Annotated in this window: 92 protein-coding genes, 3 rRNA genes, 1 other RNA gene and 1 pseudogene (1 of these 97 only partly in view); 24 read left to right on the top strand and 73 right to left on the bottom strand. The window is 72.5% G+C overall.

The window, feature by feature from the left end:
* Positions 1-30: 30 nt before the first annotated feature.
* Positions 31-867, top strand: coding sequence for a 3-methyl-2-oxobutanoate hydroxymethyltransferase (panB, locus tag C3V41_RS02575; RefSeq protein ID WP_106108976.1), 837 nt, complete (start codon positions 31-33; stop codon positions 865-867).
* Positions 868-970: 103 nt separating this feature from the next.
* On the opposite strand, the gene C3V41_RS02570 is transcribed toward panB, so the two are convergent.
* Complete coding sequence (locus C3V41_RS02570; protein WP_106108975.1) at positions 971-1726, bottom strand: histidine phosphatase family protein; 756 nt, start codon at positions 1724-1726, stop codon at positions 971-973.
* Positions 1727-1908: 182 nt separating this feature from the next.
* Here C3V41_RS02570 and map point away from each other — a divergent pair, with 182 nt between their 5' ends.
* Together map and C3V41_RS14140 are read left to right on the top strand one after the other, a co-directional pair.
* Entirely contained in the window at positions 1909-2811 is a 903-nt protein-coding gene (gene map / locus C3V41_RS02565) for a type I methionyl aminopeptidase (RefSeq protein ID WP_106108974.1), read from the top strand.
* A 157-nt stretch (positions 2812-2968) separates the two neighbouring features.
* Positions 2969-4225: a hypothetical protein gene (locus tag C3V41_RS14140; RefSeq protein ID WP_106108973.1), complete on the top strand. Its 1257-nt coding sequence runs from the start codon at positions 2969-2971 to the stop codon at positions 4223-4225.
* 54 nt (positions 4226-4279) lie between these two features.
* Here the strand turns inward: C3V41_RS14140 and rnpB are convergent.
* The 5 genes from rnpB to C3V41_RS02535 all read right to left on the bottom strand — a co-directional run bounded on the left by rnpB (position 4280) and on the right by C3V41_RS02535 (position 10068).
* Positions 4280-4645: RNase P RNA component class A (gene rnpB / locus C3V41_RS02555), an RNA gene on the bottom strand.
* Between the two features lie 83 nt (positions 4646-4728).
* Complete coding sequence (locus C3V41_RS02550) at positions 4729-5463, bottom strand: zinc ribbon domain-containing protein (RefSeq protein WP_106108972.1); 735 nt, start codon at positions 5461-5463, stop codon at positions 4729-4731.
* A gap of 11 nt (positions 5464-5474) precedes the next feature.
* Positions 5475-6344: a Nif3-like dinuclear metal center hexameric protein gene (locus C3V41_RS02545; RefSeq protein ID WP_106108971.1), complete on the bottom strand. Its 870-nt coding sequence runs from the start codon at positions 6342-6344 to the stop codon at positions 5475-5477.
* 142 nt (positions 6345-6486) lie between these two features.
* Positions 6487-8454 carry a DNA primase gene (gene dnaG / locus C3V41_RS02540; RefSeq protein ID WP_106108970.1) on the bottom strand — a complete coding sequence of 656 codons (1968 nt, stop codon included), beginning with the start codon at positions 8452-8454 and terminating at the stop codon, positions 6487-6489.
* Positions 8455-8670: 216 nt separating this feature from the next.
* The gene (locus C3V41_RS02535) at positions 8671-10068 is read right to left on the bottom strand and encodes a deoxyguanosinetriphosphate triphosphohydrolase (RefSeq protein WP_106108969.1); all 1398 of its coding nucleotides are present in this window, start codon (positions 10066-10068) and stop codon (positions 8671-8673) included.
* A gap of 145 nt (positions 10069-10213) precedes the next feature.
* Here C3V41_RS02535 and C3V41_RS02530 point away from each other — a divergent pair, with 145 nt between their 5' ends.
* The 6 genes from C3V41_RS02530 to C3V41_RS02505 all read left to right on the top strand — a co-directional run bounded on the left by C3V41_RS02530 (position 10214) and on the right by C3V41_RS02505 (position 18675).
* On the top strand, positions 10214-11449 hold the full coding sequence (locus C3V41_RS02530) for a glycosidase (protein ID WP_106108968.1): 1236 nt from the start codon (positions 10214-10216) through the stop codon (positions 11447-11449).
* Positions 11450-11669: 220 nt separating this feature from the next.
* Positions 11670-12959, top strand: coding sequence for a sugar ABC transporter substrate-binding protein (locus C3V41_RS02525; RefSeq protein ID WP_106108967.1), 1290 nt, complete (start codon positions 11670-11672; stop codon positions 12957-12959).
* Positions 12960-13048: 89 nt separating this feature from the next.
* Entirely contained in the window at positions 13049-14626 is a 1578-nt protein-coding gene (locus C3V41_RS02520) for an ABC transporter permease subunit (protein ID WP_106108966.1), read from the top strand.
* Between the two features lie 21 nt (positions 14627-14647).
* On the top strand, positions 14648-15562 hold the full coding sequence (locus C3V41_RS02515; RefSeq protein ID WP_106108965.1) for a sugar ABC transporter permease: 915 nt from the start codon (positions 14648-14650) through the stop codon (positions 15560-15562).
* 108 nt (positions 15563-15670) lie between these two features.
* Positions 15671-17611 carry an alpha-amylase family glycosyl hydrolase gene (locus C3V41_RS02510; protein ID WP_106108964.1) on the top strand — a complete coding sequence of 647 codons (1941 nt, stop codon included), beginning with the start codon at positions 15671-15673 and terminating at the stop codon, positions 17609-17611.
* Between the two features lie 50 nt (positions 17612-17661).
* Positions 17662-18675: a LacI family DNA-binding transcriptional regulator gene (locus C3V41_RS02505; protein WP_106108963.1), complete on the top strand. Its 1014-nt coding sequence runs from the start codon at positions 17662-17664 to the stop codon at positions 18673-18675.
* 35 nt (positions 18676-18710) lie between these two features.
* On the opposite strand, the gene C3V41_RS02500 is transcribed toward C3V41_RS02505, so the two are convergent.
* Together C3V41_RS02500 and C3V41_RS02495 are read right to left on the bottom strand one after the other, a co-directional pair.
* The gene (locus C3V41_RS02500) at positions 18711-19865 is read right to left on the bottom strand and encodes a glycerate kinase (RefSeq protein WP_106108962.1); all 1155 of its coding nucleotides are present in this window, start codon (positions 19863-19865) and stop codon (positions 18711-18713) included.
* 16 nt (positions 19866-19881) lie between these two features.
* Complete coding sequence (locus C3V41_RS02495; protein ID WP_106108961.1) at positions 19882-21285, bottom strand: dipeptidase; 1404 nt, start codon at positions 21283-21285, stop codon at positions 19882-19884.
* Between the two features lie 39 nt (positions 21286-21324).
* Between C3V41_RS02495 and C3V41_RS02490 the strand changes: the two genes are divergently transcribed.
* Together C3V41_RS02490 and C3V41_RS02485 are read left to right on the top strand one after the other, a co-directional pair.
* Positions 21325-21951, top strand: a complete 627-nt coding sequence (locus C3V41_RS02490) for a DUF3043 domain-containing protein (protein ID WP_106110609.1) — start codon at positions 21325-21327, stop codon at positions 21949-21951.
* 102 nt (positions 21952-22053) lie between these two features.
* Positions 22054-23061, top strand: a complete 1008-nt coding sequence (locus C3V41_RS02485) for an aldo/keto reductase family protein (protein ID WP_106108960.1) — start codon at positions 22054-22056, stop codon at positions 23059-23061.
* Between the two features lie 53 nt (positions 23062-23114).
* On the opposite strand, the gene C3V41_RS02480 is transcribed toward C3V41_RS02485, so the two are convergent.
* Entirely contained in the window at positions 23115-24161 is a 1047-nt protein-coding gene (locus tag C3V41_RS02480) for a quinone-dependent dihydroorotate dehydrogenase (protein ID WP_106108959.1), read from the bottom strand.
* A gap of 295 nt (positions 24162-24456) precedes the next feature.
* On the opposite strand from C3V41_RS02480, the gene C3V41_RS02475 reads away from it, so the two are divergent.
* The 4 genes from C3V41_RS02475 to C3V41_RS02460 all read left to right on the top strand — a co-directional run bounded on the left by C3V41_RS02475 (position 24457) and on the right by C3V41_RS02460 (position 26921).
* A complete protein-coding gene (locus C3V41_RS02475; protein ID WP_106110608.1) occupies positions 24457-25410 on the top strand; it encodes a MerR family transcriptional regulator in 954 nt (317 codons plus the stop codon).
* A gap of 102 nt (positions 25411-25512) precedes the next feature.
* Positions 25513-25983, top strand: coding sequence for a flavodoxin (locus C3V41_RS02470; protein ID WP_106108958.1), 471 nt, complete (start codon positions 25513-25515; stop codon positions 25981-25983).
* Between the two features lie 220 nt (positions 25984-26203).
* The gene (locus tag C3V41_RS02465; protein ID WP_254423654.1) at positions 26204-26482 is read left to right on the top strand and encodes a hypothetical protein; all 279 of its coding nucleotides are present in this window, start codon (positions 26204-26206) and stop codon (positions 26480-26482) included.
* A gap of 46 nt (positions 26483-26528) precedes the next feature.
* Complete coding sequence (locus tag C3V41_RS02460; RefSeq protein ID WP_106108957.1) at positions 26529-26921, top strand: DUF488 domain-containing protein; 393 nt, start codon at positions 26529-26531, stop codon at positions 26919-26921.
* Positions 26922-27195: 274 nt separating this feature from the next.
* Here C3V41_RS02460 and C3V41_RS02455 read toward each other — a convergent pair whose 3' ends face one another.
* The 30 genes and pseudogenes from C3V41_RS02455 to C3V41_RS02310 form a co-directional block, all read right to left on the bottom strand.
* A complete protein-coding gene (locus C3V41_RS02455) occupies positions 27196-27576 on the bottom strand; it encodes a metal-sulfur cluster assembly factor (protein WP_106108956.1) in 381 nt (126 codons plus the stop codon).
* Between the two features lie 119 nt (positions 27577-27695).
* A pseudogene (gene sufU / locus C3V41_RS02450) lies at positions 27696-28142 on the bottom strand (Fe-S cluster assembly sulfur transfer protein SufU); the annotation flags it as partial.
* Positions 28143-28144: 2 nt separating this feature from the next.
* Positions 28145-29470, bottom strand: a complete 1326-nt coding sequence (locus C3V41_RS02445) for an aminotransferase class V-fold PLP-dependent enzyme (RefSeq protein WP_106108954.1) — start codon at positions 29468-29470, stop codon at positions 28145-28147.
* 150 nt (positions 29471-29620) lie between these two features.
* Entirely contained in the window at positions 29621-30370 is a 750-nt protein-coding gene (gene sufC / locus C3V41_RS02440) for a Fe-S cluster assembly ATPase SufC (protein WP_106108953.1), read from the bottom strand.
* 47 nt (positions 30371-30417) lie between these two features.
* On the bottom strand, positions 30418-31695 hold the full coding sequence (gene sufD / locus C3V41_RS02435; RefSeq protein WP_106108952.1) for a Fe-S cluster assembly protein SufD: 1278 nt from the start codon (positions 31693-31695) through the stop codon (positions 30418-30420).
* 61 nt (positions 31696-31756) lie between these two features.
* Complete coding sequence (sufB, locus tag C3V41_RS02430; RefSeq protein ID WP_106108951.1) at positions 31757-33190, bottom strand: Fe-S cluster assembly protein SufB; 1434 nt, start codon at positions 33188-33190, stop codon at positions 31757-31759.
* Entirely contained in the window at positions 33187-33963 is a 777-nt protein-coding gene (locus C3V41_RS02425; protein ID WP_129591459.1) for a helix-turn-helix transcriptional regulator, read from the bottom strand. Before C3V41_RS02425 ends, sufB begins: the two co-directional genes overlap by 4 nt.
* Before the next feature lie 331 nt (positions 33964-34294).
* Positions 34295-34990 (bottom strand): NUDIX domain-containing protein, encoded by a 696-nt coding sequence (locus tag C3V41_RS02420; RefSeq protein ID WP_106108950.1) that lies wholly within the window; start codon positions 34988-34990, stop codon positions 34295-34297.
* The gene (locus C3V41_RS02415; RefSeq protein ID WP_106108949.1) at positions 34987-36789 is read right to left on the bottom strand and encodes a CTP synthase; all 1803 of its coding nucleotides are present in this window, start codon (positions 36787-36789) and stop codon (positions 34987-34989) included. Before C3V41_RS02415 ends, C3V41_RS02420 begins: the two co-directional genes overlap by 4 nt.
* Positions 36786-38048: a glycosyltransferase family 4 protein gene (locus C3V41_RS02410; RefSeq protein WP_254423653.1), complete on the bottom strand. Its 1263-nt coding sequence runs from the start codon at positions 38046-38048 to the stop codon at positions 36786-36788. Before C3V41_RS02410 ends, C3V41_RS02415 begins: the two co-directional genes overlap by 4 nt.
* Entirely contained in the window at positions 38045-39913 is a 1869-nt protein-coding gene (gene murJ / locus C3V41_RS02405; protein WP_368033282.1) for a murein biosynthesis integral membrane protein MurJ, read from the bottom strand. Before murJ ends, C3V41_RS02410 begins: the two co-directional genes overlap by 4 nt.
* A gap of 17 nt (positions 39914-39930) precedes the next feature.
* Positions 39931-40821, bottom strand: a complete 891-nt coding sequence (locus C3V41_RS02400; RefSeq protein ID WP_106108947.1) for a hypothetical protein — start codon at positions 40819-40821, stop codon at positions 39931-39933.
* Positions 40822-40939: 118 nt separating this feature from the next.
* Entirely contained in the window at positions 40940-41860 is a 921-nt protein-coding gene (locus tag C3V41_RS02395; protein WP_106108946.1) for a copper transporter, read from the bottom strand.
* Between the two features lie 28 nt (positions 41861-41888).
* On the bottom strand, positions 41889-43088 hold the full coding sequence (gene steA / locus C3V41_RS02390; RefSeq protein ID WP_106108945.1) for a putative cytokinetic ring protein SteA: 1200 nt from the start codon (positions 43086-43088) through the stop codon (positions 41889-41891).
* Positions 43085-44860, bottom strand: coding sequence for a DNA repair protein RecN (gene recN, locus C3V41_RS02385; RefSeq protein ID WP_106108944.1), 1776 nt, complete (start codon positions 44858-44860; stop codon positions 43085-43087). Before recN ends, steA begins: the two co-directional genes overlap by 4 nt.
* Positions 44857-45777: an NAD kinase gene (locus C3V41_RS02380; protein ID WP_174714744.1), complete on the bottom strand. Its 921-nt coding sequence runs from the start codon at positions 45775-45777 to the stop codon at positions 44857-44859. Before C3V41_RS02380 ends, recN begins: the two co-directional genes overlap by 4 nt.
* Entirely contained in the window at positions 45774-46631 is an 858-nt protein-coding gene (locus C3V41_RS02375; protein ID WP_106108943.1) for a TlyA family RNA methyltransferase, read from the bottom strand. Before C3V41_RS02375 ends, C3V41_RS02380 begins: the two co-directional genes overlap by 4 nt.
* A gap of 68 nt (positions 46632-46699) precedes the next feature.
* Entirely contained in the window at positions 46700-46888 is a 189-nt protein-coding gene (locus C3V41_RS02370; protein ID WP_106108942.1) for a hypothetical protein, read from the bottom strand.
* A complete protein-coding gene (locus C3V41_RS02365; protein WP_106110605.1) occupies positions 46885-47985 on the bottom strand; it encodes an HAD-IIA family hydrolase in 1101 nt (366 codons plus the stop codon). The genes C3V41_RS02370 and C3V41_RS02365 overlap by 4 nt, the downstream gene beginning before the upstream one ends.
* On the bottom strand, positions 47982-49223 hold the full coding sequence (locus C3V41_RS14350; RefSeq protein WP_174714743.1) for a hypothetical protein: 1242 nt from the start codon (positions 49221-49223) through the stop codon (positions 47982-47984). Before C3V41_RS14350 ends, C3V41_RS02365 begins: the two co-directional genes overlap by 4 nt.
* 114 nt (positions 49224-49337) lie before the next feature.
* Positions 49338-49454, bottom strand: a 5S ribosomal RNA gene (rrf, locus tag C3V41_RS02355).
* A gap of 280 nt (positions 49455-49734) precedes the next feature.
* Positions 49735-52908, bottom strand: a 23S ribosomal RNA gene (locus C3V41_RS02350).
* A gap of 437 nt (positions 52909-53345) precedes the next feature.
* A 16S ribosomal RNA gene (locus C3V41_RS02345) occupies positions 53346-54887 on the bottom strand.
* The 16S, 23S and 5S rRNA genes sit together here, the layout of an rRNA operon.
* Positions 54888-55320: 433 nt before the next feature.
* Positions 55321-56583, bottom strand: coding sequence for a tyrosine--tRNA ligase (gene tyrS, locus C3V41_RS02340; protein ID WP_106108941.1), 1263 nt, complete (start codon positions 56581-56583; stop codon positions 55321-55323).
* A 394-nt stretch (positions 56584-56977) separates the two neighbouring features.
* Positions 56978-57556 (bottom strand): base excision DNA repair protein, encoded by a 579-nt coding sequence (locus C3V41_RS02335; RefSeq protein WP_254423652.1) that lies wholly within the window; start codon positions 57554-57556, stop codon positions 56978-56980.
* Between the two features lie 113 nt (positions 57557-57669).
* Positions 57670-58320 (bottom strand): class I SAM-dependent methyltransferase, encoded by a 651-nt coding sequence (locus C3V41_RS02330; protein ID WP_106108939.1) that lies wholly within the window; start codon positions 58318-58320, stop codon positions 57670-57672.
* Entirely contained in the window at positions 58317-58946 is a 630-nt protein-coding gene (locus tag C3V41_RS02325) for a DNA-3-methyladenine glycosylase (protein WP_441299732.1), read from the bottom strand. Before C3V41_RS02325 ends, C3V41_RS02330 begins: the two co-directional genes overlap by 4 nt.
* Positions 58947-59032: 86 nt before the next feature.
* Positions 59033-60553, bottom strand: coding sequence for an argininosuccinate lyase (gene argH / locus C3V41_RS02320; protein WP_106108938.1), 1521 nt, complete (start codon positions 60551-60553; stop codon positions 59033-59035).
* A 195-nt stretch (positions 60554-60748) separates the two neighbouring features.
* On the bottom strand, positions 60749-61621 hold the full coding sequence (locus C3V41_RS02315) for a formate/nitrite transporter family protein (protein WP_106108937.1): 873 nt from the start codon (positions 61619-61621) through the stop codon (positions 60749-60751).
* 1386 nt (positions 61622-63007) lie between these two features.
* Entirely contained in the window at positions 63008-64363 is a 1356-nt protein-coding gene (locus C3V41_RS02310; protein ID WP_254423650.1) for an O-antigen ligase family protein, read from the bottom strand.
* An 828-nt stretch (positions 64364-65191) separates the two neighbouring features.
* On the opposite strand from C3V41_RS02310, the gene C3V41_RS02305 reads away from it, so the two are divergent.
* Positions 65192-67021 (top strand): variant leucine-rich repeat-containing protein, encoded by a 1830-nt coding sequence (locus C3V41_RS02305; RefSeq protein ID WP_129591458.1) that lies wholly within the window; start codon positions 65192-65194, stop codon positions 67019-67021.
* A 290-nt stretch (positions 67022-67311) separates the two neighbouring features.
* Here the strand turns inward: C3V41_RS02305 and C3V41_RS02300 are convergent, their stop codons facing one another.
* The 9 genes from C3V41_RS02300 to pheS form a co-directional block, all read right to left on the bottom strand.
* Positions 67312-68532, bottom strand: coding sequence for an argininosuccinate synthase (locus tag C3V41_RS02300; RefSeq protein WP_106108934.1), 1221 nt, complete (start codon positions 68530-68532; stop codon positions 67312-67314).
* Positions 68533-68618: 86 nt separating this feature from the next.
* Positions 68619-69176, bottom strand: a complete 558-nt coding sequence (locus C3V41_RS02295) for an arginine repressor (protein ID WP_106108933.1) — start codon at positions 69174-69176, stop codon at positions 68619-68621.
* Between the two features lie 108 nt (positions 69177-69284).
* Positions 69285-70544 (bottom strand): acetylornithine transaminase, encoded by a 1260-nt coding sequence (locus C3V41_RS02290; RefSeq protein ID WP_254423649.1) that lies wholly within the window; start codon positions 70542-70544, stop codon positions 69285-69287.
* Complete coding sequence (argB, locus tag C3V41_RS02285; RefSeq protein ID WP_106108932.1) at positions 70541-71473, bottom strand: acetylglutamate kinase; 933 nt, start codon at positions 71471-71473, stop codon at positions 70541-70543. Before argB ends, C3V41_RS02290 begins: the two co-directional genes overlap by 4 nt.
* Positions 71470-72648 carry a bifunctional glutamate N-acetyltransferase/amino-acid acetyltransferase ArgJ gene (gene argJ, locus C3V41_RS02280; RefSeq protein ID WP_106108931.1) on the bottom strand — a complete coding sequence of 393 codons (1179 nt, stop codon included), beginning with the start codon at positions 72646-72648 and terminating at the stop codon, positions 71470-71472. Before argJ ends, argB begins: the two co-directional genes overlap by 4 nt.
* Complete coding sequence (locus C3V41_RS02270; protein WP_254423648.1) at positions 72645-73862, bottom strand: N-acetyl-gamma-glutamyl-phosphate reductase; 1218 nt, start codon at positions 73860-73862, stop codon at positions 72645-72647. Before C3V41_RS02270 ends, argJ begins: the two co-directional genes overlap by 4 nt.
* Before the next feature lie 468 nt (positions 73863-74330).
* Positions 74331-74825, bottom strand: a complete 495-nt coding sequence (locus tag C3V41_RS02265) for a flavodoxin domain-containing protein (protein ID WP_106108930.1) — start codon at positions 74823-74825, stop codon at positions 74331-74333.
* A gap of 256 nt (positions 74826-75081) precedes the next feature.
* Positions 75082-77766, bottom strand: a complete 2685-nt coding sequence (gene pheT, locus C3V41_RS02260) for a phenylalanine--tRNA ligase subunit beta (RefSeq protein WP_106108929.1) — start codon at positions 77764-77766, stop codon at positions 75082-75084.
* A gap of 1 nt (position 77767) precedes the next feature.
* Positions 77768-78853 (bottom strand): phenylalanine--tRNA ligase subunit alpha, encoded by a 1086-nt coding sequence (gene pheS, locus C3V41_RS02255; protein ID WP_106108928.1) that lies wholly within the window; start codon positions 78851-78853, stop codon positions 77768-77770.
* A 140-nt stretch (positions 78854-78993) separates the two neighbouring features.
* Here pheS and C3V41_RS02250 point away from each other — a divergent pair, with 140 nt between their 5' ends.
* From C3V41_RS02250 to C3V41_RS02240, 3 genes are read left to right on the top strand one after another with little or no spacing between them, the layout of a single operon-like run.
* Entirely contained in the window at positions 78994-79869 is an 876-nt protein-coding gene (locus C3V41_RS02250; protein WP_106108927.1) for a MerR family transcriptional regulator, read from the top strand.
* A 23-nt stretch (positions 79870-79892) separates the two neighbouring features.
* On the top strand, positions 79893-80804 hold the full coding sequence (locus tag C3V41_RS02245) for an ABC transporter ATP-binding protein (protein WP_106108926.1): 912 nt from the start codon (positions 79893-79895) through the stop codon (positions 80802-80804).
* Positions 80801-82441 (top strand): Tat pathway signal protein, encoded by a 1641-nt coding sequence (locus tag C3V41_RS02240; RefSeq protein ID WP_106108925.1) that lies wholly within the window; start codon positions 80801-80803, stop codon positions 82439-82441. The genes C3V41_RS02245 and C3V41_RS02240 overlap by 4 nt, the downstream gene beginning before the upstream one ends.
* A gap of 215 nt (positions 82442-82656) precedes the next feature.
* On the opposite strand, the gene C3V41_RS02235 is transcribed toward C3V41_RS02240, so the two are convergent.
* The 16 genes from C3V41_RS02235 to hisH all read right to left on the bottom strand — a co-directional run bounded on the left by C3V41_RS02235 (position 82657) and on the right by hisH (position 98369).
* Positions 82657-83871, bottom strand: a complete 1215-nt coding sequence (locus C3V41_RS02235; RefSeq protein ID WP_106108924.1) for a carbamoyl-phosphate-synthetase — start codon at positions 83869-83871, stop codon at positions 82657-82659.
* A 62-nt stretch (positions 83872-83933) separates the two neighbouring features.
* Entirely contained in the window at positions 83934-84404 is a 471-nt protein-coding gene (locus tag C3V41_RS02230) for a hypothetical protein (protein ID WP_106108923.1), read from the bottom strand.
* A gap of 330 nt (positions 84405-84734) precedes the next feature.
* Complete coding sequence (locus C3V41_RS02225; RefSeq protein ID WP_106108922.1) at positions 84735-85541, bottom strand: TrmH family RNA methyltransferase; 807 nt, start codon at positions 85539-85541, stop codon at positions 84735-84737.
* A gap of 63 nt (positions 85542-85604) precedes the next feature.
* The gene (locus tag C3V41_RS02220) at positions 85605-86480 is read right to left on the bottom strand and encodes an amino acid ABC transporter permease (protein ID WP_106108921.1); all 876 of its coding nucleotides are present in this window, start codon (positions 86478-86480) and stop codon (positions 85605-85607) included.
* Positions 86477-87133: an amino acid ABC transporter permease gene (locus tag C3V41_RS02215; protein WP_106108920.1), complete on the bottom strand. Its 657-nt coding sequence runs from the start codon at positions 87131-87133 to the stop codon at positions 86477-86479. Before C3V41_RS02215 ends, C3V41_RS02220 begins: the two co-directional genes overlap by 4 nt.
* 106 nt (positions 87134-87239) lie before the next feature.
* Entirely contained in the window at positions 87240-88268 is a 1029-nt protein-coding gene (locus C3V41_RS02210) for a glutamate ABC transporter substrate-binding protein (RefSeq protein WP_106108919.1), read from the bottom strand.
* A 142-nt stretch (positions 88269-88410) separates the two neighbouring features.
* On the bottom strand, positions 88411-89202 hold the full coding sequence (locus C3V41_RS02205; protein ID WP_106108918.1) for an amino acid ABC transporter ATP-binding protein: 792 nt from the start codon (positions 89200-89202) through the stop codon (positions 88411-88413).
* 403 nt (positions 89203-89605) lie between these two features.
* Positions 89606-89986, bottom strand: coding sequence for a 50S ribosomal protein L20 (gene rplT / locus C3V41_RS02200; RefSeq protein ID WP_106108917.1), 381 nt, complete (start codon positions 89984-89986; stop codon positions 89606-89608).
* A 34-nt stretch (positions 89987-90020) separates the two neighbouring features.
* Positions 90021-90215, bottom strand: a complete 195-nt coding sequence (gene rpmI / locus C3V41_RS02195) for a 50S ribosomal protein L35 (protein WP_106108916.1) — start codon at positions 90213-90215, stop codon at positions 90021-90023.
* 101 nt (positions 90216-90316) lie between these two features.
* On the bottom strand, positions 90317-90943 hold the full coding sequence (gene infC, locus C3V41_RS02190) for a translation initiation factor IF-3 (protein ID WP_281433047.1): 627 nt from the start codon (positions 90941-90943) through the stop codon (positions 90317-90319).
* Between the two features lie 324 nt (positions 90944-91267).
* The gene (locus tag C3V41_RS02185; protein ID WP_106108914.1) at positions 91268-92839 is read right to left on the bottom strand and encodes a DUF6297 family protein; all 1572 of its coding nucleotides are present in this window, start codon (positions 92837-92839) and stop codon (positions 91268-91270) included.
* On the bottom strand, positions 92836-93570 hold the full coding sequence (locus C3V41_RS02180) for an ABC transporter ATP-binding protein (protein WP_106108913.1): 735 nt from the start codon (positions 93568-93570) through the stop codon (positions 92836-92838). Before C3V41_RS02180 ends, C3V41_RS02185 begins: the two co-directional genes overlap by 4 nt.
* 41 nt (positions 93571-93611) lie before the next feature.
* Positions 93612-95333: a hypothetical protein gene (locus C3V41_RS02175; protein WP_106108912.1), complete on the bottom strand. Its 1722-nt coding sequence runs from the start codon at positions 95331-95333 to the stop codon at positions 93612-93614.
* A gap of 246 nt (positions 95334-95579) precedes the next feature.
* On the bottom strand, positions 95580-96356 hold the full coding sequence (locus C3V41_RS02170; protein ID WP_106110602.1) for an SseB family protein: 777 nt from the start codon (positions 96354-96356) through the stop codon (positions 95580-95582).
* A 536-nt stretch (positions 96357-96892) separates the two neighbouring features.
* The gene (priA, locus tag C3V41_RS02165; protein WP_106108911.1) at positions 96893-97669 is read right to left on the bottom strand and encodes a bifunctional 1-(5-phosphoribosyl)-5-((5-phosphoribosylamino)methylideneamino)imidazole-4-carboxamide isomerase/phosphoribosylanthranilate isomerase PriA; all 777 of its coding nucleotides are present in this window, start codon (positions 97667-97669) and stop codon (positions 96893-96895) included.
* Between the two features lie 61 nt (positions 97670-97730).
* Complete coding sequence (gene hisH, locus C3V41_RS02160; protein WP_106108910.1) at positions 97731-98369, bottom strand: imidazole glycerol phosphate synthase subunit HisH; 639 nt, start codon at positions 98367-98369, stop codon at positions 97731-97733.
* A gap of 97 nt (positions 98370-98466) precedes the next feature.
* On the opposite strand from hisH, the gene C3V41_RS02155 reads away from it, so the two are divergent.
* Positions 98467-100158 carry a serine/threonine-protein kinase gene (locus C3V41_RS02155; RefSeq protein WP_246742077.1) on the top strand — a complete coding sequence of 564 codons (1692 nt, stop codon included), beginning with the start codon at positions 98467-98469 and terminating at the stop codon, positions 100156-100158.
* A gap of 106 nt (positions 100159-100264) precedes the next feature.
* Here the strand turns inward: C3V41_RS02155 and C3V41_RS02150 are convergent, their stop codons facing one another.
* The 3 genes from C3V41_RS02150 to C3V41_RS02140 are packed head-to-tail and all read right to left on the bottom strand — an operon-like array spanning position 100265 to position 102884.
* Positions 100265-101089: a hypothetical protein gene (locus C3V41_RS02150; protein ID WP_106108909.1), complete on the bottom strand. Its 825-nt coding sequence runs from the start codon at positions 101087-101089 to the stop codon at positions 100265-100267.
* Entirely contained in the window at positions 101086-101688 is a 603-nt protein-coding gene (gene hisB, locus C3V41_RS02145; RefSeq protein WP_106108908.1) for an imidazoleglycerol-phosphate dehydratase HisB, read from the bottom strand. Before hisB ends, C3V41_RS02150 begins: the two co-directional genes overlap by 4 nt.
* Positions 101685-102884 carry a histidinol-phosphate transaminase gene (locus C3V41_RS02140; protein ID WP_106108907.1) on the bottom strand — a complete coding sequence of 400 codons (1200 nt, stop codon included), beginning with the start codon at positions 102882-102884 and terminating at the stop codon, positions 101685-101687. Before C3V41_RS02140 ends, hisB begins: the two co-directional genes overlap by 4 nt.
* A gap of 107 nt (positions 102885-102991) precedes the next feature.
* Between C3V41_RS02140 and amrB the strand changes: the two genes are divergently transcribed.
* From amrB to amrS, 3 genes are read left to right on the top strand one after another with little or no spacing between them, the layout of a single operon-like run.
* The gene (gene amrB / locus C3V41_RS13350) at positions 102992-103864 is read left to right on the top strand and encodes an AmmeMemoRadiSam system protein B (protein ID WP_217350947.1); all 873 of its coding nucleotides are present in this window, start codon (positions 102992-102994) and stop codon (positions 103862-103864) included.
* Positions 103865-103870: 6 nt separating this feature from the next.
* A complete protein-coding gene (gene amrA, locus C3V41_RS13345; protein ID WP_217350946.1) occupies positions 103871-104569 on the top strand; it encodes an AmmeMemoRadiSam system protein A in 699 nt (232 codons plus the stop codon).
* The gene (amrS, locus tag C3V41_RS02130) at positions 104566-105864 is read left to right on the top strand and encodes an AmmeMemoRadiSam system radical SAM enzyme (protein ID WP_254423647.1); all 1299 of its coding nucleotides are present in this window, start codon (positions 104566-104568) and stop codon (positions 105862-105864) included. The genes amrA and amrS overlap by 4 nt, the downstream gene beginning before the upstream one ends.
* A 109-nt stretch (positions 105865-105973) precedes the next feature.
* Here amrS and C3V41_RS02125 read toward each other — a convergent pair whose 3' ends face one another.
* The 4 genes from C3V41_RS02125 to C3V41_RS13015 all read right to left on the bottom strand — a co-directional run bounded on the left by C3V41_RS02125 (position 105974) and on the right by C3V41_RS13015 (position 109431).
* Complete coding sequence (locus C3V41_RS02125; RefSeq protein WP_106108906.1) at positions 105974-107932, bottom strand: cation:proton antiporter; 1959 nt, start codon at positions 107930-107932, stop codon at positions 105974-105976.
* A gap of 111 nt (positions 107933-108043) precedes the next feature.
* A complete protein-coding gene (locus C3V41_RS02120; protein ID WP_254423646.1) occupies positions 108044-108592 on the bottom strand; it encodes a hypothetical protein in 549 nt (182 codons plus the stop codon).
* Positions 108589-109125 carry a helix-turn-helix domain-containing protein gene (locus C3V41_RS02115; protein ID WP_106108905.1) on the bottom strand — a complete coding sequence of 179 codons (537 nt, stop codon included), beginning with the start codon at positions 109123-109125 and terminating at the stop codon, positions 108589-108591. Before C3V41_RS02115 ends, C3V41_RS02120 begins: the two co-directional genes overlap by 4 nt.
* A gap of 132 nt (positions 109126-109257) precedes the next feature.
* Positions 109258-109431, bottom strand: coding sequence for a hypothetical protein (locus C3V41_RS13015; RefSeq protein ID WP_165271565.1), 174 nt, complete (start codon positions 109429-109431; stop codon positions 109258-109260).
* Positions 109432-109578: 147 nt separating this feature from the next.
* Between C3V41_RS13015 and C3V41_RS12725 the strand changes: the two genes are divergently transcribed.
* Positions 109579-110334, top strand: a complete 756-nt coding sequence (locus C3V41_RS12725) for a hypothetical protein (RefSeq protein ID WP_129591457.1) — start codon at positions 109579-109581, stop codon at positions 110332-110334.
* A 78-nt stretch (positions 110335-110412) separates the two neighbouring features.
* On the opposite strand, the gene C3V41_RS02105 is transcribed toward C3V41_RS12725, so the two are convergent.
* Together C3V41_RS02105 and C3V41_RS14135 are read right to left on the bottom strand one after the other, a co-directional pair.
* A complete protein-coding gene (locus tag C3V41_RS02105) occupies positions 110413-112593 on the bottom strand; it encodes a UvrD-helicase domain-containing protein (protein ID WP_106108903.1) in 2181 nt (726 codons plus the stop codon).
* On the bottom strand, positions 112593-115343 hold the 3' portion of the coding sequence (locus C3V41_RS14135) for a DEAD/DEAH box helicase (protein WP_106108902.1). It continues 3783 nt past the right edge of the window; 2751 of the gene's 6534 nt are visible here — the last part of the coding sequence; its start codon lies off the right edge, out of view — the gene reads right to left on this strand; the stop codon is at positions 112593-112595. The genes C3V41_RS02105 and C3V41_RS14135 overlap by 1 nt, the downstream gene beginning before the upstream one ends.

Genomic DNA, 115343 nt, shown 5'->3' with positions numbered 1-115343 from the left:
GCCCCACCCTAGGGCAACTAGGCTGTGCCCATGGCTACTCCCGAGTCCCCCTACGGGCCCGTCGTCGGCGGCGGCAGGCCCGTGCGCGTCCACCACCTCACGGCGGCCAAGGCCGCAGGCACCAAGCTCGTCATGCTCACCGCCTACGACGCCCCCACCGCCCGGATCCTCGACGCCGCGGGCACGGACCTGCTGCTCGTCGGCGATTCCATGGGCAACGTCGTGCTCGGCTACGACTCCACCCTGCCGGTGGAGCTCGACGAGCTGGTGGTCGCCACCCGCTCCGTGGCCCGGGCCACCACCCGCGCCCTGGTGGTGGCGGACCTGCCCTTCGGCTCCTACGAGGCGGGCCCCGCCCAGGCCCTGGCCAGCGCGGTACGCCTGGTGAAGGTGGGGGCCAACGCCGTCAAACTCGAGGGCGGGCGGGCGCGTACCGCCACCATCCAGGCCCTGACCCAGGCCGGGATCCCCGTCATGGGCCACCTGGGCTTCACCCCCCAGAGCGTCAACGCCCTGGGCGGCTTCCGCGTGCAGGGCCGCGGCGAGGCCGGCGACGAGCTAATGGCCGACGCCCTGGCCATTGAGCGGGCTGGCGTCATGGGCGTGGTCCTGGAGATGGTCCCCGAGCCGCTGGCCGCCCGCGTCACCGAGGCCCTGGACGTGCCCACCATTGGCATTGGCGCCGGGGCCCGCTGCGACGGGCAGGTCCTGGTGTGGACCGACATGGCCGGCATGACCGACTGGTCACCGCGTTTCGCCAGGAAGTTCGGCCAGGTCGGGGCCGCCCTGGCCCAGGCCGCCGCCGACTACGGGCAGGCCGTGCGCGCTGGCTCCTTCCCCGCCCCGGAGCACTGGTTCGCCTCCTGACGCCCCCTGGGCAATCCTGGGCCCCAGGCCTCCTGGCCCCGGACCCGGGGGCCTGCACCTCAGAGGCGGCGGGGAAGGCCGGCCCGGCCCCGGGCGCCCGGGCTCAGGAGGCACCTGCCTCGCCCTGGGGGCGGGTGAGTCCCTCGGGGTGGGTGAGGTCCACCGGGACCGGGACGACGCCGTCGAAGGCGTGGGCGAGGTCCACGGACGGGAAGGTGACCCCCTGCCCGGCCGGGTCGGCCGCCCAGGCCAGGAGCCTGGGGCGGGCCGGGTCGGCCGGGTCCACCTCGAGGGTGGTCACCGAGCAGTTGGCCATGGGCTCCCTGCCCAGGACCTGGGCGCCGACCCAGCGGGCCACCAGGCTCGTGAGCGTCATGCCGTGGGAGACGACCAGGACGTGGGGCCCGGCCCCGTCGCCCGCGCCCCACCGGCGCAGGTCGGCCACGATCCGAGCCAGGGCGGCGTCGGTGCGGGCCAGGTAGTCGCGCGCGCTGATGCCGCCGGGGGCGCCCGGGTCCCGTCCGGCCAGGACCGCTGGCAGGTGCGTGCGCGCGGGCAGGGCGGCGAGCATGACCTCGTCCGGCCCCGCCTCGTAGACGCCGTAGTCGTACTCCCGCAGCCCCGACAGCACGGTGCGGGGGACGTCCTCGCGCCCGGCCAGGAGCAGGTCCGTGGTCTCCAGGACCCGCCCCTGGGGACTGGTGTAGGCGTGCACGAAGGGCACCTCGCGCAGGTAGGCCCCCACCGCCAGGGCCCCCTGACGCCCCTGGGGGGTCAGGGGCGAGTCCGCACGGCCCTGCGTGCGGTGCTGCTCATTGAGGACGGTACGACCGTGGCGGACGAGGTGGAGGGTGGCCATTAGGTCATTCTACGGCCCGGCCGCGCCCCTGGCCCCGGGGCGGTCCGACGGCCAGGGCCCCACGCTCCCGGGCGCGACCCGCGGGCCCCGACACGGGCGGGGATGCTTGTCCACGCAGGTCAGAGCCTCGGACCTCAGGACGTGGACCCCGGCACGGGCGGGGGTGCTCCTATGCTGGGCCCATGACCCACGGCACCCGCCCCCACCCCGACGAGCTGGCCGACCGCGCCCCGCGCGGCACCCTCGTCCCCGGCACCCTGTCCGCCCCGAGGCACGTCCCCCGCTCCATCGCCCGTCCCGAGTACATGTTCCACCGCGGGCCCGAGCACGTGACCGCCTCCGACGTCAAGGACGCGGAGACGGTCGAGCGGATCCGGCGCGCCGGGCGCGTCGCCGCCCGGGCCCTGGCCGAGGCCGCGGCGGCGATCGCCCCGGGGGTGACCACCGACGAGCTGGACAGGATCGCCCACGAGTACATGTGCGACCACGGGGCCTACCCCTCCTGCCTGGGCTACATGGGCTTCCCCAAGTCGATCTGCACCTCGGTCAACGAGGTCATCTGCCACGGCATCCCCGACTCCACGGTCCTTAAGGAGGGGGACCTGGTCAATATCGACGTGACCGCCTACCTCGACGGCGTCCACGGGGACACCAACGCCACCTTCCCGGTGGGGCAGGTGGACCCGGAGACCTCACGGCTCATCGAGCGCACCCGCACCGCCATGGAACGCGGCATCAAGGCGGTACGGCCAGGTCGTGAGATCAACGTCATCGGCCGCGTCATCGAGGCCTGGGCGCGCCGCTTCGACTACGGGGTGGTGCGCGACTACACCGGGCACGGCGTGGGTGAGGCCTTCCACTCCGGCCTCATTATCCCCCACTACGACGCCGCCCCCCTCTATGCCGACGTCATGGAGGTTGGTATGGTCTTCACCATCGAGCCCATGCTCACCCTGGGCGGCATCGAGTGGGAGCAGTGGGACGACGGCTGGACCGTCGTGACCAAGGACCGCTCCCGGACCGCCCAGTTCGAGCACACCCTGGTGGTCACCGAGGACGGGGCGGAGGTCCTGACCCTGCCCTGAGCCCCCGGCACCACCCCTGGCCGCCCGGGACGGTCGTCCTGGGCGCAACCGCACCGACACGGCACGCCGTTACCGTGCGGTGACCCTTCTTGAACAGGTAGATTCACCGCCATCACCGCTCGACGACGTCGAGCCCCGTCCCATCCGGAGGTTTCCCATGGCCCTGCGCTTCAACCCACCACCGAACTGGCCGGCGCCGCCGGAGGGGTTCGTGCCGCCACCAGGCTGGCAGCCGGACCCCGCGTGGGGGCCTGCGCCCGAGGGCTGGCAGGTCTGGATCGACGACGCCGCACCGGTGGCCACCCCCACCGGGGTGAGCGCCTCCGCCCCCTCGGCCTCTGACGCCGGCCCCTACGCGGCGGGCCCCGCCGACGCCTCCGCCACGGCCGTCTACGACGCCCCCACCCAGGCCATGGGCCAGTCCGCCGCGGCGGCCATGAGCGGCGTGTCGGCCCCCATGGTCGGCTCGGCCCCGGTGGCCTCCGCGTCCTCGGCCCCCTCGGCGAGCCCCTACGCGGCCATGGACTCCTCCTCCCCCTACGGGGGCGCCGCCCCCGGCTCCCCCAACACCCCCTTCCCGGGTGGAGCCCCCGCGGTGGGCGGACCAGCGGGGCCGGGGGGCCCGGTCCCGCCGAGCACCTGGCAGCCCGCCCCCGGTGGCGGCAGCCCCAAGAAGGTCACCCAGCAGTGGTGGTTCTGGCTGCTGGCGGTGGGCCTGCCCGTGGTCCTGGTCATTGGCGTCGTGGTGGCCGTGTACGCCAGCAGCGACGGTGACCCCAAGGCCGACCCCACCACGACCAGCACCCCCGCCCAGCCCGAGCCCGGGCCCACCACCACACCTGCCCCGGCGCCCGGCCCCACCACCGGCCCCACCACCGGCCCCGCCCCCAAGCCCAACCCCGGCAACAGCGCCACCCCCAGCTCGGACCCGGGCACGCTGATCACCCCGGGAAGCCAGGGCACGACCATGGACAACCCGCTCGACCCCACGACCACCTCGGTGACCATGGGCCAGAGCAAGTACAGCTCGAACCCTGACGCCACCATCGAGCTCTCCCTGGGGGCCGTGGAGTGGAACGCCACCGACTCGGTCAAGGCCGCGGCGAGCAAGTACAGCTACGAGGAGCCCCCGGCGGGCAAGGTCTACATCCGCGTGCCGGTGAACGTGACCTACCACGGCTCGGGCCAGATGAGCTCCTACGACGTGTCCATTGACTACGTCCACAACGGCAACACCACGGAGGCCAAGAGCATCTACTCCGCCAAGGACGAGTTCCAGAGGCAGTCCATGCCCCGTGACGGCGGCAACGTCACCGGCTACTTCACCTTCCTCATCGACCAGTCCGCGGTCAACTCCGGGGTCTTCGCGGTCTCCTACCACCACGGCACCGAGCTGTACTTCTCCGCCAAGTAGTCCAGCGCATGCGACAACCGCGGCCCCCGGTACAAAACCGGGGGCCGCGGCCTTGCGGTGAGCCGACCTGTACGCCGGGTTCTGTTGCCGCAGGCTCGCCCGCGGTGGCGACCATTCCTCTTGGGCCACCATTGCTGGTGGTCTCACGCGACCTACCCGCAGGCTCGGGCGGGCAGCCCTCGGACGCCTGCTGTGCGGTCTTGCTCCGGGTGGGGTTTACCGAGCCGCGCCGGTCACCCGGCGCGCTGGTGGGCTCTTACCCCGCCGTTTCACCCTGACCAGGCTCTGCCTGGCGGTCTGTTCTCTGTGGCACTGTCCCGCGGGTCACCCCGGGTGGCCGTTAGCCACCACCCTGCCCTGTGGAGCCCGGACGTTCCTCAGCCCACTATTCGGTGGTACCGCGGCCGCCCGGTCGGCTCGTCCGCACCCTGACTCTAGCCGACCCCGCCGCCCGGGGCCAGGGCCGGGCGGCTGGCCATTCCAGGGCCGGGCGGCCAGCTGGCTCAGGGCTCCATACGCACCACAATGACGTCATTGTCCTCGGCGTGGACGACGGCGTCCAGGGGGGCGGCGGCGATACGGGCCAGCTCCTGGGGGCCGATCTCGACGGTCCCGCCCTCCAGGCGGCTGCCGTACAGGGCGACGGCGCCCAGGCCGCCGGTGGCCGCACGCACCCGCTCGTACTCCGCGAGCAGGTCGGCGTCGATCCTGGCGGCCAGGTCGTCCCGGGACCGCTGGACACGTGAGCGCTCGGCGTCCAGGCGCTCGAAGGCGGCGTCGCGCTCGGCCGTCATCTCCCGGCCCTCGGCGCGGATCCCGGCCTCCTGGGCGGCCAGGTCGTCCAGGCGGGCCTGCGCGGTCTCCAGGGCCTCCAGGGCCTCCAGCTGCGCGTCCTCCAGCACCCCCTGACGCCGTCCCAGCTGGTCGATCTCCCCCTGGATGGCGGGCAGGTCCCGGGCGGGGGCGGCCCCGGAGTGGAGGCGCTCACGCAGGACCTGGGCGCGTCGGGTCACCTGGGCCACGTCCTGCTCGCAGCGGGCGGCCCGCTCGCGGGCCTCGTCCAGGGCCGCGCCAGCGGCGGCGGCGTCGCGGCGGTTCCTCCTGAGCCGCTCCACCGTGGCCTCGATACGACGCAGCACCGGCAGGTCGTGGCGCTCGTGGGACAGACGCGCCAGGTCGGCGTCCAGGCGCGCCAGGTCGATCAGCAGCCGCTGCTGGGCAAGGGGGGCGCTCGTCACGGTCGTGGTCCTTACTCTGGGGGCTCCGGGGCGGGGTCCGCGTCCGTCACGCCCGTGGACAGGCGCAGGGCCCAGGGGTCGGTGACGAGCACGGACACGTACGTGGTGAGTGTACGTCCCCGGGCGGCCGCGCCGTGCTCCAGGTACCGGGCGAGCGGGGGCAGGCCCACCCACTCGGTGGCCCAGTGGGTGCCGCACAGCAGGTAGGGGCGGCCCTCCTCCAGGTGCTCGCTGGCCGGGTGGTGGCGCAGGTCGGCGGTGAGGAAGACGTCGGCCCCGCTGGCGCGGGCGGCCCCCAGCAGGGAGTCCCCGGCACCCCCGCTGACGGCGACCCGGCGGACGGTGGCCTGCAGGTCCCCGCCCACCAGCAGGCCCGGGGCGGAGTCGGGCAGGGCGGCGGCGACGCGGTGGGCCAGGTCGCGCAGGGTGGTAGCCTCCTCCAGGTCCCCCACCCGACCTATTCCCAGGTGGGGTGCGCCGGGCGCGGGCTCCAGGGGGACGGTGCGCCCCAGGCCCACGGTCGCGGCCAGGGCCTCGGCCACGCCCCCGGCGGCCGCGTCCCAGGTGGTGTGCGCGTTGGCCAGGGCGACCCCGGCCCGGACGAGCCGGTGGACGCAGCATCCCTTGGCGTCGGTGGCGCTGACGTGGTCGGTGCCGCGCAGGTAGAGGGGGTGGTGGGTGACCACCATGTCCACGCCCCGCTCCAGCGCCTCGTCGACGACGGCGGTGACGGGGTCCACGGCCAGGAGCACCGAGCAGACCGGATCAGCGGGGTCCCCGCAGATGAGCTGGTTGGAGTCCCAGGGCTCGGCCAGCTCGGGCGGGGCGGCCTGGCGCAGGGTGCTCAGGACGTCGGCGACGGTGAGGGGCTTGGTGTCCACGCCCCCAGGCTAGCGGCTGGCGGCCCCCGGTGGGGCCGGTCCGCTACCGGCGGCCGCCCGGCCCCGTGGGGCGACGGACGGCCGCCGACGTGGAGGCTGCCCTGACCGAGCCGGTCCCCGGGGCCGCGGGGCGAGGGCCCGCCTAGCGCCTGAGTATCTGCTGACGGCGGTTCTCCAGCCCGACGATCTCCTCGAAGAGCTCCCGGTAGCCGTCCTCGGTGGGGGACATGCGCCGCTGGCGGGCCCGCAGGGCGGCCAGGCGCCGGTTGACCTCCGTGGCGGCCAGGGCGCCGCAGACCCCGGCCGCGTAGCGGCGCACCGCCTCGTCCTGGTCGCGGTCGGCGCGGGAGGCCTGCACCGGCAGGGGGGCCACCGCCAGCTCGGTCACCGCCGCGGCGACCTGGGCCAGGGGCGCCTCGGCGCGGATCCGCTCCACCCAGTGGGTGGTGGCCCGGGCGACCGCCTCGGGACGGGACAGGCCGGCGGCGGTCGCCCGGTCCACCAGGTCGTTGACGGCGCCCACGCCCCCGCCCGCGGCCACGGCCTCGTAGACGGTCCGGTGCACGGGCTGGGAGAAGGCCTCCGGGCCCAGGTCGTCCGCCCCGACCTCGGCGGCGAGCACCGGGACCTGGACCATGACCTCCAGGACCTGGCGCTCGAGCTGGGTGACGGGGTCGGTGGGCGGGGGCAGGGCCCCGGCCGGGGGCGCGGGCACCAGCCCCGGCTCCTCCTCGTAGCGGCGCTGGCGCCGCTGCACCTGGCGCACGGAGGCGACCGCCTCCTCCTCGGGCATCCCCACCCACCCCGCCAGGCGGCGGGTGTACTCCCGGCGCAGGGCCAGGTCACGGATCCCGGCCACCACGGGGGCGGCGGCCCGCAGCCCGGCGACCCGCCCCTCGGCGGTGTCCAGGTTGAGGTCGTCCAGGGCGGCGCGGATGACGAACTCGAACAGGGGCACACGGCGCTCCAGCAGGCGGGGGATACCTAAGTCCCCCTCCGCCAGGCGCAGGTCGCAGGGGTCCAGGCCGCGGGTGTCCACGGCCACGAAGGTCTGGGCGGCGAAGCGCTGGTCCTCGGCGTAGGCGCGCAGGGCGGCCTTGCGCCCGGCGGCGTCGCCGTCGAAGGTGAAGACGACCTCCCCCCCGCGGGCCCGGTTGCCGGCGATGACCCCGGCGGAGGGGTCGGCCACGTCCCCCAGGAGCCGGCGCACCAGGCGGGTGTGCCCCTCCCCGAAGGCGGTCCCGCAGGTGGCCACGGCGGTGGTGACCCCGGAGAGGTGGGCGGCCATGACGTCGGTGTAGCCCTCGACGATGACGACCTGGTGGCTGCGGGCGATCTCCTTCTTGGCCAGGTCCAGGCCGTAGAGGACCTGCCCCTTGTGGTAGACCGGGGTCTCGGGGGTGTTGAGGTACTTGGGGCCCTGGTCGGCCTCGGAGAGCCTCCGGGCCCCAAAGCCTATGGTGGCCCCCGTCACGTCTCGTATGGGCCAGATGAGGCGGTCACGGAAGCGGTCGTAGACGCGGGCGCCGCTGGACCGGGAGCACAGCCCGGACTCCACCAGCTCGTGCTCGGTGTAGCCGGCGTCGCGCAGGCGGCGGGCCAGGTTGTCCCAGCCCGCGGGGGCGTAGCCGACGGCGAAGTGGGCGGCGGCGAGGCGGTCGAAGCCGCGCCCGGTCAGGAAGTCGCGGGCCGCCTGGGCCTGGGGGGTGGCCAGCTGCTCGGTGAAGAAGGCCTCGGCCAGCCGGTTGGCGTCCAGGAGGCGCTGGCGGGTGCCCGGCTCCACGCCCCGGCGCACTCCCCCGCCCTCCTCGTAGCGCAGCTGGACGCCGGTCCGCCCCGCCAGGTACTCCACCGCCTCGGTAAAGGACAGGTGGTGGATCTTCTCCACGAAGGCGATGACGTCCCCGCCCTCCCCGCACCCGAAGCAGTGGAACAGGCCCAGCTGGGGGCGCACGTGGAAGGAGGGGGTGCGCTCGTCGTGGAAGGGGCACAGTCCCTTGAGACTGCCCACGCCGGCGGGCTTGAGGGTGACGTGCTCCCCGGCGACGTCCTCGATGCGGGCGCGCTCACGCACCGCCTCAATGTCCTCGCGCTTGATCAGTCCCGCCATGGGCCCATCCTAGGGCGTGCGCCCCGGGGCGGGCGGTGCGGGACGGCGGGCCCCAGGCGGGGCGCAGGGGTCACGGCCCCAGGTAGTGCGGGCCGTCGCGGCCCCGGGCGGGGGACGCGGCCCTGCTGGAGGAGGCGCGGATCGAGTACGCCGGCGGCCCCCAGGCCGGGGCGGACTGCACGGCGCTCAGCCTCCCACGAGGGACAAGAGGGACACCTAGATGGCGGAGAACATGCCGCACAGGCGGGCGTGCCAGCTGCGGGCCGAGGTGTCGGTCAGTGAGGCGAGCTGGTCCACTACCACGCGCAGGCGGCCGCCCTCGTCCCGGGCCCGGTGCCAGCCCTCGGCGAAGAGCGGGTCCAGGTGGGACCCGCCGGAGCCCATGAGGACGTCGGCCAGGTCGAACAGGGTGGTGCGCTGGCGCAGGTAGACCGGCTCGTGCTCACGGGGGGCCATGACGTAGCGCACGGCGGCCCCTTTGAGGACCAGGATCTCGGCGGCGGTGTCCGCGGGGACGACGAGGTCGGCGGCGTAGCGGGTCAGGTCCCCGTCCCCGAAGGCCTGGCGGGTGGCGGCGGCCACGGCGGAGACGAACCGGCCGATGAGCTGGCTGGTGAGGTTCTTTAAGGCGGCGGCGTCGACCAGCCCCCCGTCGTAGGAGCGGATCCAGGCCGGGTCGGCGGCCAGGCGCTCCCAGGCCGCCCCCAGGGCGTCGCGGCCCACCGCCTCCCCGTACCAGCCCCGGGTGGCCTCCACCACGGACTCGACCTCCCGGGGGCCCAGGGCAGAGGGGTCCATGAGACCCAGGGCGATGGCGTCCTCCACGTCGTGCACCGAGTAGGCCACGTCGTCGGACAGGTCCATGACCTGGGCCTCCAGGCAGCGGCGCTGCCCGGGGGCGTCGGTACGCACCCACGTGAAGGCGGCCTGGTCCTCGGCGTAGACGGAGTACTTGCGCGCGCTCCTGCCCCGGGCTCCCCCGGGTCCCCGGCCCCGGGCCCAGGGGTACTTGGCCACGGCGTCCAGGACGGCCCGGGTGAGGTTCAGGCCCACCGAGCCCCCGGCGGCGTCCAGGGTCTTGGGCTCCAGTCGGGTGAGGATCCGGAAGGTCTGGGCGTTGCCCTCGAACCCGCCGATGCCGGCGGCCACGGTGTCCAGGGCCCGCTCGCCGTTGTGCCCGAACGGCGGGTGGCCCAGGTCGTGGGACAGGCAGGCGGCGTCGACCACGTCCGGGTCGCAGCCCAGGGCCTGGGCCACGGCGCGACCCACCTGGGCCACCTCCAGGGAGTGGGTCAGGCGGGTGCGCGCGAAGTCGTCGCTGCCCGGGCCCAGGACCTGGGTCTTGGCGCCCAGGCGGCGCAGCGCCGAGGAGTGCAGGACCCGGGCGCGGTCACGCTCAAAGGGCGTGCGCGCGGAGTGGCTGTGGTCCTCGGGCACCCGGCGCTCGGTGTCGTGGCAGGTGTACCCGCCCCCAGGCGGACGGCACGGGCCCGCGTCAGGTGGGACGGCGTCAGGCGGGCCAGCGGCGGGTAGGACTGCGTCAGGCAGGCCCGCGTCGGGCGGGTCGGCGGGCGGGGGGTCCGTGTGCGGTCCCACAGGCGAGGTCTTCTGCATGTCCACACGGTAGTGCCGGTCGCGCTACCATAACGTCAACCACCCGACGTGAGGCCGTGGCCTCGTGGTCTGGCACTAGCGTCATACTGCGGCCCGCCTCCCCGGGGTCACCGTCCGGGTTCCCCACCCGGAGGAAGGGAGTACTGTGACCACGACGACGACCACCCTCGTCCACCGCCCGTACAACGGGCCGTCGCAGTGGTGGCGGGAGGGGCTCGTGTACGAGGTCATATCCCCCGAGGTCACCGCCGACGACCTGCGCGGCGCCCTGGACGACCTCGCCCACGTCAGCTCCCTGGGCTTCCAGACGCTCCTGGTGCGCCCCGCCTGGGTGGATCCGGACGCGGAGAAGGACGTCGAGGCGTTACGGGCCTTTATCGCCAGGGCCCACGAACGCGGCCTGAGGGTCATTACCCGCGTCTCGGGGGCGCTGGGGCCGGTCACCGGCCGCTCCGCCCGTGAGCCCAACCCCGTGGTCATGGGGCGCGAGTCCCTGGGCCCGGGGCTGCTGCGGCGCGCCGAGGCCTTCCTGGAGGCGGGCTCCGACGGCGTGGACCTGGGCACGATCGTCCCCCCGCAGGTGACCGGCCGGACCGACCTGGAGCGTATCTCGGGCTACGTCTCGGCCATCCAGGCCCTCCTGGTGGAGTACGCCCCCGAGGGGATCCTGGGCGCGGACGTCTCGGCGGGCTACCCCCAGAACCTGCGCCACCACCTCCAGGACGACTGGTTCCACCACCTGCGCGACGACTCCTTCATGCTGGTGCGGTGGGACGCGGGCTCCATCACCCGGCACATCTCTCGGTCCCTGCGCGAGCACGACCGGTTCGGCGCCCCGCCCATGTGGCGCGTCCTGCCCAGCTACGCCCTGGGTCCCGAGACCGACCCCGGTGACGGGCGCCGGTGGTTCGCCGTGGACGCCGACACCCGCGTCCGCCGGGCCCTGGCCCTCCAGACCCTCATGCTCTCCCTGCCCGGCGTGGTCTACGTCCGCCAGGGCGACGAGGTCTGCCTGGGCGAGGAGGTACGCGACCTGCGCCCCACCGACCTGGCCCGGGTCATCGCCCAGACCCTGGTCGGCCAGACCTACCAGTTCTGCTCCCCGCTGGAGACCATCCGCTACGCCGCGAGCCTGCGCCGCGAGCGGGGCCTGGCCAACGCCCCCCTGGCCTTTGTCACCGGGGTGGGGTGGTGCCCCCCGGGCGTGCTGACCCTCCTGGTCCGTGACGCCCTGGTGCTGGTCAACACCACCCAGGAGGCGGTCGTGCTGCCCGCGGGGGCCAAGGTGCTGCTCTCCTCCCACATGCTGGACCAGTCCGACGGCATCCTCAGGGTGCCCCCCACCACGACGGTCTGGCTGCGCTCCAGCACGGTGCGCTAGGCCCCGGCGCGCCACCCCGCCACCTCGCCTGGGTCCCTTGCGCCCCGCGCCGCCCCGGCACGCCGCCTGGCCCCGGGGCGGCGCGCAGGCGTGCCCGGCCGAGGGGCCCGTGCAAGGAGTTGTTCCAAAGCTCTTGCAATCCTTGCACGAAGGAGTTACATTCGTCTCACCGGGCGCACCGTCCCCCCACCCACTACCTCCGATTCGAAGGAGAATCACGGTGATCCTCAACCGCCGGTCGTTCCTGTCCGTGACCGCCATCGCCGCCACCCTCACCGCAGCGGCCTGCTCAAGCGACGACTCCACCACCTCCGGATCCTCCTCCGGCCCCACCGACGCCCCCAGCGCCCAGGCCTCCGGTGAGCCCGTGGTCCACGACGCCGCCGTCGACCTCGTTATCTGGGCCGACCAGAAGAAGGCCGACTCACTGACCGAATTCGCCAAGAAGTGGGGCGAGCAGCAGGGCATCACGGTGACGGTCCAGACGGTCGCCAATGACCTCCAGTCCAACTTCATCACCGCGAACCAGGCGGGCAACGGGCCCGACGTGGTCCTCGGCGCCCACGACTGGATCGGCAACCTCGTCCAGAACGGCTCCATCCTGCCCATCGCGCTCTCCGCGGAGGCCCGGGCCAACTACACCGACATCGCGCTCCGGGCCGTCGCCTACGAGGGCCAGACCTACGGCGTCCCCTACTCCGTGGAGACCCTGGCCCTGTTCGTCAACAAGGCCCTGACCTCCGTGACCGCCCCCGCGACCATTGAGGAGCTGGTGACCGCCGGCCAGGCCGCGGGCACCGAGGTCGTCCTGTCCCTGCCCGTCGGCGAGAAGGGCGACGCCTACAACATGGAGCCCATCTACACCGCCGCCGGCGGCTACCTGTTCGGCAAGGACGCCAACGGCGGCTACCTCGCCGGCGACCTCGGCGTGGGCGGCGAGGGCTCGATCGCGGCCGCCAAGAAGATCGGCGCCCTCGGCGCCGAGGGCGTGCTCAGGAACTCGATCACCATCGACAACGCGATCTCCCTGTTCACCGAGGGCAAGGCCCCCTACCTGATCTCCGGCCCCTGGGCGATCGCCGACATCAAGAAGGCCGGGATCAACTACACCATCGCCAAGATCCCGGGCTTCGGGGACATCGAGGGCTCCACGGCCACGCCCTTCGCCGGGGTCAACTGCTTCTACGTCGCCTCGAAGGGCAAGAACAGGGCCTTCGCCGAGACCCTCGTGGCCGACGTCGCCAAGGACTCCTCCTTCGCCGAGGCCATGTTCCCCCTCAACGAGCTCCCGCCGGCCCAGAAGGACCTGGCCGACAAGCTCAAGTCCTCCAGCCCCGACATGGCGACCATCGCCGAATTCGCCGCCGGAGCCGACCCCATGCCCGCCATCCCCGCCATGAGCGCGGTGTGGCAGCCGCTGGGCCTGGCCCAGGCCAATATCGTCAAGGGGGCCGACCCGGAGCAGACCATGAGGAGCGCCGGCGAGGAGATCAAGCGCAATATCGGCTGAACCCCCGTCACCGGAGCCCGGAATACTCCGCCCCACCCCCGCTCCTCCCCCACCTCAAGCACCACCCGTGCTAGAAAGGCTCATCGACAATGACGACATCCTCCCCCGTCGCGCCCCGGGAGAAGTCGACCAGCGTGCCCGCCATCCTCGGCCGCGTCGCGGTCCTCGCCCTCACCCTGGCCGCCGCCATCTACCTCGTGCCGCTGCTCATCAAGTTCCAGATGTGGGCGTGGCTCGTGATCGTGCTGCTGGCGGCCGCGGCGATCTTCGCCCTGTACTCCACCAAGCGCTTCATCCCCGGCAAGTACCTGTTCCCCGGATCCTTCTTCCTCGCGGTCTTCCTCATCGTCCCCATCGTCATGACGGTGCAGACCTCCTTCACCAACTTCGGCGACGGCTTCCGCAACACCAAGGAGGAGGCCATCACGACCATCACCAACAACTCGGTCGTCCAGGCACCGGATTCGCCCATCTACAACCTCACGGTCGCCACCACGGGCTCCGCCACGGGCGGCCCCTTCACCCTGTTCCTCGTCGACACGGGAACCAATGAGGTCCTGCGCGGCTCGGACGGCGAAACCGTCCAGAAGGTCGACCCCTCCACGGTCACCGTCGAGAACGGCTTCGTCACCGGGGCCGACGGCTACACCATCCTGTCCCACACGGACGTCAACAGCGCCTACGACGCGATCACCAGCCTCACGGTGCCGGTCTCGGAGACCACCACCGTCAAGGTCCAGGGGGTGAAGTCCGCCTTCGAGGGCACCAAGACCATGGTCTACGACGAGGCGGCGGACTCCATCACCAACACCGAGACCGGAGACGTCTACACGGTGCAGAAGGTCGGCATCTCCGAGTACTTCGTCAACGCGAACGGGAACAGGCTGCCCCAGTCCTGGCAGCAGAACGTCGGACTGGCGAACTACTCGCGCCTGCTGTCCGACGGCAAGATCGCCGGCCAGTTCTTCCAGGCCTTCCTGTGGACGCTGACCTTCGCCTTCGGCTCGGTCCTGCTGACCTTCATCCTCGGCTTCTTCCTGGCGCTGGTCCTCAATGACGACCGGATCAAGGGCAGGAAGCTCTACCGGTCCTTCCTCCTGCTGCCCTACGCCGTCCCCGGATTCATCTCCCTGCTCATCTGGTCGAACTTCTACAACAAGGACTTCGGCCTGATCAACCAGATGCTGCACGTGGGCATCCCCTGGCTCAGCGACCCGACCATGGCCAAGGTCGCCATTCTGCTGACCAACACCTGGATGGGCTTCCCCTACATGTTCATCGTGTGCACCGGGACCCTCCAGTCGATCTCCTCCGACGTCAAGGAGGCCGCCAAGGTCGACGGCGCCACCGGCTTCCAGGCCACGACGAAGATCATCACCCCGCTGCTGCTGGTCGCGGTCGCCCCGCTGCTGGTGAGCTCCTTCGCCTTCAACTTCAACAACTTCAACGCCATCCAGCTGCTCACCCAGGGCGGACCCTTCGCCGAGGGGGAGTACACCCGCGGCGGCACGGACATCCTCATCTCGATGATCTACCGCATCGCCTTCGGCGGCTCGGGCGCGGACTACGGCTTCGCCTCCGCGGTCTCCGTGATCCTGTTCATCATCACCGGCGTTCTCGCCGCCATCCAGTTCCGCGCCACCAGGGCGCTCGAAGACATCAACTGAGCGCGGGAAGGAAGCATCACCATGGCTAAGACCGAATCCATCACCGGCCCCGACGGCGCCCCCGAGATCGAGATGAACCGGATGCCCTTCGGGCGCTGGTTCCGCGAGATCGGCTGGCGCCACGTCATCGGCGTCCTCGCCATCCTCTTCGCGGCCTTCCCCGTGCTCTACGTCATCTCGGCCTCGTTCAACCCCCTGGGGACCGTGGCCTCGACGAGGCTCATCCCCACCCGGATCAGCCTCGTCAACTACCAGACCCTCCTGTCCGGCGCCCGCGGGCCGTTCCTGCGGTGGTACCTCAACACCATCATCGTGTGCTCCATCGTGGCGGCCTCGCAGATCTTCCTGTCCGTCCTGGCCGCCTACGCCTTCAGCCGCTTCCGCTTCAAGGGGCGCCGCGGCGGGCTGCTGGCGCTGCTGCTCATCATGATGTTCCCGGCCATCCTGTCCATGATCGCCCTGTACAACATGATCTCCCAGATCGGCGACATCGTCCCGGTCCTGGGCCTGAACACCCTCACCGGGTACTGCCTGGCCCTCATGGGCGGGGCCCTGGGCCAGGTCTGGCTCATCAAGGGCACGTTCGACACGATCCCCAGGGAGCTCGACGAGGCCGCCATTATCGACGGGTGCACCCACTGGCAGGTCTTCCGCATCATCCTGCTGCCCACGCTCAAGCCGATCCTGGCCACGACCTTCCTGCTGTCCTTCGTCGGAATTATCAGCGACTTCCTCCTGGGCTCGATCTTCCTGACCGACAACTCCAAGAAGACGCTGGCCGTGGGCCTGTACGGCCTGCTGTCCGGCGACCGGTCCAACAACCTGGGCCTGTTCGCAGCGGGCGCCGTGCTCACCATGATCCCGGTCATCGCCCTCTTCCAGTTCCTCCAGAAGTACATCGTCGGCGGCGCCACCGCCGGCGCCGTCAAGGGCTGAGGCCTGCTCCCGCTCCGGGGGCGCCACGTTCGGGTGGCGCCCCCGGACCGTTCCCCCCCGCCGTCGCGCCCGCCGCCCGCGCCCGGCCCCACGAAAGAAGGACCTCCCATGAGCCTGACGTCGCGCGCCCACCGTGCCGGGCTGGTTGACGAGCCCCACCACGACACCGGCCCCTCCTTCCTCACCGGGACGCGCCACCCCGGCGCCCGCCTCACCGCCAGGCTGTGGGTGCCCGCCGCCCGCCGCCCCGAGCAGGTCATCCTGCGCCAGGTGGTCGACGGCGAGCCCGTCGTGACCCCCATGACCCGGGCGGGCGCCACGGCGGCCGGCTCCTGGTGGCAGGGGACGGTGGCGCTCCTCAACCCCCTCAACCGCTACCGCTTCCTGCTGCTGGAGCCCCGGGGCCCCCGCCCCTACCTGTGGTACCACGCCGCGGGCCTGAGCGACCACGACGTCCCCGACGCCACCGACTTCAAGGTCCTGGCCCACGACGACGCCCCCCAGTGGGTCCTGGACGCCATCGTCTACCAGGTCTTCCCCGACCGCTTCTCCCGCTCCGGCCACCTGCGGCAGGCCCCCGACTGGGCCGTCCCCCACGCCTGGGGGACCGAGCCCCCCGACGCCGGGGACGCCGCCAGCGCCGCCTGGTACGGAGGCGACCTCGACGGCGTCGTCTCGCGGCTGGACTGGATCCGCTCCCTGGGGGCGGACACCGTCTACCTCACCCCCGTCTTCCCCGCCCGCTCCGCGCACCGCTACGACTCCACGACCTTCAGGCAGGTCGACCCGCTCCTGGGAGGGACCGCGGCCCTGACCCGGCTCAGCCGGGCCCTGCACGCCCGCGGCATGCGGCTCGTGCTGGACCTGACGACCAACCACACCGGCGTGACCCACGAGTGGTTCAGGGCGGCCACCTCCCGCCCCGACGCCCCCGAGGTCTCCTACTACTCCTTCACCCACTACCCCGACCGCTACGACGCCTGGCTGGACGTGCCCAGCCTCCCCAAGCTCAACCACCAGGACCCCGCCCTGCGCGACCTGCTGGTCAGGGGCCCCGGCTCGGTGACCGCCCAGTGGCTGACGGGGCCCGTGGAGGCCGACGGGTGGAGGGTGGACGTGGCCAATATGACCGGACGCCTGGGGCAGGTGGACCTCGCCCACCAGGTCGCCGAGGACATGCGCGCCACCATGCGCCAGGTCAGCGACACCACGGGGCGCCCCACCTGGCTGGTGGCCGAGCACGGCTACGACGCCTCCCGGGACCTGGAGGGCCCCGGGTGGCAGGGGGCCATGAACTACCTGGGCTTCACCGAGCCCCTGTGGAGCTGGCTGGGCGACCCGGACCCCGCCGACAACCTGACCTGGCTGGGCATCCCCACCTCGATCCCCCACCTGCCGGGCGACGCCGTCCTCCGGGGGGTCCGCCTGTACGCCGCCCACCTGCCCGCCAGCTCCTGGGCGCGCTCCATGAACCTCCTGTGCTCCCACGACACCCCCCGGGTACGCACCGTCGTGGGCTCCCGGGCCAACCACCTGGTGGCGGCGACGGCGCTGTTCACCGCCCCGGGGGTCCCCACCGTCTTCATGGGCGACGAGCTGGGTGCCACCGGCCGCACCGGGGAGCACTCCCGCACCACCATGCCCTGGGCGGACGGCGGCGACAGCGACGGCGCGACCGTGGGCGAGCGGGGCTCCTGGGGCCCGGTGGACCAGGTCGTGCTCTCACGCTACCGCCGCCTGGCGGCCCTGCGCCGCCGTCTGGTGGCCCTGCGCCGGGGCGGGACCCGGCTCGTCCACGCCGGGCCGGACATGGTGGCGTGGACCCGTACGCACCCCGCCGGCGACGTCCTGGTGGTCCTGGCCCGCCGGGCCTGCGACAGTATCCTGGTACCCCTGCCCGCTCTGCCCGCCGGCGGGGTCGTGGAGCGCCACTGCCTGGACGGCGTGAGCGTCGTGCACGACCAGGAGGAGGCCGTCGTGCGGGTGGGTGCCACCGGCCCCGGATCCGCCGTCGTCCTCCTGGCACCACCCGGGGGACCGCGTCAGTGACGGCGACCCCTTACCGTGCCGACTCCCGGACCACCGACTAAGGACCAGTCATGCCCCAGCGCATCACCCTCGCCGACATCGCCGAGCAGGCCGGCGTCTCCACCGCCACCGTCTCCCGGGTGCTCAACGGCAAGGACAATGTGGCCGACACCACGAGACGTCAGGTCCTGGTGGCCCTCGACCTGCTGGGCTACGAGCGCCCCGAGTCCCTCCACCAGGCCTCCCAGGGCCTGGTGGGGCTGATCGTCCCCGAGCTGTCCAACCCCATCTTCCCCCTGTTCGCCCAGGAGATCGAGCAGCTCCTGGCCTCCAGCGGGCACACCCCCCTGCTGTGCACCCAGGCCCCGGGGGGGACCAGCGAGGACGAGTACATCGAGATGCTGGTCGAGCGGGGGGTGGCCGGCATTATCTTCGTCTCCGGACGCCACGCCGACACCACCGGCGACGTCACGCGCTACCACCGCCTGCGGGAGCGGGGGGTGCCGATCGTGCTGGTCAACGGCAACGCCCCCACCGTGACCGCCCCGGGCTTCGCCACCGACGACCGGACGGCGGCCCGCATGGCCGTGGAGCACCTGATCGGCCTGGGCCACCGGCGGATCGGGCTGGCCATGGGGGCGGCCCGCATGGTGCCCGCCCAGCGCAAGCGCTCAGGCTACGTCCAGGCCATGGAGGCGGGGCTGCCCGGTGAGCGCCTGCGGATCGTGGAGACGCTCTACTCCTACGAGTCCGGCACCACCGCCGCCCAGGCGCTCCTGGCCCAGGGCTGTACCGCGGTGGTGTGCTCCTCGGACATTATCGCCCTGGGCGTCATCCAGGGGGCGCGCTCCCAGGGGCTGACGGTGCCCCGGGACATATCCGTCATCGGCTACGACGACACCCTCCTCATCCCCATGACCAGCCCGCCGCTGACCACGGTGCGCCAGCCGGTGGCCAGGATATGCCGGGCGGCGGTGAGCACCCTGCTGGACCAGATCCGCGGCGAGAAGGTGGCCGAGGTGGAGATGCTCTTCACCCCGGACCTCATTGTGCGCGGGTCGACGGCGGTCGCGCCCCCCGCCTGAGCGCTGGCGTCCCGCCTGAGCGCCGGGCCCGCGGCTCAGCGCGACCAGGTACGGGCCAGCCGGGAGCCCGCGCGCCGCAGCGCCTCCTCCAGGCCGTGGGGGTCCGGCCACCCCTGGCCCAGGGTGAGCAGACCGCCCAGGCCGGCCTGGGCGAGCTCGGACCGGGGCAGACGGGCCCGGCCAGCCACGAGGACCGCAGGCAGGGCCGTGGACGCGGCCGCCTGGCCGGCCACCACCGGCACCGAGTCCTCCAGGAGGGTGTAGGCCTCCCCCACGGCCGTCACCACCAGGTCCGCGCCGGCCACCTCCTGGTCCAGCCCCACCAGGCCGGAGATGACCCGCGGCCCGGGCAGGGCCCGCGCCCCCAGGGACCGCAGCACCAGGGCGCATCCCCCCGCCGCCCCCGTGCCCCAGGCGGTGACCCGCACCACCTCGCCTTCCGCCAGCCCTCGTGGCACGAGGTGTACCGGCCGCGGCGCGGGCCCGGACAGCCCGGCGGCCAGTGCCACCGCGGTGGTGCAGGCGGCGCGGTCGGCCTCCTGGACCACCGCGGGCTCCAGGTCGGTCAGGCCGGCCAGCTCCCGGCCGGCACCGGCCACGCCGCCCAGGGCGGTGGTGTCGGCCAGGGCCAGGACCAGGTCGCGCCCGGAGGCGACGTCCCGGGCGCCCTCCACCCCTCCCAGGGCCTGGACGAGCCCGGAGCCGCCGTCGTGCACGGCGCTGCGTCCCAGGCCCACCACCAGCGTGTCCCGCCCGCCGACAAGGTCCAGCGCCCCCGCCAGGGCCTGCCCCAGGCCGCGGCTGGAGCCCCGCAGGAGGTGCAGGCCCGCCTGGTGGGGGTCGGCGGGCAGGGCCAGCAGGCTCCCGGCGTCCAGGAACCAGGTGGACGGCTGGGGGGCGCCCTGACGCGGGGCGGTGAGGCAGAGGAGGTCCACCGGGCGCTCCCCGCCCAGGGGCCCGGCCACCTCGAGCCTGTGGGAGCGTGTCACCCCCCTGGGCCAGGAGGCGGCGCTGCCGGCCCCGCCGTCGGGCAGGGCCAGCAGGCGCAGCACGTCACGGGGGCGGGCGCGCGCCCAGCCGTCGGCCAGGGCGCGGGCCACCCGGTGGGCGGGCAGCCCCGTGCCGGCACCGGCCAGCGGTACGCCCCGCGGCTCGGGGTACATCCCGCCGGGGGCGAGCAGGACGCGCACGCTCAGCCCGTCCCGCTCACGGGGCGATAGCGCCGCCCAGGCGGGCCAGGAGCAGGGTCTGGGCGACCACCACGTTCTCCAGGTCGCCCAGGTGCATGGACTCGTCCTCGCTGTGGGCCCGGGTGTCGGGGTCCTCGATGCCGGTGACCAGGACCTGGGCGTCGGGGAAGGTCTGCTGGAGGGTGGAGATGAAGGGGATCGAGCCGCCCTGGCCGATGGTGACGGCCCCCGTGCCCCAGGCGGTGGACAGGGCCCAGCAGGCGTCCCGCCCGGCCGGGGTGTCCGCCGAGCCCTGGAAGGCGGGGCCGGTCTCCCCGCAGCTCAGGGTCAGCCTGGCCCCGAAGGGCACGTGGGCGGCCAGGTGGGCCTCGAGGGCCTGGCGGGCGGCCAGCGGGTCCTGGCCGGGGGCGATGCGCAGGGACAGGCGCGCGGTGCAGGAGGGGGACAGGACGTTGCCGGCCAGGTGGAGGGGGGTGACGTCCATGCCGATGACGGTCAGGGCCGGCTTGGTCCACAGCCGGGCGGTGAGGTCGCCGGTCCCCACGAGCTCCACCCCCTCCAGGACCCCGGAGTCGGCGCGGAAGGCCGCCTCGGTGTACTCGGGGAAGCCGGGAGCGGCCTCGGGGCGGGCGACCAGGCCCGGGACGGCCACGTCCCCGGCCTCGTCGTGCAGGGTGGCGAGCAGGCGGCACATGGCGGTCACGGCGTCGGGCAGCGGGCCGCCGTACTGGCCGGAGTGCAGGGCGTGGTCCAGGGTGTCCAGGCGCACGTCGACCTGGACCACGCCGCGCAGGGAGGTGGTCAGCGCCGGGGTCCCCACCGTCCAGTTGGAGGAGTCGGCCACCACGATGACGTCGGAGTCCAGGCGGTCCCGGTAGGTCTCCAGGAAGGTCCGGAAGGACGGGCTGCCGACCTCCTCCTCACCCTCGATGAAGACGGTCACGGTGCAGGGCAGCTCACCGCACAGGGACAGCAGGGTGCGCAGGGAGTGGACGTGGGCCACCACCCCGGCGCCGTCGTCGGCGCTGCCGCGCCCGTAGAGGCGCCCGTGGCGCTCCACGGCGGTAAAGGGGTCGGGCTGGGCCCACCCCTGCGGGTCCCCGACGGGCTGGACGTCGTGGTGGGCGTAGAGCAGGACGCGCCGGGCGCCCTGGGGGCCCTGCCGGTGGGCCAGGACGGCGGGCCGCCCGGGCACGCCCCCCGGCCCCGTGACGGACAGGACCTCGGCCTCCAGCCCGGCCTGGCGCAGGAGGCCGGCCACGTGCCGCGCGGAGCGGGCCACCTGGGCCTGGTCGTGGCCGTCGGCCGAGACCGAGGGGATGGCCACCAGGTCGGTCAGGTCGGAGACGACCGCCGGGAAGGAGTCGTGGACGGCGGCGCGGACGGCGTCCACGCTCACGGTGGGGGTGGTTGGGCTCATGTGCGCAGGGTATCGCGCGCCACCGGCTACCCTGGGGACGTGAAGCTGTTCAAGAAGCACGACGAGGCGCCCCCGGCGGATCCGGCCCCCTCCCCCGCGCCCCTCAGGCCCGGTCAGAGCGCCCGCAAGGGGCGCCCCACCCCCAAGCGCAGGCAGGCGCAGGCACGCGGCGTGCACCCGGTGGTGCCCACCGACCGCAAGGAGGCCAGGAGGCAGGAGCGGGCCGCCCGCGACGCCGCCTGGAAGCGCCAGCAGGAGGGCATGCGCGCCGGCGACGAGCGCTACATGCCCACCCGGGACAAGGGGGCGATCAAGCGGTACATCCGTGACTACGTGGACGCGCGCTACAGCATCGGCGAGCTCGCCCTCCCCCTGGGGATGCTCGCGATCATGCTGACCATGTTCATCAGCGCCGAGTTCGTCAGCACCCAGGTCCGCCTGTGGGTCGGGTACACCATGCTGTTCATCTACCTGGCGTTCATGGCCATGATCGTGGACCTGTTCGTGTGCTGGTGGCGCCTGCGACGCCGCCTGGTGGCCAAGTTCGGCGCGCAGAAGGTCTCCGCCGCCAGGAGGCTGCGGTGGTACACCTTCAGCCGCTACACCACGATGCGGATCATGCGCATCCCCAAGCCGCAGGTGAGCCGGGGCCAGTACCCGAGCTGACCGGGCCCGGCGTCCCGCCGTATGTCAAGCCCCGTTCGCTCAGCGCCCGCCCCGGGTGCGGCCCTGGGCCCGGCAGGTGCCCCGGATCGCTAGAGTTGGGCCATGGTTGCGTACCGACACCTTGGCAGCTCCGGGCTGAAGATCACGGAGATCACCTACGGCAACTGGCTCACGCACGGCTCCCAGGTGGAGGCGGACACCGCCATCGAGTGCGTCCACACGGCCCTGGACCTGGGGATCACGAGCTTTGACACCGCCGACGTCTACGCCAACGGCGCCGCCGAGGAGGTCCTGGGCCGGGCCCTGGCGGGGCAGCGCCGCGAGTCCCTGGAGATCTTCACCAAGGTCTACTGGCCGGTGGGTCCCATGGGCGCCAACGACGTCGGCCTGTCCCGCAAGCACATTATGGAGGGCCTCAACGCCTCCCTGCGGCGCCTGGGCACCGACTACGTGGACCTCTACCAGGCCCACCGCTACGACTACGAGACGCCGCTGGAGGAGACCATGGCGGCCTTCGCCGACGTGCTGCGCAGCGGCAAGGCGCTCTACATCGGGGTCTCGGAGTGGACGGCGGACCAGATCCGCTCCGGCCAGGAGCTGGCTGGCCAGATGGGGTTCCGCCTGGTGTCCAACCAGCCCCAGTACTCGGCCCTGTGGCGGGTCATCGAGGAGCGCGTGGTCCCGGCCTGCAGCGAGCTGGGCATGGGGCAGGTCGTGTGGTCCCCCATGGCCGAGGGGGTCCTGTCGGGCAAGTACCTGCCCGGCCAGCCCGCGCCGGAGGGCTCGCGGGCCACGGACTCGCGCGGCGGGGCGAGGATGATCGCGCGCTGGATGCGCCCGGAGGTGCTCAGCGCGGTCCAGGCGCTGCGGCCCGTCGCCCAGGACGTGGGGCTGTCAATGCCGCAGCTGGCGATCGCCTGGGTGCTCCAGCACGACTTCGTCTCGGCCGCCATCGTGGGCGCCTCCCGCCCCTCCCAGCTGGCGGAGAACGTCCAGGCCTGCGGCGTGAGCCTGCCCCAGGACGTCATGGAGGCCGTTGACGCCGCCCTGGGCGAGGTGGTCGAGCGCGACCCCGACCGGACCCAGTCCCCCAACCCGCGTCCCGCCTAAGGCGCCCCGGGCCCCGGCCAGCAGCAGCTGGCCCGCCACGGGCGGGCGGGTGCTCAGCGGGCCGGGCGGCGGGTGGCCAGGGCGCGGTTAATGCGGCCGGGCCAGGCCGGGCCGTTGTAGATAAAGGCGGTGTAGGCCTGGAGCAGGTCGGCCCCGGCGTCGAGCATGAGCTCGGCGTCCATGATCGAGCTGATCCCGCCCACCCCGATAATCGTGGGCCCCTCACCGAGGCGGTCGCGCAGGCGGCGCACCACCTCCAGGGAGCGCGGCAGCAGGGGCGCGCCGGACAGGCCGCCCTCCCCCAGGTCGTGGTTGACGGTCGTGTTGGTGGCCACCACCCCGTCCAGGCCCATGTCGACCACCAGGTCGGCGACGGCGTCGATGTCGGCGTCAGCCAGGTCGGGGGCGATCTTGACCAGGAGGGGCACCCTCCGGTGCGCGGCGGCGTCGGCGGCCTGGCGCACGGCGGCCAGAATGGGGCGCAGGGACTCCACGGCCTGCAGGCTGCGCAGGCCGGGGGTGTTGGGGCTGGAGACGTTGACCACCAGGTAGTCCACCCAGCGGGCCACGGCGGCGGCGGAGTAGCGGTAGTCCTCCACGGCGTCCTCAAGCGGCGTCACCTTGGTCTTGCCGATATTGGCGCCCACTACCACGGCCCGGCCCCGGCGGGTGGAGCGCAGGGCGCGCAGGCGCCTGGCGGCCTCGTCGGCCCCGGGGTTGTTAAAGCCCATACGGTTGCGCAGGGCGCGGGTGGCCGGGTAGCGCCACATGCGGGGCCTGTCGTTGCCCTCCTGGGCGCGGGCGGTGAAGGTCCCGACCTCGATAAAGCCGAATCCCAGCAGGTCCAGGCCCTCCACGGCCCTGCCCTCCTTGTCCATGCCCGCGGCCAGCCCCAGGACGCCGGGGACGGGGCGGGCCAGGGGCCCGCCCTGGTTGGCGCTGGGCACGGGGAAGGCGGGGCGGCGTCCCCAGGCCTGGCGCACGCAGTCGCGCAGGAAGGGGATCCTGCCGGTGAGCGCGATACCTTCCATACAGATGTCGTGGATCAGCTCAGGGTCGATGCGGCTGAAGACGGTCTTGTACAGCAGGTCGTAGAACACCCCTCTAGGGTACCCCGCCCGGTGCGGGCCCCGTCACCCCGTCGCCGGGCCCGGGCGTGGGCGCCAAGGGCCCTCCGTGTTCTCTGACCACCTGACGAGCGCCTGTCGCCGGGCCCGGACGGGGGAGCCGGGGCGGGGGCAGGTACCGGTGAGGCGTGCCCGGGCGCGGGCCCCGTCCCCGCAGGCGGTGGTGCACGGGCCCGGGCGTGCACGGAGGCCCGGACGGGGGCATGGGCGGACGCCCGTACGGACACCCTCCAGGCCGTACTGCCCCGGGGCGTGCCACACTGTGGGCGTGCGTGTTGCGGAGATTGCCAGGCTGACCGGGACCACGGTGCGCACGGTGCGCTACTACCACTCCCTGGGGCTGCTGCCCGTACCGCCCGAGCGCGGCGGGTGGCGCGACTACGAGCTGGCCCACGTGGCCCGCCTGTCACGGATCCGCTGGCTGGTGCAGGCTGGCGTCCCGCTGGCGGCCGTCGGCCGGATTATTGAGCGCACCGACCCGCCCGGCGGGCCCGGCGGGCGCGCACCCAGTGCAGACCACCGCCCTGGCGCCCGCCAGCCTGGTGCAGGCGGGCCCGGCGGGCGCGCGGAGCCTGCCAGCGGCGCGGGCGGAGCGGCTGACGTCACCCGCGCCGTGCCCGGTACCGAGGCCGTGCCCGGTACCGAGGAGGCCACGGACCCGGTGGTGGAGGACCTAGCCGGGGCGCTGGAGGCCGCCCAGGCACACCTGGCCGAGGTGACCCGGCAGCGCGACATGCTGGCCGGGCTGCTGGAGCGGGCCCGGCAGGGGATGACGGTCTCCCCCATGCCTACGGCAATGGTCTCCTTCTTCGACCGCCTGGAGGCCGCCGCACCCGACGAGCGCACCCGTGCCGCGGTGCGCCGCGAGCGCGACGTCACCGACCTGGCCTGCTACCGCGGCCAGATGCCGCCGCAGGCCGAGGCGCTCTTCCACGGGCCCGACCCGTTGAAGGACGCCGAGGCGCTGGCCGCCTACGGGCAGGACCCGGCCTGCCTGTCCGACGAGGAGGTGGCCCGGAGAGCCGGGCAGGCCGTCAGGCGCCTGGAGTCCTACCTGGATGCCGCCCTCCTGAGGCAGCTGGCGCGCACCGTGGACGAGGACCTGGTGAGGTCGTTCTTCCGGCTGCTGGCCGCCGTGGACTCCTCTGACGACCGCGTCACCGCCGCCCTGGAGGAGCAGTTCTTCGCCGCGATCAGGCGGTGGCGCGAGCCCGCCCCGTGACGGTTTGCGTGCGACGTGGCGTCACACCTCACGATGAGCGGGTGCCGCGGCGCCCAGGCCGCCGCACCGGTCCACCGGGCCAGGAGTCAAGGAGAGGGAGTAATGAAGGCGCTGCTGATCGTGGAGTCCTGCTTCGGGAGCACCCGGGTGCTGGCCGAGGAGGTCGCCGCCGGCCTGCGGGAGGGCGGGGCCCAGGCCGACGTCGTCCCGGCCGCCCGGGCCGCATTAACGGTGCCGGGCGACGTCTCCCTGCTCGTCCTGGCGGCCCCCACCCACAACCGGGGGCTGCCGACCCCGGCCTCCAGACACTCGGCCCGGACCAGGGGCGGGTCGCCTGAGGAGCCCGGGATGCGCGAGTGGCTGGGTGCCGCCACCATCCCGGACGGGACGCGGGTGCTCGCCATTGACACCGTCACCCGGCGCAACTGGGTCAGCGGGTCGGCCGCCAGGCGGGTCGCCAGGATGCTCAGGCCCAGGAGCGTGGGGACCCGCAGCTTCGTCGCGGGCTCCCGGGGTCCCCTTGAGGAGGGCGAGGCACGGGCGGCCCGCGCCTGGGGCGCCGGGCTCCTCTGAGGAGCCTGCGTGCACGTCCTCCGGTCAGTCGCAGAAGGAGTACCCATGACAGAGACCTCGACACAGTCCCGCGCCCGGGCCGGGGCGCCTGCCCGGGCGGCGGTGGCTGCTGGCGTCGTCCTGGCGGCCGCGGCCCTGGTCGACCAGCTGGCCGGGCACTGGACGGCCCGCGACAGCGAGGCGCACTACGCCCCCCCTGGGCACGGTCCCCGACCCGACGGTGCTGACGACCCTCATGGCCGTCAGCGCCCTGGTCTTCGCCGCGTGCATGTACCCGGCGGTCCGTCAGGCCCGGCGGGGCCGCCACGGGCTCGCGGCGCTCACCTCGGGGGCGTGCGCCCTCACCTGGGGCGCCGTCGCCGCCGTGGCGAGCCTCGCCTACGAGTACGGCGACTACGTCCTGTCCCCCGCGTGGCGGCTCGGGCCCTGGCTGCTCCCCCTGGCGGCCCTGGTCGCCGCGGTCCGTTCCGCCAGGGCGCTCCAGGCACCGGGTGCGTGACGGCAAGGTGGTCCCACCCCCGGCCTGCCGGGGCTAGGGTAGGGCCATGAGCAGTCTTCCTGCGGCCGAGAACGTCGTCATTAAGGGGATCCGGGAGGAGGCGGCGGAGGCCGACGGGTACCGGGTCCTGGTGGACCGGCTCTGGCCCCGGGGCGTGAGCAGGCAGCGGGCGGCCCTGGACGGGTGGGCCAAGGACGCCACCCCCAGCACCGGCCTGCGCCGGGGCCTGCACGACGGGACGGTGCCGTGGCCGGAGTTCGTGGCGGACTACCGCGCCGAGCTGGGCCGCACCCCTGGTGCCGAGGCGGTCGCCGACCTGCGCCGCCGGGCGCTGTCAGGCCGGGTCACGCTCCTGGTGGCGGCCCACGACCGGGTCCGCTGTCACGCGCGCGTCCTGCGCGAGGCCGTCCTGGGGGTCGCGGACCCGGACCTGCCCTGAGGCGCGCCGTTGCACATTCATCCTGGGGTCCCGGCAGGGCCAGTGGCGTCATTCCAACGATATCCCGGCCCAGAAGACGTCCAGGAACACAATGAATGTGCAACGGCGCCCGCGTTGCACATTCATCCTGCCTTCCGGACCCCAGGCCGCTTCACAGATCCGCGTGATCCCGCGATTCTATGATCGCGGTTTGTAAAAAGAATGTGCAGCTCCACCAGCTGGGGCACCCTGGCACGAGGCCAAGGGGCTCACGGGGCACGGCCCCGGCCCGGGCTCAGACGTTGAAGCCCAGGGCCCGCAGCTGCTCGCGCCCCTCGGGGGTGATCTTGTCCGGGCCCCACGGCGGCAGCCAGACCCACTGCACCCGGACCCTGTCGGCAATGAGGGACAGGGCCTGCTGGGCCTGCTCCTCGATCATGTCGGTCAGCGGGCAGGCGGCGGTGGTCAGGGTCATGTCGAGGACCACCGTGCCGTCGGGCTCGATCGAGGTGCCGTAGAGCAGCCCCAGGTCGACCACGTTAATACCGAGCTCGGGGTCGATGACGTCGCGCAGGGCCTCCTCGATGGCGGCCGCGTCCGCGGCCGCCAGCTCGGCCGTCTCCGGGGTGTGCTGCGCGGCCATGGGGTTGTCGCTCCCGACGGGGCTCGTGCTCATAGGTCCTCCTTGGTCTTGGGGGTCTGGGGGTCGGTGTCGTCGTGGTCGGCCGGGCTGACGGCGGCGGGCGCGGAGCTGGCGGGAGAGGGGCCGGCAGGCCCGTCCTGCCCGGGACGCTCCAGGACCGCCCCGGCCTTGGCCAGGGCGTCCTTGAGGGCCATCCACCCCAGCAGGGCGCACTTGACCCGGTTGGGGTACTTGGAGACCCCCTCGAAGGCGGCGGCGTCGTCCAGGTCGTCCAGGACGGTGTCCTCCACGCCCCGCCCGCGCGAGTGCATGAGGGCGTCGAAGTCGGCCTCCAAGCGGGCCACGGTGGCCAGGTCGGCGCCGGAGACGAGGTCGTGCATGACCGATATGGAGGCCTGGGAGATGGAGCAGCCCTGCCCGTGCCAGCCCAGGGCGGTGATGCGGCCGTCCTCCACGCGCAGGGCCAGGTCCACCTCGTCCCCGCAGGTGGGGTTGACCTGGTGGCTGGTGGCGTGGGGGGAGTCCACGTCCCCCTCGCCGTGGCGCTCGCGGGAGTGGTCGAGGATGACCTGCTGGTAGAGCTGGTCGAGGTCGTTCATGCTCACCTCTGGAAGTAGGAGCGGACGGAGGCCACCGCCTCCAGGAAGCGGTCCACCTCCTGGGGCGTGGACGTGGGCCCCAGGGACACGCGCGAGGAGGCGTGGACGCCGAAGTGGGCGTGGAGGGGCTGGGCGCAGTGGTGCCCGGTGCGCACGGCCACGCCCACCGCGTCCAGGACCTGGCCCACGTCGTGGGGGTGGACCCCCTGGAGGTCGAAGGAGACGACGCCGATACGCTGCTCGGTGTCCCCGGGCCCCAGGACCCGCAGGCCCTCCACCCTGCTGGCACCCTCCAGGAGCCTGGCGGTCAGGGAGCGCTCGGTGGCGTGCAGGCGGCCGGGGCCGATGCCCGCCAGGTAGTCCACCGCGGCCCCCCAGCCCACGGCCTGGGCCAGGGGCTGGCTGCCGGCCTCGAAGCGGGCCGGCGGGGGCATGTAGGTGGAGGAGCCCATGGTGACGACCTCGATCATGGAGCCGCCGGTCAGGACCGGGGGCATGGCCGCCAGCAGGTCGGTGGTGGCCACCAGGGCGCCGATCCCGGTGGGGCCGAGCATCTTGTGGCTGGAGAGCACCATGGCGTCCACCCCGGCGGCGCTCAGGGAGGCGAAGTCCAGGGGCAGGTGGGCGCCGGACTGGCAGGTGTCCAGCAGCACCAGGGCGCCCACCTGGCGGGCCCGGGGCAGGATCTGCTCCAGGGGGCTGACCGCCCCGGTGACGTTGGAGGCGTGGGTCAGGGCCAGGATCCGGGTGCGCTCGCCCAGCACGTCCAGGGTCCCCAGGTCAATGCGCCCCTGGGCGTCCAGGTCCAGCCAGCGCAGGGTGGCGCCGGTGCGCGCGGCCAGCTCCTGCCAGGGAACCAGGTTGGCGTGGTGCTCGGCGCGGGTGACCACGATCTCGTCGCCGCCGCGCAGGGCCAGGCGCCGGGAGGGGTCGTCGTCGGCGCGGTGCCCCGCCCCGCCCGCGGCCGGGCGCCCGGCGCTGGCGTGGCCGACGGCCAGGGCCACCAGGTTAATGGCCTCGGTGGCGTTCTTGGTGAACACCAGGTTCTCCCCGCGGGCCCCCACGAAGGCGGCCACCGCCTGGCGGGCGTCCTCCAGGGCGGCGGTGGCCTCGTCGGCGAGCTGGTAGGTGGAGCGTCCGGCGGCCCCGTTGGAGCGGCGGTAGAACTCGGCCTCGGCGGCGATGACGACCTCGGGCTTCTGGGACGTGGCCCCCCAGTCCAGGTAGGCCAGGGGCCGCCCGTCGCGGCCGGGGCGGGCAAGGAAGGGGAAGTCGGCGCGGACGGCCTGGACCTCGGCGGCGCTCAGCGCGGTGGGCTCCTGGGTCATGGTGCCTCCTGGGCGGGTGGTAGGTGGGTGGGTGCGGGGCCGGCGCACCAGCGGAGCTGGCGCACCAGGAGGGCCGGCGCAGCGGGGCCGGGGCAGGAGGGCGGCGCGCCGGCGGGCGCGGGATCGGCTCCCCGGCGCAGCGGCCGGCCCTCAGGCCAGGTAGCGGTCGTAGCCCTCGCTCTCCAGGCGCTCGGCCAGCTCGGGGCCGCCCTCCTCGGCCACCCGGCCGTCCACGAAGACGTGGACGTGGTCGGGCTTGATGTAGCGCAGGATGCGCGTGTAGTGGGTAATGAGCAGGAACCCGGCGTCGGTGGTGGCGTGGAGGCGGTTGACGCCCTCGGAGACAATGCGCAGGGCGTCGATGTCCAGGCCGGAGTCGGTCTCGTCCAGGACGGCGAAGCGGGGCCTGAGCAGCTCCATCTGGAGGATCTCGAAGCGCTTCTTCTCCCCCCCGGAGAAGCCGGCGTTGACGTCGCGCTGGGCGAAGGAGGGGTCCATGCGCAGGCGCTCCATGGCCTGCCCGACCTCCTTGACCCAGGTGCGCACCTTGGGGGCCTGCCCGTCGATGGCGGTCTTGGCGGTGCGCAGGAAGTTGGCGACCGTGACGCCGGGGACCTCCACCGGGTACTGCATGGCCAGGAACAGGCCCGCCCGGGCGCGCTCGTCCACGCTCATCTCCAGCAGGTCCTGCCCGTCCAGGAGGACCTCGCCGTCGGTGACCTCGTAGTCGGGGTGGCCGGCGATGGAGTAGGCCAGGGTGGACTTGCCCGACCCGTTGGGGCCCATAATGGCGTGGACCGTCCCGGAGCTGACGGTCAGGGTGGCGCCCTTGAGAATGGGCTTGGGGCCGTCGTTGGTGGCGACCTGGACGTGGAGGTTGTTGATCTGCAGGGTGCTCATGGCTGGTTCCTTGAAGTCAGTACGGGGGGTCGGTGCGTGGGGCCCGGTCACCTGGAGGCCGGGTCCTGGGCGCGGGCCGCGATGAGCCCGGTGAGCTCCAGCTCGCGCTCGATGGCGCCCATGAGGTGCTCCTCGACCTCCGGGACGCCGATCTCGCCCACGATCTCGCCGAAGAAGCCCAGGACCACCAGGCGGCGGGCCTCGGCCTCGGGGATGCCGCGCGCACGCAGGTAGAACAGCTGCGTATCGTCGAAGCGGCCGGTGGCGCTGGCGTGCCCGGCGCCCTCGATATTGCCGTTCTCGATCTCCAGGTTGGGGATGGAGTCCGCCTTGGCGCCGGGGGTGAGCACGAGGTTGCGGTTGAGCTCGTAGGTGTCCGTGCCGCGGGCAGCGGCCCCGATGAGGCAGTCCCCCACCCACACCGAGTGCGCGCCCTCGCCCTGGAGGGCGCCCTTGTAGGTGACCCGGGAGTAGCAGTGCGGCTCGGTGTGGGCCACGTAGGGGCGGTGCTCCAGGTGCTGCCCGGCGTCGGCAAAGTACACGCCGTAGGCGTCAATGTGCCCGCCCTCGCCGGAGAAGATGAAGTCGGGGGCGATCCTCACGTCCCCTCCCAGGGAGACGACGACGTGCTTGAGGGTGGCGCGCTCGGCCACCCGCACCCGGTGGTTGGAGGCGTGCACCGCCGCGTCGTCCCAGTCCTGGATGGTGACCACGGTCAGGTCCGCGCCGGGGGCGACGTCGATCTCCACGGTCTGGGTCAGGGTGGCGGTACCGACGTGGTCCAGCAGGACGGTGGCCCGGGAGCCCTCCCGGGCGGTAATGAGCAGGTGCTGGGCAGCAGGCGTGGCGGGCGCCGCGTCCGGGCCGCCGGCGTCGGGAGCACTGGCGTCGGGGGTGCCGGTCACGGTCAGGCGCACGGCGCGCTCCAGGTGGGCGCCGGCCTCGACGGTCACCGCCGTGGAGGTGCGGAAGGCCGCCCAGGCCACGACGCCGGTGCGGTCCACCGGCTCGCCGATCCTGCCCAGGTGCGGGTCGTCGCGCCCCAGGGTCCGGACCGTGACGCCGTCGGGGGCGTCCACGCCCGTCCTCAGGGCCCCGGTGGCCTCGGCCTGCCGGGTCCCGGCGGACACGGCGTCGAGGTCGAACAGCGGCCTGAAGCGCCTCATGGGGGTGAAGCGCCACTCCTCCTCCCGCCCGCGCGGCACCGGGAAGAGGTCGGGGTCGAAGGAGGTGGGGCGGTCGGCGCGGGAGGCGACGTAGCGTGGGGCGCCGTGGCTGTGGGCGCCCTCCAGGGCGGCCCGCGAGTGGTCGGTGGTGAGATCCATTGAGTAGCTCCTGTGCCGCTGACGGCTGCTGGGTATCCGGTCGGGTGCGGTCGCTGGCGGGTCAGCCCACGGAGTTCTCCATCTGCAGCTCAATGAGGCGGTTGAGCTCCAGGGCGTACTCCATGGGCAGCTCACGGGCAATGGGCTCGACGAACCCGCGCACGATCGTGGCCATGGCCTCGGTCTCGGTCAGCCCGCGCTGCATGAGGTAGAAGAGCTGGTCGGCGCTGACCTTGGAGACCGTGGCCTCGTGACCCATCTCGACGTCGTCGGTGCGCACGTCCACGTAGGGGTAGGTGTCGGACCGGGAGATCTCGTCCACCAGGAGGGCGTCGCACAGCACGTTGGACTTGGCGTGGTGGGCGTTCCTCATAATCTGCACCAGCCCGCGGTAGGCGCTGCGCCCGCCCTGGCGGGAGATCGACTTGGAGACGATGTGGCTGGAGGTGTGGGGCGCCATGTGGATCATCTTGGCCCCGGTGTCCTGGTGCTGGCCCTCCCCGGCGAAGGCGATGGACAGGGCCTCCCCGCGGGCGTGGGGGCCCATGAGGAAGACAGCCGGGTACTTCATGTTCCGCTTGGAGCCCATATTGCCGTCCACCCACTCCATGGTGGCCCCCTCGGCGCAGGTGGCGCGCTGGGTGACCAGGTTGTAGACGTTGGTGGACCAGTTCTGGATGGTGGTGTAGCGCACCCGGGCGTTCTTCTTGACTATGATCTCCACAATGGCGGCGTGCAGGGAGTCCGAGGAGTAGATGGGCGCCGTGCAGCCCTCCACGTAGTGCACGTAGGAGTCCTCGTCGGCGATAATGAGGGTGCGCTCGAACTGCCCCATGTTCTCGGTGTTAATGCGGAAGTAGGCCTGCAGGGGGATCTCCACGTGCACACCGGGGGGCACGTAGATGAAGGAGCCGCCGGACCACACGGCCGTGTTGAGGGCGGCGAACTTGTTGTCACCGGCGGGGATAATGCTGCCGAAGTACTCGCGGACCATCTCGGGGTACTCGCGCACGGCGGTGTCGGTGTCCACGAAGATGACGCCCTGCTCGGTGAGGTCCTCACGGATCTGCTCGTAGACCACCTCGGACTCGTACTGGGCGGCCACCCCGGCCACGAGCCTCTCGCGCTCGGCCTCGGGGATGCCGATGCGGTCGTAGGTGGTCCTGATGTCCTCGGGCAGGTCGTCCCAGGAGTTGGTCGGGCGGTCGGTGGCCCGCACGTAGTACTTGACCGCGTCCAGGTCGATCTGGCTCAGGTCCACGCCCCAGGTGGGCATGGGCTTACGCAGGTAGATCTCGTAGGCCTTGAGCCGCTTGGCGAGCATCCACTCCGGTTCGCCCTTAATGGCTGAGATCTCCCGGACGACGGACTCGTCCAGCCCCCGCCTGGCGGCGGAGCCGACCTCGTCGGAGTCGTGCCAGCCGAAGTCGTAGCTGGTGGAGATCGAGTCAATGATCTCGTCGTCGGTGCGAGGAGCCTCGGTCGGGGCTGTCATCGGGTTCCTTCCGTGTTCTGGGTGCGGGCCCCGCGCGCCGGACGGGATCCGCGCGCGGCGGTACCGCGGTCGGCGGCTCGTCTGTCCGCCGCGCGCGCGGCGCGGGTACGTAGGGTGGGCATGGCGATGGGCACGTGCGTGGTGCACACGTGCTCCCCGCCGGCCAGGGTGGCCAGGCGCTGGACCGGGACCCCCAGGAGGCGGGAGAAGGCCTGCGTCTCGGCGTCGCACAGCTCGTGGAACTGGCCGGCGACGTCGCGCACCGGGCAGTGCCCCTGGCAGATCTGGACGGCGAAGGTGCCGTCCCCCACGTCGCGCACGGTGGCGGCGTAGCCGTCCAGGGTCAGGGCGTCGGCCAGGGCCTGGGCCCGGTCCGAGGGGTCCTTCCCCGCCGCCTCGACGATCGGCATGTAACGCCGTTCCAGGTCTCGGCCGCGCGCGGCGGCGAAGGAGTCCACCGCCTTGGTCCCGCCCACCTGGCTGAGGTAGCCCAGCGCCCGGTTGGCCAGGTCGGCGTAGCCCTCGGCGAAGGAGGTACGGGCCATGGCCGTGGCCACGTAGTGGCGGGCGGGGCGTCCCCGGCCGCGCTTGCCGCCCCCGGCGGGGGCGTGGACGGTGATCTCGGAGCGCTGCTCCAGGCTGGTAATGTGCCGCCTGACCGCGGCGGGGGTCAGGCTGAGGATGTCGGCGAGCTGGGCCGCGGAGATGGGGCCCTTCTCCACGATGAGGTCCAGGACCTTGGCTCGGGTGGACTCGTCGTCGCCCTTGCGCATGGCTGCTCCTCTCCGCGTCACGGCGGTGCGTAGGGGTGGCTCGGACGGGCCCGGACGGCGCCGTCGGCAGGGTGGCGGGGCCGGGCGGCCCGATTCGCTTGACGCACCAGATTTTACCCAAAATACTTGTTCCGTTATTCCTGGGACGCAAGTCCCGAACAGGGTGTCAGAACGTGGTATCGGGCACGCCGGAAGGGCGCGTGGCACCCCGGTGCCCGCCGCCGGGCGCCCGCTGGCTGCCAGCCGCTGGCCACACGCCGGCCGCCCGGAGGGGCCCGGCTGCACCGCGGCGGCCCGCTGCACCGCGGCGGCCCACGCCGCCGGCCGGGGGTCAGCCCCAGGGACCCCGGCCGTGCAGGCTCCGGGGGCTGCGCAGCCAGGGGGCGTCGGGGCCGCGCAGGCCCTCCCAGCCCCGGGCGCGGGCCTGCACGGCGGACAGCACCCCGATCATGGTGGCCGGGTTGTGCAGGGCCCCGGACAGGACCGCGTCCACGGCCCGGTCCAGGCGCACCCAGCGGGGCACGAACTCGGCCTCCTCGGCCTGGCGCTCGACCCGCTCCCCCACGGGCAGCAGGCTCAGGCCCCGGGCCAGGAAGACCCGCACCCCCTCGGTGGCAAAGCCCGGGGAGGCGTAGAAATCGGTCAGGACGTGCCAGCTGGCGGCCCGGTAGTCGGTCTCCTCGGCCAGCTCGCGCTGCGCCGCCGCCACCGGCGCCTCCCCGGCCACGTCGAGCAGGCCGGCCGGGATCTCCCACAGGGCGGCGCGCACCGGGTGGCGGTACTGGCGGACCACGAGCAGCTCGGCGGCTCCGTCGTCCTGGGAGGAGTCCGGCCCCTGGCGCAGGGCCACCACGGCGACGGCGTCGTGGTGGGCCACGACCTGGCGGGCCACCGGCTCCTGGCCGGGCCCCAGGCGCACGTGGTCGGCGTCCACGGCGAAGATGGGCCCGCACCACACCCGCTCGTGGGCGGTGGTCTGGCGCTCCTGGGGCTCGTCGGCCAGGGGCTGGGGGTCGGGGGTGGTCATGACGCCTCTCCTTGGGCTCGGTGGTGGTCGGGGGCCGGGGGCCGGGCCGCTGGCTCCGGGGCGGAGGCCTCGGGGGTCCGCGTCCCGGCCAGGGGTACCGCCCTCCCCGGGTCCGGCAGGCGGCTGCGCCGGTACTCCAGGCCCGCGGCCACCAGGGCCGCGAACAGCGGGTGGGCGCGGGTGGGGCGGGACCTGAACTCCGGGTGGGCCTGGGTGGCCACGAAGTAGGGGTGCAGCCGGCGGTCCAGCTCGACGAACTCCACCAGGTCCCCGTCGGGCGAGGTGCCGGTGACGCGCAGGCCCACGGAGGCCAGGCGCTGACGGTAGGCGTTGTTGACCTCGAAGCGGTGGCGGTGGCGCTCGCGGACCCGGGTGGTGCCGTAGGCCTGGGCCACGAGCGAGCCGGGGACCAGCACGGCGTCGTAGGCGCCCAGGCGCATGGTGCCGCCCAGGTCCCCCGCACCGGAGACGATCCCGCGCTGGGAGTCCATGGTGGACACCACCGGGTCGGGGGTGCCCGGCTCCATCTCGGTGGAGGAGGCCTCCGACAGCCCCAGCAGGCTGCGGGCGACCTCGATGACCGCGCACTGCAGCCCCAGGCACAGGCCCAGGGTGGGGACCTGGTGCTCCCGGGCCCAGCGCAGGGCCCCGAGCTTGCCCTCGATGCCGCGCACGCCGAAGCCGCCGGGCACCACGACCGCGTCCACCCCGGCCAGGGCCTGCCGGGCGCCCTCGGGGCTCTGGCAGGTGTCGGAGGCGACCCAGCGGATGGCCACCTGCGCGCTGTGCTCGAACCCTCCGTGGCGGACGGCCTCGGTCACCGACAGGTAGGCGTCGTGAAGATCCACGTACTTGCCCACCAGGGCCACCTCGAGGTGGTGCTCCGGTGAGTGGACCCGTTCCAGCAGCCCGTTCCACTCCGTCCAGTCCACGTCCCGGAAGGGCAGGGCGAGGCGCTGGACGAGGTAGGCGTCCAGGCCCTCGTGGTGGAGGGTGGGCGGGACGTCGTAGATGCTGGCGGCGTCCGGGCACTCGATGACGGCGGCGCGGTCCACGTCACACATGAGGGCGACCTTGTCCTTGACGCCCTCGGGCAGGGGCCGGTCGGCACGCAGGACCAGGGCGTCGGGCTGGATGCCGATGGAGCGCAGGGCGGCCACCGAGTGCTGGGTGGGCTTGGTCTTGAGCTCCCCGGCGGCCTCAAGGAAGGGGATGAGGGAGACGTGCACGAAGGCCACGTTCTCCCGCCCCAGGTCGGCACGGACCTGGCGGGCGGCCTCCAGGAAGGGCTGGGACTCGATGTCGCCCACCGTGCCGCCGATCTCGGTGATAATGACGTCGGGCACCTCGCCGTGGGCGTCGGGGGCGGCCTGGGCGCGCATGACGCGCTTGATCTCGTCGGTGACGTGCGGGATGACCTGGACGGTGTCGCCCAGGTACTCCCCGCGCCGCTCCCTGGCGATGACGGTGGAGTAGATCTGGCCGGTGGTGGCGTTGGCCGCACCCGTGAGGTCCACGTCCAGGAACCGCTCGTAGTGGCCGATGTCCAGGTCGGTCTCGGCCCCGTCGTCGGTGACGAAGACCTCACCGTGCTGGAAGGGGTTCATGGTGCCGGGGTCGACGTTGATGTAGGGGTCAAGCTTCTGCATGGCCACGGAGATGCCCCGGGCCCGCAGGAGGCACCCGAGGCTGGAGGCCGTCAGTCCCTTGCCCAGGGAGGAGACCACTCCCCCGATGACGAAGACGTGCCGGGGGACGGCCGGCTGGTTCCCGCGCGGGCGGGCAGACGCACTGATCACGGGACTCCAACGTAGCACCGGGACGGGCCGGTGGCGTGGGGAGACGTCCCCGGCCCCAGCGCCTCGGTGAGCTGGGCGGCCAGGTCCGCCTCCCCTGGCAGGGTCGCGGCCGCCGCGGCCGCCCGGGCCCGGGCGGACTCCAGGGCGGCGGGCTCACTGAGCAGGCCGGTGACGGCGTCGGCCAGGGCACGCGCCCCGGGGGCCACCAGGAGCGCCCCCTCGCGTGCGGTCAGGGCCGTGCCGCCCACGTCGGTGGCCACGACGGCCGCCCCGGCGCGCAGGGCCTCCTGGAGGGTCAGGGGCTGGCCCTCCCACAGGCTGGTGAGGACCACCAGGTCGCTGGCCGCCATGAGCGCGGGCGCGTCCTCGCGCCGCCCCACCAGCCTCACCGGCAGGTCCTCGGCCCTGACCCGCTCCCGGGCGGCCCGCCACCCCGGCCCGTCCCCGGCCACCACCCACCCCAGGGGCGGGCAGGTCCCGTCCGCGACCCGCTCACGCAGGATCCCCGCGGTGTCCAGCAGCAGGTCAAGGCCCTTCTGCGGGGCGAGCCTGGCGACCGTCAGCAGCCGCCGCTCCTCCCCCCACACCTCCTCGGCCCCGCCGCCCCCGGCCGGGGGCGGGGCGGCGGGTGCGGGGACGACCGCGAGCCCCACGGCCCTGGCCCCCCGGTGGCGGGCGCGCTCAGCCAGGTCCGGGCTGACGGCCAGGACCAGGTCCGCCCGGCGTGCCACCACCCGCTCCAGCACCTCCCCCAGGGCACGGGTGGTCCGGGAGCCCACGGGCAGGTTGTGCAGGGTCACCACCAGGCGCGCACGCCCCCGGCGGCGCCCCAGGGCCAGGGCGGCCAGGGCCCCGGCCCTCAGCCCGTGGGCGTGGACGACGTCGGCCCGGCGCGCCAGACGGCCCAGGCGGCGGAGGACGGCCACGTCCTTGGGCGAGGGCCGGGGCCCGATCTCCAGGGCCTGCCCGCGGGCCGCCCCCAGGTCGAGCCCGGTGAGCACGCCGGTGGGAGCGGCGGCCAGGACCTGCCAGCCCCGCCCGTCCAGGACCCGGACGCACTGCCCCAGGTGGGCGCGCACGCCCCCGGCGGCCTGTCCGCTGACCTCCAGGACCCGTCCGGCCCACGGCCCCCCGGGCCCCTGACCCCGGCATCCCGGGCCCCTGACCCCGGCATCCCGGGCCCCTGACCCCGGCATCCCGGACCCCTCCAGGTCCTCCCGGCCCCCGGCCCCCGGGCCGCCCTCCCGTAGTGCGCTCACGACTGCTCCTTCCCTGTTACCTGCTCGTGGCGGGCGCCACCCTCCCGGGACGGCGACGCCCCCGTACCCGTGCGTCCACGGCGCGTGAGCAGGCCCAGGACGGTGGGGTCGCAGAGGTTGACGGCGCCCAGGGTCGCCCCGGCCGTGCCCAGGGCGCCTGCTGCCGCCGCCCCCGCCCCCAGCAGGGCGCTGCCCGCTCCCGGCCCGGATCCCAGGGCATTAGTGAGCCAGCACATGTTCCAGCCCACCGCGGCGGCCACCGGCGCCCCCACCGCCAGGGCGCGCAGGCTCGGCCCCAGGACCCCGCCGCCCAGGACCCGGGCCAGGACCGCCAGGAGCCCCGCCCCGGCCACCACCATGCCGGTGCTCTGCCCCAGGCCCACGCCCAGGAGGGTCGCGGCCCCGTCCCCGCCGTCGGACAGGGCCCCCACCCCGGCCCACGAGCCCCCGGCCACCACCAGCCAGCCCACGGCGGTGACTACGGCGGCGCCCCGGGAGCGGTCCATGGCGAACAGGACCCGGGTCACCTGGTAGACGAGGGCGTAGCCGACGAGCCCGGGGGCCATGGCCACCAGGGCGGCGCCCATGCCGGTGACGTCGGCCAGGAGGGAGAACAGGCGCTCGGCCCCCGCCGAGGCGGCCAGGAGCGCCCCGGCCCCGGCCACGGCCACGGCCGTGACGGCACCGGTGGAGCGGGCGGCCAGCTCCCGGGCCCTAAGGGACGGGGCCGGGCCCCCGCCGGGCGCGCCGGGTCCGCTGGTCCCGACGGACTCGCTGGTCCCGCCACCCCGGCCGCCTGCGTCACCTGCGTCGTCTGTGTCGCCTATATCGTCCGCACCGGCGGAGCCGGGGGCGTCACGTCCTGCGCCCGGGGCCCCGAAGGCCGCTGCCAGGCGCGGGTAGAGGACGGTGGCCACCGGGACCGCCAGGACGGCGTAGGGCAGCACGTAGACCGCCTGCGTGTACTGGTAGACGGCCACGGTCCCGGTGCTCCCGCCCCACCGGGCCAGGGCCAGGACCACCAGGACGCTGACCTGCTGGGCCACCAGGGTGACCACCCCCGCCCCGCCCAGTCGCAGGGCCCGCCCGGCCACCGCGCGGTCCAGGCGCGGTACGGGCCGCAGCCGGATCCCCAGGCGCGTCACCGGCCAGACCAGGGGCAGGCTCAGGGCCGCCACGCCCGCGGTGGTCCCCCAGCCCAGTACCCGCAGGGCGGCAGGACCGGGCGTCTGCGAGCCGTGGGCCATGGCGCCGTAGACCCCGTAGGTGGCCATGACCACGAGGCTGGAGAGCACCGGGGTCAGGGCGGGCCAGGTAAAGCGTCGGTGGGCCTGGAGCACGCCGGTGAGGACCACGCCCACCCCGTAGAGCGGCACCTGGAGGGCGAACATGCGCAGGAAGCTCGCGACCAGGCCGACCTGGGTGGCCGCGTCGGCCCCCTGGGAGACGGGGAAGAGCCGGGCCACCGGGTCGGCCAGCAGTGCCAGGCCCGCCCCTAAGGGCAGGAGCACCAGGAGCACGACGCCCAGCAGGCCGCTGGCGGTCTCCTGGGCCTGGTGGCGCCTGCCGGCGCTGGTGGCGGGGGCCAGCAGGGGCACGACGGTGGCCGCCAGGGCGCCGCCGACCACCACCTCGTACAGGACGTTGGGGACCTGGTTGGCGGTGGCGTAGGCGCCCGCCACCGTCCCGGCGCCCACGGTGGAGGCCTGCACCACCCACCGCAGGAAGCCCAGGGCGCGTGAGGCCAGGGTCAGCCCGGCCACGCCCCCGGCGGCGCCCAGGACCCCGCCGGGGCCCCCCGGTGCCGGGTCCCGCCGGTCCGGGGCCCTCCCGGTGCGGTCCCCCGCGCCGGGAGGTGGGACCACGCCGCCAGGCGTCCTCCTCATAGACGCCCGCAGCGGTCCAGGGCGTCCAGGAGGGGGGTGGACTCAATGACCTGGGTGAAGGAGACCCTCTCACTGGCCAGGACCAGGGTGGTGGCGGTCCCGGCCGCCACGGCGCGCAGGAGGTGGCTGGGGTGGGCCGCCAGGGCGGTCCCGACCAGGGCCCCCAGGGCGTTGGCGCCGGTGTCCCCCAGCATGGTGCGTTCCATGAGGTCCTCGGGCAGGGTCGCGGCCGCGGTGCCCAGCGCCCCGGAGGCGAGCAGGCGTGACGCCCCTCCGCCCGCGAGCAGGGGGAGGCACACCACGACGGCGGCCTTGGCCGCCCGCCCCGGACGCAGGTCCAGCAGGTTGAGCAGGTTGGCCCAGGAGGCGATGACCACGGCCGAGCCCGCCGCGTCCACCGCCGTCGCCACCAGGCCCCCACCGCGCCCGCGCGCCAGGAGCACGCCACCGACCAGGGCGCCGGAGCCAATGACGGCGACCTTGACCACGCCGGTCGTGACCCGCCCACGGGCCAGGGCCCGCAGGTGCCCGTGCAGGCCCTTGGCCGGGGACGGGCCGTCGTGGGCCCCCTGGTCCAGGTCGTCCAGGAGCCCCGCGCCCCCCGCGGCCGCGGTGGCTACCACCGCCGCCAGGGCCGGGCGGGCGGGCGCGGCGCAGGCCCGTCCCAGGCGGGCACCGGCCGTCACGGCCCCCGCGGCCGCCCCCAGCCCGCCGCGCAGGCTGACGGTACGGCCGTGGAAGTTGACCCGCCCCAGGTGCCGGGCCGCCCCGGGAGCCAGGGCCAGGGCCAGGTTGCCGGCCCAGGTGGCGCCCGCCGCGACCAGGGTCATGCGGGCCGGGGAGCAGGGGCGTGGGGCGTGGGGGCTGCGCCGTCGTGCGTAGGACATGGGCCAAGGCTACTGCGGGCGCGCCCCCGGCCCGCCCCCCCGGTGGCGTCCCCCCGGCAGGGCGCCTGCGCCAGCGGGCACCACCCACGTCCAGGTGCGCGGCCGCCCGGCAGGGTGCCTACTTCTTCACCGGCGGCATGACGCTCTCGGCGCCGGAGTCAAAGCCGTAGGCGCCCGTGGTCCCCGCGGCGGTGGCGGCCAGGGCCAGCGGCGTGCTGACGGCGGCCGTGGCCTGCCCCACGGAGTCGATGGTGGTCACCGAGGCGCCCGCGGAGCGCAGGGTGGCCACCAGGTCGGTGCTGCTGTCCGCGCTGCCCACCACCACGGTGGTGGCCTCCTGAGCCAGCCCGGTGAAGACCCCCGCCCAGGCACTCGGGTCCTGCCCCGAGGTGGGCGTCGCACCCGCCGAGCCGCCGGCACCCGCCCCGCGCGGCCCGACCACCGCCACCATGCTGGCCGGGCCGGAGGGCTTGGCGTCCACGGTCACCAGCGGGGTGTCGGAGGCGGTGAGCAGGTCCATGAGCGTGATCGCGTTGGAGTCGGACGCCGTCAGGGCCTTGCCCAGGCCCTGACCCAGGACCCGGTTGCCGTCCGCGGAGGTGGCGTTGCTCAGGTAGCCGACGAACTGCCCGGCGTAGGTGGAGCGGAAGGTCTCACGGGAGGAGTCCACCCAGGCGCTGGTCAGGCTCACGCGCCCCACCACCCTGCCGCCGGCGGTCTTGATGTTCGCGCTGAGCGCGTCCAGGTCCTTGCCCTCGGTCCCGGGCAGGACCGCCAGGACCACGTCACGCCCCTCCAGGGTGCCCGGCAGGTAGGCGGCCGCCGCGGCCTCGATGTAGGAGTCGCGCTCGTTGACGGCGGTCTCGGTGGCCTCGAGCCGGGCCTGGATCGCGTTGCGGTCCGCGCGCAGGGCCGTGACCTGGTCGTTGAGGGCGGTGCCCAGGGAGTTCTGGAGCGGTCCCGCCCCCAGGACCACGCCGACGGCGAGGGCCAGGAACACGGAGATCAGGGAGACCAGGTGGTAGCGGAAGTCGATCATGACGAGCCTCGTCTGCGCTGTCGCGCGGTTACAGCGAGGGCTGGCTGGGTGCCAGGCCCACGAGAGAGCGGAAGAAGTTGATGATGTCGTCCCCGACGGCGCCTGAGAGCCCGAGGAAGGTCTGGCCCGCCGGCGTGGCCATGAGGGCCACCACGAGGGCCACCAGGCCCGCCAGTGCCAGGAGGAAGAGCTGCCAGCTCGAGATCCTGGTGCGGTACAGACGTGAGACGCCCTTGGCGTCGACGAGACGGCTGCCCACCCGCAGCCGGGTCAGGAAGGTCGAGCTCATGCCCGCCCTGCCCTTGTCCAGGAACTCCAGGAGGGTGGCGTGCGTCCCGACCGCCACAATGAGCTCGGCACCGGCCTCGTCCGCCATGAGCATGGCGATGTCCTCGCTGGTGCCCGTGGCGGCGAAGACCTTGTGGTCCACCCCCAGGTCCTGCACGCGCCCCAGCCCGGGGGCGCGCCCGTCACGGTAGGCGTGGACCACCACCTCGGCCCCGCAGGCCAGGGCCTTGTCGGAGACGGAGTCCATGTCCCCCACGATGATCTGAGGCTTGAGACCGGCCTCCAGGACCGCGTCCGCCCCGCCGTCGACACCGATAATGACGGGCTTGTACTCGCGGATGTAGGGCCTGAGGGCGGCCAGGTCCTCCTTGTAGGAGTAGCCGCGCACCACCACCAGGACGTGCCGGCCGTTCATGGAGGTGTCGATGTCGGGCATGCCCACCCCGTTGAGGAGCAGGTCACGCTCGGCCTTCATGTACTCCATGGTGTTGGCGGCGAAGGCCTCCAGCTGGAGGGCCAGCCCGGCCTTGGCGGCCTGCATGGCCTCGTCCACGCTCTGCCGGGTCTGGGCCACGCCCTCGGCGAGGATCTCGCCCTTGCGGATGACCTGGGCGCCGTCGACCGTGACCTCCTGGCCCTCGCGCAGGCGCATAATGTCCGGCCCGAGGTCGTCCACGAGCGGGATGCCCGCCTCCAGGAGGATGCCCGGCCCCAGGTTGGGGTAGCGGCCGGAGACCGACGGCGAGGCGTTGAGGACGGCCACGGGCTGGCACTCCACGAGCGCCTCCGCGGAGACGCGGTCCAGGTCCGTGTGGTCGATCACGGCGATCTCACCCGGACGCAGCCTCTTGGTGAGCTTCTTGGTGCGCGCGTCCACCCGGACGGCACCACTGGGCCGCTCCTGGGTCGACGCCTCCTGACGGCGGAAGGGGTTCCTCACGTCAGGGATTCTGCCACGCCCGCCTCAGCCAGGAGCTCAGCGGCGTGGCGCAGGGCGGCCTCGGAGTCCTCGTGGCCTGAGAGCATGCGGGCGAGCTCGCGCACGCGGTCCTGCCCGGTCACCGGGACGACCCGGGTGGAGGTGGTGGGCGCCCCGTCCCGGGCGGCGTCCACCTCCTTGAGGACCACGAGCTGGGTGGAGGCCCAGGCTGCGACCTGGGCCAGGTGCGTGACGACGACCACCTGGTGGCTGCGCGCCAGGCGGGCCAGGCGCCGCCCCACCTCCAGGGCCGCCCGGCCGCCGACACCGGCGTCGACCTCGTCGAAGACGAAGGTGCGGCCGTGAGCCGGGCCCCCGCGCCCCGCCTCCTGAGGGTCCGTCTCACTCTGGGCCAGGACGACCTCCAGGGCCAGCATGATCCGGCTGAGCTCACCGCCCGAGGCCCCCTTGCCCAGGGGCAGGGCCGGGGCGCCGGGGTGGGCGGCCAGCAGCAGGGCGACCGTCTCGGCGCCGGTGGGCCCGGGCTCGGCCAGGGGCGTGAGCTCGACGACCAGGCGAGCCCCGCGCATCTGAAGGCCCTCCAGCTCGGCGGTGACGGCCGCCTCCAGCTGCTCGGCCAGCTCCTGGCGGGCCCCGGTCAGGTCGGCGGCGGCCTGCTCCAGCTCCTGGCGGGCCCCGGTCAGGTCGGCGCGCAGCCGGCTCCCGGCGTCCTGCGGGCCGTCGAGCTGGTCCAGGCGGGCGCTGGCCTGCCGCCCCCAGGCCAGCAGGGCGTCCACGTCCTCCAGCTCCTGGGGCCCGCCGATCCGCTGGCAGGCGCTCCTTAAGGCGCTACGGCGGTCCTGGACCCAGGACAGGCGCACCGGGTCGGCGTCCAGGGAGGCCAGGTAGTCGCCCAGCTCGCTGGCGGCGTCGGCGGCGAGGATCCCGATCTGGCGTACCTGGGCGGCCAGGTCCCCCAGGGCAGGATCCAGGCCGGCCGCGGTGTCCAGGGCCCGCTCGGCACCGGCGGCCAGGGCGACGACGTCGGGCTCCAGGACCGTCTGGGAGGCCTCGTCCGCGCTCAGGGCGCCGCGTGCCCGGCTGACGGCCCGGCGCAGGTCCTCGGCGTGGTCCAGGCGGGCGGCCTCCGCCTCCAGGGCGGCGTCCTCCCCCGGGCGGGGGTCGAGCTGCTCCAGCTCCTCCAGCCAGGCACGCAGGCGCTCGGCCTCCGCCGCCCGGCCAGCCGCCCCCTCCTGCCACCGTGCCAGGGCGGCGGCGGCCTCCCGCCAGGCCCGGAAGGCCGTGGCGTAGTCCCGGCAGCGCCGGGCGTGCTCCGCGCCCCCCAGCTGGTCCAGGGCGGCACGCTGGGCCGCGGAGGAGCGCAGCCGCAGCTGGTCGGCCTGGCCGTGGACGGACACGAGGCCGGAGCCCACCTCCGCCAGGACGGCCGACGGCACCGAGCGCCCTCCCAGGTGGGCGCGTGAGCGCCCCTGGGCGGGCACGGTGCGTGAGGCGATGAGGAGGTCCCCGTCCAGCTCGGCACCGGCCTGGACGGCCCGGTCGGCGGCACGGCCCCCGGAGGTCAGGACGAAGGTCCCCTCCACCAGGGCGCGGGAGGCCCCCGGACGCACCACCGTGCTCTCTGAGCGCTGTCCCAGCAGGAGGCCCAGGGAGGTCAGGACCAGTGTCTTGCCGGCGCCGGTCTCCCCGGTCAGGGCGGTCAGCCCCGGCCCGAACGCCAGGTCCGCCTCCTGGATGACGCCCAGGTCCTCAATGTGGACGGACTCGATCATGCTGTCCTCTCCCCCTGACCACGGCGCGGCCCCCGGGCGGGGACCCGCCACCCCGACACGGGCAGGTTGAACTTGCGCACCAGGCGCTGGGAGAAGGGGGCGTCGTTGAGCCGGGCCAGGCGCACCGGCCGGGTCGCGCGGGTCACGCGCACGGTGGATCCTGAGGGCACCGCGTGCCAGCGCCGCCCGTCGCACCAGATCTCGGCCGCGCCGAACCCGGCGTCCTTAATGACGACCTCCAGGGTCGAGTGGGTACCCAGCACCAGGGGGCGGGTGAACAGGGCGTGGGCCGCCACCGGCACCAGGAGCAGGGCCTCCACCTCGGGCCAGATGACCGGCCCGCCGGCACTGAAGGCGTAGGCGGTCGAGCCGGTGGGCGTGGAGATGAGCAGGGCGTCGCAGCCGAAGGAGGAGACGGCCTGCCCGTCCACGCCGATAGCGACCTCCAGCATGCGTGCGCGGTCACGCTTCTCCAGCGCGGTCTCGTTGAGGGCCCAGTCGCGGGTGACGGCGCCGTCAGGGGCCTCGACCTCCACGCGCAGGGTCATGCGCTTCTCCACCGTGTAGCGTCCGGCCACGACCTCGGCGACCACCTGCTCCAGGGCCTCGGGGTCGGCCTCCGCCAGGAAGCCGACGTGACCGGTGTTGACCCCCAGGAGGGGGACGTCCTGCTCACGCGCCAGCTCGGCGGCCCGCAGGATGGTGCCGTCACCCCCCAGGACCAGGACGAAGTCGATGCTGGCGCCCTGGGTCAGGTCGGTGACCAGCTCGTCCTGGGTGATCAGCTCCACGCCCTGGGAGCGGCAGATCTCACCCAGCTGGGCGACGGCCCCGGCCACGGAGGCGCCCCGCCGGTGGGGCGGGACCGGCTGGTCGTTGAGGTCGCGCTGGACCAGGAGGATACGGCGGATGCTCACACGCGCCCCCTGCGGCCTCCGGCGCCCGCGGGCCCCTGGGCCACGGCGCGACGGGTCTCCTGGGTGAGGGCGTCTCCGGTGAGGTCGCCGGAGGATCCTGCCTGGCCTGCGTGCATGTTCACAAAGTACTCGACGTTGCCGGCGGGCCCGGGCAGGGGGGAGGCGGTCACCGCGTCGATCCCCACCCCCAGGCGGTGGGCGTGGTCGGCGACGACCAGGACGGTCTCGACGTGGAGGGCGGGGTCCCGTACCACGCCCCCGTGCCCCAGGCGCTCCCGGCCGACCTCGAACTGGGGCTTGACCATGAGCAGCAGGTCGGCGTCGGGGGCGGCGGCCCGCAGCAGGGGGCCCAGGACCAGGGTCAGGGAGATAAAGGACAGGTCCCCCACCACCAGGGCGGGGGCGGGGGCCACCGCGGCCGGGTCGAGGGTGCGCACGTTGGTCCGGTCCAGCTGGGTGACCCGCGGGTCACACTGGAGGGACCAGGCCAGCTGCCCGTAGCCCACGTCCACGGCGGTCACGTGGGCGGCCCCACGGCGCAGGAGCACGTCGGTAAAGCCCCCCGTGGAGGCCCCCGCGTCCAGGCAGCGCCGCCCGCGCACGGTGGGCGCCAGGCCACGGGAGCCCAGGGCGTCCAGGGCCCCGGCGAGCTTGTGGGCGCCGCGGGAGACGTACCCGTCGTCGGGGACGCGGATCTCCAGGGCCTGGGCGGGGTCGACCTGTCGGGCGGGCTTGGTGACCACGACGCCGTCGAGGGTGACGTGCCCGTCGGTGACCATCTGGGCGGCCTGGGTACGTGAGCGGGCCAGCCCGCGGCGCACGAGCTCGGAGTCAATGCGAATGAGTCGGGCCACGGCCCTCCTTCTCCTGTCTGTGGGGGCAGGCGGGCGGCGCCCGGCCTTGAGCGTGTACGTGCAGCGGCTCAGTCCGCCTGCAGGGCGGCCTCCAGCATGGCACGGACCTCCTGGAGGGCGGCGGCCCGTTTGGCCAGGGGCAGGCCCGCGGCGGCCTCCACGCCCTCACGCGCCTGCAGGATCCGGGGTGGGAGCGGGCCCGGGACCGGGTGGGCGGCCACCTGGTCCCGGAGTGGTAGGAGGGCGTCGGAGGTCATGGTCCTGGGGGGCCCACCGTCAGCTCGGGCACGCTCAGGGCCTCCTGCCCCGCCTCGTCCGCGTGGGCCCAGGCGGCGCTGGCGGCGGCCCGGTAGGCGTCCAGGGTCAGGGTGGCGGCGGCCCCGGTCAGGTCCTGGCGGGCCCCGGGACGCGGGGCACGGGCCAGAACCAGGTGGTCGGCCTCCACGCGGGCCAGCTCCTGGCCGACCTGCCACCACGTGTCACCGTCCACGACCACGCGCACCGGCTCGGGGTGGGGCTGGAGGAGACCGCGCAGGTCGGTGTGCAGGAAGGCGGGGCGCTCGGCGGGCGGGGCCAGGACGACGTCACGGGCGGTGGACACCCCGGTCAGGACGTGGAGGCCGGGGATGGAGGCGGCGCGGGCCCCCACGTGGTCGGTGTTGAGGCGGTCGCCCACGGCCACGGGCCGTACCCCTCCGGCGCGGGCCAGGGCGCGCTCGTAGATGCCCGGGTAGGGCTTGCCACCGGCCAGCGGGGTACGGCCCGAGGCGTTGGCAATGGCTGCCACGAGGCTCCCGTTGCCCAGGGCGAAGCCCTTCTCCGTGGGCAGGGTGGCGTCGAGGTTGGTGGCCACGTGCAGGGCCCCCTTGGTAATGGCGTACAGGCCCTCGGACAGGAGCGCCCAGTCCACGCAGGGGTCCCAGCCCTGGACGACGGCGGCGGGGTCGTCGTCGGAGGTGCTGGTGACCCGGAAGCCCTCGTCCAGGAGGGCCTGGCGGACCCCGTCCCCTCCCACCACCAGGACCAGGGAGCCAGCTGGCAGGTGCTCGCGCAGCATGGCGGCGGCGTCCATGGCGGCGGTGAAGACCTCCTCCGGGTGGCCCTCAATGTCGTGGGCCCCCAGTTTGGCCACGACCTGCGCGGGCGCCCGGGAGGCGTTGTTGGTGACGAAGGACAGGCGCATGCCCGCGGCCCGGGCCCCGCCGACGCCCTGGGCGGCGTAGGGGACCCTGGCGTCGCCGGCGAAGCAGACGCCGTCGAGATCCAGCAGGGCAACGTCGTAGGCGGTGGCCAGGGGGGTAGCGGAGCCGAGCAGCCCGGGCGGGAGCGTACCGCGGGTGGCTACCTGACTCATGCCTGCCACCCCTCGCCACCGCCTCGGGCCCTGCCCCGGCCCTCCTGGTCAAGGTGCTCCCCGCCGTCGACGTCCTGGTCCTCACCGGGGTCGTTGTCCCGGGTGGCGCCCTCCTCGCCCTCCTGGGCGGCGCGGGCCTCCTCCTCGGACTCCTCCTGGATGTCGTAGACCTCGACGTCCTGGGCGGGCTCCGGCCGGGTCAGGCCCAGGCGCTCCCGAATGGACTCCGCCTCCTGGCCACGTCCCAGCTCCTCCAGGCGGTCGGCGCGCACGGCGTGCATGCGCTGAAGGGTCTTGCGGTCACCGCGGAACAGGCGGATGGCGTCCTCAATGACAATGAGGCCCAGGTCCGACTGGCCCATCTCGTGGCGGATGCTGGAGACCACCATGGCGATCTCCCCCTCCTCGACGTCGTCGAGCTGGTCGGGGTCGGCGGCGGCCGCGGCCTTGAGGGCCTGGTGGTAGCGTCCCAGGGCGCGTTCGCAGTCCGCCTCGATAGCGTGGTGGAGGTCGATGCCGGACAGGCGCCGGGCCGCGCGGATCTCCCGGATCGCGTCAGCGTGGTGGTCAGAGAGGTAGGCGGCGATAGCGGTGGCCTCACGGACCACGGCCACGCGCCCGGCGTGGGAGGCGGCGTAGCGGGCGTGCTGGTAGGCGGCCTCGGGGTCGGTGTCCAGGAGCCGCTGGACCATGACCAGGTGGCGGGCCACGCGCTCGGCGTTCTGGCGGCCCAGGGCCCGCAGCTCACGTCTCGCCGAGGCCTCCAGCTGGTCGGCGGTGACGTCAGCGGGCAGAGGGGGCTCAGGGACGCGGTTGCGCTGCGGTGGACGCGAGTCACGCCCGGTCTGACGCCGACCGTAGGGGCCGGACCGGGCGTCCGTGCGGCCCTCACGCTCCTGCCTGCCACGCGGGCGGTAGCCCTCGCGGCCGGACGCCCCACGGCGGTCGTCGTCACGGTAGGAGCGCTGATCCCGACCGTCGTCACGGTAGGAACGGCCTGCGGGACGCTCGTCCCGTCCTCGCGTAGGTCGGGGGTCCCGGAAGTCGCGTGACCCCCGGTCCCATGAGTCCCGTGCCCCTCGTGAGTCGCGTCCGAAGGAGCCCGCACCACGGCGCGGGCGGGGGCCGTCATGGTCCTGCCGTCCACCGCCTCGGGAACGCTCGTCGGCAGACCGGAAGCCGTGCCGCTGTCCTCCTGATCCGGGTGAGCGGTGGGGGCTGCGCCTGTCCTGGGCCATTGTCCTTCTTTCGGATGGGGCACGATACATGGGTAGGGAACTAGCCCCCAAGGAGAGCGGTGTCAAACGCCTCATTGGGGGCCAAGTTGCCCGTGTTTATATATGTTGTGGTTGTCCTGGTGGTGTCCTGCTCTTCCGTACCCTGGCGGGTGCAGTACCATCGGCGCTGGGGGTCTTAGCTTCCGGGTTCGGTATGGGGCCGGGCGTGGCTCCCCCGCTATGACCACCAGGACGGGCCTGGTCAGGGCGTGTCCCACGGTGCCTGCCGTCCCCGTGTGGGGGTGGTGGTGTCGTGGGTGCGTGCCCCGTGTTCTGTTATACCTGTCGTGTGCCCCTGCGGGTGCGCACCGGTGTGGTGCGGACCAGCGTGTGTGGCGGGGGTTGGTCGTGGACCGTATAGTGGACGCCCACCCCCCACGCTGGGGGGTGGTCCGTGGCATGCTCTCGCGTGCCTGACGCTCGCTCTCGCGTGCGCTGACGCTCGCTTGCTTGCTCGCGTGTGCCTCGCGTGTGTGTGTTGTGTCGGCCTGTTAGTACCGGTCAGCTCCACGGGTCACCCCGCTTCCACGCCCGGCCTATCAACCCGGTCGTCTACCGGGGGCCTACCACACCACCCCAGGGGGGTGGTCGTGCGGAGGCCTGGTCTCGGGGATGGTTTCCCGCTTAGATGCCTTCAGCGGTTACCCCTCCCGGACGTAGCCAACCAGCCGTGCCCCTGGCGGGACAACTGGCACACCAGAGGTCCGTCCGTCCCGGTCCTCTCGTACTAGGGACAGGCCCCCTCAGGCCTCCAACGCGCGCAGAGGATAGGGACCGAACTGTCTCACGACGTTCTAAACCCAGCTCGCGTACCGCTTTAATGGGCGAACAGCCCAACCCTTGGGACCTGCTCCAGCCCCAGGATGCGACGAGCCGACATCGAGGTGCCAAACCATGCCGTCGATATGGACTCTTGGGCAGGATCAGCCTGTTATCCCCGGGGTACCTTTTATCCGTTGAGCGACGGCCCACCCACACGGGGCCGCCGGATCACTAGCTCCTGCTTTCGCACCTGCCCGACCCGTCGGTCTCGCAGTCAAGCCCCCTTGTGCGCTTGCACTCGACACCTGGTTACCGACCAGGCTGAGGGGACCCTTGAGCGCCTCCGTTACCCTTTAGGAGGCAACCGCCCCAGTTAAACTACCCACCAGGCACTGTCCCTGACCCGGGTCACGGGCCGAGGTTCAGGCGCACGCCGCACCCAGAGTGGTATCCCAACAACGGCTCCCCACGACGCTGGCGCGCCGGGATCCACGCCTCCCACCTATCCTGCACAGGACACGGCGGACGCCAATACCAAGCTGCAGTAAAGGTCCCGGGGTCTTTCCGTCCTTCTGCGCGTAACGAGCATCTTTACTCGTAGTGCAATTTCACCGGGCCCGTGGTGGAGACAGCGGGGGAGTCGTTACGCCATTCGTGCAGGTCGGAACTTACCCGACAAGGAATTTCGCTACCTTAGGATGGTTATAGTTACCACCGCCGTTTACTGGGGCTTGAACTCACCGCTTCACCCCCCGCGGGGGGCTGACGGATCCTCTTGACCTTCCAGCACCGGGCAGGCGTCAGTCCGTATACATCGCCTTACGGCTTCGCACGGACCTGTGTTTTTAGTAAACAGTCGCTCCCCCCTGGTCTCTGCGGCCCGCCCCCCAGCCCGCACGGGGCCTCAGGGGACAGGGCCCCCTTCTCCCAAAGTTACGGGGGCATCTTGCCGAGTTCCTTCACCACGGTTCACCCGCCCGCCTCGGCATACTCTGCCGGACCACCTGTGTCGGTATAGGGTACGGGCGGCTCACACCATCGCGTCGAGGCTTTTCTAGGCACCACAGGATCACCCTGCTTCCCCGCCCCACGGGGCAGGTCACCGTCCCGCCTCACCCTCGTCACCAAAGACAGCCCCCCGGATTTACCTGGGGGACGGGCCACACGGTTGGACGGGCCAAGCCATCAGGCCCGCGGAGGCTACCACTGTGCGTCACCCCTGTTAACACGCTTGCCTACCAAGGCGGAGGACCCCCAGACCCGGCACCACCACCCCCACCCGGGCCGAAGCCCGGGACAAGGGGAAGAAGGCGGCACCCGGCGTGGGTTAGCACCCACCAGTCAGCACGGGCGGTGCCCCACCGGTACGGGAATATCAACCCGTCACCCATCGACTACGCCTGTCGGCCTCGCCTTAGGCCCCGACTCACCCAGGGCGGACGAACCTTCCCCTGGAACCCTTGGTCACACGGCGCCGGGGACTCCCACCCCGGTCTCGCTACTCATGCCTGCATCCTCGCTCCCGCACCGTCCACCAGGGGTCACCCCACCGGCTTCACCCAGCACAGGACGCTCCCCTACCACCCCCAACCCCCCACAGGGGGCCGGGGGTCCGCGGCTTCGGCGGCGCGCTTGAGCCCCGCTACATTGTCGGCGCACGACCACTTGACCAGTGAGCTGTTACGCACTCTTTCAAGGGTGGCTGCTTCTAAGCCAACCTCCTGGTTGTCACCGCGGCCGCACATCCTTTCCCACTTAGCGCGCGCTTAGGGGCCTTAGCCGGCGGTCCGGGCTGTTCCCCTCTCGACCACGGAGCTTATCCCCCGCGGTCTCACTGCCGCGCTCACACCCGACGGCATTCGGAGTTTGGCTGACCCCAGTAACCCTGTGGGGCCCATCAGCCAACCAGTAGCTCTACCTCCGCCGGGGACCACGCGACGCTGCACCCAAATGCATTTCGGGGAGAACCAGCTATCACGGAGTCTGATTGGCCTTTCACCCCTACCCACAGCTCATCCCCCCGGTTTTCAACCCAGGCGGGTCCGGCCCTCCACACGCTCTTACACGTGCCTCAGCCTGGCCATGGGTAGATCACCCCGCTTCGGGTCCAGGACGCGCCACTAGACGCCCTGTTCGGACTCGCCCTCGCTACGGCTACCCCACAACGGGTTAACCTCGCGACACGCCACTGACTCGCAGGCTCATTCTTCAATAGGCACGCCACCACCCCCCACCCCCCACGAAAAACGGGGGGGCGGCAGGGCCCTGACGGCTCGTAGGCGCCCGGTTTCAGGTACTCTTTCACTCCCCTCCCGGGGTACTTTTCACCGTTCCCTCACGGTACTACTCCGCTATCGGTCACCAGGAGGTATTCAGGCAGCCGGGTGGTCCCGGCAGATTCACACAGGATTCCACGTGCCCCGTGCTACTCGGGCACCGTGCCAGCGCGGCCGAGGCAGTTCCGCCTACGGGGCTCTCACCCTCCACGGCCCCCCGTCCCAGGGGGTTCGGCTACCACCACGGTTTCTCACCACGCCCCCGCCCCGGCAGGAACAGGACGGCACGACCCCACAACCCCGCCGCGGCAGACCCTGCCGGGTAACCAGCACCACGACGGTTTCAGCCATCATCCGCTTCCGCTCGCCACTACTCACGGAATATCCTCTCCTACGGGTACTGAGATGTTTCACTTCCCCGCGTAACCCCCACACGCCCTATACATTCAGACGCGGGTGACGCCCCGTGACGGGCGCCGGGTCCCCCCATTCGGAAACCCTCGGATCAAGGCCCGCAAGACGGCTCCCCGAGGCTTATCGCAGTCCACCACGTCCTTCATCGGCCCCTGGTGCCAAGGCATCCACCGAACGCCCATAAAAACAACACACAACACAGGCAGAAACCACGCCCCAGAACCCACCACAACAGCAGCAGGACCCGGGCGCGAGGCACACAACAAAAACACACCACAGAGAACAAAGATACTCGCGTCCACTATACAGTTCACAACCAACCCACCCACACCCCCACAACCCCCCACACCACCACCAAACAAGCAGCAGCAAACAACCAGGAGAGAAGCAGAAGCAGGACACAAAAGGGCACGCAGCCCCAGACCCCGACAGCATGCCCCCACCCCCCCACAACAGGAGAGGCGGGCACCCCCCACCCACCCACCGGCACCCGCACACGGGCACCAGCAGACACAGGCCAGGGAGCGTGTTCCCGTGCTGTCCGCCCGTCCGGCCCTCCCGACGGGCCACGAGAGGACCCGGGGGCGCGCCCGTGCGCGCCCCCGCCCCCCGCAGACCCCTAGATCCCTAGAAAGGAGGTGATCCAGCCGCACCTTCCGGTACGGCTACCTTGTTACGACTTCGTCCCAATCACCAGCCCCGCCTTCGACCGCTCCCCGTAGGGCCACGGGCTTCGGGCGTCACCGGCTTTCATGACGTGACGGGCGGTGTGTACAAGGCCCGAGAACGTATTCACCGCGGCGTTGCTGATCCGCGATTACTAGCGACTCCAGCTTCACGGTGTCGAGTTGCAGACACCGATCCGAACTGAGACCGGCTTTAAGGGATTCGCCCCGCCTCACGGCATCGCAACCCTCTGTACCGGCCATTGTAGCATGCGTGAAGCCCAGGACATAAGGGGCATGATGATTTGACGTCGTCCCCACCCTCCTCCGAGTTGACCCCGGCAGTCTCCCGCGAGTCCCCACCACGACGTGCTGGCAACACGGGACAGGGGTTGCGCTCGTTGCGGGACTTAACCCAACATCTCACGACACGAGCTGACGACAACCATGCACCACCTGCGGACCGGCCCCGAAGGGAGCCCGCGTCTCCGCGGACGACCGGCCCATGTCAAGCCCTGGTAAGGTTCTTCGCGTCGCATCGAATTAATCCGCATGCTCCGCCGCTTGTGCGGGCCCCCGTCAATTCCTTTGAGTTTTAGCCTTGCGGCCGTACTCCCCAGGCGGGGCACTTAATGCGTTAGCTACGGCGCGGACGACCCGGAAGAGGCCCCCCACACCTAGTGCCCAACGTTTACGGCGTGGACTACCAGGGTATCTAATCCTGTTCGCTCCCCACGCTCTCGCTCCTCAGCGTCAGTAACGGCCCAGAGACCCGCCTTCGCCACCGGTGTTCTTCCTGATATCTGCGCATTCCACCGCTACACCAGGAGTTCCAGCCTCCCCTACCGCACTCAAGCCGGCCCGTACCCACCGCACGCCCCCGGTTGAGCCAGGGGATTTCACGGCGGACGCGACCAGCCGCCTACAAGCCCTTTACGCCCAGTAACTCCGGACAACGCTCGCGCCCTACGTATTACCGCGGCTGCTGGCACGTAGTTAGCCGGCGCTTCTTAACCCGGCTACAGTCAGCACCCCACACGGGGGCGCCTTCTCCACCGGCGAAAGAGGTTCACAACCCGAAGGCCTCCGTCCCTCACGCGGCGTCGCTGCGTCAGGCTTCCGCCCATTGCGCAATACCCCCCACTGCTGCCTCCCGCAGGAGTCTGGGCCGTGTCTCAGTCCCAGTGTGGCCGTCCACCCTCTCAGGCCGGCTACCCGTCACCGCCTTGGTAGGCCATCACCCCACCAACAAGCTGATAGGCCGCGAGCCCATCCCCCACCAGAACCCCCAAACAGGGGAACCTATCCCGGCACCACCATGCGGCAGCACCAGCACACCCCGTATTAGCACCCCTTTCAGAGCGTTATCCAGGAGCAGGGGGCAGGTTACTCACGTGATACTCACCCGTTCGCCACTAACCCACCCACAAGGAGCAGGCCCGTTCGACTTGCATGTGTTAAGCACGCCGCCAGCGTTCGTCCTGAGCCAGGATCAAACTCTCCAAAAAAACCAATCACCCAGGCAACACCAGAAACCCAGCAGAACCAGGCACCAGCACCACCCAGACAAACAAAACAACCAAGCACACCCCAGACACACCCAACAAGACGCGCCCAGAACACACCCAGCAAAAAACCAGACAAACAAAACAACACAAAAACAAGCACACTATCGAGATCTCAAACAACACACCCAGAGATTGACGGCCACGATCATCGCGACCCCGCCCTCAGGCAGCTCGGAAAACTTTAGGGGATCAGGTCCGCCTCGTCAACTCGTCACCATGTGATCTGAGCTGCCTCGACGCCGTCACGCCCCTCGGCTCCCCGGCCCGCACCTTGGTGGATCGCTCCACCTCGTCACGGGCCGGAGAGAACACTACGTAGAACGCCTCCACCCGTCAAACCCAGTAACAGTGACTCTGCCCACAGGTATTGAGGTCAGGCGGTCCGTGCCACGGCGAGGGTGCGTCGGCCCTTGCGCACCAGCACCACTCCCCCGGCCAGCAGGTCGTCCGCGCCCACCGTCGCCTCCTGGTCGGTCACCTTGACATTGTTGAGGTAGGCGCCGCCCGCGGCCACGGTCTTGCGGGCGGCGTTGCGCCCCCTCTCCAGGCCCGCACCCACCAGCAGGTCCACCACGGTGGACTCCCCCACCACGAGCTCGGTGGCGGGCAGGGAGACGGTGGCCGCCGCCAGGGTCCCGGCGCTCAGCTCGCGCAGGTCCCCGCGCCCCCACAGGGCCGCCGTGGCCGCCTGGGCCTGGGCCAGGGCCTCGGCCCCGTGCACCCAGGCCGTGACCTCCTGGGCCAGGGCCCGCTGGGCCTGGCGCGCCCTGGGGTTGTCGGCCGTGGCCGCCTCGAGCCGCTCGATCTCCTCACGCCCCAGGAAGGTGAAGATCTTCAGGAAGCGCACCACGTCGGCGTCGTCGGTCTGCAGCCAGAACTGGTAGAAGGCGTAGGGGTTGAGCATCTTGGGGTTGAGCCACACGGCCCCGCCCTCGGTCTTGCCGAACTTGGTGCCGTCGGCCTTGGTGATCAGCGGGTTGGTCATGACGTGGACCGAGGCGCCCTCGACCTTGTGGATGAGGTCCATGCCGCCCACGAGGTTGCCCCACTGGTCGTTCCCGCCCACCTCCAGGGTGCAGCCGTGGCGCCGGTAGAGCTCCAGATAGTCGTTGGCCTGGAGGACCTGGTAGCTGAACTCGGTGTAGGAGATGCCCTCCTCGCTGGCCAGGCGCCGGGCGACGACGTCCTTGGAGAGCATGGTACCCATGCGGAAGTGCTTGCCCAGGTCGCGCAGGAAGTCGATGGCGCTCATCGCCTGGGTCCAGTCCAGGTTGTTGACAATGCGCGCGGGGTTGTCGCCGTCGAAGTCCAGGAGCCTCTCCAGCTGGGCCTGGAGCGACCGGGCCCAGGAGGCCACGACGTCCTTGGTGTTCAGGGAGCGCTCCCCCCTGGCGCGCGGGTCGCCAATGAGGCCGGTGGCGCCCCCCACCAGCGCCAGTGGGTGGTGCCCTGCCAGTTGGAGGTGGCGCATGACCTTGACCGCCACGAGGTGGCCGTGGTGGAGGCTCGGGGCCGTGGGGTCAAAGCCGCAGTAGAAGGTGACCGGGCCCTCGGCCAGGGCCGCGCGCAGCGCGTCAATATCGGTGTGCTGGGCGATAAGCCCACGCCACTGCAGTTCGTCCAGGATGTCTGTCACTGTCCTGTCGCCTTCCATGTGTCTCTTCCCTGCGTCCGTGTGAGTTTCTCGTGGATGAGCCATGTGAGCTAGTTCTCACAGGTCTCTTCCCTGCGTCCGCGTGAGTTTCCCCGGGGCTGGCCCGTAGGGCGGTCCCCGTCCAGGTCCCCTGCGTCCGCGTGAGTTTCCCGCGCACCTCGGAGTGCTCCTGGTGCGTTCTCGCACGCCGTGCCCCAGGCGGTGCGCCCGGAGCCGGGTCTGCTCCCGGCGCGGATAGTCTGCCACGACCCGACCCACCCGGCGCCCTGTAGCCGGGTCCGGTGCCGCACCCCGGGTGCCAGGGAGCCGGGCGCGCCCACCACCGTCCTGGGGCTGACGCGCTGACAGCGGCGCACTGTCCCCCGGGCCAGGGGCGTCAGGCCCTAATACCGATTGTGGGCCCGTAGGCCTCCCAGCCGCCCGCGGCGCGGGCGTGCTGGCCGGCCAGGATAATGAGCCCGTGGAGGTCCTTGAGCTCGACGATGTCGAACCCTCCGGCCTTGACCGCGGCCTCGTGGGCGCGGCGGGCGTCCTCGTAGCGCCGTCCCACCTCGTAGCCGGCCTGGCGCAGCAGCCTGCGCCCGTAGGCGTCGAAAATGAAGCGGGGGCGGTCGTAGGCCATGAGGGCGACGACGTCGGCGGTCTCGGGGCCGAATCCGGGCAGCGCCAGCAGCGCCTGGCGCAGGGCGGCGTCGTCCAGGCCGGGGGCGGCCGTCCCCGCCGGGCTGAGGACCCAGCTGGCGTAGGCGCGCAGGGCGCGGGCCTTGGCCCTCATGAACCCGCAGGGCCGGATGAGATCGATCAGATCGGCCTCATCGAGAGCGAGCAGGCGGGCCGGGTCGAAGGCGATGGCCCGCCGCAGGTCCTCCAGCGCGCGCTGGACACTGCCCCAGGCGGTGTTCTGCACCAGGACGGCACCGCAGACGTACTCGGTACCCGACTGCGCAGGCCACATCTCGACCTGGCCGAACTCGTCCCTCAGCAGTTCATAAAGGTCCCGCAGTGGGATCGGGCCGGTAAGCCGGGCACCACCTGCAGGACCCGCTTCGCCCGCGCGCGTCACATCGTTCACGCCATCCATCCCGCATCCCGAGGCCTGTCCCATACGAGGGAGTAGCGGTAGTAGAAGCGCCGCCTCACCCTGGCGTCGGGCAAGATCCGCGAGGCTGCAGCTCGGATCTCCCCCAACGATTCACGCGCTCGGGCGGTGACGACGCCGACGTCGCGGGTCTCGCGGTGCCAGGCGCTCATCACCCGGATCGGCAGGATGCTCAACCCGGAGATGATCCAGTCCCATGGGCTCTTCTCGGCGGCCAGACCGATGACGATGAGCCGCCCGCCGGGAGCGACCAGCGCGCCCAGGGCGGCCAGGCCCTCGTCAAGTGGGAGATGGTGGAGCATGGCGACACAGGTAACGGTCTCGAAGGTGCCGAGGCGTTCGGCGAGGTCCGGCTCCATGATGTCGGCGGGAAGCGCCTCGGCGTTCGGCATGCGCTCAAGACGCCGTCGCGCCCGGCTGAGCGACTGCTCGTCACTGTCGATCCCGACGGCTTCCCGGCACACGCCTGCCAGGCGCGCGAGCAGGAGCCCCTCGCCGCATCCGACGTCGAGAGCCCGCCCTCCGCGCTGCCCGGCGTCCCGGACGAGCTCTTGGTGGAAGGCGGTGTTGTGGTTCCAGTAGTCGGTCGGTCCCGCGGGATCGACGGCAGGGCCAGTCATCGTCTCCCCCGCCTGCGCCGGGGCGCGGCGGGCTTATAGGGGGAGACGGTGGGCTCGCCCTCGAGCCAGAAGCGCCAGGGGAAGGCCTTGCCATCACCCCCGGGGCCAGCCACCCCGGTACGCGGGCCCGTACGGATGCGCGCCGCCTCGGGGGCCGCACCCGGCGGCAGCACGAGGCTGACGCGCGAGCCGGGCCCGCCCAGGGCGGTGCCGTCCTCGGAGCGGTCCAGTCCCAGGGCGGCGCACAGCCGTGCCGGGCCGCGGGCCAGGTCGCGGTCGTTCCTCGCGGCGGGACGACGTCGCCTGGCCAGATCCACCCCGGCCACCACCTCCCCCGCGCGCAGGAGCACGGCGCGTGAGAGGCCGGCCGGGCCGGTGACGACATTGAGGCAGTGGTGCATACCGTAGGTGAAGTAGACGTAGATGACGCCCCCGGCCTCGAACATGGAGGCGTTGCGGGCCGTACGGCCCCGGAAGGCGTGGGAGCCGGGGTCGGCCTCGCCCCGGTAGGCCTCCACCTCGGTCAGGCGCACGGAGACGGTGCCGTCCGGGTCTGTCGCGGAGAAGACGGCCCCCAGGAGGGCGGGGGCGGCCTGGAGGCTGTCGCGCCCCAGCACCTCGGCCACCTCAGGGGCCACGCCCGGGCGCGGTACCACCCCTGCCGGCGGGTCCGTGGGTGGCGGTACCCGGCCCTGGCCGGCGTCCCCGGGCACTAGCCCCGCCCCGTCCCGGCGTCAGCTGGCACCCGCGCCCCGAGGCCGTCCAGGAGGGAGCCCTGGCGGGCGAAGGCCCGCAGGGTGGCGGCGTGGGCAGTCGCCCGGGCCAGCTGCTCGGCGACGCGCACGGGCGCGGTACCGCCCCGGCCGGCGCGGGCGGCCACGGAGCCCTCGGCGGAGAGCACCTCGCGCACCCCCGGCGTCAGGCGGGCATCGATGGCGGCGAAGTCGTCGTCGCTCAGCTCCCACAGCTCAATGCCGCGCTCCTCGCAGACTCGCACGCAGGCACCGGAGATCTCGTGGGCCTGCCGGAAGGGGACGCCGCGGCGCACCAGCCACTCGGCCACGTCGGTGGCCAGGGAGAAGCCCTGAGGCGCCAGGGCGGCCATGCGCCCGTAGTCCAGGACCATGGTGTCCACCATGCCGGCCACGGCGGGCAGGAGCACGGCCAGGGTGTCCACGGCGTCGAAGACCGGCTCCTTGTCCTCCTGCAGGTCGCGGTCGTAGGCCAGGGGCAGGGCCTTGAGGGTGGCCAGCAGGCCGGTGAGGTCCCCAATGAGGCGGCCGGCCTTGCCGCGTGCCAGCTCGGCCACGTCCGGGTTCTTCTTCTGGGGCATAATGGAGGAGCCGGTGGAGTAGGAGTCGTCCAGGGTGACGAACCCGAACTCCTTGGTGTTCCAGATAATGACCTCCTCGCTCAGGCGCGAGACGTCCACGGCGGTCATGGCCAGGACGAAGCTGAACTCCGCGACCACATCGCGCGAGGCCGTGCCGTCGATGGAGTTCTCCACGGCGGAGGAGAAGCCGAGGTCGGCGGCGACGGCGTCAGGGTCCAGGCCCAGGGTGCTGCCGGCCAGGGCGCCGGAGCCGTAGGGGGACACGGCGGCACGGGCGTCGAAGTCCTCCAGGCGCTCCACGTCACGCATGAGCGGCCAGGCGTGGGCGAGCAGCTGGTGGGCCACCAGGACCGGCTGGGCGTGCTGGAGGTGGGTGCGTCCCGGCATAATGGCCTCCCCTGCCGCTGCGGCCTGGCCGGTGAGCGCATCGACCACGTCCAGGACGAGCCCGGCGACGTGGCGGGCCTGGTCACGCAGGTACATGCGGATGAGGGTGGCGATCTGGTCGTTGCGGCTGCGCCCCGCGCGCAGGCGCCCGCCCAGGTCGGCTCCGGCGCGCTCCATGAGGCCCCGCTCCAGGGCGGTGTGGACGTCCTCGTCGGCGGGCACGGGTGCGAAGACGCCGGAGACGACGTCGTCCTCCAGGCGGTCCAGGGCCTGGAGCATGTCCTCCAGCTGGGAGTCGTCCAGCAGCCCGGCACCGTGCAGGGCCCGGGCGTGAGCCCGTGAGCCGGCGACGTCGTAGCGGGCCAGACGCCAGTCGAAGTGCGTCGAGACGCTCAGGGCAGCCAGGGCGTCGGCTGGGCCGCCGCGAAAACGCCCTCCCCACAGGCTCATGCCCGGGGCGGGTCCGACCGGGCAGGAGGGGGCGTCGGGCGGTGTGGCGGTGGTGTCACTCATGGGGCCATCATGGCCTACTTCCGGGACGGGGACCGGGTCGTGCCCCCACGCCGGTCACGGACGCCGGGTCGCCGGGAACGTACTTTAGTCGCCGGGAACGTACCGTAGCCACCGGCGACGTACCTTAATCGCTGGCAACGTACCTCCAGGGTACGTCCCCGGTGACTAAGGTACGTCGCCGGTGCGCGCCCCGACTCAGGAGTGCGGTACGGCGGCCCTGACCCGGCTGCGGACCCAGCGGTCGTCGTTGGCGTAGGCGTAGTAGGCGCCAATGAGGACGCCTCCGCCCACGAAGTTGCCCAGGAGCGCCACGGCCACGTTCCCGCTCGCGGCCAGGACGTCGATCCCGTGGGTGAGGCCCACGACGGTGAACAGGACCGTGTTGGCCACGGAGTGCTCGAACCCCAGGAAGGCGAAGACGAACACGGCCACGATCATGGACACGATCTTGGACCAGTCGTCGTGGATGAACCCGTTGTAGATGAGGAGCATTGCCAGGTTGATCATGAAGTTGCACAGGATGGCCCGTACGAAGAGGTCCCCCACCCCGGAGACCGAGTCCATGTAGGCCAGCTTGGCCTGCACGGAGTGGACGGCCTGCTCCCCGGTGGCGCCTCCCACCAGGGTGGAGAAACGGTACATGACGGCGAAGACGAGCCCGCCCAGGAAGTTGCCTATAAAGCACATGAACAGGACCCTCATGCCCCGCCACGTGGTAATACGCTTGTAGTAGCGGCCGATGACCACCACCATCATATTGGAGGTCAGGAGCTCGGACTTGGTGTAGTAGATGAACACCAAGGCCGGTCCGAACGCGAGGGCGCCGAGAAACTTCCCCACCCCCGCCGCCCCTAGCTCGGCGAAGGTCCCGACAATGGCGTAGTTGACAATGTAGAAGACGGCCACGATCATGCCCGCCATGGCCGCGCGCATGAGGTACCGCTGGGCTATATTGCCCGTCATCCGGGTCTTGGTATCCAGTGCCTCCAGGACGGTGGAGATGAACTGCTTACCGGGGAACAACTGGTTGGGCGCTGCCGCCTCCGTGGCGGCCTGGGTCTCAGCCATGGCCCTATGGTCGCACGGGCTGAGCGATCTGGCACCCCTCAGCAGGTCCTGGTAGGCCCCCGGCGCCCGGCCGCGGCACCTATCAGGCCTCCGCCTAGGACTGTAGGCCCACACCGTCAACCGGCTTGCCCACGTGGACCGGGAGAGCCTGCGGGACCTGCGCCGCCTGGGCGCCCGGGCCGAGGCTTGCCCACGTGGACCAGGAGAGTCTCCCGACGCCGTGGGGCCACGCTCATTAGGGTCATCGACGGCCTCACGCGGGCTGGAGCCTGGGTGACCTGGGTTCCGGGCTGTGGTTGCCACACGGACCAGGGAGCCTGTCCTCCTCCTTGGCCCGTCCCTGTCCCGTCCCGGTGGTTGCCACACGGACCAGGGAGCCTGGGGCGACGCCGGTGGTGGAGCTGGCTCCGCGGCTGCCCGTCGCGGCACCCGCCAGTCCGCCCCCTCTCCGCGAGAACGGTACTTATTGCTCGCGAGAACGGTACTTGTTCGCCGCGAGAACGGTACTTATTTGTGGTGAGGACGGATGGCGCGTCGGGCCGTCTCCGGGTCCGGGTCGCCAGGAGCGCCCGTCAATGAGTTCTGGGCAGCCCGGGTACCTGGGCTGTCGGGTGGTGCGGTCGTCATGACCATAGGGGTACAGGGAGGATGTCCCACTCGGCGCCGGTGGACCTGCCCATCCCGCGGTCGTCATGGCCATACGGGGAGAATGGTGAGTCGGTGGCGGGGTGGACTGCCGGGTGGCACGCGCCTACTGGCCTGTGCGGGTGCGCTCTAGTCCCGGCGGTCGTCTGGCGGCCCGGGTGCCTGGTGGCTGTGGGACAGTTCAGGGACACCCGGTCAGTCCTTCGAGGACGCCGTGCGCCCCGGATCTGGGCGACTCGGGGCCGCCCGGGTGGTCTCCGGGCGCAGTTCGAGGTGGTTTATGCGGAACTCTGGATAGTCTGCCGCCTGTCTGATGGCCCGGATCCGTGTGCGTGACGCAATCTGAGGATCAGAACGGAAGGTACCCCCGACCGCATTGGAGCCCAAGCCCCTGACCTGCGTGGACATCAGGTGCACAAAGACGGGAACGGGGTGGGCCCGGCTCTGATCCTCAGATTGCGACAGAACCAGGCGCCCGGCCCCACCAGGGCGCGCATAACCAATCTGCTCTCACGCGGGGGCGGGAGACAGCACAGGACCCTCGCGGCCATGGACAGCGGGAGGGCGCCGAGCGTGGAGACGGGGGTGTCCAGACAGGCCCCTCGCGCCCACGGAGAAGCACCTCCCGAGCACATCGAGCTGCGACGCGAGGATTGCTATAAGCACTAAAACTGAACTCGTACCTCCAAGCACGTCAAACCGCGACTACGTAAGCCGGCCATCCACCTCGGAGAGGTGCACCTAGGGCACGAGCATGCGCTCGCTGCGACGGGAGCTTGTCGGGAGGTAGATACTGCGGGTGGCGTCTGACGAGGGACGCCAGCGGCTTGCCGTCTTCTCGACCATACGGTGAAGCCCCAGCCAGGTAGCCAGGGCGCAGACGACCATCCAGTTGCCCTCCGAGAGCAGGCGGGACTCGCTGAGTGCCTGCACCGCCAGGGCCGTAGTCAGCAGGACGGGCAGGAGGACGGAGGAGTCGGAGTCCAGGTAGCGCAGCGCCAGCCGCCCCGTCTGGATCAGCAGCTGGGCCATGAGCAGGACAATGAGCAGCGCGCCAATGACGCCGGTCTGGAACAGCGCCTCGACGTAGGCGTTGTGCGCGCTCATGGTAGGGGTGCCGTCAGGACGGATGACCAGGGTCTGGAACATGGGGATCCAGGGCTCCCAGTACATGATCCACCCCCAGCCGAGGATGGGACGCTGCTGCCACAGCGCGATCACCCGCTCCCAGATCACCCACCGTCCGCTGGCGTCGGGCGAGCGCCCCAGGAGCATAATGATGGTCTGGTTGCAGACCAGCGACAGGGCCCCCGCCACCATGGCCGCCCCTGCGGCCATGACGAGCGCCCGCCGACGCCTGGCGCCCCCCAGCCTGCGCAGGCACCACAGCAGGAAGGCGAGCCCCCCGCACACCATCGTGGCCACGGTGACGGTGGCCGAACGGGTCAGCGCCAGGGTGAGCAGGCACAGGGCGGACCACACGACGAGGTGGGAGTTGCTGATCTGGTGGTCGCGCCATCGTACGACCACGCAGATGAGGGTCAGCAGGGCCACGAAGGCCAGGGGGTTGCGGTTGCCGATGATCCCCTGGATCGGTCCACCCTGAAAGAGCAGCCCGTCGCTCCAGTAGTAGGACGACGGGATCACGTCCCAGTTCCGCATGTACAGGGGCGCCAGGGGGTGGTGCAGGACCAGGGCGACCCAGGCCTCCAGGACCAGGCTCAGGGCGATCGTCGCCTCCAGGGCACGTCCCAGCGCGACGGTGAGCTCACGCAGCGACAGGCTGCAGGCCAGCAGAATGCCGACCGCGCTCGTAGCCACCATGAGCGCGGCTGCGAGCGCGGTCTCCGCCGGGAACTGCGACCAGACGAGGCTGAGGACGCACAGGACGGTGTAGGCACAGGCCACTGGCGGTAGGGCGCGCAGGGGGACGCGGTGCCCCTCACGCAGGAAGACGACCAGGAGGATGACAGTGCTGATGGCGGCGATGACCCCGAACAGGGTCCACCCGACGATATTGCGCACTCCCTGGCCGGAGAAGGTCAGGAAGGAGGCCCAGGTGCCCAGCGCGGGCATGAGCCTGGGCCGTGAGCTCATCACAGCAGCGCGTGTCCGCGTGCGCTCCATTGATGATCCGCCGCCTTCCGTTACGTTGTCAGCAAAGCCTCGGCGTTGCCGAGGGCGGACCACGCCCGCCGGGGACATAGTAAGAGGTTTTTGACGGACTCGGCCACGCGGTGGCGGCCAGCCGGATCCCGAGGCCGGCCGCCGCCCCTGCGGCCCGACTCGGCCATGCGGTGGGGCCAGCCGGATCCTGGGGCCAGCTGGTGCTGGTGACCTGCCCCGGGTCGTGGGCACGACTCGGGCGACCACGGGAGGGGCCGGGGCGGGCAGCGACCTGCCCTAGGTCGTGGGCACGACTCGGTGGGGGCCAGCCAGCAGGAACACGCTGGCCCTGAGCCGGCCCGGCGCCCGCGCCCCCAGCGTCCATGCCCTCGCGCACCCCCTCCTCCGCGAGAACGGTACTTATTCGTCGTGAGAACGGTACTTGTTGGCCGTGAGAACGGGGGGCGTCCTGGTGGCCTGGCCGCGGACGCCCCTGCCGCGGGGCCGTCCGCCGCCAGGACGGGGCGCTGCGAGGGGTGCCCACCGGGTCCCGCGGCACCTTGTCCCCCTCACCCTCTTCATCCCCCACGGGAACGTGCCATAGTCACCGACAACGTACCCTAGCTATCGATGACGTACCCTAGTCATTGGCGACGTACCCCAGACGACCTCCAGAGTACGTCCCCGGTGACTATGGCACGTCGCCGGCAGCTAGGGTACGTCCCCGATACAGGAGGACACCAGGTCACTACACCACGGACAGGAACCTACCCCCACCAGGAACGACGACGCACACGCCACCCGAGCTACCCTCCACCCATGACCAGCACCCCATCACCTACCACGCCACCCCGAGACCCCGACGCCGAGGCCCTGAGCAACCCGCACACCCCCGCCGCCGAGCTCGCCCGCATAGCCGCAACCCGCCCCGACCTCCACCCGGCCATTGCCGCCCACCCCCACTGCTACCCCGCCCTCCACCAGTGGATCACCCACTACCAGGCCACCACAACCACCAACCCGACCCCGGCCGCGGGCTCGGCCCCCGCCAACACTCTGGCCACCAGTCTGGCCCCAGCCACCGTCCCGGCCACCGCGGGGACCACGACCCCGCAAGGCGACCAGGCCCAGACCACCCCCTACCCAGCACCCACCACAGACACCAGCACCCCCGCTCTGACCATCACCGACAACCAGACCCCGCGGACCACACACCCCCAGGGCCCGTCCCGACGCACCATCAACCGAGCACTCCCCCTCCTCGCAGGCGGAGCCGCCCTAGCCACCCTAGGCGGCATCAGCACCTGGAGCCTCTCCCACTACCTCTCAGAAGAACCCCAGGACCCCACAGAAGAGGAACCACAGACAAAACACGGAACGTTCTCCATGTCCGCCCTGTCACCAGACTTCGCCCGGGGCGCTACCCGAACCTGGAGCATTGACTCATTCAGGGGCATGTGCACATCCCCCCAGGGTGACTACGTGTTCGGTCTCCACGGTACCCTAGAGGACACGGAGCCGAGTTCCTACCGTCTTTACCCGATTGACGGTTCCGGCGTCGGGGAACCGGTCGAGGTGGCGGCGTCGCACTGGGACTGGGACGACTTTCAGCACGGTCACCACAGTGTGCATACGTCATGGTGGGGGAGCTATCCCCTGCTCGTTGACAAGATCATCGATCCGCGCAGCGGGGGCGTGACCCCCGTCCCCTGGGACACCTCCTCTCACGTCTTCCTGGGGGCGCTCGACAATGACACCGCCCTCCTGCTGAAGGTGCCACCGTACCAGGACGGGGACGGAGCGGAGGCAGAAGGTCCTATTATCGCGGTCAACCGTCAGATGCAGGAAACCTGGCGCACAAACGAGGCCTATGTGTTGGCCTCCTTCGACCCGGCCCGCCCCGACGTCCTCATAGGCTACCGGTCGTCGCGCACCCGTGCCGGTGGCGACCGTGGCACTATTACCCCGCACCTGATTGACATTACGACAGGAGCGACCACGGCGACCCTGACACCGCTCGTCGAGCCGAGTGAGCGCGGCATTATCCTGGCCACGGACGGGGTCGTCGTGGTCACTACGGCGCCAGAGCACACGGCCCAAGCCCGCGCCTTTGGCTGGGACGGCGCACTGCAGTGGGAGCAGACCGGGCAGTACGCGCGCATCGTCTTCGACGGCGTCCCCTCAGTCGACGTCGTCCAACGCTCACTGACCAGCCTTAACGGGGCGACGGCCGTTGTGGCGGAGAACGGCGTCGCCCTGGTCCAGAACGGGGACGGGACCTTCAGCCGCCGGGGCGACGCCGGGGACGCGGGCCCCTCCCTCAGCCTGGGGGACGACAACATCTTCAGCGGGGGGAGGTACAAGATCGACTTCACGGTCCTGGCGGACGGGTCGGCCGCCGTGTGCTGGGCCAGCAGGAGGTCGTCGGTGAACCTCGTGGACGCCTCCACCGGCAGGCCGGTGCAGGACATACCGTCAGCCGTCCTGCTCTCCCGGGTCGTGGGCGGACTCTCCTGGGTCGTGGACGGGAGGCAGTACGCGAGCAGCCTGCCGGACGTGCAGGCTAGCCCGCTGGGCGACCCCGGCCACCTGCTCGTCATGGAGGAGAAGGGCGCTACCTTCTGCACCACCTGCTACGTCCCCGCATAGGAGAACCCCCGCGCAGGGGCACCAGGCCCCGTAACGGGCAGGGACCGACCACCACGGTCTACAGACTGCACGAGTTCCTGCAGATCTCACACGTTCCTACCAGCTCCCCACCTGACTCCGACGGAGGAGCCCCCGACAGGAACTGGTGCGGTCCGCAAGAACTCGTGCAGTCCAGACAAACAACTACCGTTCTCGCGAACAACAAGTACCGTTCTCACGACGAACAAGTACCGTTCTCGCGAGAGACGGGGCCGGGGTCAGGGCCGGGGCCGGGGAGGCCCCTGCCGTCCTCAGAAGCCGACGCCGCCCAGGCGCACGTCGCGGGCCGCGGCGAGTTTGGACTGCATTCCGTAGATCTCAATGAAGCCGCGCGAGGAGGACTGGTCGAAGGTGTCCCCGGTCTCGTAGGTGGCCAGGTTGAAGTCGTACAGCCCGGTATCGGTCCTGCGTCCGTTGACGGTGGCCCTCCCGCCGTGCAGCACCATGCGGATGTCCCCGTTGACGTACCTCTGGGTGTCCTCGATAAAGGCGTCCATGGAGCGCTTGAGCGGGGAGTACCACTGGGCCTCGTAGACCAGCTCGCCCCAGACCTGCTCCATCTGGCGCTTGTAGCGGCGCTGAAGACGCTCCAGGGTGACGGCCTCCAGGGCCCGATGGGCCTCAATGAGGGCCACCGCCCCGGGGGCCTCGTAGATCTCGCGGGACTTAATGCCCACCAGCCGGTCCTCCACCATGTCAATGCGCCCCACGCCCTGGGCCCCCGCACGCCGGTTCATCTCCTGGACGGCCTGGAGCGGGGTGACCTCGCGCCCGTCGATGGCCACCGGGATCCCCTGCCGGAAGGTAATGGTCACCTCGTCGGGCAGGGGCGGGTAGGTGGGGTCGTCGGTGTAGACGTAGACGTCCTTGGTGGGGGCGTTCCACAGGTCCTCCAGGAACCCGGTCTCAATGGCGCGGCCCCACACGTTCTGGTCGATGGAGAAGGGGTTGTGCTTGGTGGTCTCAATGGGCAGGTGGTGCTTCTCGGCGTAGTCAATGGCCACGTCACGGGTCAGGGCCAGGTCGCGTACCGGTGAGATGCAGTCCATGTCCGGGGCCATGGAGGTAATAGAGACCTCGAAGCGCACCTGGTCGTTCCCCTTGCCGGTGCAGCCGTGGGCCACCGTGTGGGCCCCGAACTGGCGGGCGGCCTTGACCAGGTGCTTGGCGATGACCGGGCGGGACAGGGCGGAGACCAGCGGGTAGGTGCCCTCGTAGAGGGCGTTGGCCTTCAGGGCGGGCATGCAGTACTCGGACGCGAACTCCTCACGGGCGTCAGCCACGTAGGCCTCCACGGCCCCGCAGTCCAGGGCCCGCTGACGGATCACCTCAAGGTCCTCCCCTCCCTGGCCGACGTCGACGGCCACGGCCACGACCTCACGGCCGGTGGCCTCCTCGATCCAGCCAATGGCGACGGAGGTGTCCAGGCCGCCGGAGTACGCCAGGACGACGCGGTCCTTGTGGGTGCTCATAGTAAGGTTCTCCTTATTAGTGGGTTTTTGTGCACGACGACGTCGCCCTGCCGCCCACAGGGCCACAGGGTGCGGGGGCGTGGGGGTCAGCGGTTACCCGACTCGGCCAGGGCCAGCAGGTGGGCGCCCACGCGCTCAGCGGCGGCGTTGGAGTGGGTGATCACCAGGACGGTGTCGTCCCCGCCGATGCAGCCCAGGACCTCGGGTATCATGGCGTCATCGACCGCGCTGGCCAGGAGCTGGGCGGCTCCGGCGGGGGTGCGCAGGACGAGCTGGCTGCCCGCCCACTCGGCGGTGACCAGGAGGTCGGCGCACCACCGGGCCAGACGGGCGGTGACGTGCTCCTCCAGGGTCCTCTCCGGCAGGGGCGCGCCCGGACCGACCTGCCCCGGGGCACCGGCCTGGGGGATGGCGTAGACCTGGTTCCCCCCGGCCGAGCGGACCTTGGTGGCCCGAAGCTCCACGAGGTCGCGTGAGAGCGTGGCCTGGGTGGTCAGCACCCCCCGCTCGGCCAGGACCTGGCGGAGCTGGGCCTGGGAGCGGATACGTTCCTTGCTCAGGACCTGGACGATAATGGCGTGGCGGGCTGCTTTGGTGGCCGGGACGGCGACCAGGGTGTCCATGCGGTCAGGAAGTGACGTCATAAATCATAACATACAATTGTACGTATATTCATGCAAACTAGGGGCGCGGTCTCATCGTGTTCGTCTCGTCACATATTCTACGGTGTGAGCCCGCCCCCGGTACGCCGGTCATCCCGGCCCGCCGCTGGCGGCCCCCACCCGCTCCCCCAGGACCCGCCCCAGGACCGCGGTAAAGGCCTGCGCGTCCGCCTCCGGCAGGATCAGGGGCGGGGCCAGGCGCAGCGTGTCAGGGCGCGGCGCGTTGACAATGAACCCGCGCCCGGCGAGCTCCTCCGCCACCTCGCCGGCCGGGCCCACCCGCTCCTCCAGCCCGACGCCCAGCAGCAGGCCCCGGCCCCGCACCTCGGCCACGCCCTCCAGGGCGGCCAGCTGGCCCGCCCAGGACCGGCCCAGGCGTGCCGCGCGGGCCAGCAGGCCATCGTGCTCCAGGGTGTCGATGACGGCCAGGGCGGCGGCGCAGGCCACCGGGTTCCCGCCGAAGGTGGTGCCGTGCTGGCCGGGGCCCAGCAGGCGGGCCGCCTGGCCGTGGGCCACCACGGCGCCGACGGGGAACCCGCCGCCCAAGCCCTTGGCCAGGGTCACCACGTCCGGGGTCACGCCCGGGGCCAGCAGGTGGTGGGCCATCCAGGCGCCGGTGCGCCCCATACCGGTCTGGACCTCGTCGACCACCAGCAGCGCCCCGGACCTGGCGGTGGCCTCCCGCGCGGCCCGGAGGTAGCCCTCGGGGAGCTCACGCACCCCCGCCTCGCCCTGGATGGGCTCGACGACCAGCGCGGCCACGTCCGGACCCAGGGCCGCCTCCAGCGCCCCGACGTCACCCGCGGGGAGGAACTCCACCCCTGCGGGCAGGGGCTCGAAGGGCTCGCGGTAGGCGGCCTTGTGGGTCAGGGCCAGGGACCCCATGGTGCGGCCGTGGAAGGCGCCCTGGAGGGCCAGGACCCGGGGGCGGGCGGCCCCGCCGTGGCGGCGGGCGATCTTGAAGGCGGCCTCGTTGGCCTCCGTGCCCGAGTTGGCCAGGAAGACGGTGGTCTGGTCGGGCCCGGAGCCCGGGTAGACGATCCTGGCCAGCTCCTCGGCCAGGCGGATCTGCCCCGGGGTGGTGAACAGGTTGGACACGTGCCCCAAGGTGGACATCTGCTCGCTGACGGCCGCCACCAGGGCGGGGTGGGCGTGCCCCAGGCAGTTCACGGCGATACCTGCCAGCAGGTCGGTGTACTCCACCCCGTCGGCGTCCCAGACGTGGGCGCCCCGACCGCGCACGAGGACCCGGGCGGGAGTGCCGAAGGTGGGCATGACCGCCTGGCGGTAGCGCTCGCGCCAGGAGCGGGTGGCGGGCGGGGTGGTAGCCGGTGTCGCGCTCGTGCTCACACCAGGTCACCGTCCCCGACCGGCCCGGCGATATCGGGGTAGACCACGGTCCCCACCCCGTCGTCGGTGACGATCTCCAGGAGCATGGAGTGGGGCTGGCGCCCGTCCACGACGTGTGCCTGGCCCACTCCCCCGCGCACCGCCCGCGCGCAGGCCTCCATCTTGGGGATCATCCCGGAGCCCAGGTCGGGCAGGAGCCGCTCCAGGGCGCTGACGCTAATGCGGGAGACCAGGCTGGAGCGGTCTGGCCAGTCGGAGTACAGGCCCTCGACGTCGGTGAGCACCATGAGCTTCTGGGCCCGCAGGGCCACCGCCAGGGCGGCGGCCGCGGTGTCCGCGTTGACGTTGAGCACGGTGGTGGAGTCGGCGACCAGGGGGGCCACGGAGGAGATGACCGGGATACGCCCCTGGGCCAGCAGGTCCAGGACCGGGCGGGGGCTGACCTCGACGACGTCCCCGACCAGGCCCACGTCCACCGCCTCCCCGTCCACCGTGGCCAGGCGCTGGCGGGCCCGCAGCAGGCCGCCGTCCTCGCCGCTGATGCCCACCGCGGCCGAGCCCACCCGGTTGAGCAGGGAGACGAGCTCGCGCTGGACGCCGCCGGTGAGGACCATGCGCACCACGTCCATGACCTCGGGGGTGGTCACCCGCAGCCCGCCACGGAACTCGGAGTCAATACCCAGCCGGGAGAGCATGGCGCTGATCTGGGGGCCGCCGCCGTGGACCACCACGGGACGCAGGCCCACCTGGTGCAGGAAGAGGACGTCGTCGGCGAAGGCCCGCTTGAGGTCCTCGTCCACCATGGCGTTGCCGCCGTACTTGATGACGACGGTGGCGCCCCGGTAGGCGCGCAGCCAGGGCATGGCCTCCAGGAGCACGGAGGCCTTCTGGGTAGGGGTCAGGGAGTCGGTCAGGTGGGTGGTGCTCATGTGGTGTAGTCCGCGTTAATGGTGACGTAGCCGTGGGTGAGGTCGTTGGTCCAGACGGTGGCCGTCGCGTCGCCCGCGTTGAGGCTGATGTCGATGCGGGTCTCCCGGGGGCTCATGTCCACCTCGGAGCGGTCGCTCCCCAGGGCCCCGTGGGCGAAGATCGTCACCCCGTTCATGGCCACGTCCACCTGCCCGGGGTCAAAGGGGCAGACCTCCTCCGGGACGGTGCCGAGCTGGGCCAGGACCCGGCCCCAGTTGGGATCCTGCCCGGCGACGGCGCACTTGAGGAGGTTGGAGGAGGACACCGTGCGGGCGGCGGCCAGTGCGGCGGCCTCGCTGACGGCGCCGGTCACGGTGACGGCAATGTCGTGGGTGGCGCCCTCGGCGTCGGCCACCAGGCGGCGGCCCAGGCGGCCCAGGACCTCGGTGACGGCCTCCTGGAGCTCCCCGGGGTCGGGGGACACGCCCGAGGCGCCGGAGGCCAGCAGGAGGACGGAGTCGTTGGTGGACATGCAGCCGTCGGAGTTAATGCGGTTGACGGTGCGCCCTGCCGCCGACGCCAGCACCCGGGCCGCCACCTCCGGCGTCACGACGGCGTCGGTGGTGAGCACCCCCAGGACGGTGGCCATGCCGGGGGCGAGCATGCCCACGCCCTTGATCATGCCCCCCACGGACCAGCTCCCCTGGGAGCCGGAGACGGTCAGGGCGTCCTCCTTGGGGACCGTGTCCGTGGTCATAATGGCCAGGGCGGCCCAGTGGGCGGCCTGGGTGGTGGCGGCGAGCTCGCTGGCGGCGACCTCCGTGCCCGCCAGGAGCGCGGGCATGGCGATGGGCTCGCCGATGACGCCGGTGGAGCACACCAGCACGTCCTGGGCACGGCACCCCAGCAGGCCGGCGACCTTCTCGGCGGTGGCCACGGTGTCGGCGTAGCCGGCGGCGCCGGTGCAGGCGTTGGCGGAGCCGGAGTTCAGGACGACGGCGCGGGCGGCGCCGTCGGCGACCGCCTGGCGGGACCAGACCACCGGGGCGGCCACCACCCGGTTGGTGGTGAAGACGCCTGCGGCCACGTCCAGGGGGCCGTCGTTGACGACCAGGGCCAGGTCCGGCTTGCCCGAGCGCTTGAGCCCGGCGACGACTCCAGCGGCCCGGAAGCCTGTGGCGGTGGTCACGCTCATGGGGCGACTCCTTCGGTGATAACGCCGGTGTCCTCGGGCAGGCCGAGGGCGAGGTTGAGGCACTGGAGGGCGGCGGAGGCGGTCCCCTTGCCCAGGTTGTCAATGGCGCACAGCATAGTGGCGACCCCGGCGCGGGCGTCGTAGGTGACCTGGACGGTCGCCAGGCCCGAGCCCAGGACCGCCCCGGTGGTGGGCCAGGTGCCCGGCTCCAGGAGGTTGACCAGGGCCTCGCCGCCGGTCGGGGCGGGCTCGCCCTCGGCCGGGTTCACGCCAGGACCGCCGTCGGCCGGGGTACCGGGGCCGCTGGCCGGGGCACCCTCTGTGCCCTGCGTACCGCCGACCGTACCAGCGGGGCCGTAGGCGGCCTCCCAGGGGGCACGCAGAAGGGCCTGGGGGTCGGGGGCGCTGGCGACGGCGTCGGACACCGGGGCGGTGACGGTGGCCAGGATGCCGCGGCTCATGGGGACCAGGACGGGGGTCAGGGACAGGCGCACCGACCCGGCGGGGGCGCCGGCGACCTCCAGGTTCTGGACGACCTCGGGGATGTGGCGGTGGGTGCCGCCGACGGCGTAGGGCTGGGCACCTCCCAGGGCGGCCGAGGCCGTCAGGTGGGGCCTGAGCGCTCTGCCGGCCCCGGAGTAGCCCACGGCCAGGACCGCGGTCAGGGCGCCGGGGTCCAGCAGGCCCGCGGCGACGCCCGGCTGGACGGCCAGGGTCACGGCGGTGACGTTGCACCCGGGCACGGCGACGTGCCGGGTGCTGGCCAGGGCGCGGCGCTGGGCGGTGGCGGTGGTCTCCCCGGCGTGCAGGAGCTCGGGCATGCCGTAGGTCCAGGGCGGGCAGAAGCCGGGACCGTAGTAGTCCTCCCAGGCCCTGGCGCTAGTCAGGCGGTGGTCGGCCCCGCAGTCCAGGAGCAGGGGGGTGTGACCGGCGGCGGCCCCCGCCTCCTCCAGGGCGGCGGTGACGGCCCCTGAGGCCCCGTGCGGCAGGGCCAGCACGACGACGTCGTGGTCCAGCAGGTGGGCGACGTCGGTGGGCTCCACCCGGCGTCGGGCCAGGGCGGCCAGGTGGGGGTGGTGCTCACCGAGACGGGTGCCGGCGCTGGAGGAGGCGGTGAGCGCACCGACCTCCAGGTAGGGGTGCGAGGCCAGGAGGCGCAGGACCTCTCCCCCGGCGTAACCGGTCGCTCCGGCGACCGCTGCTGTCCAGCTCATACGTGAAACATACAGTTTTCTGCATAGACATGCAATTGCCGGGACGCCCTCCTGCCGTCACCTTGCTCACAGCCGGGTACCGCGAGAACGGTACTTGTTCGTCGCGAGAACGGTACTTGTTCGTACTGAGAACGGGGCGCTCACGGCGTTCCCGCAGGAGCACCGGCGCTCCGTGAAGGACCCGCTCCCGCCCCGTCCCTGTGCAGGAGCGGCGCACGTCTGGTCGCGTGGAGGGGCCTGGCCCCCGACCAGGCCGACCCTGCGGGCACCATGGCACGTGCCCGCTGACCGAGGACGCCCACCGCCCTCGTGCGGAGGTCCGGGCGGGCACGCGGGGTGGCAGGGCAACGGCTACCAGACGGGTGCTGCCAGCGCTAGCTGGCCCGGGTCGTGGGGAACAAGTACCGTTCTCACGAGCAATAAGTACCGTTCTCGCGCGGTTGGGGGAGGCGGGCGGGAGCGGGTGGCTCAGGCGTTGGCGGTGAGGGTGGTGGCAATGGCGTCCGCCCAGGCGCGCACGGTGTCCCAGTCGCGGTAGTCGCCCTCGGAGGCCCCGCCCAGGCGGGCCACGGCGCGCTCACGCAGGCTCAGGTCGGCGGGGGCGAAGCGCCCGGGGAAGGTGACGTGGTCCTCAGGCTCCAGCGCCAGCAGGACGGGGCCAATGCGCGTGGGGTCGGCCACCTTGCCCTTGGGCAGGCCGGAGAGGCCCACGGAGAAGGCCCACACGGGCCTGGCCGCCAGGGTGTCGCGGAAGCGCTTGGCGAAGTCGACGGCCTGGGGGGTCCACTGGGTCATGTAGACGGCGCTGCCCAGGATGAAGGCGTCGTACCCGTCCACGCTGACGACGTCCTCGGGACGCATGACCTCCACCTCGATCCTGGCGGCACGCAGCCGCTCGGCGATGACGGCCGCGACCTCGTCGGTCGAGCCGTGGCGGGAGGAGGACGTGAGCAGAATCTTCATGACGACCAGTATCGCTGAAGGCCGGGGCCGTGTCCGGGACCCGCCGTCTGTTCACGTCCCGGTAACGCACGTGCCGTCATGACGTGTATCACGCCATGACGGCACGTCCACCAGCCGGGCCCGGGCACCCCTGCCCGACCGGCCGCGGACCGGGGGTATGTACACGCAACTGTCCTCCCGGGCACCCCGGCCCGGCCAGCCAGCCTGGGCAAGGTGCGGGGCAGGAGGTCGGCGCCCGGGCGCCCCGGTCAGCCGTTCAGCTGCGCAGCTCGGCGCCCAGGAGCCTGCCCGCACGCTTGACCACGCGCTTGCGTACGGCGGCGGTCTCGCCAGCGGTCAGGGTGCGGTCCGCGGCGCGCAGCACCAGGGACAGGGCCAGGGACTTACGTCCCTGACCGACCTGCGGGCCCCGGAAGACGTCGAAGAGGCGCACCTCCTCGGCCAGGTCCCCGGCGGCCTGCCGGACCACGGACTCCACCTGGGCGGCCGGGACGGACTCGTCCACCACCAGGGCGATGTCCTCCTTGGCGGCGGGGAAGGTCGAGACGGGCCTGACCTGGAGGGGTCCCGCTGCCGCGGAGGCGTCCAGGAGGACGTCCAGGTCCAGCTCGACGGCGCAGGCGCGCGGTGGCAGGCCCAGGGCACGCACCACGCGCGGGTGGAGCTCCCCGGCGTGGCCGACCAGCTCCCCGGGGACCAGGTCCCTGCCCCGGCGCACCGGTGCCAGGCGGATCTCCGCGGTGCGCCCGGGGTGCCAGGGGGCGTAGGGCCGCTCAGGGGCGCGGACGGACACCTCCACGCCCAGGGTCGCGGCGACGGTGCGGGCCACCTCGACGGCGTCGGCCCAGTCCCAGGGGCGGTCAGGCCCCAGCACCCCGCCCCTGACGCGCACCCCGGTCAGGACCACGCCGACGTGCACGGGCTGGGAGGGGATCCCCGCCTCCAGGGCGGCGACCTCCTTGGCGGTGGGGCGCCGGTCCACCCCGGGGATGGCGGCGGGCACGGTGCCAGCCGGGTGGGTGACGGAGCCCACCTCGTAGACGGCCACGTCGCCCAGGCCCCGGGAGATATTGCGCCCGGCGACCTCCACCAGGGAGTCCAGGACGGACGTGCGCAGGGCGGGGGCGTCCTCGGCCAGGGGGTTGGTCAGGCGGACGGTGGTACGGCGCGGGTCGTCCGCCGGGATCCCCAGGCGGTCGTGCACGTCCCCGATGAACGGGTAGGACAGCACCTGGGTGATCCCGGCGTCAGCCAGGGCCCGTACCACGTCGCGCCGGGCCCGCTGACGCGGGGTCAGGCCGGTGCCAGCGGGTGCCGTGGGCACGATGACGGGGATGGAGTCGTAGCCGTCCAGACGGGCGACCTCCTCGGCCAGGTGGGCGGCCCCCACCAGGTCGGGACGCCAGGTGGGCGGGGTCACCGACAGCATCCCGGTGCCGTCCTCGGCCCGCGCGGGCGCCACGACGCAGCCGATGGCGGTCAGCAGCTCGGTGACGCGCGCCGGGTCGTAGTCCACGCCGGCCAGGCGGGCGGCGAAGTCGGGGCGCACCACCAGGGGCGCGGGGGCCGAGGTGCGGTCCACGTCGGAGGCCACCGGGTCGGCGACCCCCCCGCCGTACTCCACGAGCAGGTCCACGGCCCGCTGGGCGGCCACGGGGGCCAGGGCGGTGTCCACCCCACGCTCAAAGCGCTTGGAGGACTCGGTGGGCAGGCGGTGACGGCGCGCGGAGCGGGCCACGCTCACCGGGTCGAAGTGGGCGGCCTCAATGACGACGTCGGTGGTGGCGGCGTCGATCTCGGCGTCGGCGCCCCCGAACACCCCGGCGAGCACCAGGGCCCGGGAGCCCTGGCCGTCCGGGGAGTCGGCGACGACCAGGTCCTCAGGATCCAGGGTGCGGGTGACCCCGTCCAGGAAGGTCAGGGACTCCCCCGCCCTGGCGCGGCGCACCACGACGGGGGCGGTGAGCTTGCCGGCGTCGAAGGCGTGCAGGGGCTGGCCCAGGTCCAGCATGACGTAGTTGGTGACGTCCACGATCAGGCTAATGGGACGCATCCCGGCGGCGGTCAGGCGCTCGCGCATCCAGGCCGGGGAGGGGGCGGCGGGGTCGATGCCGCGCACCACGCGGGCCACGTAGCGGTCGGCGCCCACCCGGCCGCGCACGGGCCTGGGGTCAGGGTCGATACGCACCGGGAAGGCCCCGTCGGCGGGGTGGGAGACCCCGTCCGTGGACCCGGTGGACGGGGCCAGGCCGCCCGGGAACAGGTCCGGGTTCGTGGCGTCGGCGGGGTCGGTGAAGCGGGCCCCGGTGGCGTGGGAGTACTCGCGGGCCACGCCCCGCATGGAGAAGCAGTAGCCGCGGTCCGGGGTGACGTTGATCTCCAGGACCTCCTCCCCCAGTCCCAGGATGGGCAGCGCGTCGGTGCCCGGCGCGGGGGGCTCCTCGCCGGTGCGGCCGTGCTCGGCCAGCCACCGCCCCAGGACGATAATGCCGGAGTGGTCCTCGCCGATACCCAGCTCCCGGGCCGAGCAGATCATGCCGTCGGAGACGTGCCCGTAGGTCCTGCGGGCGGCGATGCGGAAGTCGCCGGGCAGGACGGCGCCGGGCAGGGACACCACCACGAGGTCGCCGACGTCGAAGTTGTGGGCGCCGCACACGATCCCGCGGCTGGGCAGCTCAGAGGGCTCCTTGCCGGTGCCGGGGGCGTCGTTGTGCACAGGCCCCACGTCCACCCGGCAGTAGTTAATGGTCTTGCCGTTGGACTGCTTCCTGGCCTCGCGGGTCAGTACCCTGCCCACCACCAGGGGGCCGGTGACGGCGGGGGGGACGACGCGCTCCTCCTCCAGGCCCACCCGCACCAGGTCGGAGGCGAGCTGGGCGGCGCTCAGGCCCGCGGGGACGTCAACGTGCTCGCGCAGCCACTCGAGGGGGACGTATGGCATGTCAGTGACCCTTTCCGGTGGTGCCGAACTGCTGGGAGAAGCGGATGTCGCCCTCGACGATGTCGTGCATGTCGGCGATGCCGTGGCGCAGCATGAGGGTGCGCTCCAGGCCCATGCCGAAGGCGAAGCCGGTGTAGACCTCGGGGTCGATGCCGCAGGCGGTGAGCACGTCCGGGTTGACCATGCCGCAGCCGCCCCACTCGATCCACCCGGCCCCGCCCTTCTTGGCCGGGAACCACAGGTCCATCTCGGCGCTGGGCTCGGTGAAGGGGAAGAAGGAGGGGCGCAGGCGGGTGCGGGCCTCGGGCCCGAACATGGCCCTGGCGAAGTGGTCGAGGGTGCCCTTGAGGTGGGCCATGGTCAGGCCCCTGTCCACGGCCAGGCCCTCGACCTGGTGGAAGACGGGGGTGTGGGTGGCGTCGAGCTCGTCGGAGCGGAAGACCTTGCCGGGGCAGGCCACGTAGATAGGGGGCCGGTGGTCCAGCATGACGCGGGCCTGCACCGGGGAGGTGTGGGTGCGCAGCACCAGGTTGGCCGGCTCGCCGTCGGGCGCGCCGACGGAGTCGCCCCGGACGTAGAAGGTGTCCTGCATCTGGCGGGCGGGGTGGTCGGCGTCGAAGTTGAGGGCGTCGAAGTCGAACCACTCGTGCTCCACCTCCGGGCCCTCGGCGATGGACCAGCCCATGGCGGTGAACATGTCACAGACCTCGTCAATGAGGACGTCCAGGGGGTGGCGGGCGCCGGCGGCCGCGCGCGCGGTGGGGACGGTGACGTCGACGGCCTCGGTGGCGAGCATCTCCTCCTCGGCGGCCGCCTCCAGCGCCTCCTGCCGGGAGGCCAGGGCGGCCTGGAGGCGTGCGCGGGCGGCGCCCAGGAGCCTGCCGGCCACCGGCTTGTCCGCCTTGTCCAGGGCGCCGATACCCCGGTTGGCCAGGACCAGGGGCGAGGCGTCGCCGGTGTGGGCCAGACGGGCCTCCTTGAGGGCCGCCAGGGAGTCGGCTGCCGCGAAGGCGGCCAGGGCCTCCTGGACGGCGGCGTTAACGCCCGCCTCGTCCAGGGGCGAGAGCGCGCCGGGTGCATGAGTCATGAGTGTGCCTTCCCACCGGGTCTGGGTGTCTCGTGCCGGGTCCCAGAGTAGTCGGCCCCACCGGTACGTTCGACTCCAGGCGCCCTCGCCCTCCCGCCACCGCTTGACGGTGACGTTGCGTCACCTGGTGGGATGGGGCCATGCGCGTCACCAAGATCGCCGACCTGGCCGGGACCACGCCCCGGGCGGTCAGGCACTACCACCGCCTGGGCCTGCTGGAGGTACCGCCCACCGTGCGCGGCAGGCGCGAGTACGGCGTCGGGCACCTGGCGCGCCTGCTGCGTATCCGGTGGCTGGCAGACAGCGGCCTGTCGCTGCGCCAGGTCGCCGAGGTCCTGGCCCCCGAACCCGCCACCTGCCCGGAGCAGCCCGGCACCGGGTCGCACCGTCAGGTGGTGCTGAGCGACCTGCGGGCCGTGAAGGACACCATCTCGGCCCAGCGCCGCCTGCTGGCCGAGCAGGCGCAGCGGATCGACGCCCTCATCTCCCGCGTGGAGGCCGGCCAGGCCCTGGCCCCCGTGCCGAGCGCCCTGACCCGTTTCTACGACGCGCTCGAGGCGCGGGTCCGGGCCCTGGGCGGGGACGTGCGCAGCGTGCACACGGAGCGCCAGATGGTCCTGGTCCTGGGGTCGCTCGGCATGGTCCCCGACAGCGTCGTCCCCTTTATCGAGGCCCTTGACGACGCCGAGCTCGACATGTGCGCCCAGCAGATCACCACCTTCGCCCACCTGGCCCAGCTGCCCGGCGACCAGGGTGTCGCCACCGCCCGCGACCTGGCCGCCCGCAGCATGGACCTGATCAGCCGCCACAAGCACCTCACCCTGGCCGTCCTGGGCGACCTGCCGGACGGGGTGATGGGACACGCCATGTGGCACCTGGTCCAGGTCCTGTCCGACGCTGGCTACCCCTGCCCCGCCCAGCACGCCTTCGCCAGCCGTCTCCTGGAGCTCCTGCTCGCCGACCCCGACTTCGCCGCCACTATCCGCCGCTCAGCAGGAAAGGACCCTGTGCTGTGACCAAAACCACTAGCAAGGACCCTATGACCGACCACGAGAACCAGGCACCCGTGCACGTCCGGGGCCTGGTCAAGCGCTTCGGGCGCGTGACCGCGCTGGACGGCCTGGACCTGGAGGTGGCCGCCGGATCCGTCCACGGCTTCCTGGGCCCCAACGGGGCCGGCAAGTCCACCACCATCCGCGTGCTGCTGGGCCTGTACCGGCCCGACGCCGGAAGCGTGCGCGTCCTGGGTCGCGACCCGGGGCACCAGGCCTCGGCCGTCAACCGGGAGGTGTCCTACGTGCCCGGGGACGTCGTCCTGTGGCCGAACCTGACCGGCGGGCAGGTCCTGGACGCCCTGGCCGGCCTGCGCGGCTCACGCGACCGGGCCCGGGAGGAGGAGCTCACGGAGCGGTTCGAGCTGGACCCGAGCAAGAAGGTGCGCACCTACTCCAAGGGGAACCGGCAGAAGGTGGCGCTCATCGCCGCCCTGGCCGCCCCCACCCGGCTGCTCGTCCTCGACGAGCCCACATCCGGCCTGGACCCGCTCATGGAGCGCGTGTTCACCCAGGAGGTCGCCCGGGCCGCGAGCGCGGGGCGCACCATCCTGCTCTCCAGCCACGTCCTGGCCGAGGTGCAGAGCCTGTGCTCGGCGGTGACCATTGTCAAGGACGGGCGCGTGGTGGAGGACGGGGACCTGGGTACCCTGCGGCGCCTGTCACGGACCCGTGTCGAGGTCCGTGACACCCCCGGGCGCCTCGACGCCGTGGCGGCGGCGCTCACCGCCCTTAGGACCGCCCCGGAGCGTGACGGAGACCACCTGGTCGTCCAGGTCCCGGCCGGGCGCGTGCCCGAGGTGCTGGAGGTGGTGGCCGGGCACCGGGCCACCGACGTGACCTGTCAGGCCGCCAGCCTGGAGGACCTGTTCCTGCGCCACTACGAGGACGTCCTGTGAGCGCGGCGGGAGACCGTGCCCCTGCCGGCCACGACGCGCTCGCGGGGCTGGGGCCGGCACTGCGCCTGCTCACCTCCAGGTGCCGGGTCCGGGTACTCGCCTGGGTCCTGCCGCTGTGGGGGCTGGCCGCCATGGTCCCGAGCTACCAGAGCGCCTACCCGACCCTGGAGCTGCGCGCCGGGCTCATTGAGGGCATGCACGCCTCAGCGGGCACCAGGCTGCTCTACGGGGTCCTCCCCTACCCGGGCACCATCGGCCAGCTCGCCCAGTGGGAGGTGGGCAGCTACCTGCTCACGTGCGTCAGCCTCATGGCGGTGCTGCTGACGTGCCGGCTGCTGCGTGCCGACGAGGACGAGGGCCTGGTGGAGGTGGTGCGTGGCGCCGGGGCCGGGCGCTGGGTGCCCCTGGTCGCCCCGGTCCTGCTCGTGGCCGGAGCGGTGGGCCTGCTCGCAGCGGGCGTGGGCGGGATTCTCCACGTCATGACGCTGGACGTGGCCGAGCTGACCGTCGCCGGGGCGTGGGCCGTGGCGGGCACGGTCGCGGTGGTCGGCTGGGCCGCTCTCGCCCTGGCCGTGGTGGTGTGCCAGCTGGCCCGCAGCGGGCCCGGGGCGCGGGGCCTGTCCCTGGCCTGTCTCGGGGTGGCCTTCGGGATGCGGGTGGCGTCCGACGAGGCCGGCTCCTCACGGCTCTCAGGGTGGCTGAGGTGGGCAAGCCCCCTGGGCTGGCGCGACCTGGTGCGGCCCTACACCGAGGACCGCGCGTGGCCGCTGCTGGCGTGCACCTGCCTGTGCCTGGCCCTCCTGGCCGGCGGGGCGCTGCTGTACCGGCGTCGGGAGTACCTGGGCGGGTACCTGCCGGACCGCGCGTCGAGCCGACGCCGGTGGCGGGTGCGGGGGCACGCTGACCTCCTGGGGCGTCTGGCGGTGCGCTCCGCTGGCTCCTGGGCGGTGGCGGCCGTGGCCGTGTCCGTCCTGTTCGGGGCGATGTCGGGCACGGTGACCACCCTGCTGGAACCGGGCTCGCCCACACAGGCCTACGTCGCCCTCATGGCCGAGGGCAGCCCGGTGGTGCAGTTCCTGTCCCTGCTGACGGTCCTCACCGTGCTCCTGGTGGTCGTGGCGGCGGTGGGTCGGGCGAGCGGGCTGGCCGCCTACGAGCGGGCGGGGCTGGTCGAGGTCGAGGCGGCTGCCGGGGTGGGGCGCACGTGCCTGTTCCTGACCCGGACGGGTGCCGCCGCCCTCGAGGGCGCCGGGCTGCTGGTGCTCTCCGGCGGGGTGCTCGCGGCGGCGGTGGCCACCCAGGTCACCGTGGACCACGCGGTGGGGCGGGCCCTGGTCTTCACCCTCAGCCAGCTGCCGGGGCTGCTCGCGGCGGTCGGCCTGGCCCTGGCGCTGGTGGGGCTGGCGCCCCGGTACGTCAGCCTGGTGTGGGCGGTGGTGGCCTGGAGCGTCTTCGCCCAGTTCTTCGGGGGCCTGGTCAGGCTGCCCCGCTGGGCGCGGGACCTGAGCGTGCTCGGCCACCACCTGGACGTCGTCGGCCCGGTGGACTGGTGGCCCCTGGTGGTGCAGGCGGTGGTGGGGGCCGCTGGGATCCTGGTGGGCCTGGTGGCCTGGCGACGCCGGGACCTGGGGGCCTGATGCGAGGGGGCCTGTATACGGCGGCCCTCTGTGCCGCAGGTCCGTATCCTGACCACCCGACGGCTTTGAGAGGCGACGTCGTGCCCACCGGCTTCCGCCCGACGTCGCCCCCGCCGTCCTGCCCTGGTCGCCTGCCTGGGCCCCGACGGCAGCGCGCACCGGCGCCCGGTGCGCGACAAGGCGCGCGGGATGAGTGCGTCCCCGGATCGGCGGCGTCAGTGCCGCAGCCGGTCGATGGTGCGGGGCGTGACCGCGTAGGCGCTGACGGCGCCGTCGGCCAGGGCGGTCACAGTGCGTGGCCGTGCCAGGAGGGTGCCGACGACGGCCAGGGCCGGGGCGAGGCTGAGGGGGTCCCGGCCCACGGGGGTGAGGACCTCGCGGCTGCGCTGAAGAGGTGGACGGCACCCCAGGGCGCGGCCCAGTGAGCCGAGCACGGCACGGCGGCTCCCCCGCTGCTCGGCAGCGCCCAGGGCGAGGGCCATGGTCGAGCGGGTGCGCACCCCGGCCCTGGCGATGAGCGGCGTGCGGGGCAGCCGTCCACCCGTGGCGAGCGCGATGGTCAGCATCGGCAGATTGACCCCGGCCGCGGCGGCATTGCCGGGCTCGGTGGTGCGCGGGTTGCACTCGATGAACATGTTCCGTCCAGGGCCCTCGGCGAAGTAGTCACAGGTGAGGCCGCCGTGCCAGGCCAGTCGCCGGCCGAGACGGGAGACGACGTCGACCGCGGCCGGGTCGCTCACCGACAGACGCGCCGCCGCGGAGCCGCCCGCGCCAAGGCCGATGCGCTCGCTGCACGCGGCCGCGATGAGCCGACCGTGGTCGAACAGCGCGGCCACCTGCCGGTAGGTACCCCTCGCCGGAGCCTGAACCATGACCGCGGCGCCGTCGGACCTCAGGACCCGCCATGCCGAGAGCGCCTCGGCACGCGTTCCGGCCCGGACCACTCCGCGACCAGCCGTGGAGTAGGCGGCCTTGACCCACACCGGGTAGCCGATCCGGTCCAGGTCCGCCTCACAGTGCACCTCGTGCCAGGCCGGCTGGGGAATACCGAGCTCGTCGCACACGCCAGCGAAGGCGATCTTGGACTGCACCTGCTCGAATGCTGACGCCCCGGCGACGGCGAGCCAGCCGGAGGCGTGAGGAAGGTACCTCCTGCCTGCGGCCAGCAGCCACGCCTGCTCGTGCGTGGCTAGCAGGGCCCGGTACCTGCCCGAGGCCAGGAGGGCGTCGACGGCGTGCAGATACCCCACGGGGTCACAGCCCGGGGCGGGGACCTTGCGCACCGCCTGGCACCACACGCTGAAGGAGGCCAGCGGCCGACCGATCGCGGAGGCCACCTCCACGCCGACCCCGCGGGAGCCCAGCACCGTCACGGTCTCGCGGGCCGTCAGGCTCGACCCCTCCGACAGCAGCACCCGCTCATGGCCCATGGAAGGGAGCCTAGCAGCCCGCCGCCGGGACCCGGGCCCTGGCGGCGGGCGGTCAGGGGCGGTCAGGTGAGTGCCGGGATGAGCAGGAGGAGCGTGGAGGCCGCGTAGAGGCAGGCGTACACCGCGTGCAGGGGGAGGTTGAGGCGCGCATAGCGGGCGAGCTCCGTGTCGGTGAGGTGCTGGCCGCTCACCAGGCGCTCCTCGGGGCGGGTGAAGCCCGTGAGCCCGTGCACGAGGAGGAGGAACGGCAGGCAGCAGGCGGCTGGCAGAAGGTGGAGGACCCCGGTTCCCCGGCCCGCGACCAGCGTCACGAGGGCGACGAGGAGCTGCAGGAGCATTGTTAAGCCGTAGACCGGCTTCAGGTGGATGCGACGCCGGAACTCGGGGTAGGTGCGCTGGAGCTCCTCTGCCCGCCCGGTGCGCACCATGAAGGTGAAGTAGCCGCCGATCGTGAGGCAGTACATGGTGAGGAAGCCGGCGACCATGCCCGTGGCGAGCACGTCGCAGACGAGGAGGGTGGTAGACAGTGGCACCTGCGGTTCCTCTCATAGGTCTCTACGGGGCCGTGCGGGCCCAAGACCAGCACGCCTCGACTAAGGGCATCCTAATGCAGTGCCGCCGGGGCGTCCTTGGCCGTACTCGCGCGCCCGGGCCCCACGACGACCCGGGGACAGACGAGGGCCCCGGTACCCGGGCAAAGGCCAGGAGCAGCAGCACCCCGCCACCGGCAGGACCGGTGGGAGGCCGTGCAAGGCGGTGCCCGCCGCCAACGGCCAGCAGGCGAACCCCACGGCTCCCGGGTCCGTGCCCGCGGTTAGCGGCACTGGCACAGGGCCGTGGCGGCGGCGCCAAGGGCTTGCCCCTCAGCGCTGGGCGCGGGCGGAGGCGTAGAGGCAGACCGCCGCGGCGCTGGCCACGTTGAGGGACTCCGCGTGGCCGAACACGGGGACGCGGACCACGGCGTCGGCCTCCTGGAGGACCCGGGGGCCCAGGCCGTGGGCCTCGTTGCCCAGCAGCCAGGCGGTGGGCGCGGTGAGCACGTCGTCGGCCGTGAAGAGGTCCGTGTCCCCCCTGGCGTCCGCCGCGAGCAGGCCCAGCCCTGCCTGCCGCAGGGCGGTGAGCCCCTCCTCCAGCTCCACGCCGGTGACCACGGGCAGGTGGAACAGGGAGCCCGCGGTGGCGCGCACCACCTTGGGCGCCGTCACCTCGACGCTGCCCCGCAGGAGGACGACGGCGTCGGCCCCGGCGGCGTCGGCCGTGCGGATCATGGTGCCCGCGTTACCGGGGTCCTGGACCGCCGTGAGCACGACGACGAGCCGGGCGCCCCGCAGGACAGGCGCCAGCGCCTGGTCCCCCGGGGTAGCCACGACCGCCAGGACGCCCTGGGCGTCGGGGCTCATGGCCCTCATGACCTCGTCGGTCACCAGGTGGCGGTACAGGCCGGCGGCCTCGGCCTCCTGCCAGATCCCCGCGTGCCGCCGGGCGGCCTCGGGGGTGGCGTAGACGTCGTGGACGGCGCCGGGGGCGTGGCGCACGGCCTCGCGCACGCCCTGGGGCCCCTCGACCAGGAAGCGCCCGAACCGGTTGCGTGCCTGGCGCCGGATCAGGCCGGCCACACGCCGCACCCGCTCGGAGCCGACGTTGGACAGGATGGAGGAGGCGTTGCTCATGGCCCCAGACTACGGCCACCGCCCCGCAGGACCCGCGACGGCGGGGCCTGCGGGAGCCGCCCCTCAACGGGTCCGGACCTCCAGCCAGCGGGCCAGGGCCCCCAGGGCCCAGTTCACCAGCAGGTAGAGGAGCGCGATGACAATGTAGGTCTGGATGAAGACGTTCAGGTTGTACCTGGACTGCGCGAAGGTCTCGATCACCCTTCCGGCGTACGTCAGGTCATTGTAGGCCACCACGTAGCCCAGGGAGGTGTCCTTGAGGATCGTGACCAGCTGGGTAATGAGCGTGGGGAGCATGAGCCGCAGCGCCTGGGGGGCCAGGACCAGGCGCATGGTCTGCCCCGCAGACAGGCCCAGGGCCTGGGCGGCCTCCCTCTGCCCGGCGGGCAGGGAGAGCACCCCGGAGCGGAAGACCTCCGCCGTCGTGGCCGAGGAGCACATGACAATGGGAATGACCAGCATCCACAGCGCCGAGAGCGTCACCCCCGTCAGCGGCCGGAAGGCCAGCAGGAAGAAGTAGACCAGCAGGAGCATGGGCACGGCACGCATGGCGTCGATCCAGGTGCCCACCACCGCGCGCACCACCCGGCTGGCGGACAGGCGCGCCACCCCCAGCAGCACGCCCAGGGGGAAGGACAGCACCGCGGCGATGAGGGCCGCCAGGAGCGTGTCCCTCAGGGCCTTGCCCAGGACGGTGACCGTGGAGGTGCCCAGGAAGTAGCGCCACCGGGGGTAGTCCAGGACCCCGACCTGCCTGGCCTTGAGCAGCAGGAGGGCCACCAGGGCGGCGATGACGAGGATGGCGACCGCGGACAGCACGTCCAGGCGCCGCCTGCCCACCGGGCCGGGGACGTCAAAGAGGAGGTCGGCGTCGGTGGCCTTACGCCCCCTGCGGGCGGGGCGGGGCACCGGGCGGGTGGTCAGCAGCTCGGTGCTCATCGGGCCGCCCCCTGCGAGCGGGTCAGGCGGCGCTCCAGGAGGCTGCCCACGCGGGTGGCCAGGTAGGCGATAGCCAGGTAGACCAGTCCCGACAGGAGGAACATGAGGACGGCCTCACCGCTCTTGTTGTTCAGCGCCCGGGTGACGTTGGTCAGCTCCGGCACCCCTATGGCGGCGGCCAGGGAGGAGCCGATGAGGCAGGCGATGAGGATATTGACCAGCGGCTGGATCGCCTGCGCCAGGGCCTGGGGCAGCACCACGGCGCGGACAATGAGCCCGAACGGCATCCCCAGGGCCCGGGCCGCCTCGACCTGGCCCTTGGAGACGGTGTTGATACCGCTGCGCACCGCCTCGCACACGTAGCCCGAGCCGGAGAACACCACAGCCACCACCGCCGCCCAGAGCAGGGAGATGTGGACGCCCAGGCGGGGGATCCCCAGCCCCAGGAGGATCATGGAGCACAGGACCGGCACGTTGGTGGCCACGGTGACCCAGGTGGCGGCCAGAAGACGCAGGGGCGGCAGGGGGCTGACGCGGCACACCGCCAGCAGGGAGCCCAGGACGAGCGCGCCGGCGTAGGCGGTCACGGAGATGACGAGGGTGGTGAGCAGGCCCGATGCGATCATCGACCAGTTGTGCACAATGGTGGTCACTGCGCTCCTCCTGACGGATTGGGTGTGTGGTGGCGCTGGTGGCGTGGCCCGGTGGCGGGCTACCGCGCGGGCGCCCCCACCACGTGGGCGGGGGCGCCCGGTCCTCTCAGCTCGTGGCACTCGCGGTGGCCTCGGGACTGTCGGTGGCCTGCGGCGTCGCGGCCTGCGAGCCCGGCACGGAGCCGATCTCGGGCGGGGTGGGGGCGGTGCCGCCGGTGATCTTGCCGATGGTCGCCTCCCAGATGCGCTTCCAGGTGCCGTCGTCCTCAATGGTCCTCAGGAAGGTGTTGACGAAGCTCTGGGCGTCGGAGTCCTTGGGCAGGCCGATGCCGTAGGGGTCGGTGGTGAAGGGCTCGCCCACGATCTTGAGGTCGCTGTTGGTGGCCACGTGGGACAGGAGCAGGGCCTGGTCCACCACGTAGGCGTCCACCTGGTTGGCCTGGAGGGCGGCCACGCACTTGGAGTCGTCCTCGAACTCAATGGGCTTGGTGGTCGACCCGGCCTTGGCCAGGGCCGGCCCGGAGGAGGAGCCGGACTGGACCGCGACCTTGACGTCGGCGGTCAGGGACTCCACGCCGGTGATGGTGGAGTTGTCCGACTTGACCAAGATGGCCTGGCCGGAGGCGTAGTAGGGGCCGGCGAAGGAGATCTTCTGGGCCCGCTCGGGGGTAATGGTGTAGGTGGCGAAGACCGCGTCCACGGTCCCGTTCTGGATGAGGGTCTCGCGGGTGTCGGAGGTGGCCTGGGTGATCTCGACCAGGGCCTGGGGGTCGTCGCCGCCCAGGACGTAGCGGGCCAGGGCCTGGGACAGGGCGGCGTCGAAGCCGGTGACCTTCTTGGTGGCGGGGTCCTCCTGGCTGAAGACCAGGGAGGTGCGGGTCCCGCCGATCCTGAGGGTACCGGCCTGCTTGACCGCGGAGGCCCAGGTGGAGGCGGCCACGACGTCCGCGGTGGCCACGGGCCCGGAGGTCACGGCGGTAAGGTAGTCCGCTCCGGAGCCTGAGCCCGAGGCGGTGGACACGGCCTTGCCGTCCGCACCGGTGTCCGCACAGGCAGCCAGGAGGGCCATGAGCCCGGCAGCACCGGCAGCGCCCAGGGCACCACGACGGGTCAGGGTCAGGGGTGTGGTGGTCATGTGTTCCTCGTTTCGTACGGCCCCGGTACGGGACTCGGGTGGGGAGATCTGCCGGCCCCGGGCACCTCAGGCCGGTGACGGCCCGGTGGTGGCGTGCTGCCGGTCGATGGTGGGAGGTGGCCCCTGCTGGTCCCGGTGGGGCTCAGCGGGGCAGGACCTTGGACAGGAAGTCGCGGGCGCGCGCGGTGCGCGGGGAGGTGAAGAAGGCCTCGGGGGCGCCCTGCTCGATAATCTGGCCGCCGTCCATGAAGACGATCCTGTCGGCGACCTTGCGGGCGAACCCCATCTCGTGGGTGACAATGAGCATGGTCATGCCGGTGGTGGCCAGGTCCTGGATGACGTCGAGGACCTCCCCGACGAGCTCGGGGTCCAGGGCGGAGGTGGGCTCGTCGAAGAGCATGATCTTGGGATCCATGGCCAGGGCGCGGGCAATGGCCACGCGCTGGGCCTGGCCGCCGGAGAGCTGGGCGGGACGCTTACCCGCCTGGTCGGCCAGGCCGACCCGCTCCAGGAGCTCGTGGGCGCGCGCCTCGGCCCTGGCCCTGGGCACCTTGCGCACACGGGTGGGGGCCAGGGTGATATTGTCCAGGACGCTCCGGTGGGGGAAGAGGTTGAAGGACTGGAAGACCATGCCGACCTCGGCGCGCAGGCGGGTCAGGTCCCTGCCCTCCTCGGGGAGACGCTCACCGTCGATGGTGATCGTCCCCTCCTGGATGGTCTCCAGGCGGTTAATGGTGCGACACAGGGTGGACTTGCCCGACCCGGAGGCGCCGATAATGGCGACGGCCTCACCGCGGTGGACGTCCAGGGAGACGGCATCGAGGGCCTTGAAGTCACCGTAGTACTTGGTGACGTCGACGAGGCTGACGAGGACGTCCGGGACATCCGGGTCGGGGGTAGCGGACTGCTCGGGAGCTGGGGGCTGGGTGCTCATATTGTGGACTCTCTTACGGAGAAGGGGTTGCTTGGTAGGGCTGTCTCAGCGACAGCTACAGCAACACATCCACATGCGCACGCCAGACCTCCTTAGGCAGGGAACCGTACCGCTAGGCGGCATCCTCGGGGCACCACCGGTAGGTGGTGACGAGTAAGACGCTAACGGATCGGTCGAGGGCACGCAACAGGAGACGGGTATGCGCCCGCACACACGCCACGGTCCCGGGGCGGGTGACCACGTGCCTGAGGCGGGCCAGGGCGTGCGCCCCGGGGCCGGTGGGCAGGCGGGCCCGCGGTGGGTGACCACGTGCCTGGCGGGCCAGGGCGTGCGGACACGTAAAGACGACGGCGCCGCCCGGGGTGGGCGGCGCCGTCGTGCAGGACCTGGCGTTGCGGGCGGATCAGGCCCGGGGGGCGTTGACGTCCCGCGGCAGGGCCTCGCGCGCGGTGTCCACCAGGGCGGAGAAGGCGGCGGGCTCGTTGACGGCCAGCTCGGCCAGCATGCGGCGGTCCACCTCCACCCCGGCCAGGCCCAGGCCCTGGATGAAACGGTTGTAGGTCAGGCCCTCGGCCCGGGCGGCGGCGTTAATGCGCTGGATCCACAGGCGGCGGAAGTCGCCCTTGCGGGCGCGGCGGTCACGGAAGGCGTAGACGCCGGAGTGGGTGACCTGCTCCTTGGCCTTGCGGTAGAGACGCGAACGCTGCCCGCGGTAGCCCGAGGCCTGCTCCAGGACGGAACGGCGCTTCTTGCGGGCGTTGACAGACCGCTTGACACGTGCCATGACGAGAACTCCTTAAGACTGGGTAGGGGCCGGCTCAGCGGCCGAGCAGCTTCTTGACCTGGCGGACGTCGGCGGGGGCGACCGGCTGGTCCCGGGAGAGCTTGCGCTTACGCCGCGAGGACTTGACTTCCAGCAGGTGGCGCTTGTTGGCCTGCTCACGCATGAGCCTGCCGCTACCGGTGACGCGGAAGCGCTTCTTGGCACCGGAGTGCGTCTTCATCTTCGGCATGTGTTTTTCCTCTTCTCGGCCACCGGGTGGTCCCGGGGCTGCGGACCCCGCTGACTTTGGCCAGGGGGTGGGTGTGGTGGTCCCGTGGTCGCGGCGGCGCCTCAGCGCTGCCGGGAGGCGGCCTGGGCGCCCGCCTGCTCGGCGGCACGGGAGGCCTTGGCGGCGTGCTTCTCGGCCCGGCGGCTGGCCCGCGCCTCCTCACGGCGACGCCGCTGGTCGGACTTGACCTCGGCCTTCTTGCGCGTGGGGGCCAGGACCATGACCATATTGCGGCCGTCCTGCCGGGGGTGGGACTCGATCGTGGCCAGCTCGGCGACCTCCGAGGCGACCCGCTGGAGCAGGCGGATGCCCAGCTCGGGGCGGGACTGCTCCCGGCCGCGGAAGCGGACAATGCACTTGACCTTGTCCCCGCCGGTCAGGAAACGCCTGACGTGGCCGATCTTGGTGCCGTAGTCGTGCTCGTCGATCTTGGGCCGGAACTGGATCTCCTTGAGCTGGGTGTTGGCCTGGTTGCGCCGGGCGTCACGTGCCTTCATGGCCGACTCGTACTTGAACTTGCCGTAGTCCATGAGACGCGCCACGGGGGGGCGGGCGTCAGGGGCGACCTCAACCAGGTCGAGGTCAGCCTCCTCCGCCAGACGCAGGGCATCCTCCACGCGGACGATGCCGACCTGCTCGCCGCCGGGGCCGACAAGACGCACCTCGGGGACGCGGATCCGTTCATTGATACGGGGCTCGCTGATGGCTGTTCCTCACTACTAAGTGGCTCATGACCGCTGGGACGGAGAAGGCCCCCGCTCCATGACATGCAGCGGAGGCCTCTGACGAGCACGGCAGTCGGCACGGGGCCGACGGACCACGGAGGGCCTTGAGCCCTCGCACGAACCCGGCTCCCGTCTACAGGGAACCCAGGTGGGATCTCTCCGCTTGCGTGCCGGGACGGATCCCGGTCGATCAGGGGACAGGGTACCAGAAGGTCACGCTCCTACCTCAATCCGACGCCGACACACTTTTTCGTGACCCTCACCACTACGGCGTCTTCTGCCGGGAGGCTACTCGCCCCCGTCACGAGGCACCCACAGGCTCCACAGGACGACGGCGCCGCTGAGCACCGCCTGGATCCCCAGCAGCCCGGGGGTCACCGTCCCGCCCAGGACCAGGAGCACCACCGGCAGGCTGACCACCACGCAGGGCGCCAGGGCCCCCAGGAGCATCTGCCCCACCGCCGGCGGCAGGGAGCCGACCGGGGAGGCGACCAGCCCGACGGAGAAGTCGGGTACGGGCCGTAGCCCGCAGGCCACCGCGGCCCCGCCCCAGCCCACCCCGGCCAGGAGGGCCAGGGCCGGGCCACTCCCCCACCCGGCCAGGTCCCGGCCGGCGGTCAGGGGCAGGACGCAGGCGCCGGCCCACAGCGTCATGACGCCCGCGGGGACGAGCAGGTGCCCCGCCCGCAGCGCCCAAGGCGAGGCGGGCAGGCCGGCCTGGGCCCCGACGTCGAACCAGGCCTGCCGGGCCGGCTCGGCCACCGCCAGGACGGCGGTCAAGGCCCCCAGCAGGACCACGGCCGCCGGGAGGAGGCGGCCGACCTGGACCACCCCGGCCAGGAGGACCAGGAGGAGGCCCACGAGCAGCTGGAGGGCACGGCGCGGCTGGCGCCAGAGCACGAGGGCGTCCACCTGGGCCACGACCGCCAGGGGGCGCAGGCGCAGCGGCAGGCGACGTCCCCGGCGCAGCAGGGGCGGGCCGCCGCGGCGTCCCGGCGCCGGGAGCCTCGGCGGGGGGCTCAGGAGGCGTCCCAGGGCCCGGGTGTCCAGGGCCAGGAGGGAGACGTGCGCACCGAAGGAACGCGCCACGACCTCCAGCAGGTCACGGTCGCGCAGCACGTCCAGGCCGGCACGCGCCCTCCTCCACGCGCCCAGGAGCAGGACCGCCCCCACCACCCCGGCCACGGCCAGGCCTGAGCTGGCCGACCCGCTGCGGGGGAAGGGCGTCAGGAAGGCGGCGGCCAGGGCGGCCGTACCGGCCAGGACCAGGACCGCCGTGAGGGCCGTCGGCTCCCGCCGGGAGAGCTGGTCGCAGACCAGGAGCAGCACGACACCCGCGGTCCCGACCCCCACCAGGAGCGACCACGCCGTCGCCCCCCAGGCCCCTGCCCCGGCCAGCACCCCCAGCAGCGCCCCGCAGGCGGCCCCCGACGCGAGCGCCACGGCCGCCTCGACCCGCAGCACCGGGGCCAGCAGCCCGCTGCGGTCCGCCGGCAGGGGCAGCCACCAGGCGGCCTGGTCCGGCCTCAGGAAGAGAGGGCCCAGACGCCGCAGGGGCCAGAGCGCCGGGGCCAGGGCGGCCAGGAGGACCGCCAGCACGACCCAGGCCGGGTCGGCGCCCGCCCCCGTGAGCGTGCCGTCAGCCAGGCGCACCTGCTGGCCGGGTACGAGGCGCCCCAGGTGGGGTGCCGTCAGGGCCCCGCTCATGGCCACGGCGAACAAGGCGGTGTAGACGTCACCGACCAGGGCCCACAGCCCCCTGCGGTGGCGCCGGGTACGCCGGCGTGTCCAGGCGCGCACGGCCGCGCCGTCGGGCACCCGGGCCCACGTACGCCTGCTGCCGGGCTCCAGGACGCTCACCGGGCGCCCTCCTCCATGGCGCGCACGCCCTCGGCCACGTCCACCTCCCGGGTGTCCTGGCCCACCAGGACCGTCCGGGTGGCGGCACCACGCACCACCTCGGGGTCGTGGGAGACCATGAGCACCGTCCCGCCGCAGTCGCGCTCCTCCACCAGGTAGTCCACGAGGGTCTGGCGCGTGGGACGGTCCAGGCGCTGCTCGGGCTCGTCCAGCACCAGCAGGGTGCGGGGCCGGGCCAGGACCGAGGCCAGGGCCAGGCGCCGCCTCTGCCCGCTGGAGAGCTCCTCGGGCAGGGCCCCGGCCAGGGCGCCGAGCCCCAGGTCCTGCAGCAGGTCGGCGACCGTCCCGGCGGGGTCGGGCACGCCGTGCCCGTAGCACACCAGTCCCAGGTGCTCGGCCACGGTCAGGGTCGGGAAGAAGGACTCCTGGCCCAGGTCGGCGGCCACGGCGGCACGCTGGCTGGCCCGGCGCGGGTCGGGGACGCGCCCCATGAGGCGCACCTGCCCCGACAGGGGCGGCAGCAGCCCCAGCACGGTACGCAGGAGGGTCGACTTGCCCGCCCCGTTGACCCCGACCAGGGCCAGGACCTCCCCCTCGGTGAGACTGAAGGTGGCCGGACCGCACACCGCCACCTGCCCGTAGCCCACGCTCAGGTCCTGGACGCTGACCAGGGGACGGGACGCTTCCCGCACCCCGGCAGGGAGGTGCGGTGGGTGGGTGCTGGGGGTCATGCCGGCTATTCCAGCACAACCGGAGGAGTGATGAGAAGCAGCTAAGCGGCTGGTGCCCAGGGTGCCCGACGTCCACCAAAGAGTATCAAGGAGGCCGTCGTGACCCGCTCCGGGGTCGGCCAGGGTCGGTCCGGCGGGGTCGACGGCGGGGCGGAGGGCGGTGTCGACGGCCGGTCCGGCGGGGCGGAGCTGGCGGGACCGGAGGGGACGGCGCTCGCGGCCGCGCTCGTAGGCGCGGCGCCCAGGACGGAGACCAGGGTGGAGGCGGGTCCGCTGGTCGCCGGCTGCCAGGTGTAGCGGCCACCAGCGCCGTCAGCACCCGCGGTGGCACCCGGGCCCGTGGGCAGACCGGGAGCCAGGAGGGTCACGGTGACCGGGCTGCCGGCCCCGGACTTGTCCACGTAGAAGAGGAGGGAGCCGCCCCTGGTGGTCGTGGGCGAGTAGCGGCTGGTCCTGGGCGTGCCCAGGGTCCACACGGGCTCGGCGGTGGAGACGTCATAGGCGCCGAGGCCGCCGTCCCCCTGGCCGACCACTGTGCTCCCGGCCGTCCCGTGGAGGCTCTGGACGGGGAAGACGGTGTCGGGGGCCTGGGCCCGGACAGCCCCTGTGACGTAGTCGCTGCGCTGGTCCTGCCGTGCCCGTTCCCGCCACCACCACTGGGCGTCGGCGTGGCCGAGCCACGACGCCTCCTTCTGGGAGCCCAGCATGGTGGTCAAGGCGTCGTAGGAGAGGGGACGCGCAGGCGCCTCCTCCAGCATGTAGTCCACGAACGACGCCTGGACACCCAGGGCGACGGCCGTGGTGCCGCTGTAGGAGGAGACCTCGTGCCCCGCCTGGTCGTACAGGGTCACGCTGACGTCACGAAGGGACTGCCCGGCAGTCAGACTGAGCGGTCCTCGGTCTGAGGCGCCTACGTAGGCGGTGCCCTTCATGGTTACCTCACCTGACTGCGAGCCGTCGGCGGTCCTGAGGACGGACCACTTACCGCCCTGGCCGCCCAGGACCTCGGCGACCAGCCAGCCCTCCCCGACCCCGCTGCGGCCGATCCCCAGGCCGTTGACCCGCCAGATCTCCCTGCCCGAGACGTCCCAGGCAGCGACCCCCGCCGGGGCGTAGCCGGAGCCGTCAAAGACGTTGCCGACCACCGTCCCCTGGTAGACGCCCTTGAAGTCCGCCCCGGCGGCAATGGGGGTCACGCTGCCGTCGGTCATGTCAATGAGACCGACCCGGTCGCAGACCACGTGGTCAGCCACCGTCTGGGGCAGGCAGTGGACCTCGGGGGATCGGGGAGCCTCCAGCTCGTGGTCCTGCAGCTCCTTGCCGTGGACCCCGTCGTCGGCCGTACGGAAGCGGTGGTCCCTGAGGCTGAGGCTCCAGGCGACCGACCCGTCCGCCAGGTTCACACCGGTCAGGGTCGTGGCGTAGTAGTAGGGCTCGACGCTCATGACGGCCGTGTCCCCGGCGTCATCGACCCAGATCTGGGTGCTCTGGTGCCGGCTGGTGTCAGGACTCCCCGGCATCCTGCTCTCACGCATACCGTAGGCCTCTGTGTCGTGCGGGTCCCCCGGGAGCTCCACGCTCCAGGCCCCGTAGGCACCCTGGCCGTAGCGGGCGTCCAGGGAGGAGTCGCTACTGACCGTGTCCGCTCCGGTACCAGACGACGCCGGCACCCCCTGATCGCCGTCACCGGGCGAGGAGCAGGCGGACAGGGGCATGGCGGCAGCGAGCACAGCGGCCAGCAGACAGGGGAGACGGGAACGCATCTGGGCTCCTGGGGCGGGGTAACGAAGAACCTGTGTCAGGTTAGCGCAGGACGCCGCCCCGCCGTCTCCCGGGGACGTACTTAAGCGCCTTAGTCATCGGGGACGTACCTTAGCCATCGAGGACGCACCCTAGTCATTGGCAACGTACCTTTAGGGTACGTCGCCGCCAGCTAAGGTACGTCCCCGGTGACATGGGGGTAGGACGGGGCAGGGGGGCAGGGCAGGACGGGCAGGAGCCCGCACGCCTCAGGCCGGCAGGGGGACGAGCTCGACGGTGTCAATGAGCTCGCCCCAGGCGGGGTTGACCAGGACCTCCTGGCAGGCCGCCAGCGTGTCAGCCACCGCGCCGCGCCCGGCGGAGGCGTCCACGCGCAGGAGGATCCGCAGCTCGGACGCCTGCCCGGGGGCAAAGGCCACCGCCGTGACCCCCTCCAGGCCGCTGAGCTGGGCGGTGAGCTCGTCCTGGATGAGGGTGCTGCGCCAGGAGGGGACCCAGTCCTCCCCGCCTGCCAGGGCCACCACCGCGGGCCGGGGAAGGCGCAGGTCCCGGGTACCGGGGTCCAGGACCCACAGCTGGTCGGTGTGCTCGTAGGCCACCACCGCGGCGCGGCGCGGCTCCACCGGCACGGGGCGCACGTCGGCGCGCCAGGCGAGCATGGCGCCCACGCTGGTGAAGACCGGCAGGGCAATGTGCCCGTCGGGCAGCTCGACGGCCAGGGTGGCGGCGTCGCGGGAGGCGTCGGCGGTGTGCACCGGGTGCGTGGACGCCTTCCCGCCGGGCGTCGGTCCTGCCGGTCGTGTCCGGGCGGGCAGGGCGTGGGCCTCCACGGGCACGATGACCCGGCTGGCGGCCAGGGCCGACCACAGGCGCTCCAGGAGCAGGTGGCGGGGCTGGTTCCCGGCGTCCAGCGCGTCCAGGGCCCGTGCCACGGCCGGGTCGGCGGCGCCGTCGTCCCCGGAGAAGGGCGTGGGGGACGACAGCAGCCGCTGCATCTTGGCCCGGGCCGCCTGGGCGCGGGCCAGGACGTCGGCCTCGGCCAGGGGCACCTCCAGGCGCCCGCCGGCCTGACGGGCGGCCCGGGCGCCCGTGCTCCAGGCACGGGCCATGGCCGCGTCCCCCGGGGTGGGCGGGGACGCGGGTCGCGGCCCGGGCAGTGCCCGGGGCACGTCCCCGGGGGTGGGCGGGGACGCGGCAGGCTGTGGTGCCTGCGGGTCCGCGCCCTGGAGGCCGTGCCCGACGCCAGCAGGCTCCTGCCCCGGGGTGCTGGGGGCGTCCGGGGGTGGTACTGACTCGCTCACGGCGCCACGCTACCGCCTGCCACACGTCCCCTGCCGAGCAGGGCCCCGCCTCGCGCTCAATGAGGTCCCGGACGGTGGGCGCCCCACCCTCTGCCGAGCACGCACCCCGCCCGCGACCAGTCGGGGCTGACAGGACACGCGCCACGCCCCTGGCGCCGAGCCCGCGGGAACCCAGGCCGCCCGCCCGTAGACGACTACATCCCTGATGCCGAGCCCGCGGGCGGTCGTCGGCCCCTGCGACGTCGTCCGCCGCCAGGCCCCTAGACGACCCGCTCCCTGCGGGCCACGGCCAGGGCGTCGGGCAGGGTGAAGTTGCCGTTGTAGAGGGCCTTGCCCACGATGGCGCCCTCAATGCCCTGGGGGACCAGGCCCGCCAGGGCCGCGATGTCGGACAGGTGGGCGATACCGCCGGAGGCCACCACGGCGGCGTCGGTCCGGGCGGCGACCTGCTGCAGGAGCTCGGTATTGGATCCGCTCAGGGTGCCGTCCTTGGTGACGTCGGTGACCACGTACCGGACGCAGCCGGCGGAGTTGAGCCGGTCCAGGACGTCCCACAGCTCACCACCCTGCCTGGTCCAGCCCCGGGCCGCCAGGGTGGTGCCGCGCACGTCCAGGCCCACGGCGATCCTCTCCCCGTGCTCGGCGATGACGCGCCCGGTCCACACCGGGTCCTCCAGGGCGGCGGTGCCCAGGTTGACCCGGGCCGCCCCGGCGGCCAGGGCCCGGGACAGGGAGGCGTCGTCACGAATACCCCCGGAGAGCTCGACCTTGATCCCGACCTCCCCGACGATGCGGGCCAGGAGGGCGGCGTTGGAGCCGCGCCCGAAGGCAGCGTCGAGGTCCACCAGGTGGATCCACTCCGCCCCGGCCTTTACCCAGTCTCGGGCCGCCTCCACGGGGCTGCCGTAGTCGGTCTCCGAACCGGCCTCGCCCTGGAGCAGGCGGACGGCCTTGCCGCCGGCGACGTCCACGGCGGGTAGCAGGACGAGAGGAGGGATGTGTCGTGGAACAGGGGGCTGGACGATCCAGGTGGTCATGAGGCCTCTCTCACGGTTTGTCAGGGGACGCCGTCGGCTGCTCCGAGGGCGGTGGGCAGGATCACAGGGTAGTCAGCCAGTTGCGCAGGAGCTGCGCCCCCGCGTCCCCGGACTTCTCCGGGTGGAACTGGGTGGCGCACAGGGCCCCGTTCTCGACGGCGGCGACGAAGTCCTCCCCGTGCGTGGCCCAGGTGGCCAGGGGCAGGCGCATGGGGCCAGCGTCCATGAGCCCGGCGGGGTCGGTGGTGGCGGCGTAGGAGTGGACGAAGTAGAAGCGCTCCCCCTCCACGCCCTGGAACAGGACGGTTCCCCGCGCCGGGCGCACCGGCGACCAGCCCATGTGGGGCACCACCGGGGCGTTGAGGCGACGCACGGTCCCGGGCCACTGCGCCAGGCCCCGGCGTGCGGTGCCGTGCTCCTGGCTGGACTCGAACATGACCTGCATGCCTACGCAGATGCCCAGGACCGGCCGTCCGCCGGCCAGGCGCCGCTCAATGAGACGGGGGGCGTGGACGGCGGCGAGCTGGTCCATGACCGCCCCGAAGGCGCCGACTCCCGGCACGAGGAGGCCGTCGGCGCCCTCCACGGCGGCGGGCTCAGCCGTGAGCTCCACGCTGGCACCCACCCGTTCCAGGGCGCGTACGGCCGAGCGTACGTTGCCGCTGCCATAGCTCAGGACGACGACTCTGGGCTGCCTCATAACCGTAGGGTACCGACGACGGCGGGCCGCGTCAGCCCCCGACGGGGTCACGGCGAGGCGCCGCGACCAGGAGCTGGGGGTAGGCGAGGATAATCCTGTGAGACCCCTGGTACCCGCTGCCGCACTGCCCCCGATCCCCGGTGTCCGCCTCGACGGCGTCCTGGGGCGGGGCGGCTTCGCCACCGTCTACTCGGGCACGCAGGTCTCCCTGGAGCGGCCCGTCGCCGTCAAGGTCGACTCCCGCGCCCTGGACGACCCGCGCAACCGCCGCCGGTTCCTGCGCGAGGTGCAGGCGTCCAGCCGGATCTCCGGCCACCCCCACGTGGTCTCCCTCATTGACACCGGGGTCCTGGAGGACGGACGCCCCTACCTGGTCATGGAGCGCTGTGACGGAGGCAACCTGGCCGACATGATCGACCAGGGTCCGATACCCGCCTCCGACGCCGTGGCCCTCATTGAGGCGGCGGCCTCCGCCCTGGGCGCCGCCCACGGCGCCGGGGTACTCCACCGCGACGTCAAGCCGGGCAATATCCTGCTGGACTCCTACGGCTCACCCCGGCTGTCGGACTTCGGCATCGCCGCCATCCAGCGCGAGGGCCAGGAGCCCACCGTCACCCTGGAGTGCCTCACCCCCGACTACGCGCCCCCTGAGGCCTTCGCCCTGGCCGCCCCCACCCCCGCCGGGGACGTGTGGTCCATGGGGGCGGTCCTCATGGCCCTGGTCACCGGGCACGGGCCCCGGCGGGGAGAGGGCGGCCAGATCCAGAGCCTGACCCAGATCGTCGGGCGCATTAACGAGCCCGTGGTCCTGGACAGCCCCTTCCTGCCCGCCGCCATGGTCCCCGTCCTGGCCCGGGCCATGGCCCCCGACCCGTCCGACCGCTTCGCCGACGGCCAGGAGCTGACGGCGGTGCTGACGACCCTGCGCGAGGCCCTGGGCGAGGGCCGTATGACCGTGACCGGGCCGATCACGACCCTGCGCCTGAGCCGGTCCCCTGAGGGGGCGCCCACCCCGGGGTCACCGACGTCCACACGGGCCATGGGCCCCACGCCCCCGGGTACGCCGGACGACGGGGACCGGGGGCGTGGGGCCCCGGACGGGTCCGCCTACGCCGCCTCCGAGCGGGAGGTCTCCCTGCGGCGTCGGGCGCTGGCGCTGGGCACGGTGACGGGGCTGGTCGCGGGCGCGTGCCTGGGTGTGGCGGGAGGCTGGTGGGCGTGGGGGGCGCAGACCGCGCAGGTGGCCTCCGGCACACCCTCTGTCACCGAGACGGTACCGGGCACGGCAGAGAGCCTCCCGAGCCCCTCGGAGCCTGCCGAGACCACCCCGCCCGGTGACGAGGCCACCGAGGACGTCCAGGACACCGCCAGTCCTGCTGAGGCCGACAGCACCCTGCCACCCAGCGTGAGCACGACCGGCCCCGCCGAGCCCGTACCCTCGCCCACGCCCCAGCCGCAGATCAACCCGGAGCCGCCCTACGCGGTAGGCACCTGCCTGAAGAAGCTCAGCTCGAGCTCTGACCGCTCCACCGCCAAGGCCGTCAGCTGCTCTAAGAACCACTCCTGGACCGTCTTCGCCGTCGGGACCCTGGACCCCTCCACACCCAGCTCCCTGGATGACGACATGGCCCAGGATCCCCAGGTCGCACGGATGTGCAGGATCGACTTCGCCCGTGCCCTCATCCCCGACATCAACGAGGACGCCCAGACCTACGTGCTGGGCCCCAGCGAGGCCCAGTGGGCGGCCGGCCAGCGCGGCTTCTCCTGCCTGGTGGAGGCGGGCGACTAGGGCGCAGCCCAGACCGGACGCCTCGTGGGGGCGGGCGGGCCGGGTCCCGGCACGCGCCGCCGGGCCCGGGCGTCAGCCCGGGACAGCGCCCTCAGTCCTGGGGCCCTCAGTCCTGGGACGGGCGGCGCAGGCCCCGGCTGAGCCAGCGCATGGTCCGGGGGACCCTGACCTCGGAGGACCTCATGGCGCCGGGGACGTCCTCGGCCCTGGTCACGCCCAGCAGGACGTCCTCGACCACCTGGTCCACCCCGGAGAGGATGAGCCCGGCGCTGGCCTCCTGGCCCGCCTGGCCGCCCACGTAGCCGCGCGCGGTGATGGTGCCCGACAGGCCGGACTCCACGCCCACGTCAGAGGCCAGGTCGGCGGTCAGGAGCACCGCCCCGGCCCGGGACAGGCGGGAGAGGGTCGCGGCCAGCTCCGCGGCCTCGGCGGGCTCGGTGTCCGCGCCCCCCAGGAGCTCCTCGATGTCCCACTCGGCGTGGGCGGAGACGAACTCCTTGACCGCGAACGCCCCCGAGCGGGCCGGGACCACCACGCAGTCCAGGTCGCTCATGGACACCAGGGCGGCCAGCGCCTCCGCGTTGGTCAGCGGGGTCAGGACCACGGCCACCTTGACGGCCCTGGCCTCGGGGACGCCGGCGTCCAGGGCGGCTGACAGGGCAGCCACCTGGGCGCGCTGCTCCTCGGTGAGCTCGTCCTCCTGGGGAGGCTTGTAGGTGTTGTGGGGCACGCTGTCGGGGTCCACCCGGCCGGTCAGCGGCGCCTCCCGAGGCTGCGGTCCTTCTGCGGCCAGCTCGAGCCGGCTGCCCGGGGCCGACGTCCCGTCCAGGTCCTGACGCAGATCCGCCGGGAGGTCAAGGTCTCCCATGAGGGCGGCGAACTCGGCGTCAAGGTCACGTTCCTCTCCGGAGGGACTGGTGGGCTGGCTCATGACAGGGCTCCCTTGGTTGAGGGGATGGTGTCCACGCGGGGGTCGTCCTCCACGGCGGCCCGCAGGGCGCGGGCCAGGGACTTGAACTCGGCTTCAGCAATATGATGAGGGTCACGTCCGGAGACGACGCGCACGTGCAGGCAGATCCCGGCGTGGTAGGCGATGGCCTCCAGGACGTGGCGGACCATGGACCCGGTGAAGTGCCCGCCGATGAGGTGGTGGATAAAGGCCTCGGACTCCCCGGTGTGGACCAGGTAGGGCCGTCCCGAGATGTCCACCACGGCCTCGGCCAGGGCCTCGTCCAGGGGCACGCACGCCTGCCCGAACCGCCGGATGCCGCGCTTGTCACCCAGGGCGACGCGCAGGGCCTCGCCGATGCAGATGGCCGTGTCCTCCACGGTGTGGTGGACGTCAATGTGGGTGTCCCCGCTGGCCCGCACCTTCAGGTCGATCAGGGAGTGGCGGCCCAGGGCGGTGAGCATGTGGTCGTAGAAGGGCACCGTGGTGTCCACGTCCGTGGCGCCGGTGCCGTCCAGGTCGAGCTCGACGACGACGCTGGACTCGCTGGTGACCCGCTCAATACGGGCGGTACGGCTCATAGCTGCTCCTGGGTGGTTGCGGTGGCGTCCCGGCCGGCTCCCCGGGGCGCGCCGTCGTGGGACAGGTCGACGTCGCCGAGCACGCCGACCAGGGCGTCACGGAACAGGGCCATCTCCTCCGGGGTCCCCACGGACACCCGCAGGCAGCCCTCGGGACCGACCTCGCGCACCAGGACGCCGCGGCCCAGGAGGGCCCGGAAGACGGCGTGGCGGTCGGGCAGGTGGCCGAACAGGACGAAGTTCGCGTCGGAGTCGTAGGCGGTCAGGCCCTGGGCGCGCAGCCAGGTCACGGTGGCGTCACGCTCGTCCCGCAGGGAGGCGACCTGGGCCATGAGCTCCTCACGGTGCCCCAGGGCGGCGCACGCCGCCGCCTGGGTGAGCGCGGAGAGGTGGTAGGGCAGGCGGACCACGCGCAGGACGTCCACCACCGCCCGGCAGGCCGCCAGGTAGCCCAGGCGCAGCCCGGCCATGCCAAAGGCCTTGCTCATGGTGCGCGCCACCGCCAGGTGCGGGTAGGCGTCGTCGCGCAGCAGCTCCAGGGCGCTGGGCGTACCGGGACGGCGGAACTCGCCGTAGGCCTCGTCCACCACGACCAGGGCGTCGGTCGGGCCGTCAGCGCCCACCGGGCCGCTGCCACGGGCGGCGTCCAGCACGGTGGTAAGGTCCTCCAGCCCCAGGGCGGTGCCGGTGGGGTTGTTGGGGCTGGCCAGGAGGACCACGGCCGGGCGATGGCGGGCGATGGCGGCGGTGACGACGCCCGTGTCCAGGGCCAGGTCCTCCCGGCGCGGCCCGGTGACGTAGGTGGTCAGGGTGTCCCGGGCGTACTCGGGGTACATGGAGTAGGTGGGGGTGAAGGACAGGCAGGTGCGGCCCGGCCCGCCGAAGGCCTGGAGGACGTGGAGCATGACCTCGTTGGAGCCGTTGGCGGCCCAGATGTTCTCCCAGGGCAGGCGCACCGCGGACTCGGCGGCCAGGTAGTCGGCCAGGGCCGCGCGCAGGACCGGGAAGTCACGGTCCGGGTAGCGGTTGAGCCCCGTGGCGGCCCGGGCCACGGCGTCGGTGACGGACCTGACGACTGCGGGCGAGGGCGGGTAGGGGTTCTCGTTGACGTTGAGGCGTGCGGGTACGTCCAGCTCAGGGGCACCGTAGGGACTCTGCCCCACCAGGTCCGGACGTACAGGAAGACTCACGCTCACGTACCCGAGTGTACGGGTGTATCCCGTCAACGCCCACCGCTGGGGCCAACGACCCGTTATCCTGGGAAGACCGCCACAGTCCAGGCGCACGAACAAGGAGCGTTCCCGTGAGCCAGACAGCACTGCCAGTGCGCCCGCCCGCGGTGGCGGGCTACTTCTACCCGGCCGAGCCCGCCCGGCTGCGCGGGCAGGTGGAGGCCATGCTGGAGCAGGCGCGCGCCGACCTCGCCGGGGACGGGTGCGGCGCCGGGGACGGGCGCGTCGGTACCAGCCCGTCCGGTCTGGCGGCCCTGATCGTGCCCCACGCCGGGTACGTCTACTCCGGGCCGACGGCGGCCCGGGCCTGGGCGCTGGCCGGGTCCCTGCGCGGGCGCCTTGAGCGGGTGGTCATGCTGGGCCCCACCCACCGGGTGGGCGTACGCGCCATGGCCCTGCCCGGGTGCCGGGCCATGGACACCCCGCTGGGCGCGGTGGAGGTGGAGGTGCCCCCGCAGCTGGCGGCCCTGGAGGAGGAGGGGCTGGTGGTGACCCGTCCCGACGTCCACGCCGAGGAGCACTGCCTGGAGGTGCAGCTGCCCTTCCTGTCCACGGTCCTGCCGGGCGTCCCCGTGGTACCCCTGGCGGTGGGGCGGGTCTCCCCCGCCCAGGCGGCACAGGCGGTCCGCCTCTTCCTGGGCGACCCGGGCAGCCTCGTGGTGGTCAGCTCCGACCTGTCCCACTACCTGCCCCTGGCCAGGGCACGCCAGGTGGACGCGGGCACGGTCGCCCGGATCCTGGCGCTGGACCCCGACGTCACCCACGCGCAGGCGTGCGGGGCCACCAGCGTCAACGCCCTGCTCCTGGCCGCCCGTGAGCGCCACCTGGAGGCCGAGCTCCTGGGCACGGCGACCTCCGCGGACACCATTGGCAGCCCTGAGAGGGTGGTGGGCTACTGCGCCGTCGCCCTGCGCTCCCGGGACGCCGACGGCGCTGGTAGGTAGGCGACCGTGACACCCGTACCCGCCCCGTCGCCGCCCGCCCAAGCCGGCCTGGTCCTGCTCCCGCTGGCCCGGCAGGCCATTGCCCGCCGCCTGGGGGTCCCCCACACCGCCCCGCCCCCCGCCGGGGCCGACGCCGCCTGGCTCCAGGAGGAGGGCGCCAGCTTCGTCACCCTCACCCTGGACGGCGCCCTGCGCGGCTGCATCGGCTCACTGAGGGCCTACCGGTCCCTGCGTGCGGACGTGGAGGACAACGCTGTGACGGCCGCCACCAGGGACCCCCGCTTTCCCACCCTCACCGCCGTCGAGCTGGGGGCGGTCTGCCTGGAGGTCTCGGTGCTCTCGGCCCCCGCGCCCCTGGAGGCGGGCAGCCAGGCGGAGCTGCTGGCGAGGCTGCGTCCCGGCGTGGACGGGGTGGTCCTGAGCGCCAGCGGACACCGTGCCACCTTCCTGCCCCAGGTGTGGTCCGACCTGCCCGACCCGGCCCGTTTCCTGGAGCTCCTGCGCCGTAAGGCCGGGCTCCCACCCGGCTACTGGGGTCCGGACGTGGTGGTCGAGACCTACACGGTCACCGCCTGGAAGGAGGCCGCCCCGGGTGCCGGCACGCCGGGACCAGAGGGCCAGCCGGAGCCGGGAGGCCGACCGGGACCAGGGGACCAGCCGGGACCGGGGAGCCAGCCGGGCACGTCGGTGGACGGTGCCCCGTGAACCGGGCGACGCCGCCCGCCCCCGCGGACCAGCGCGGGGACCGGTACAGCCGTTCGCAGACGGACCAGCACGACCAGGGCGTGCCCGACCTGGGGCACGTAGGCGCCGTGCCGGGGCGCGCCAGCTCGGTCCCGGGGGCCGGCCCACGCTACGACCTGGGCCAGGAGCGCACCGACCCGGTTCCGGGGGCCAGCCCGGCCGTGGACGGGGACGGCGTCGACCAGGAGTACCGGGCGCGCTGGTGGCACCCGGTGCCCGACGGGCGTCTGCGCTGCGAGGTGTGCCCGAGGCGGTGCACCCTGCGCGACGGGCAGCGGGGCTTCTGCTTCGTGCGGGCCCGCCACGGGGACGCCATCGTCCTGACCACCTACGGGCGCTCCTCCGGGTTCGTCCTGGACCCGGTCGAGAAGAAGCCGCTGGCGCACGTGCTGCCCGGCTCCACGGTCCTGTCCTTTGGCACCGCGGGCTGCAACCTGGCGTGCAGGTACTGCCAGAACTGGGAGATCTCCACCTCCCGGGACGTGGACACGCTCGCCGCCAGCGCCTCCCCCGCCGCGCTGGCCCGGGCCGCCGGGCGGGAGGGCGCCGTGGGCGTGGCCTTCACCTACAACGACCCGGTGGTGTTCGCCGAGTACGCCATTGACGTCACCCGGGCCTGCCACGACGTCGGGCTCCTGGGGATCGCGGTCAGCGCCGGGTGGATCGAGCCCGCCCCCAGGCGGGAGCTCTTCGGGGCCGTGGACGCGGCCAATATCGACCTCAAGGGGTTCACCGACGACTTCTACCGGCGCGTCACCGGGGCGCGCCTGGCCGACGTCCTGGACACCCTGGTGGAGGTGCGGGCCCTGGGGACCTGGCTGGAGATCACCACCCTGCTCATCCCCGGGTACAACGACTCCGACGCCGAGATAGCCGCCGAGTGCGCCTGGGTCGCCGCCGAGCTCGGGGTCGAGGTGCCGGTGCACTTCTCCGCCTTCCACCCGGCCCACCGCATGCTGGACGTGGCCCGCACCCCGCCCTCCACCCTGGTGCGGGCCCGGGACATCGCCCACGACGCCGGGCTGGCGCACGTCTACCTGGGCAATGTGCGCCTGGCCGACGGCGCCACCACCCGCTGCGCCGGCTGCGGGGCCCTCCTGGTGGACCGGGCGGGCTACCACGTCACCACCTACCGGATCACCCCGCAGGGAACCTGTCCGCAGTGTGGTCGTACGGTTCCCGGTATCTGGGACCCGGCTGGTCCGCCGCCCGAGGTGGGCCAGTGGTGGTCGCGCCGGGTGGAGGTGGGGCGGTAGCCGCCCCTCCCCCGGGGCCGGGCGTCGCCTGTCTATAGCGGTGCGTGCTCGGGGGAAGCCGCCCGGCGGGCCGGGCCGTGGCTGCGGTCGGGTACGGCCGCGGGACGCCTCACCTGGGCTGGGAGGTCAGCATGATCTCCTCGTAGTCCAGGCGGGTCAGGGCGTACTCGATGGAGCCCGCCGAGTACAGGCCCAGCTCCCCGGCGTCCAGGAGTGCCTCGCGCTGGGCGCGGATCATGTCCAGGGTCGTGGCCCGGGCGGCGGCGATCTCGTGGCGGTGGGCCTCGGAGTTCTTCCACGCCTCCGTGGTCAGGGCGGCCGAGACGACGTAGTCGCCGTTGTCCTTGCGCACAATGTGGGTGGTCAGGTCCGAGGTGCTCCTCGGGACGACTCCCACCACCGTCCCCGTGGCCTGCTGGGAGGCGTCGGGCTCCGGTGCGGGGCCGGACGGCCCGGCGGGGCCCTCGTCGTGCTCAATGACCTCCCCGGGTGCGAGCTGGTGGGACGGCGGGACGGCGGGGCCCCTGTCGCGCTCGGCAATGACCTCCTTGGCGGCGGTGATCAGGAGGCGGATGAGCTCGCTGCGCTCCTTCTCGTCGGCGGGCCCGTCCATGGAGGGGCGCACGACCTTGACCATCCACGGCAGGGTCAGGCCCTGGATCACCAGGGATCCCGCGGCCACGAGGATGGCGACCAGGAGGAGGAAGGAGCGGTTGGGGGCCGAGGCGGGCAGCGTCTGGGCAGCCGCGAGGGTGACGGCTCCGCGCATCCCGGCCCAGACGATGACAGCGCCCTCCCTCAGGCCCAGCGGCTCGTCGCGGTAGTACTCCATATCCGCGCCGCGGCGGCGGATCCGGCCCACGGCACGGGAGGCGCGACGCTGGGTGCGCTCGGGGCTGGTGGGTAGGTGGTGCAGCTGGAGCGCCCGCTTGAGGCGGCGCCTGATCCCGCGCCGGTGCGGGTCCCAGGGGATCTGCATCTCCTCGGGGACCTCGCCGTGGGCAATGGCCTGACAGCGTCTCTCAAAGGCCTGGACGGACTCGCTCATCTCCTCCCAGCGGGTGGCGTGCCGCTCGGCGCGGCGTCGCAGCCAGGCCAGCATGGGGGCCACGACGGCGGCCCGGACCGCCACCGTCAGCCCTCCGGCGAGGACGGCGAGCCAGACGGCGGTGGTAATGCTGGGGCCCGCGGCGGACACCTCCTCGACTATGCCGAAGAGCTGGAGGCCCATGACCAGGAAGATGAACCCCTCCAGGACGAGCTCGACGGTGTGCCAGGTCTCCTGCCCGGCGATACGGTGGTCGGGGGGCAGGAGGCGCGGGGAGCGGTGGCCGGTGACCATCCCGGCGACGACGGCGGCCACGAGCCCGCTGCCGCCCAGGTGCTCGGCGGGGAGGGCGGCCAGGAAGGGGATGGTGAAGGAGACGACCGTGTCCACCGAGGCGTCGGTGATACGGGCCCGCAGGTGCAGGGTGAGCTCTCCGACCGCCCAGCCCACGACCAGGGCCACCAGGACGGCGGTGGCGAAGTCGCCCACCACCCCGGCCACGGTCACGGTACCGGCCGTGGCGGCGGCGACGGCGGAGGACAGGACCACCAGGGCGGTGGCGTCGTTGAGCAGGCCCTCGCCCTCCAGGACGGTGATAATGCGCTGGGAGACGCCCAGGCGCCGGGCTATAGAGATGGCCACGGCGTCGGTGGGGCTCAGGACGGCTCCCATGGCCACGGCCCAGGCCAGGGAGAGGCTGGGGACCACGAGGGTGAGCACGGCGCCGATGACGGCGGCGGAGACGGCTACCAGCAGGACCGCCAGGACCGCCACGGGGGCCAGCTCGCGACGGAAGTTAATGGTGGAGATGCTCACGGCGGTGGCGTAGAGCAGGGGCGGCAGGACCCCCTCGAGGATGATCTCCGGCTCGATCTCGATGGCGGGCACGACGGGTAGGAAGCCCACGACGATCCCCAGGCCCAGGAGCAGCAGGGCCGGGGCCACCTTGACCCGGTCGCTGAGCTGGGTGGCCCCGGCGATCACCAGCAGCCCCGCTACGGCGACAATGAGTAGGTCCATGGTCCAAGCCTACGGTCCCGCGGGCCCCGTGACGTGCGGGCCTGTGACGTGGGGGCCGATCGTGTCGGCCGGGGGGCGCCGGGGGCGGGCCGGGAACGGCAGCCGGGAGGCCTAGGCGCGGTACACCATTCCCCGCATAATAATGAGGTCGCAGCCGGACGATATTACGAGCTCCTCGACGGCGAACCACTCCGACTTCGAGTCCAGCTGTGCGTGCTCGACGTCAAGGAGCTTATCAGCCGTCTTTGCGGGAACAGTACTGAAAGCACAGCCCTCGGGGACGTACTGGTGGAGGTCGGGGTAGACGGCAGGGAGGATGTCAGCGGGGCCGGCAGAGGCCTCCTCGAGGACACGAGCACTGTCATGCTCAATACTAATGACAGCGTGGAACCAGTACGGACGATCCGGGTAGGGAAGAGGCTCCCTCTGGTCCTGCTGGTACTGTCCTACCCAGTGGGCAGCGGAGGGGCGGAGGCCGGGCATACGGCTGGTCACCGACTCCAGGTCCGTCTTGACCTCCAGCTTCTGGGGGACGTACTCACTGAACGGGGCGAAGCGGTCGTCCTTATAGCTCTCGTCCTGCGACCGGGAGCACCCGGCTAGGACAAGCGCGGCGCACGCAACCGTACCGATAACGGTACGTCGTCTGTAGTTGCTCACACTTGCTCCTTAAGCACAGGAACGGTAATGGTGGAGGAGGTCTTCATCTCCGGCCGACGGGTCCAGGAGACCATGATGTCCGACTCAATCCAGGCATTAATAATGTCTGTTTCGACCTGAGTGGGGTAGCACGGACCATCGTCAACGAGTTGCCCGTGGGAGAGCGCCCAGGACCACACGTCGTGCCAGGACCAGACGCCTCCGCCGACGGGGTTGACCGCGAGCGGGAAGCCGCTCTGGCGCCTGCCGGAGGTCCAGTTCTGGACGGCCTGGCGTGTCACACCCAGTCGGGCGGCGATCTCGGAGCGGGTAAGAAGATCCGGCACCAGGCGCCGGATCCGCAGGCCGTGGCACTGCAGCTCGGTCACCATGGTGCGGGCGGCGTGGTCGAAGCTGTTCCCCTCCGCCAGCACGGTGACGAACTCGTGGCCGGTGTGATCGGTGCCGACCGTCGCCTCGTAGTCGTCGATGAGCATGTCAACCAGGCTGTCGTCGACGTGCTCCACGTGGAAGGTCATCTCAAACAGGTTCATCGTCCAAGTCCCTCTCGAAGAGCCCTACGTAAGGGCCGTACGGCGTAGGCCGCTCCGCCGTACGGTGATCAGACTGCACTGCCGCCGAGCCGTTGTCAATCGTCGACACCCTTTGCGCAGGGCCGGACCCGCTCATAGAGGCAGGGGCTCCAGGGCGCGCATGCGCTCCTCGACGGCGTGGGTCAGGACCGGGTCCTCCAGGCGCGGGCCGAGCTCAACATTGTGCTCCGCGGCGCTGGCCGACATGTTGGCGCTGGTGACAATGAGCATCCGGCCGTCGGACTGGGCGCTGCACCGCCTCAACACGCGACGACCTGGGGCCCGACAGCGCCCACCAGGGAACCCATGAACCACCTGCACCGGGTGCGCGATGCGTCCCCTCGCCCAAAGACCGCTACTGTGTGCCTGTCTCCATGTCCTCGCCACCCCCCCTCCCGCGGTAGGATGTAAGACATGGGACGCCAAGCCGGTTACTACGAATGGGATGACGACGATCTAACTCCAGGACAGAAGAAGGAGGGCGGATGGCACCAGAATCTCTACGACGCAGACGGTCACCTGAGAGGCAGCGCTCGCTTCGTTCCCGTTAACGAATTCGAATCCGAAACGTACTACGCCACCGAGACGACGTATTCCTCGAACGACGAATATCAGCTTACGGAGGAGCAGGAAGAACGCGCGCAGATGATTGCCGAGATCATCTCTGATCTGATTACCATCGGCATTGAACGAGCTAAGCCGCGTGTCAAGAGATGGTGGAAGAATACCGTCTTTCCGTTCATATCCACACAGACTTCCAAGATCCATCCCCGGCGATGCGAGCACGGGAATTCATGGGAAAGTCTCGAGAGAGGAAACCCCATCGTTGAGACCGACACACCCGAACCCCCTCGGATGTCAAGCGCCGAAGCTCAAGCCCGCGTATTGGCCGCGATTGCGGCCCGCGCCTATAGCGACGAACAAATGCGGAAAGTCTTCAATGCCCGCATCGTCGACGCACAGGACACGGTCGACGTCAGTCAGATACTCTCGAAAATCCCTCGGGAGGAGCTCTCTGCGATTATCGAGCGCATGGTGCGCAATCCGGCGATGCTGGAGGACTCCAACCTAGCAGACCTCGCAGGTATCCTGCGCTCTGCGCAGCAGACAGCCTACGACCCTATTGAACGTGACAACAACAACGATCGAGGGCGCCTCAACCACTATTAGGCCGGTCGGCAGGCCGGATCTGGTCTCGTCATCTCGCCGTTGACAGCACGTGCCAGCGTACTCGTATGGGCGGGACGCTCAGCACACGAGGAGGCGTTCGCGGGCGCGGGTGGCGGAGACGTAGACGAGGTTGCGGTCGCGACGGTCGTCCCTGGTGCGCAGGGCGGAGGCGTCGCGCACCGCTACCGCCCGGTACTCCAGGCCCTTGGCGCGGTGCATCGTCATGACGCGGACGGCGTCAGGGAGGGTCTCCTCGTTGGTGGTCCGTCCGACCTCGACGGCAGGTATCTCCGCCTCGGTGAGCAGCCCCACAGTGTCCTCCACGCCCTCGCGGCTGACACGCACGACGGCGATCTCCTGGCACCTCATCGGCCTGTCCTGGTCCGGACTGACGAGGCGTCGCAGCCACTCGGTCAGGGCGGCGTCAGAGTCGGACGGCAGCCCCGCCTCACCAGGCCGGTCCACCGGTGGACCGGAGAAGACCGAGCGGGTGCCGCGGAGAGTGTCGGACTGTTCGTCGAGGTCGTCGGCGTCGGGGTCAGCCACGCCGAGGGACCAGGAGAGGATCTCCTTGGAGGTGCGGTAGTTGACAGTAAGCCTGCGCGAGCGCCCCCGTGTCTTAATGCCGAAACGGCTCAGCGGGACGGGGCGCCCGTAGATGCGCTGGTGGGCGTCGCCGACGATAAAGAGGTCATCCTGCCCCGGGGGGACGACGCCACGCAGAAGACGCCAGTGCGCGGCGGTGAGATCCTGCGCCTCATCAACCACGACGTACCGGATTCCCAGGCGCTCTGCGATATCCGGGTCGCTGCCCAGGAGAAGAGCAGCCCGGTGCGGGACCTGCGACCACAGGTAGCGGCCGTCAATATCGAGGGCGTTGGTAAGCCGCTCATAGGCCTTCCACACGCTAAGACGCTGACGTCGGGACAGGCGCGAGCCGCGACCTACTCGCGGGGTCGCGAAGTAGTCGTCCCGGCTGCTTATGGCCCCCGTGAGGATGACGGACTCGATCTCCTCGGCGAGGTCGAGGCCCGCTGGCAGACCCGTCATCCCGTCGGCGGCATCCGCGACGTAGTCCTTGTACTCACTGGAAGTCAGTGCTCGGCGTCCGTCCAGCCACTTCTCTCCCTCAGGGGACTGCCGCAGGACCCGGTGGGCGAGCGCGTCCACGGTCAGGACCCCCACGCGGCTGCCCGCCAGTCTCTGCCCGGCCAGTGTGTCGAGCTGGGTGCCGATCGTGGTGGCGAGGTTCTTGGTGTAGGTCAGCAGGAGGACCGCGGGCATCAGCCCGGTGGCCCGCCCGGCGGTCTGCTCGCACAGGAAGCGCGCACGGTGAATGGCGGTGACGGTCTTGCCGGTCCCGGCGCCGCCGGTGACCCGGTAGGGGCCGTTCCAGCCCGTGTGCCGGGCGAGAGAGGCCTGGGTCGGGTGGAGCCAGACGCGCCACGCCGCCAGGGGCCCCTCAAAGGCCGCCTGGACGGCCGCGGAGTCCTCGGCGTCGACGAAGACGATCTGGGAGATGGGGCGGCGCATGGCCTCAACGAGGTCGTCCGTGTCAATCTCCCCGACGACGAGGTACTCCTCGCGCACGGCCTGGACGTCCTTGCCCGCCAGGAGGTCGAGGACAATGACGCCCTGCGTGAGGGGCAGGTCCTCTGCGACGGACTCCGCATCCTGCTTGGTCCGGGCGGCCACGAGCTCCTCGGCGGAGTCCTGCCGTATCCCCAGCTCGACCAGTACAGCGGGATCCCATCCGTGAAGGGGCGACGACGTCGCGGGGGCCGTCGGCGCCGCAGCAGCCTCCGCGTCATTCACCCGCTGCGTACTCGCGGTACTGGCTTTATCCGGTGAGCCCGTTCTATCCGCGTCCTGCCCGGCAGCGGGACGGCTCGCGGCAGCATCCTCGGCCTCCAGCTCCCGGGAGGCTCGGACGGCATCGGCGTCGAAGATGTCCAGGGCCCCGGTTGCCGTGTTGACGCCGATCGTGACGTGCTCGGCGTACTTGTTCGCCTTGTCGTGCGTGTCCACGGCGAGCAGGCCGTAGACGTCGGCCCCGGCCTGGATCATGACGGCGCGGTGGTTGCGGTCGACGCGGGCGGTGCGCACGCGCGGGTCCGCGGCGTTCTTGAGCGACTCAATGTTCAGGCCCGGGCGCCCGGTCTGGATCTTGGCCATAAAGGCCAGGACCCTGCTCCTGAGGGTGCCGTCCAGTTTGTCGACCTGGCGGGTGAAGCGCCGTGTCATAAAGATGATGGGCATTATTTCTCTCCTGCGAGGTGAGCCATAATGAGATCGGTAGCACGATCCGCGGTATCCAAGGCGTTGAGGACGGTGAAGCCCCGCGCCCGGAGGTAGTCGTCGCGTTCGGGGTCAGCGTCCACGACGACGGCGAGGTGCTCGTCGTCCCAGAGGAGCTCAATGGGCCAGCTGACGCGGTCGTCCCCGACCTCCTCCCCCACGAGGGGGAGCCTCGCCCCGCGGTGTCGCAGCGCCTCCGTGCACAGGCGGAGCTTGCTGCTGACAAGGTCAAGGACCTCCTCCCACGCCGCGGCCTGCCCGGCGTCCTCCGTCCCACCGGGGCCAGGCGGGGGCGGTGTCTCCGGCTCCTCCGCCTTAGTACCGTGGGCGGGCGCCGCGGTGGCGGGCACGGGCGGGGCCTTCAGGATGGTGGGTGTGGAGGCGGTGAAGGCGCAGGCCTCCCGCGGGGGTGTGGAGCCGTGCGCGGGTGAGATGCCGAGCATCTGGAGGACGTTGCCCCACCGGAGCCAGTCGTGCCACAGCTCGGCGAAGCCGGGCCGGACGACGTCCGTGTCGGCGTCGGGAAGACGCAGGTAGGCGCTCACGCTGTGCTCGGGGCAGGTGGGGTCCTGCACAGACAGGACGATCGGCAGGCCCGTTGCGGTGCGGCAGGGCAGGAGGAGAACGTCCTGGGAGCCGGTGGTCGGGACGGGGGTGCCGGCGCCCAGGGAGTCAATGGCCGCCGGCAGGGCGTCCGCGGGCACGTAGCAGGGCGGGAGGGAGGGGTCCTGGTGGCTGCCCGCCAGGGCCACGGCGACGGCGGCGGCCGCCTTCTGCCACAGGTCGCTGTCGGGGTCCTGGAGGATGGCTGTGAGCAGGTCCAGCGGGTTGGACCACAGGGCCGTGGTGCGCGGATCCTCCAGCCGGGCAGCCACGTCGGTGCGCACAGTCGAGCTCATCCACGGCGCCGGCACCGCCCTGGCGGGGTTGTCGAGCTCACGCTGGGCCTCCTCGACGTCGTCCCAGGTCAGGGAGACGACCAGCTCCCCGTTCTGGCGCAGGTCGTGGCGGAGACGCGCGTCGTCGCCGAGCCGGTTGAGACCTCCCTGGCCAGCGTGGAAGGCGCGTCCGTCGAGGTAGACGTTGACGGTGGCGCCACGGTGGTCCTCCCTGGAGAGGGTGTAGTCGGGGATGGTCCCCCGCACCCGGCGCTGGGCGCGCACCACCCACCCGATGAGGTCGGTGTCGTCGGCGGACGGGACGGTCAGGCGCATGCTGGTGTAGCCGTCACCGGTGTCGACGGGCGTCACCCTGCCGCCGTGGGCCTCGGCCCAGGCGGCGAGGTAGCGGCGGAAGCGGGCTTCGAGGACGGACTCGGGCTGGGCCTGGACGGTGATGTCGTCCAGGGAGTCGATCTTCTCGGTGGCCCACGGTTCCAGCAGGTTCTCGAGGACCTCGATGCTGCGACGGCGTGAGGCCAGCTCGAGGTGCACGGTGGGAAGGACGCCGAGCACGCAGTGGTGGCAGCCGTCCCTGCTGCCCGCGCAGCGGCAGGAGCGCAGGTGGGTGAGGGCCTGGTCCAGGACGCCGCGCAGGGCCTCGGGGTCGGCGTAGCGGTCGAGGTAGCCGGTGCCGCCGGGAACGGTGTCGGCGACCACCAGGTAGCGGGTGGGCACGCCTTTGCTGCGTCCGGGCACGTCGCGGATATCCAGGTGCTGCGGGTCCCCGCCCAGGTCAAGTCGGATGCCGAGCATGAGCGCGGCCTCGAGCGCGACGAGCTCGGCGGGGTCGTCCAGGGCGGTCTCGGGCAGGAGGACGCGCAGCGCCTGGGTGGTGAGCTCGTGCTTGAGGTATACGCGGGTCCACTTCTCCTTCTCGCCCCGGCGGGTGCGGCAGAAGCCGCGGTGCCGCACGGCCTGACCAGCGTTGCTGCCCTCACGCAGGTCGACGACGCCGCACATGGTGCAGGTGAGGAAGCCCGGGGCCTGGTGCTCGGTGCCGCCGACGACAAGGCCGGGTCCGGGGCGTGAGAGCGGGCCGAGGTTGTAGCTGCGGACGACTGCCCGGCTCAGGTGCTCCACGCCGAAGGTGTAGTCGCTCAGGCGCCAGGCGGAGGTGACGGAGTCCTGGGGGTCCACGCCCCAGGCCATGTCGAAGGCGAGCCGGGAGCGCTCCTCCATGGAGTCGGTGATGGTGGTGTCCTCGATGCTCGCCACGGAGGAGACCCGTCGCAGAGGCCTCATGGTGACTCGCTGACCCACGTCGGTGACGCCGAGGCTGTGGCACTGGGGGCAGCCCTCCGCCCGCGGGCTGGGACCGGACCAGCCGCAGGCGGGACAGACACAGGTGAGGCCCGCGGCGGCCTCGTCGGCGTTGAGGTCAATGGCGTCCACGACCACCTTGCGGCCGTAGGCGTAGAAGCTGGCCCCGGGTGCGAGCTCGCTCAGGGCGGTGGTCGAGGGGCGGGTGACCTCGTAGTCGACGTTCTGGATGTCCGAGGTGGCGCTGTCCTGGCTGTCGCCGCGCCACCACAGGTGCGCCTCCAGGGTGGTGGAGTCGTCCAGGAGGTTGTAGCCGGGCAGGAGGCCCTCGCGTCCCAGCGCGGTGAAGGTCTCGTTGATCTCGGGGTCGTTGAGGTGGCGCGTCTGACGGCCGCGGAGTGCCCTCGCCTCCCCGCGGAGGCGCTCGAGGTCGCGTTCGTCCGCCTCGTCGCGGTGCCCGAGAGCGAGGAGGCGGTTGATACTGGCTTGTGTCTGCTCGCTCTGCTCACG

The sequence above is a fragment of the Actinomyces sp. oral taxon 897 genome (assembly GCF_002999235.1).
Lineage (GTDB): Bacteria > Actinomycetota > Actinomycetes > Actinomycetales > Actinomycetaceae > Actinomyces.
Note: the sequence above shows the minus strand (reverse complement) of the source record. Positions and strands in the feature narration are given on the sequence as shown.

Excerpts from the sequence above, each read along its gene's own strand:
- panB (WP_106108976.1), top strand. The coding sequence starts at position 31 with ATGGCTACTCCCGAGTCCCCCTACGGGCCCGTCGTCGGCGGCGGCAGG.
- C3V41_RS02570 (WP_106108975.1), bottom strand. The coding sequence starts at position 1,726 with ATGGCCACCCTCCACCTCGTCCGCCACGGTCGTACCGTCCTCAATGAG.
- map (WP_106108974.1), top strand. The coding sequence starts at position 1,909 with ATGACCCACGGCACCCGCCCCCACCCCGACGAGCTGGCCGACCGCGCC.
- C3V41_RS14140 (WP_106108973.1), top strand. The coding sequence starts at position 2,969 with ATGGCCCTGCGCTTCAACCCACCACCGAACTGGCCGGCGCCGCCGGAG.
- dnaG (WP_106108970.1), bottom strand. The coding sequence starts at position 8,454 with ATGGCGGGACTGATCAAGCGCGAGGACATTGAGGCGGTGCGTGAGCGC.
- C3V41_RS02535 (WP_106108969.1), bottom strand. The coding sequence starts at position 10,068 with ATGCAGAAGACCTCGCCTGTGGGACCGCACACGGACCCCCCGCCCGCC.
- C3V41_RS02520 (WP_106108966.1), top strand. The coding sequence starts at position 13,049 with ATGACGACATCCTCCCCCGTCGCGCCCCGGGAGAAGTCGACCAGCGTG.
- C3V41_RS02515 (WP_106108965.1), top strand. The coding sequence starts at position 14,648 with ATGGCTAAGACCGAATCCATCACCGGCCCCGACGGCGCCCCCGAGATC.
- C3V41_RS02510 (WP_106108964.1), top strand. The coding sequence starts at position 15,671 with ATGAGCCTGACGTCGCGCGCCCACCGTGCCGGGCTGGTTGACGAGCCC.
- C3V41_RS02505 (WP_106108963.1), top strand. The coding sequence starts at position 17,662 with ATGCCCCAGCGCATCACCCTCGCCGACATCGCCGAGCAGGCCGGCGTC.
- C3V41_RS02495 (WP_106108961.1), bottom strand. The coding sequence starts at position 21,285 with ATGAGCCCAACCACCCCCACCGTGAGCGTGGACGCCGTCCGCGCCGCC.
- C3V41_RS02485 (WP_106108960.1), top strand. The coding sequence starts at position 22,054 with ATGGTTGCGTACCGACACCTTGGCAGCTCCGGGCTGAAGATCACGGAG.
- C3V41_RS02470 (WP_106108958.1), top strand. The coding sequence starts at position 25,513 with ATGAAGGCGCTGCTGATCGTGGAGTCCTGCTTCGGGAGCACCCGGGTG.
- C3V41_RS02460 (WP_106108957.1), top strand. The coding sequence starts at position 26,529 with ATGAGCAGTCTTCCTGCGGCCGAGAACGTCGTCATTAAGGGGATCCGG.
- C3V41_RS02455 (WP_106108956.1), bottom strand. The coding sequence starts at position 27,576 with ATGAGCACGAGCCCCGTCGGGAGCGACAACCCCATGGCCGCGCAGCAC.
- C3V41_RS02445 (WP_106108954.1), bottom strand. The coding sequence starts at position 29,470 with ATGACCCAGGAGCCCACCGCGCTGAGCGCCGCCGAGGTCCAGGCCGTC.
- sufC (WP_106108953.1), bottom strand. The coding sequence starts at position 30,370 with ATGAGCACCCTGCAGATCAACAACCTCCACGTCCAGGTCGCCACCAAC.
- sufD (WP_106108952.1), bottom strand. The coding sequence starts at position 31,695 with ATGGATCTCACCACCGACCACTCGCGGGCCGCCCTGGAGGGCGCCCAC.
- sufB (WP_106108951.1), bottom strand. The coding sequence starts at position 33,190 with ATGACAGCCCCGACCGAGGCTCCTCGCACCGACGACGAGATCATTGAC.
- C3V41_RS02425 (WP_129591459.1), bottom strand. The coding sequence starts at position 33,963 with ATGCGCAAGGGCGACGACGAGTCCACCCGAGCCAAGGTCCTGGACCTC.
- C3V41_RS02420 (WP_106108950.1), bottom strand. The coding sequence starts at position 34,990 with ATGACCACCCCCGACCCCCAGCCCCTGGCCGACGAGCCCCAGGAGCGC.
- C3V41_RS02400 (WP_106108947.1), bottom strand. The coding sequence starts at position 40,821 with ATGTCCTACGCACGACGGCGCAGCCCCCACGCCCCACGCCCCTGCTCC.
- C3V41_RS02395 (WP_106108946.1), bottom strand. The coding sequence starts at position 41,860 with ATGATCGACTTCCGCTACCACCTGGTCTCCCTGATCTCCGTGTTCCTG.
- recN (WP_106108944.1), bottom strand. The coding sequence starts at position 44,860 with ATGATCGAGTCCGTCCACATTGAGGACCTGGGCGTCATCCAGGAGGCG.
- C3V41_RS02370 (WP_106108942.1), bottom strand. The coding sequence starts at position 46,888 with ATGACCTCCGACGCCCTCCTACCACTCCGGGACCAGGTGGCCGCCCAC.
- C3V41_RS02365 (WP_106110605.1), bottom strand. The coding sequence starts at position 47,985 with ATGAGTCAGGTAGCCACCCGCGGTACGCTCCCGCCCGGGCTGCTCGGC.
- C3V41_RS14350 (WP_174714743.1), bottom strand. The coding sequence starts at position 49,223 with ATGGCCCAGGACAGGCGCAGCCCCCACCGCTCACCCGGATCAGGAGGA.
- C3V41_RS02335 (WP_254423652.1), bottom strand. The coding sequence starts at position 57,556 with ATGTGGCCTGCGCAGTCGGGTACCGAGTACGTCTGCGGTGCCGTCCTG.
- C3V41_RS02330 (WP_106108939.1), bottom strand. The coding sequence starts at position 58,320 with ATGACTGGCCCTGCCGTCGATCCCGCGGGACCGACCGACTACTGGAAC.
- argH (WP_106108938.1), bottom strand. The coding sequence starts at position 60,553 with ATGAGTGACACCACCGCCACACCGCCCGACGCCCCCTCCTGCCCGGTC.
- C3V41_RS02315 (WP_106108937.1), bottom strand. The coding sequence starts at position 61,621 with ATGGCTGAGACCCAGGCCGCCACGGAGGCGGCAGCGCCCAACCAGTTG.
- C3V41_RS02310 (WP_254423650.1), bottom strand. The coding sequence starts at position 64,363 with ATGAGCTCACGGCCCAGGCTCATGCCCGCGCTGGGCACCTGGGCCTCC.
- C3V41_RS02305 (WP_129591458.1), top strand. The coding sequence starts at position 65,192 with ATGACCAGCACCCCATCACCTACCACGCCACCCCGAGACCCCGACGCC.
- C3V41_RS02300 (WP_106108934.1), bottom strand. The coding sequence starts at position 68,532 with ATGAGCACCCACAAGGACCGCGTCGTCCTGGCGTACTCCGGCGGCCTG.
- C3V41_RS02295 (WP_106108933.1), bottom strand. The coding sequence starts at position 69,176 with ATGACGTCACTTCCTGACCGCATGGACACCCTGGTCGCCGTCCCGGCC.
- argB (WP_106108932.1), bottom strand. The coding sequence starts at position 71,473 with ATGAGCACCACCCACCTGACCGACTCCCTGACCCCTACCCAGAAGGCC.
- argJ (WP_106108931.1), bottom strand. The coding sequence starts at position 72,648 with ATGAGCGTGACCACCGCCACAGGCTTCCGGGCCGCTGGAGTCGTCGCC.
- C3V41_RS02270 (WP_254423648.1), bottom strand. The coding sequence starts at position 73,862 with ATGAGCTGGACAGCAGCGGTCGCCGGAGCGACCGGTTACGCCGGGGGA.
- C3V41_RS02265 (WP_106108930.1), bottom strand. The coding sequence starts at position 74,825 with ATGAAGATTCTGCTCACGTCCTCCTCCCGCCACGGCTCGACCGACGAG.
- pheT (WP_106108929.1), bottom strand. The coding sequence starts at position 77,766 with ATGCCATACGTCCCCCTCGAGTGGCTGCGCGAGCACGTTGACGTCCCC.
- pheS (WP_106108928.1), bottom strand. The coding sequence starts at position 78,853 with ATGACTCATGCACCCGGCGCGCTCTCGCCCCTGGACGAGGCGGGCGTT.
- C3V41_RS02250 (WP_106108927.1), top strand. The coding sequence starts at position 78,994 with ATGCGCGTCACCAAGATCGCCGACCTGGCCGGGACCACGCCCCGGGCG.
- C3V41_RS02245 (WP_106108926.1), top strand. The coding sequence starts at position 79,893 with ATGACCGACCACGAGAACCAGGCACCCGTGCACGTCCGGGGCCTGGTC.
- C3V41_RS02235 (WP_106108924.1), bottom strand. The coding sequence starts at position 83,871 with ATGGGCCATGAGCGGGTGCTGCTGTCGGAGGGGTCGAGCCTGACGGCC.
- C3V41_RS02225 (WP_106108922.1), bottom strand. The coding sequence starts at position 85,541 with ATGAGCAACGCCTCCTCCATCCTGTCCAACGTCGGCTCCGAGCGGGTG.
- C3V41_RS02220 (WP_106108921.1), bottom strand. The coding sequence starts at position 86,480 with ATGAGCACCGAGCTGCTGACCACCCGCCCGGTGCCCCGCCCCGCCCGC.
- C3V41_RS02210 (WP_106108919.1), bottom strand. The coding sequence starts at position 88,268 with ATGACCACCACACCCCTGACCCTGACCCGTCGTGGTGCCCTGGGCGCT.
- C3V41_RS02205 (WP_106108918.1), bottom strand. The coding sequence starts at position 89,202 with ATGAGCACCCAGCCCCCAGCTCCCGAGCAGTCCGCTACCCCCGACCCG.
- rplT (WP_106108917.1), bottom strand. The coding sequence starts at position 89,986 with ATGGCACGTGTCAAGCGGTCTGTCAACGCCCGCAAGAAGCGCCGTTCC.
- rpmI (WP_106108916.1), bottom strand. The coding sequence starts at position 90,215 with ATGCCGAAGATGAAGACGCACTCCGGTGCCAAGAAGCGCTTCCGCGTC.
- C3V41_RS02180 (WP_106108913.1), bottom strand. The coding sequence starts at position 93,570 with ATGACCCCCAGCACCCACCCACCGCACCTCCCTGCCGGGGTGCGGGAA.
- C3V41_RS02175 (WP_106108912.1), bottom strand. The coding sequence starts at position 95,333 with ATGCGTTCCCGTCTCCCCTGTCTGCTGGCCGCTGTGCTCGCTGCCGCC.
- priA (WP_106108911.1), bottom strand. The coding sequence starts at position 97,669 with ATGACCACCTGGATCGTCCAGCCCCCTGTTCCACGACACATCCCTCCT.
- hisH (WP_106108910.1), bottom strand. The coding sequence starts at position 98,369 with ATGAGGCAGCCCAGAGTCGTCGTCCTGAGCTATGGCAGCGGCAACGTA.
- C3V41_RS02150 (WP_106108909.1), bottom strand. The coding sequence starts at position 101,089 with ATGAGCCAGCCCACCAGTCCCTCCGGAGAGGAACGTGACCTTGACGCC.
- hisB (WP_106108908.1), bottom strand. The coding sequence starts at position 101,688 with ATGAGCCGTACCGCCCGTATTGAGCGGGTCACCAGCGAGTCCAGCGTC.
- C3V41_RS02125 (WP_106108906.1), bottom strand. The coding sequence starts at position 107,932 with ATGGACCTACTCATTGTCGCCGTAGCGGGGCTGCTGGTGATCGCCGGG.
- C3V41_RS02115 (WP_106108905.1), bottom strand. The coding sequence starts at position 109,125 with ATGAACCTGTTTGAGATGACCTTCCACGTGGAGCACGTCGACGACAGC.
- C3V41_RS12725 (WP_129591457.1), top strand. The coding sequence starts at position 109,579 with ATGGGACGCCAAGCCGGTTACTACGAATGGGATGACGACGATCTAACT.
- C3V41_RS02105 (WP_106108903.1), bottom strand. The coding sequence starts at position 112,593 with ATGCCCATCATCTTTATGACACGGCGCTTCACCCGCCAGGTCGACAAA.